This is a genomic window from Arenicella xantha, from assembly GCF_003315245.1.
GTDB lineage: Bacteria > Pseudomonadota > Gammaproteobacteria > Arenicellales > Arenicellaceae > Arenicella > Arenicella xantha.
In genome coordinates this window covers 1-107,229 of record NZ_QNRT01000008.1, presented here as the reverse complement: position 1 = coordinate 107,229, position 107,229 = coordinate 1, and the positions used below count along the sequence as shown (strand labels likewise).

Below are 107,229 nucleotides of genomic sequence, written 5' to 3'. Positions count from 1 at the left end.
CTTGCAAGACGACCTGCTGAGCGGGGTGAGGCAGCACTATCTCGGCGAGCCAGCGGCGGTGTTTTGTGCCCCAGTTAGCAGACCCCTGGTAGAGAGTGAAGTTGCGCAGCAAGAAAGACTTGATTTGGTGTCTGGCCCGTTTACGGTCATGGTTCGCGGCTTCACGTGCGCGTGACAAATCACGAACCGCTTCGTCGTCAGACTCTGGCACATAGATCGGCGAGAGTTCGTTGGCGCGCATTAGCCGAGCTAATTTAATCGCATCGCGTTTATCGGTTTTAATACGCTCGCCGGGCTTTTTAGGAATCAGTGATGGTGCAACCACATAGCAGACATGCCCAAGCGACGTGAGCAATCGATAAATCCAGAATCCGCAAGGCCCGGCCTCGTAGACGAAGTGCAGGGTTGAGTTGGGGTGCGATGACTGCAAGCGCCGCGCTAACTTGGTGAAGCCTTGACGGGTAGACTGGATTCGCCCGAGCGCAGCATGATCCGCGTCACGGTGATCAACGATCGTGACGACCTCAGTAAATTCTTTGTGCGTATCAAGGCCAATAAAAGTTATGGTATCTTTAGACATGGTGTTAACTCCCGCATATAGCATATTGATGAATCTATATTATGGCTCTGGTTTAACTAGCCCACGAACAGTGGGGGTTAACACCGCCTTAAGGAGTCATTTTGTCTATATGTCCAAATTACTAGCAGTTATTATAGCCGTAATTTTATCGGGCTGTTCGCACAGTAGGTCTGTTATAGATATGAGTTCGTATTCCTTGGATGAATTCGAAAAAGCCTCCAATTGTGATTTTGACTATCAATGCAAAACTATTCTTTTTGGATACGATGGTTGTGTAAGTAACATTGGCGATTACCATCGGCATATAATCTACTCAACTAAAATAGGTAAAGAGAACGTAAAAATTCTTAAAGAAAAAATAATTTTGGACCGTGCATATAAAATTGAAAATCAAAGATCTTTATGGGAATGCGTAAGTGGGCGTAAAACAGTACCCATTCCCATCTGTAAAAATAATACTTGCATAGATAGAAATGAGAAAAACATATAACAAGGCAAAAAACTTCACGCCTTGGGCTCGGACGCGGTGCCCGCGCCCGTTTTTGCGGCGTTAGGGAAAAAAATAGATCCTTTATCTAAAAATGTATGGAATATAAATTAGAGAAAATAAAAGATGATGCGCCCTCAAGCTTCGTTGAGGAACATCGTGTCGCAACTAAACTTTGCTCAAAAAGACAAAGTATGCGAGAACGTTGGGTGGATTTTGAAAGTAACAATGTGTTCTATATTATTGGTACTTTTGCTGGCCCAGGTAATCACTCTGTTAAGATTTTATTGTTTCTAAATAGCGAGAAAGTTAGTTTTTGGGGAGATACTGAAGATCTAATTTTTAACTTCAAATATAGAGTGTCACGTATTGATGCATCTGAAGAAATGTATCAACAGAAAGAGTTTTTAGAGGAAAATATTAAAAAATGTCTAACTGAATATTGCAAATGCAACGAAGCAGAATTTATATCGGTGGAAGTAGAGTTTGATCGGAAAATGTACAAGGTGTTAAAGGGTTGATTAAACTTGAAATTACTGCGCAATGCCCAAACAATCACATAAAGCAGACCTACACTGCGTTGTTTTTTTGTGGTTTAACGCTTCGCTTACCACAAACCAAACAACTACGTTTCGGCAGCTTATGTGAGGCGTTAATTACACGAGTATAAATATATGACTACTAAACTGGATGGTGGCTGCCTATGTGGCTCTGTTAAATTTTCATTGGATGATAGTTTCAGCGCTTTCTATCAGTGTCATTGTAGGCAGTGTCAGCAATTAACAGGCTCAGCGTTTGCGTCAAACTTGTTTACTGACCCTGAAAACATCGAATGGACTAAAGGCTCTGATAGCATCAAAAATTATGAGCATCCGTCTAGAGAGTTTTCCAAATCTTTCTGCACTTCTTGTGGTTCAGCGGTTCCTTTTCTAAACAAATCTAGAAGTTCTCTAATCGTTCCGGCTGGCTCGTTAAATAATTTTCCAGAAATACGGCCTCAAGCAAATATATTTACTTCTGAAGAAGCATGTTGGCTAAAGCCTGGCAAAGGCGCTAAAGAATTTAAAGCTTTCCCCGAATAGAAAGTGAAAATAATTAACAAGTTGCCAAAGTACACTCCGCTGCAAAAGGCGCAACTCCGCGGGACGGCTGCTACGCGCCGCCCCTTGGCTTGGCGTTATGTTTACTGAAAATGAAAATTAGCAAGAATCATCTCAATCAGTTAAAAATATCGAGGAAATACAAAGGCCAGAATAAGTGCCATTCGCTCTTATAAGAGGCACAAGAGGGTACTTGGAAAGGATCACGCACCAAATTAATGGCACATATACAAATGGTTGGTACGATTCATGTGCAGTTATGATCAGGAGACTAATAGAAACACTAATTATTGAGTCTTTCGAAAAAAACAATATTTCTCATACCATCAAGAACCAAACTGGTGATTTTTTCTATCTTTCCGATTTGATTTCAAAAACGTTAACGGAATCATCGTGGAATCTAAGCAGAAATGCGCGACAGGCACTTCCAAAATTAAAAGATATTGGAGATAAATCAGCGCATAGTCGAAGGTTCAATGCTGTTAGGAACGACATTGATAAAATAAACCCACAAATTAGAGTGGTGGTGCAAGAATTAGTTTATTTAGCGGGTTTGAAGTGAAAAGCCTAACAAACGCAAGCAGTCGGCAAAATCACTCGCAGGCGCTCCTGATTTTCCGCTGTTGCGGGCGTTGTGTTTATTCGAGCTAAGACCATAAAATGAAGCATTGGCTTATATCATTAGCTTTATCGGTATCAGTTTGTGCTTTAGTGGTAATATTTTTTATCTATATTCCTGTTAAACAAAGTTGTCTATCTTCCGGTGGACTTTGGCAAGGTTTTAAATTCGGGTGCGATTATGGAAACTACAGCACTTATTATTTGGCTAGTCTCTCAGCGTACGCCCTGGCAATACTATTAGTTCTAATAATAGGGTTGGCTGGTATATTTAATTTTTTTCAGAAGAAACGCCTGAATATATGAACGCCAAAATTCAAAACATAACAAGAACTCAAAATTCCCCTCCCTTCGGCCGGGCGGGACGTCGCGTAAACGCGCCGCCCCATTAAGTGGGCATTATGTGCATCTGAAAACTACCAGTGAGTAACCTCTCCAAGTTTTTTATAACGTTTTGTCTGACTGCGTTTGATAAAGCCTTAGTTAGTTAATGCCGAAAGCGCCGCATGATCTAAGAGTTGCTTGTCGACCTTCAAGTAGGCGGTCGACTCACCGTCAATGATAATCGCTTCCTCAACTCCGTTCACCGCCTCAAAGTCTGCTTGTGACACATTCCCCTGATAACGCACCACCAAGCTGTCTAATAGCGTTGGCTGAGGTGCTTTAAAGACTATCCAAGCCCAGGCCAGCAAGACTAGGCCGCACAGCACAAACACAGCGGTAACGCCCACTGCGCCGTATATCAAACCGCCTAAGAAGCCGCCAAAGAAAACGCCCATAAACTGGAATGTATTGTAGACCCCCATCGCCGAGCCCTTACCCGCAGCGGGCGCCACGCGTGACACAATCGAAGGCAACATCGCTTCCAGTAGGTTAAAGCCCCAAAAAAAGAAAAACAAGCAAACGGTCATGCCGAGCACACCAAGGGGGCGCCACATCAACAGGCATTGTGCGAACAGTAAAATACAAATCGCCGCAAAGAAGATTCGCATTAACCACGCTTTCTTAGCCGACAAAATAATCATCGGCACCATAAACACGATAGACGCAATTAACGCAGGCAAATACACTTGCCAATGGTCTCGCGTCGGCAACGATAAACGCTCCAACAGGATGATTGGCACCACCACAAACATGGCGGTTAATACAAAATGAAGTACAAAAATACCAATATCTAAGCGGATCAACTGAGGGTTACGCAGCAATTCGAGCATCTTAGCTGGCACTGCACGCACTTCCAGATTACGCCGCTGAACCGGCGTTGGTACCGCTTTTATAATAACGACAATCGCGCCAACCGCTAACACCGCCGTCAGTACAAACATGCCTTTAACGCCGATAAAGAACGCCAACCAAGGTGACACTACCAGCGCAAACATAAAGGCCAAACCAATCGTCATGCCGATCAAGGCCATTGCTTTGGTGCGTTGCTCTTCACGCGTCAAATCACTGGTTAACGCTAACACCACGGCTGCAATCGCCCCGGCTCCCTGTAAAGCCCGACCAATAATCACGCCTTCGATACTCGACGCCAGCGCTGCCACCAAGCTCCCGACAATAAATATCATCAGGCCTAAAATGATGATCGGTTTGCGCCCGTATTTATCTGACAAAATGCCAAACGGTATCTGAAACATTGCCTGAGTGATGCCGTAGATACCTAAGGCGATTCCCATTAGAACCGGCGTAGCGCCTTCAAGCTGTTCGGAATAAATAGCTAATACTGGCAGAATAAGGAACAAGCCGAACATGCGTAATCCGTAAACGGATGCAAGAGCCGCAATCGAACGACGTTCGAGGCGGTTGAGTCCAGCCTTATTCAAGCCGTTGTCGATCTGAGTATCTGAAGTCAATCTGATTCACTTTAGTGTTTTTGCGTCAAAGATAGGGTACTAATCGATCACTAATGGAGACTGCGATCCAAATAGCGATATCGCTTTGACAATGGGTCACGTATATTAGCAGGTTGTTCAATCGGCAGGAACTGTAAACCGCAATCCTCAACGGAGTGTTGATGGACTATTTTCGTGCGTTTATCGCCTCCGATCAATCCATAACCCAGAAGAACATTGTGCTAGAAAAAATTACTATCCGTGGTGCACGCACCCATAACTTGAAAAGTATCGACCTTGAACTGCCCCGTGACAAACTGATTGTCATTACTGGGCTGTCAGGATCTGGCAAATCGTCTTTGGCGTTCGACACTATCTATGCTGAAGGGCAACGACGCTATGTCGAGTCGCTGTCGGCCTATGCACGGCAGTTCTTGTCGCTAATGGAAAAACCCGACGTTGACCTAATCGAAGGTCTATCTCCAGCCATCTCGATAGAACAAAAAGCCACCTCGCACAATCCACGGTCGACGGTTGGCACTATTACCGAGATCTACGATTACCTGCGATTGTTGTACGCACGGGTCGGCGACCCAAGATGCCCGGATCACGGCGTTACACTCGAGGCCCAAACCGTTAGTCAGATGGTCGACCTAACTATGGCGTTGCCAACTGGCAGCAAGATCATGCTAGTCGCGCCAGTCGTGCGTAATCGCAAAGGCGAATTCATGAACTTGCTGGAAAGCATGCACGCACAAGGTTTCGTGCGCGCACGCGTCGACGGCCAAGTGATCGACCTTGCTGAGCCGCCAGCACTTAAGAAAAACTTTAAACACGATATCGACATCATCATTGACCGCCTAGTAATCAAGGAAGGCAATGAACAGCGCATGGCGGAGTCCTTTGAAACCGCACTGGAATTAGCCGAAGGCGTTGCTGAAGTGGTGGTCATACCCAACGAAGATGAAGCTGAGAAGATTCTTGTATTTTCATCGCGCTATGCCTGCCCACACTGCGGGTATAGCCTGAGCGAGCTAGAGCCTCGACTGTTTTCTTTTAACAATCCAGTCGGTGCATGTTCGGCGTGTGACGGACTTGGAACCAAACAGTATTTTGACCCTAAGCAGATCATTTTTGATGCCAGCTTGAGTCTGTCGCAAGGCGCCATCAAAGGCTGGGATCGTCGTAGCCTGTTTTATTTTCGCATGCTGCAAAATGTTGCAAGCCATTATGGTTTCTCGGTGGACGACCCACTTGATTCGCTCAGCGCGGAGCAAATGGAAAAACTTTTGCATGGCAGCGGCGATGAGGCCATTGAGTTCAGTTATCTACGGCATAAAGGCCAAGGCGTCACGCGCCACCATTCATGGGAAGGCATTATCCCGAACATGGAGCGACGCTATCGCGAGACAGAATCAAATAGCATGCGTGAGGAGTTGGCTAAATACATTAACTCACACACCTGCCCGTCTTGCACCGGCAGTCGACTGCGGCTAGAAGCACGCAACGTATTTATTGACAACACCAGTATCGACCAGATTGTCACGCGTTCAATCGGAGATGCATTGGCCTTCTTTGAGGGCCTGGCACTCACAGGCAATCGTGCCGAAATTGCTGACAAAATTGTTAAAGAAATTCATGACCGGCTCGGCTTTTTAGTCAATGTCGGACTCAACTATCTCAGCATGGATCGTTCGGCAGAAACACTATCGGGCGGCGAAGCCCAGCGGATTCGTTTAGCGTCGCAAATTGGCTCGGGCTTAGTTGGGGTTATGTACGTATTAGATGAACCGTCTATCGGCCTGCATCAGCGTGACAACGACCGCCTAATCGGCACGCTCACGCATTTGCGCGATTTGGGCAACACCGTGATCGTGGTCGAGCACGATGAAGACGCCATGCACCACGCTGACTTTATAGTTGACATTGGGCCTGGCGCTGGTGTGCACGGCGGCAATATCGTTGCACAAGGCACCATTGAAGAAATCAAGAATAATCCCGATTCGCTCACCGGTCGATTCCTTTCAGGCAAAGAGGTTATAGCGATTCCAGAGCAACGTCATCCCACGCACAAGTCCAAGCAAATCAAGATCAAGGGCGCTACCGGCAACAATTTAAAAAATGTGTCGGTCAACATACCAATGGGCGTGCTTACCTGTGTCACAGGAGTTTCAGGGTCCGGCAAGTCTACCTTGATTAACAACACGCTCTACCCTGCCGCTGCGCAAAAGATTAATCGCAGCCGCATCGAATCGGCGCCGCATCAGAGCATTGAGGGCCTTGAGCATATCGATAAAATCGTTGATATCAACCAGAGCCCGATTGGTCGCACACCACGCTCAAACCCAGCCACTTATACTCAGCTGTTTACGCCCATTCGCGAACTGTTCTCCGGCACACCCGAAGCACGCGCTCGAGGCTACAAACCAGGCCGTTTTAGTTTCAATGTAAAGGGCGGTCGTTGCGAAGCCTGCCAAGGCGACGGCATGATCAAGGTTGAAATGCACTTTTTACCGGATATCTACGTCGCTTGCGATGTGTGCAAAGGACAACGCTATAACCGCGAAACTTTAGACATTCGCTATAAAGGCAAAAACATCCATGATGTTCTAGATATGACAATTGAGGACGCTGTGGATTTTTTCAGCGCCGTGCCAAACATCCATCGAAAGCTGGAAACCCTTATGTCGGTTGGCCTTGGCTACATCAAACTCGGCCAAAGCGCGATAACCTTGTCCGGCGGTGAAGCTCAGCGCATAAAACTGGCCCGCGAACTATCCAAGCGAGACACCGGCCAAACACTGTATATCCTAGATGAACCCACCACCGGGCTGCATTTTTATGATATTCGTCAGTTAATGCAGGTGCTGTACACTTTGCGCGATCACGGCAATACCATTGTGGTCATTGAGCACAATTTAGATGTCATCAAAACAGCCGACTGGATTATCGACCTAGGTCCAGAAGGTGGTAATGGCGGCGGCCAAGTCGTTGCCGAAGGAACTCCTGAGCAAGTCGCTCAGACCAAAGGCTCACACACCGGGCACTACCTGGCTCCGATGCTGGGGTTAAAAGCCGTCTAAGCAGCCGTTAAAACCAACCTATTCAATTTTCTAACCAACTCTCTTAACTATGTTAACTGTAATATCACCAGCCAAGAAATTAGATTTTGAAAAGCCATCGAAGGCGCCAACGTACACGCAGCCGGCGTTTCTCGATGAAAGCGAAAAACTCATTGACGTTATGTCAACCCAGTCGCCCGCCGACTTGGAAAAACTCATGCATATTAGCCCTGCCCTTGCGGAGCTAAATGTGGAGCGAGTCCATCAGTGGTCGCGTCCGTTTAACAAGAAGAATGCCAAGCAAGCAGTGAACGCATTTCAGGGTGATGTTTATGTGGGACTAGATGCCGACAGCTTTTCTGACGATGAGTTTTTATATGCGCAAATGCACCTCAGAATTTTATCGGGCCTTTATGGTGTTTTACGGCCACTGGATTTAATGCAGCCATATCGCTTAGAAATGGGCACCAAACTGGCCAACGATGGCGGTAAAAATCTCTACGAATTCTGGGGGAATAAAATCACAGAGAACTTGAACGACCAGCTTCAAGCCATTGATTCTAAATTACTTTTAAATCTAGCCTCCAATGAATATTTTCGTTCAGTAAAGCGTAATACACTGAACGCCGAAATCGTTACGCCCGTTTTTAAAGATTGGAAAAATGATCAGTACAAGGTCATTAGCTTTTTTGCTAAGAAAGCGCGCGGGCTAATGACCGCTTGGGTTATCAAGAATCAAATCAAATCTGTAGATGCCCTACTCGGCTTTGCGGCCGATGGCTACCAATACAGCGCGCAAGACTCAGACGCCAACACGCTGGTTTTTCTACGTAAACAATAAACTCTCGAGTGCGTCTAATCCTTCGGCAGCACTAACGTCATATCTTGGCGTTTCTGCTGCCCAACGGCGGCTGAAATACTCTTTGCAACCATCTCAGCTCGACGCTTCATCGCCTCGCAGTTTTCACCGGCATGTGACGCATCTACCGCTTTGTTAAATAGATACAGCCAGCGCGTAAAATGCCCAGGCGTTAGCGGAATTTTTTGATGCAACTCATGGTGCTTGCGCAACGGATTGCCGGTGTAATTCTTGCTCTTGAAAATTATATCAGTCCAAAAATTGACGATGACAGGCAAGTGATGCGCTAAGTCAACCTTCGCAACATCGGTAAAAATATAGCCAATAATGGGGTCGTCAAGCATTGCTTGATAGAAGCGAGCAACAATATCTTCGATATCCGCTCGTTCAAGTACGTCTTTTTTGGACATTAGTTGTTATAATCTCGCGCCTGCTGTGTAAACAACCTAAGTTTAACCGATGTCTGACACAACTGTTAAAAGCTCTCGACCAAAAATTAAACCAGTCGTCGCCGGCGAAAAGCTGCGCGGTGCTGAAAAAATGGCACGAATTCCGGTCAAAATCGAACAGACCGTAAATCCACTGCGCAAGCCAGAATGGATTCGCATACGCCTACAGAATGGTTCGAAGGTGCAAGAACTCAAGAACACGCTACGTGAAAACAAACTGCACACGGTTTGCGAAGAAGCGTCGTGTCCGAATTTAAATGAATGCTTTAGCCGCGGCACAGCCACGTTCATGATTATGGGCGATATCTGTACGCGTCGTTGTCCATTCTGCGATGTCGCACACGGTCGACCATTAGGACTAGACCAAGATGAACCGCGCCACCTCGCCGAAACAATTAAGGCAATGGGCTTGAGCTATGTGGTCATCACCTCGGTGGATCGCGACGATTTACGCGATGGCGGCGCTGGCCATTTTGTCGCCTGCATTGAAGAAACACGCAAACTCAATCCGAGCACTCAAATTGAAATCTTAGTGCCGGACTTTCGCGGCCGCATGGATCTCGCGATTGAGCTTATGGCAAACAATCCGCCCGATGTGTTCAACCACAACCTAGAAACAATTCCTGATTTTTATCGCAAAGTGCGCCCCGGCTCAGATTACCAGTGGTCATTGGATTTGATTAAAAAATTCAAGGCAGCACAACCCAGCGTCCACACCAAGTCAGGACTCATGTTAGGCATTGGCGAAACTATCGAACAGGTTAAAGATGTACTGCGCGACCTAAAAGATCATGATTGCGACATGATTACACTAGGGCAATACCTGCAGCCGAGCCTGAGCCATCTACCGGTTGAACGCTATGTTCACCCTGATGAATTCGACGAACTCCGAGAGTTCGGCGATGCGCTTGGGTTTAAGCACGTCGCATCCGGCCCTCTGGTTCGTTCCTCGTATCATGCCGACGTACAAGCGCATGCCGCCGAAGCTAAGTAGATGTTAAACGAATAAACGAATCCTACCCAGGCCGACAATGTCGGCCTGATTTGTATCCAATAATCAATATAAGCAACACTCTGTCCACGAAGAAGGCAAATATATTTATGACTACAAGCGATAATTTACGTGATGCAGCTCTGCACTATCACCGCACACCAAGTGCTGGCAAGATCCGTGTTCAAGCCACTAAACCGTTATCAAACCAGCGCGATTTGGCTCTTGCCTACTCACCTGGCGTTGCAGAACCTTGTAAAGAGATTGAAAAAGACCCGTTAACCGCAGCCCTCTACACATCGCGAAGTAATTTGGTTGGCGTTATCACCAACGGCACCGCGGTGTTAGGTCTCGGTAATATCGGTGCATTGGCTTCGAAACCGGTCATGGAAGGCAAAGCCATTTTATTTAAGAATTTCGCTGATGTAGATGCCTACGATATTGAGGTAGACGAAACCGACGTAGACGCATTTTGTGACATTGTCGCTGCACTCGAGCCAACCTTCGGCGGCATTAACTTAGAGGATATCAAAGCACCGCAATGTTTCGAGATCGAAGCAAAGTTGCGCGACAGAATGAATATTCCGGTATTTCATGACGACCAACATGGCACTGCCATTGTTTCGGCCGCCGCGGTCATCAATGGCTTACGAGTTGTCGATAAGAAGATCGAAAACGTCAAACTAGTAGTCTCTGGAGCCGGTGCCGCCGCCATGGCCTGCACTAATCTATTACTCGACTTAGGTGTCGATTTAGCGAATGTGTTAATGCTCGACTCGCGCGGCGTAATCCATTCTGAACGCGAAGGCCTTGATGCTACCAAACAAAAATTTGCTCGCGACACGGAAGCTCGAACCCTAGAAGATGCGATGGTTGACTGCGATGTGTTTCTTGGCGTCTCGCAACCTAACTTGGTAAGCGTCGCGATGCTAAAGAGCATGGCTGACAAACCATTAATTTTGGCGATGTCAAACCCTGACCCAGAAGTACGACCAGAGCTGGTTTACGAGCATCGCCCTGATGCAGTAATGGCAACTGGACGGTCAGATTACCCGAACCAAGTAAACAATGTGTTGTGCTTTCCATTCTTATTCCGCGGTGCGTTAGACGTGGGCGCGACCAGCATCAATCAAGCGATGAAAATCGCGTGTGTAAATGCCCTCGCTGAACTGGCTCACTCTGAGAGTAACGAGCTCGTCGCAAGTTATTACCAAAACGAATCAATGCTCTTTGGTGCTGGCTACATTTTGCCGAAGCCTTTCGACCCAAGATTAATCACCACGATCGCGCCCGCGGTCGCGCAAGCCGCGATTGATAGCGGCGTTGCAACGCGCCCGTATGCCGACATCGAAACGTATCGAGCGAGCTTAGAGCCGCTGGTTTATCGAACCGGCAATGTCATGCGTCCAATTTTTGAGAAGGCGCAAAACATTACTCATAAAGTGCTGTATACCGATGGTGAAAACATTCGAGTATTACGTGCTGTACAAGATGTCGTTGACCAAAGTTATGCGCGCCCAGTATTACTCGGCAATGCCGAAGAGATCAGCGCACGCATCAATGAACTTGGCTTACGCCTACAACAACACCGAGACTACGAAGTCATTGCGCCACGCGGAACCACCGAAGAGGACCGAGTAAGCTATGCCTGCGAATTAGTTAAAAATGGCACGGCTCACGCTGCATTAACCGGTCCCGGCGCCAAATTACACGAACAAATCGGAGCTATTGAACGTTGTGTAGGCACTAACTCGCCTGACGAACATATGGCAGTCATGCATCTACTATTACTGGATACCGGCACTGTGTTTATTGCCGACACCAGTATTCATGAGAACCCCACTGCTGAAGAGCTGGCACACATCACCGTGTTAGCCGCTAAAGAAGTAAGACGATTCGGAATGGTGCCAAGAGTCGCACTATTGTCTCACTCTAGCTTTGGCAGCCATGTCACCGAGTCCTCGAAGAAAATGGCGAAGACTAAAGAACTGCTGGCTAAGTTAGCGCCCGAATTGGAAGTCGATGGCGAAATGAAAGGTGCTGCTGCGCTCGATGCCGTAACCCGCGAGAAATCTGGCAAAAGCACGCTCACAGACAATGCTAATTTGCTCATAATGCCTAACTTGGATGCGGCTAACATTACCTACACAGTTCTCAAATCCATGGCGAATGGCATTTCAGTAGGCCCGATTGTATTAGGAACGGACTTGCCAATTCATGCAATCACTAAGACCACCACACCGCGTGGCATAGTGAATCTAACCAGCTTGGTTACCGCCAGCGTAGATTAGCCAAACTTAAGTAGTCAGCCCCTGCCAGCTTTAATCAGTTGGCAGGGAGCTGGATTGGCCGAGCAATTCCCTGCAGGCTTGCTTCGAGAAAGCTCGAAAGCCGCTCGATGTAGACACAACACCATTGATACGAACCATCACGATACCGTCAGGCAGTGCATCCTTTAATTCATCGAGGAACTTACTTGCAACAATTACACAAACGACATTTGTTAATTATCTCATTACAAGTCGCTATAATAGCTTGTTGGCATAACCAATAAGTTTCGACATCATGTGTATTACAACTATTAATGCACAACCTCCTCCCGCAAGCCTTCACGGCGAGGCTATCGCCCCTGTCGAGCCGCACAATAACTTGCACAAGCGGCACGCCAGCATTTACATTTTTCAAACTTATAGGTATCATTCACACCGCAAATAAAGGTGTTAACTCCCAAAGAACAACTTACATTTAGGTTTAAGCGCAATGAGCAATGATTTAACTTCGCCCCAAGTCGATATTGATGCACAAGAAACGTTAGAGTGGATTGATGCGTTAAAAAGCGTGATCGAAGCCGACGGCTCAGATCGAGCACGCTTTCTACTTAAAGAATTAACGAATACTGCGCGCGAAGCGGGCGCTCAACTGCCTTATGGTTTAAACACGCCATACCTCAATACGATTCCAGTCGAAGACCAACCTGCCCTGCCTGCGGACCGACAATTGGAGTTCAAGATTCGCTCGATGATTCGCTGGAATGCTGCTGCCATGGTGCTACGCGCCAACAAAATCAGCACGGAATACGGCGGCCATATCGCAAGTTATGCCTCCGCAGCGGTACTTTACGAAATTGGTTTCAATCACTTTTGGCGCGCACGTTCTGAAGAGCACGGCGGCGACATGATTTATTATCAAGGTCACTCCGCTCCAGGTATGTACGCTCGCGCGTTTATGGAAGGCCGCTTAACTGAAGAGCAGTTAGACAACTTCCGTCAAGAAGTCGGCGGTAACGGCCTCTCTTCATATCCGCATCCATGGTTAATGCCGGATTTTTGGCAATTCCCAACCGTGTCCATGGGCTTAGGGCCAATCATGGCAATCTACCAAGCGCGATTCCAGCGCTATCTAGAAAACCGTGAGCTAATCAAGGCCGAGAATCGAAAAGTTTGGGCGTTCTTAGGTGATGGTGAGATGGACGAACCAGAATCTAGAGGCGCACTAGGATTAGCCGGTCGTGAGAAACTCGACAACCTGATTTTTGTGATTAACTGTAATTTGCAGCGCCTTGATGGCCCGGTCCGCGGCAACGGTAAAATTATTCAAGAGCTTGAATCGGAATTCCGTGGTGCCGGCTGGAATGTAATCAAGGTCATCTGGGGCTCACAATGGGACATTCTGCTTGAAAAAGACCACGATGGCTTATTACAAAAACGCATGCAAGAAGCTGTCGACGGTGAGTATCAGGCGTTTAAAGCTAAAGGCGGCGCTTACATCCGAGATAAGTTCTGGAATACGCCTGAGCTAAAAGCAATGGTCGCGCATATGAGCGACGAAGATTTAGAGCTAATGTCACGCGGTGGCCACGATACCGACAAAGTGTACGCTGCCTACAGAGCAGCAGTAAAGCACTCTGGACAACCTACCGTGATTCTTGCCAAAACAGTCAAGGGCCTCGGAATGGGCGCGTCTGGCCAAGGGCAGAATACCTCGCACCAACAAAAAAAGATGGATGCCGAATCGCTCAAAGGCTTCCGCAATCGCTTCAAAATTCCGGTATCCGACGAGCAACTCGAGAAAATTGAATACATCAAACCAGACCCCGATTCGCCTGAGATTAAGTATCTACACGCGCGGCGCCAAGCTTTAGGCGGTTACCTACCAAAACGACCAAATTCATCAAATGCGCTAACCGTGCCGAGCCTAGACTCGTTCGCTAAATTGCTCGAATCCTCTGGTGATCGCGAAATTTCGTCAACTATGGCCTTTGTACGAATTTTATCGTCACTGGTGCGCGACAAGAACTTGAAAGACCGAATCGTACCGATTGTGCCTGATGAGGCACGTACCTTCGGCATGGAAGGATTATTTCGTCAGCTCGGTATATATGCGTCTGAGGGTCAACTCTATGAACCTGAAGATTCGGATCAATTGATGTACTACCGCGAAGACGTAAAAGGCCAAGTACTAGAAGAAGGCATTAATGAAGCTGGCGCTATGTCCTCATGGATTGCAGCCGCCACTTCCTATTCAACCAATGAACTGCCAATGGTGCCTTTTTACATCTATTACTCGATGTTTGGCTTCCAGCGAATTGGCGACCTTGCTTGGGCAGCAGGCGATATGCAAGCGAGAGGCTTTTTGGTCGGTGGCACCGCTGGCCGAACCACGCTAGCCGGTGAAGGACTGCAACATCAAGACGGTCACTCACATCTACAAGCGTCGACTATTCCCAATTGCGTTTCGTATGACCCAACCTATAGCTACGAACTCGCGGTCATTGTTCAAGACGGCTTGCGTCGCATGTATGCCGAGCAAGAAAATATTTTCTATTATCTGACGGTTATGAACGAGAACTATGTTCATCCAGCAATGCCAAAAGGTGCTGAAGAAGGCATTCTTAAAGGCTTATATCAATTGTCGAAGAGCAAGAAGGACGATGGTAAAACACCGACAGTGCAACTTATGGGTTCAGGCACGATTCTAAACGAATGTGTTGCCGCTGCTGAGCTATTAGAAGCCGAATACGGTGTCGCCGCGAATGTCTGGAGTGCGACCAGCATGAACGAGCTACGTCGTGAAGGTTTGTCGGTGCAGCGCTGGAACATGCTACATCCATCTGAAAAACCGAAAATAAGTTACGTTGAGCACTGCCTGCAAGACCAAAATGGTCCGGTTATTGCGGCCACCGACTATATGAAGATATACGCTGATTCAATCCGCGAATTTGTACCGTCACGTTATGTGGTTCTTGGCACCGATGGATTTGGCCGCAGCGACGATCGCCAACAACTTCGAAGTCACTTCGAAGTTAATCGTGAACACATTGTTGTTGCTGCTCTATCTTCACTACTAGAAGACGGCAGCATCGAAGCTGAAGTAGTGAATAAAGCCATCAAACAGTTTAATATTGACCCGGAGAAACCATCACCCGATACGCTGTAGTGGCAAAGGCAGAACAATGTCTTGCTACAACTAGCTTTACCGGCCATGAGAGCTACGGAACCCCAAAAAATGATTAAGTACGTCGAACTGACCGCGCCAGAAGCCAGTGCTTACCGGCAGGCCAAGATAGTGTCAGTTGAATGCCACGAAGGTGAGCGAATCCGTAAAGGACAAACTCTTTTTCGTGTAAAAAGCGGTAATACTGAGTTGGATTTGCCCGCGACCAAAGATGGTCGCGTGGTCGAAATTATCGCCAGCTTACATGAAAACATTACCTTTACCACGCCGCTATTGTTGCTTGAAACCGAGGTAAGCGGCAGTACCGCTACTAAACCGATTAGCGAGGAGGCTGACTCGGCCACGCAATCGGCGACGGTCAATAGTAGCTCTCAAGCGCAGCCGAGCGCCACTGGTCGAAAAGTAAAAAAACACATCCAGCAATCGCTCGACCTCGCTGGCAACCCGACCGAAGAAGTGGTGTTAAATCAGGTAGTAGAGCCCGAGTCTGAACCCAACCGTGAAGTTGCTATGGATAGGCCAAGCAACGCTAAACCCGCAGTGAGTAACACTATGTCCAAAAGTGCAAACATTGAAATTTCCGTTCCCGACATCGGCACCGATAGTGCCAAAGTGATTGAAATTCTGGTCAGCGTCGGAGACACCATCGCGGTTGAAGATCCGATCATCACACTGGAAAGCGACAAAGCGAGTATGGATGTACCCAGTACTCATGCAGGTGTCGTCAAGGCCATCTCTGTTACCGTTGACCAAGATATCGCAGAAGGCACAGTGATACTCGAGCTCACACCGGCAAGCAATGAGGATCAAACCGCCGACGCAAGTACTAAAAGCCAAGCACCTCAAGCTGCGAAACCAGCTGCGGCGCCACAGAAAGTCGATGATCAGCAGCAAAACAGCTCAACGGGTAGTCAGCTTGAAGAAGTGCGCATTCCAGATATAGGTGGTGATTCCGCCAAAGTGATCGAAATTTTAGTTGAGGTTGGACAGTCAGTCGAAATCGAAGACCCGTTAGTAACCCTCGAAAGCGACAAAGCCAGCATGGACGTACCAAGCTCAAGCGCTGGAACTATCGAGAGCATTGAAGTGAAGATTGACGACGAGGTCGGCGAAGGCACACTCGTGGTTACGGTAAAATCAAGCGCAACCCAAAGCGCTAATACAGCCCAGCCAAGTGCACCAGCAGCACGCACCGAATCTACTTCTGAGGCTGCCAGCACGCCAGCCAAAACAACCGATGCCCCAGCGGCCAAACCAACACAGGAGCAGCAAGGTGCGCCTGCGGCACCAAGTGGCCAATCCTATGCGTCTCCATCGATTCGACGTTTCGCACGCGAATTAGGTGTCGAGCTCAGCAAGGTCAGCGGCACTGGCCGTAAACAGCGTGTCACTCACGACGACGTTAAGGCGCACGTGAAATCGGCCATGACCAGCCAAGCCAAGCCTGCTGCAACAAGCGGCTCTGGTATTCCACCGATTCCAGCTCAAGACTTTAGCAAATTCGGCGAAATCGAATTGCAACCGTTGAACAAAATTAAACGATTGACTGCTGCAAACCTGCATCGCTCATGGGTCAATGTGCCGCATGTCACTCACAATGATGAATCGGACATTAGTGATTTAGAATCGTTCCGCAAACAGCTTAATTCTGAATACCAAAAGCAAGGTAAAGATATCAAACTGTCGCCACTGGCATTCATCGTTAAAGCGGTAGTCAACGCAATGCAGGCTTACCCACAATTTAACAGTTCACTGGAACCTGGCGGCGAAAACCTAATTCTTAAAAAGTACTTTAATATTGGTATCGCAGTCGAAACTCCGAACGGCTTAGTGGTACCGGTGCTCAAAGACGCTGATAAAAAATCAGTGGCCGAAATCGCACGTGAAATGAGTGAGTTAGCGGCCAAAGCACGCGATAAAAAGCTCACAATGAGTGATATGAGCGGCGCATGTTTCACCATCTCAAGCTTAGGTGGTATTGGCGGCACAGGTTTTACACCAATCGTCAACGCGCCGGAAGTCGCTATTCTTGGCGTATCGAGAACCAAGATTCAACCAGTTTGGAACGGTGAAGAGTTTAAGCCCGGAATGATATTACCCTTAAGCCTATCCTACGACCACCGCGTGATTGATGGCGCCGAAGCGGCACGCTTTGCACGGCATATCGCGGCCGTCTTAGAAGACGTTCGCCGTTTAACTGTATAGGGCTAATTAAATGACGAATACTATCGAAATTAAAGTACCAGACCTAGGCGGCGCAGCGGATGTTGAGGTAATCGAAATACTGGTTGCCGATGGCGACACAGTCGAAATCGAAGACTCACTGATTACCGTCGAGAGCGATAAGGCATCGATGGATGTTCCCGCGTCGGCTGCTGGAAAAATCATCTCCGTTAAAGTCGCCGTTGGTGATCGAGTCAATGAAGGTGACGTGATCGCCTCTGTAGAGTCCTCAGACGCTCCGGTCGAGGAGCACGTTAGCGCCTCTGAACCAGCAGCTCAAGCAGCGGTAGATCAAACACCAGCACAAGCGACTCCTGCGACTAACTCAGCGGCCAGTGCTGCTTCAAACGGCAAAGCTGATGCGCATGTACCATTAGTCGTTATAGGCTCAGGCCCCGGCGGTTATACTGCGGCGTTCAGAGCCGCAGACCTCGGCATGGACGTCACACTTATTGAAAAATATGATGAGCTTGGCGGCGTCTGCCTAAATGTGGGTTGCATACCATCTAAGGCCCTATTGCACTCAGCTGCGGTCATCGCCGAAGCACGCGCGATGGAACAACACGGCATTCGCTTTGGCACACCGGAAATCGATATCGACAAATTGCGGCACTTCAAAGAGTCCGTGGTTGGCAAGTTAACCGGTGGCTTGGCAAGTATGGCGAACTCGCGCAAGGTTAATGTGATAAACGGGTATGCTAAGTTTACCTCTGCCAACACCTTAAGCATCGACAGCAAAGACGGCCCAACGACCTTGTCATTCGACAAAGCTATTATCGCTGCAGGATCACGCGTTACGGTTCTTCCCATGTTCGAAACCGATGACCCTCGAGTTATCGATTCAACTGGCGCTTTGGAGCTCAAAGAGATACCAAAAACCATGTTGATCATTGGTGGTGGAATCATCGGGCTAGAAATGGCGACGGTTTATAGCGAGCTAGGATCAGAAGTCACTATTGTTGAGTTTATGCCACAGATCATTCCTGGCGCTGACAAAGATTTAGTGGCGCCGCTACTGAAACGGCTTAAGGGTCAAGTCAAAGAAATTCTGACCAAAACTAAAGTTGAGAGCATTCGGCCGTTAAAAGGTGGTATTAGCGTCAAATTTGCTGCTGCTGATGGATCCGAAGGCCCTGAACCGCAATTATTTGATTCTGTGTTAGTTGCCACCGGCCGGCGCCCTAACGGCGATTTGATAGATGCGGATAAAGCCGGCGTGGCAGTTGATGAACGCGGTTTTATTGCCGTCAACAATCAGATGCAAACTAATGTAGAGCATATTTTCGCAATTGGCGACATTGTCGGACAACCAATGCTAGCGCACAAAGCGACGCACGAAGCCAAGGTGGCGGCTGAGGTTTGCGCTGGCCAGAAGAGCGGCTTCGAAGCGTCTGTCATCCCTTCCGTAGCCTATACAGATCCTGAAATCGCGTGGGTCGGCGTAACGGAAACACAAGCAAAAGAACAAGGAATTGACTACCAAACAGGCGTATTCCCATGGGCCGCATCCGGACGCGCAATCGGCAATGACAGAACCGAAGGAAAAACTAAATTACTGTTTGATCCGAAAACACATCGCGTTATTGGCGGCGGCATCGTCGGTACAAATGCCGGCGACTTGATAGCTGAAGTGGCTTTGGCAATTGAGATGGGGTCAGACGCCAGCGATATCGGCCTCACTATTCATCCTCATCCGACGTTGTCAGAAACCGTAGCCATGGCCGCTGAAGTGTATGAAGGAACTATCACCGACTTGTATATACCGAAAAAGAAATGAATTGCCATTTGACAAACAAATGACAATTTAATTGCGGCTAAATGTCTCCAATTAGCGACATTTAGCCGTTTTTTGATCGTAGATTGCTGGTTGACTAGGCGTTTGTCTGATAGATTACAACGCTACTGGTGTCGATCAGATGTGGTACTACACTGGGCTATATAGGAGTGAGATCGAGCAAAGAACACATTCGATCACGATACGCAATCATCATCATACATAGCCCATAGTAGCCACAAAATTAGTAGTCATAAAATAATAATAAAGTTGTGCCGGGTATTCGACACTTAACTTAGTAGAGACATGAGTGTTAAAGGTTTAACACAGTGCCTCGCATACCAGCATGATGGGTCGTTGGGATTTAAGGAGCTTCAAAAAATGGGTAAATTGGAAAACCTCGATGAGGTTAGTGCAGCCGTCCTTCCTGCGAAGGTGCTAGTACTACTATCTAAATACGCGCAAACCATGCGCAAACATACAGGCCTGGTGATCAAGATCAGCTCTATGAACGTGTTTAAACACGTCCACAATACACATAAATTGACTCAACACCCAGAAGTCACCGCCTTGCATAAAGCCTTGCTGAACGAGGTTAGCCAACACTTGGCCGATGGGACTATGCAAACCGTCAGTCAACGGCTGTCAGCCAACCCCAAAGCGCGCAAATCAGCTAATTCATCCAAGCACACACTGGACAGACAATCACTGCTTCTTCAAGACAATACTCAACGAAGCGGTGAGCACTCAATGTCACAGCACTTAGATTAATCACCGCTGTCGCCGCGCCCTGCTCGCCGCGCCCTGCTCCACTCACGCTGGAGCGCACCTCCTTGTGACTGTGTGGTAACTAATGATTGTGTGGTAACTAAGTTGTAGCGAGTTAAACTCACGCAGCCAGTTATGCCGCACACACTCGTGCTACCTTAGTGAAAGTGCCCGTTTACTGGAATCAATTCTAGGAATTCTTCTTCAGATAACAGAAAGTCATCATTGGTCGCCACAACGGCACTCTCGAACAACGCGCCATCCGGCGCATTGGCAAGTTTTCCAAGCCAAGGATAGCCTGCTTCTGCCATGATATCAGCGATCAACTCACGTGAAAATTCATTGTCGGTCACGCGGTATAACTTCAATAAATTGTTGCGTAAAGTCGCGCCGTCGCCAATCAATAATTGGGTATTTTCCTGTGACTCTAGCTCGCTCAACACAAACAAAAGATCGGTGATTTTCTTGGTTAATTTCATCGGTTCCCCTAAATAAAACAGTGGAATAGCGCCCCTTTAGCAGCTAAAAAATTCGCCTGTTTTCCAAACTGTGTTATTTATACGATAAATAGAGCAATATACCGATAGCAAAGACAACGAAACACGTAAACAACTGTTAAAATGCCCGTTTAAGCCAGATTGTTCCGTGTCGAGAGAGTTGAATCGTAGATTATTCGTCGCTATTACGAACTGCTTAACAGGAATTTGCCGTACAAAAAAGACCAATCTCATGAGCGACTCGCGAAACTGCCTCCTCCATCGGCAAATGACCTACATTATCTAAACGTACAACCGACACCTCAGGCAGCTCATGTTCAAAGGTAGCGGCCATTTCAATGGGTAAAACACCGTCGTCTTGCCCCCAAATTATTAATGCAGGTATCGACACACCTTTTAACTCTCGCCACTTTTTGTGATCTCTTGGTTGTCTCGCTAAGTCAATCATAGCCTGCCGATTCCCGTTCATTCGCAATAGCTGCCAATACCGGTCAACCATATCTGGGCTAATTAGACTGGGCTCATAAACGGATTGTTGCAATGAACGCTCGATGATAAAGCGCGGTGTAATTCTCTTCATGAGCGCTTGGCCAAAGCTGCTAGCTAACAGTTTAAAACCGATATTCGACTGTGACTGCGTAGTCCTAGGCGCGCCGGATGGCGCGAGTAGAACTAGCGACTTAACCCGACTCGAATCAGACAATGCAGCTTGCCATGCAATCCTTCCACCTAATGAGTTCCCCACCAGTACAGCGTCAGGCACCTGCAGATGATCCATTACCGACCACACAGCATCGATCATCGCGGCTGGAGAGTAATCGCGCGCTTGGTTGGCGCCGGTCAGCCCATGCCCAGGCAGATCAAGCGATATCAACCTAAATCGATCTTGCAGTTGTTCAATTAATGGCTCCCAAGTATGTAACGACGCACTCGTTCCGTGAATCATTAGCAATGTGGGCCCGGCGCGCAAACCTTGATCTCGATAATGAATTCTGTCCCCGCTCGGTAAATCGACAAAGCGTGAGGCTGAATTGGCATAGAGGTTTGTCATCTGCTCACGAGTTGTGTCAGGGGTCCACAGTAGAGCCACTGTTGCAATTAAAAGTAGGACGAGAGTAAAGACACTGATGCGAACAATTTTCATAATTCCACTTTGACTGATTTTGCCTATCTTGTCGACCACTTGCTTACGACTTTCGCAGCAGTAGATTCCCTCTCAGCAGCTCAAGCATGCTATATTCCGCCCATTGAAAAGATCGACAAACTGCCTTCTAAATATGCAGTGGCACACTGTGTCTATCTCTACCTGTTGGTCAAACCATTAACTAACTCAGATTCATGCCTGATCAATCTAAACTTCTCGAATTGAACTCAACCTTGGGTTTAAAGAGCGGCATCTACCAAAACACAGAAGCGCTCTTTCGCGACTCGACATTATCGAACTATCTGCAGATAGCTATCTCCGATATGTTCGATAAAGTAGATGACAAATCATTGTTCTCACTCGACATCGAAACACAGTCGAATACCGACGAATTGCGCTCGGCCTTGTCGTTAAGCCAATTTAGGTTTCTGCAAGCATTTGACCTAAATCGAGTAAATCGTGTGCTCGACTTATCCGAGGATTTCGGCGGTGTCGCGCACTATATTGCTGACAATGTTGGCCAGGTAGACTCCGTCAAGGTCGACTCAGATCTCGCACGCATTTCGGCAAGGCGCTGTGCCAACAAACCAAACGTAGCGCATATTTCGGAGGACTTAAGCAAGCTTAACTTCCCAGCCAAGCATTACGACTTAATTATTATCGGGCAGTTAGAGGCCCTTGCTATAGAAGATGCACAGTTTGATGAGCTCCTGAGTAAACTGCAGAAATCCTTAAGCCCGACCGGCGTATTGATAGCCAACGTCATCAATAGCAATCGATTCGCTAAATGGTTTGACCCTGCCGTTCAAGTCAACGACAGCGAGCTCGCCTATGCAGACCTATACGCTCCGAGCAATGCACCACAAACCTTGAAAGAACTATCGCGCAAACAATTACGTGATCGGTTGTTGTCAGCCGATTTTTCGGCGATTGATATACACGCAAACTTTTCAAAAGGTACTGATTGCCGGTCGCTATTTTCTGAAGACTATTTAACTTCATCAGTGAACGGGTTAAATCACTTTTATCGACTCGGCTCAATCGAAAACCCCAGCGTCAACGAATACCTGTTGTACAAAAATTTAGTAGGTCAAAAGCGCAACCTGACCGACCTAGCCAACCGCTATTTGGTAATCGCTGGCGCCAGCACAGCACACACGCGCGAGCTTTACGATAATGATTTCAGTCATTTTCCAGGCACCGGCAGACAAGCCAAATGGCGCACATTAACTAGTCGGGCTCGCAGCTCAACAGAAGTAATAAAGACCGCGTTATACCCAGATTCCCGAGATGCCACATCATCGTTAGTACAGCAAAACTTGGCGCCTCAACCGTTTTATAAAGGCAAGTTATTAGTCGACGATTGGCTACAAGCATTACTGGATGACGATCACCTTGCATTTGAAGGCTACGTCCGCGAATACACCGACTGGCTAGACTCGCTGGCAAAAACTGACGACTTCACAAACATCGCCTACGACTTATTGCCCTTCAATTTAGTATTGAATACCCGTGGCGCGCGAGCCTTTAACCCAATCGATACCGAGTGGCAGATTAACACCGAGTTTTCCGCTGATTTCGTGTTGTTCCGCGCGCTCTTTTGGTTTGCCTTCGAAAACAAACCACTGCTACAAGCCTACGCTACTAGCAACGATATCTATTCATTGGGAACGTTTATAGTTCGCTACATGCCAAACGCTTATCAAGTCGATGATTTGGCACCTTTTGTTGAGCTCGAAGAGCGCATCCAAGCCGACATTGATAAGCAGTTTCGCGCTAATGCCGTTTCAAATGCACTATTGCAAACCTTTGACGGCGACACACCCGAAGTCGATGACACGCTTAGTCTAGAGGCCGTTTGGGGCAATCAACAAGGCGCCGTAAACGATGCGTTCACACAATCTACAAAATGGCTTAAAGAATCAACAACACACCAATCACTCAGCCTGACTCTGAGCCAGTTTGATTCGAACTACCCGATATTACGTCTTGACCCAATGGCAACTAACGGCGCATTTATTGTGCACAGCGCCACTCTCATTGACGAACAAAAAAGTACGTTGTGGTCACTCCCCTCGCCGGACGATATTGCCAGTGCCGCAACATTGCATGGCGTAACATTCTCCGACGGAGTTTTTACCGCGCTAAATCAGGACCCCTATCTCTGCTTTGACCTCTCTGACGTAGTTAAAGCGGACAGCACTCCAACGCTAGCACTCGAGATTGAGTGGCTTTGGGATGCTCACTACAGTTCGGTGCTAAATACCTTAAGTCAAGCGGTAAGCGATCAAGGCGCGGCTATGGGGCGTCAATCGCAGCGACTTGACCAGTACCGCGCGGAGATCGAGTATCAGGCGCAACGCATTGAAGACTTGCTTGGGCATCGCGTCGACCTAACTAAAATGGTTAAAGACGAAGAACTGCGCGCGCAACGAACACAAGCTCGCATGCAAGGTGAGATTAAGCATCTAAACCACATGTTACACGCGCAGCACGTCAGAAATGAGGAGTTACACGGCTATTTATTAATGCGGCCAACCACACGCGCTAAGCGCATTGCCCGTCGTTGGTTAAACCGACTAACGGGCAAACCGATGGTTGCCGTTCAACCCGCACCTGAGGCGATTAAGCCTGCTCAAGATTCATCGCCGCTCCCGCGCGGTGAGTTAATTGGCCAAAACACCGAAGACTATGGACTTTGGGTTCGTGAAAACACTTTGAGTGAGCAACAGATTGAATCCGCGAAGGCGGAAATAGAGGCCATGGCAATCAAGCCAGTATTCTCTATTTTGGTGCCCATTTATAATACTGACCCAGAGTACCTGCTGCCGATGATTGAGTCGGTGCGTCGCCAAATCTACCCGCATTGGCAACTGTGTTTGGTTGACGATTGCTCGCCAAAGACTTACCTCAAGCAAATCTTGAAGCACGAGTCGCTACAAGATGAGCGAATTTCAATTCAACTAAACGATACTAACCAAGGCATTTCAGTCACCACCAACGATGCCCTAGCGATGGCAAACGGTGACTATATCGCGTTATTGGATCATGATGATGAAATCAGTATTGACGCTTTGTATGAAAATGCCAAGGTAATCAATAATAATCCTGATGTTGGTCTTATCTATAGCGATGAAGACAAGATGGACATGCAAGGGAATCGTCTTGAGCCCTACTTTAAGCCTGATTTCTCGCCAGACCTACTGCATACGAACAATTATGTTTGTCACTTCACGGTAATCAAAAAAGCGATTGCCGATGAAATTGGCGGGTTTCGTGAGGGCTTAGATGGGTCACAAGATCACGACATTATCTTGCGCGCAGCCAACGCCTCAAAACAGATCGTGCATATTCCTAAGATTTTGTATCACTGGCGAAAGATCCCGGGTTCTACCGCCGTCGTCTATGACGCAAAATCTTATGCCTGGGAAGCCGGACGCAAGGCCGTTGAAGATATCCTGCAGAAGCAAGAAAACGGAGTCCGTGTCGAGTTTGGCTCTTTAAAAGGCACCTACCGAGTTCACCGTGATATTCAAGATGAGCCACTAGTAAGTATTATTGTGCCGTTCAAGGATCGGCCAGAACTGTTAGACGCATGCCTAAACTCGATTCTGAACCGAACTAGCTATACTAACTTTGAAATTGTTGGGGTTAGTAATAGTAGCTCAGAACCACGGACCTTTGAGCGCATGCAAGCGTTCTCAGATGCAGATTCGCGCGTTCGATTTGTCGAAAAAAACATCCCTTTCAACTTCTCAGCAATCTGCAATTATGGCGTTGAGCAAGCTCAAGGTAATTACATTGTCTTACTTAACAACGACATCGAAATCATTAGCCCAGATTGGATTGAGCGCATGCTAGAACATGCACAACGCGAAACAGTTGGCGCCGTTGGCGCTAAGCTATTATATCCAGATGGGCGCATTCAGCACGCTGGCGTGGTGGCGGGCATGGTCGGCGCAGCCGGACATCCGCATAAGTTTTTCCCCGACAACCACATTGGTTATCATGGCCGTTTACACATGGTTTACAATGTCAGCGCTGTCACTGGCGCAATGTTGATGGTAAGCAAGAAGCATTACCACGAGGTCGGCGGCTTAGATGAACAAGGCCTAGCGGTAGCCTATAACGATATAGACTTTTGTTTGAAACTGCTCGGCAAAGGCTATTACAACGTGTTTACCCCACATGCCAAAGCAACACACCACGAATCAATCAGTCGTGGTTATGAAGACACAGACGAAAAAATGCAACGACTGCTCACTGAGCAGCGCGTATTTCTGGATCGCTGGTCAGACTTTCTTGAGGCGGGGGATCCGTACTATAATCCAAACTTAAGTTTGAAGAATGAACGTTTTTCACTGCGGTTTAAGGACTAATTACAGCCAATTATGACACTCACAGATCAACAACGTCGCGAATGGGACGAGCAAGGCTTTCTGCTGCTAAAAGGGTTCTATTCAGACTCTAGGATTGACCAAATCAACAGCTTAATTGATAGCCTTTGGCGCGGTCGACGCAAACTGGGCGCAGAATATGTTATCGATATTTTCGTCGAAACCGCGAATGAAAAACGGGTGTATTTTGCTGATGCACCAAAGAGCGCACGATTTGCTCCATACAAGTTAAACGACCTTTTTCTTAGTCAACCAGAGATTCGTAAACTGATCGTCGGTGATGAACTCGCACCTTTACTTAAGGGCCTTCTAGCCGGCACACCGATGGTGTGCAATACACTCAATTTTGAATTCGGCTCGCAGCAAGACTATCATTTTGACACGTTCTATATGCCGTCTCCAACGCCCAACAAAATGGTCGCATCATGGATCGCTCTCGAAGATAGCACACAATATAACGGCCCACTGAGCTACTACCCCGGCAGCCATAAAATTCCGCCTTATCAATTCTCTAGTGGCTCAACTATTGTGGTAGAAGACGAGCTACCAGCATTTCGGGAATACATTTACGATGAAATCGAAAAGCGTGGATTGCAAGCCGAAACCTTATTAGCCGAACGCGGTGACGTGCTGATATGGCACTCGCAATTATTCCATGGTGGCAGCGAGATCACCGATAAAAGCAAAACTCGAAAATCACTGGTAACGCATTATTTTACTAACGAAGATTTTCCTGACCAATCTCCGCCCAAAGTAGGCGAACACGGTGGCTACATGCAACGCCCCGCACAACCAGTTGGTTATCCGTTCGAACCAAAAAATTGGATTCAACGCACCTTCGGCTAAGCGTGACACGCCCACTCAATAATCGGCAATTTTTTATTCTAGCGCTCGGCGTCGCAGTGTTGCTGCGCCTATTGCTAATGCCGTTCTTCGCGCATGTCGATCTATTTTCCGAATATCGCCGTGTCTATTATGTGCTAGAGCAAGGTCTCTATTTTGATAATGCGCATCGTAGTGTGATATTTTTTATCGAGTTGTTTTTTGCGTGGTTATCTCAGGCCTTTATTACAATCGACCAAGCAATATTTTCCCTACCCGACCCAACTCGCTCAGTGGCCAGCCTTAGCGATTACAGTTTCTTTCTGAACGATCCGCATATTTTTCGATACCTATTGCTGTTTAAGCTGCCCTACTTGATCTTTGATATTGCTACGGCGGCCGTAATTTGGCGATTTATCGACGACCCGATTCATAAACGTATAGCCCTATTGATCTGGCTGTTTAACCCCGTCACCTTATTTGCTACGTATATTTTCGGTCGCTTTGAAGTAATCAGCCTGTTTTTCTTAGCGGCCAGTGCCTTACAACTGAAGCAACATCGCTTGTTAGCGGCGACCATACTCTTCGCGATCTCATTGCATTGTCGTGAAATCAATCTTTTGTTTGCGCCTTTCTTTCTACTAGCGCTAATCGACTTTAAAGATCCAGCTTTACGGAATGCCCTAGTAGTGAGCATCGCCGCCAGCATTATTGGCTTACTGTTTTTATGCCCGAGCTGGCTATTCCCTAAGCTCGGAGGTGACCTTAGTCTGTTTGTCGACACCACAGCTGACCACGGCAACGATGCATTCAATAAACTATTGTCACTCGGCTATTACTGGTTTTATCCAGTAATCATTGGACTTGCAAGCTTGGCAATCTACGCTTGGGAATCCGGCCATCGGTCGCACGCTGAGCGATACGTTAGCTGTTGCGCCGTGGCACTATTTATCTACTTTGGCTTCAACGTCCACAGTATTCACTATGCCGCTTGGTTGACTATTTTTCCAATCTTGAGCATTCAGTATGGTAAGAAGGTTGTCTTACCGTTTATCGTATTTAGCGCTGCGTGGGTCGTGTTGTGGTTATTAAAGACCGACAACGGCGTGTTCACCCTGTTTCTGGCTGCACCATTATCTAGTGACTTTATCGGGCGTGGATTCTTCCCCGCTTGGTACAACCTGCATATCGCCCCGACTGGTGTTGACTTACACCAAGCTATTCAGATTATGCGGGCGCTATTCTTTGTTGTAATGGGGTTCTTCACGTATCGAGTGTTACGCGCCAATCATAAGCTGGAGCAATGAATAGGTGAACTTCAAAACAAACCTAGGACTAATGTGTTTTGCGTTGTTGAGTTGCTTAACAACATTAGATGCGTTCGCGCTCTCCAAGCCACAGCTGACGCTGCACGATTTAGCCGAGCAAGGCTCTAGCCTGCTGGTCAATGGCAATGACCCCTTCATAATTACGTCGCCCTATAGCGATGCGCGCAGGCTAACGCACCTGCTGCTGAATCTGCAAATTTCGGACATAGCCGCAGATCGGCAACAACTTCGAATGGAATTATTTTTCAAGCCGTTAGCGCAGCCTACCAACACTTCGTCTTTGACGCTTTTCGACCCACTTTACAAAATACAGTTTGACGTTGATAAAGACATTGTTAGCAGTAACAACCGTGCCTTTTTGATTAAACTGCCAAAACCCATGGAACCGGCGGACTTGAACTTGATCCGCTTAGATATCGACGGTTGCTTGGGTTGCAGCATTAGCATGTTGTCACACCCAAAATTCGTAGCCGAAGCACCAGCCGGCTTGCTCAAGGTCGCAGCATATCGAACCCTAAACGGCAGTAGCGAGGTAAATGTCGACGGTGTTGGGATTTCGCTTGATGATTGGAGTGTTCATGATTTGGAAAAGCATGCAGCTTATCTCGAAGCAACAGGCACAGACCCGTACCTCGTGTCACCTTACTTGGACTTAACGACCTCGAATTTAGGCGGCGTATTAGTTCGACTCAAAGCCGTTTCAGGTGAGCCGTCTTTAATGGACTTCCAGCTGTTTTACGCCACCGAAGCTCATGGATTTACCGAATCGGCGAGCATTCGACAACGCCTACCGCATGACGGAAAATCCAACCTTGCGTTTGTTATTCCCTTACCCTTTTTGAGTGAAGAACAACCAGCCAGAAGCCTACTCGAAAGAATTAGACTGGACCTTCCAGGCGACAGCAACGCTAAATGGCAACTGCTAGAGTCCACCATTCTCTCAAAGCAACAGCTTAAACAAAATCGGCAATTGATTCCGCGCCAAATGGTATCGGTGAAACTGCAACGCGCAACCGGCTTCGCACTGTTGCGAAACAGCGCCGCAAAAGTCCTGGATGATTTAGGCTTTGTACTCGCATATATAACGCTATTGTTAGTGATAAGCCTATTGTTTTGGCGCGCTTATCGTAAATAGCATCTCACTAGGCTCGATTGACGTAAGATCATGCACGGCGGGCGGCTAACCACCTTTTTTACGCATATCGGCATACATACACCGTAGTATCTCTTGCTTGAGTTGAGAATAAATATCTCGAATTGTCGGATCCTTTGTTGCGCGGGCATAGGCTGAAATTTGCATTAATATATCCTTTTCTTGAACGCGCAAAACAGTACCGTCATGCGAACGTGCCGCTAAGGTGAACCGGTTAACCAGTCTTAAACATTCGTTATCCAATTGATTCAACCGGATATCTTTGAGTCGAACTTTGATCGACATAGCCCCTCCAAACCCCTTTCCCGGTAACAATCCTAGGTTTAGTATAGACTAATCATGATATCGACGATGTGTTGACAAGAATAAGTTAACTATTCAGTCATATTCAGCGTCATGGGCTTCAGCCGACAACCAGCAATGCTTTATCGACAACGACTCCCTTAGCTCACAACCAGATAAAATACTGAAGTTGACACCAATGACGTCTATTTAGGCAATAAACGAGGCCGTTTTACAAACTAGAGTTTTTTTAGCAAAAGCGCCACAACGGCTTCAAAAAACTCTTTTTCACTTGCCGTAAACCGCGCTCTTTCAGGGCTATCGATGTCAAACACACCGGACACTGTTGCAGTTTTAAAGGGCACAACCACCTCAGATTCACTCGCGGCATCGCAAGCAATATGACCAGGGAACTCATGCACATCCTTGACTAACATTGACTTATTGCTGGCAAACGCCGTGCCGCAGACACCTTTACCAACCGGTATCCGAGTGCATGCAGGCTGACCGTTGAACGGCCCTAAAACTAGTTCATCATCACGTAAAAAATAGAATCCAACCCAATTAACGCGCTCCATACCGTGGTAAATCAATGACGAAATGTTAGCGGTATTAGCAATATAGTCTGACTCGCTCTCGATCAAAGCTTCAACTTGTTTAAGGAGCAATGAGTAACTTGCATTAGACATTCAATAATTCTCTTTATAACTTCGTAAAATAAATTTGTTTGGAAAACCCCTAACCGGGAATATCCAATACAGCAAAGTTCGAAAAACCCAAGTCAGCTAAATTAGTTTGTAACTGTGGTGCATTAAGCGAACGAGTAAACATCGCGGTAGAGCAACCTCGCTGACCAAGCTTTGCGCCTGAATAAACTGGCGCCAAATCAGCAACCCGCCGCGCTATACCGGGTCCACTATCGACCAGTTTAACTGCTCGATCGTGAGCGACGAACACCGCTTCTATTTCAGTTGCCAACAACGGAAAATGCGTGCAGGCTAATACCAGCGTATCAATATCTTTATTGTTTAGCACCGGCGTCAGTATTTTAGTTAGCGCCGCATTATCAATTACCTCGCCTCGTAACTTTTTTTCAGCCAACTCTACTAACTCACTGGATCCGATCTTGACCACCATACAGTCCGCAGCGAATTCATCGATTAACGCCTGAGTGTAAGCGCGTTCAATGGTCGCCGGGGTCGCTAACAAAGCAATTTGTTTCGATATTGACGATAGTGCTGCTGGCTTAATTGCCGGCACAACGCCAACAATTGGAATCGAATAATTAGCACGTAACATAGGCAAGGCAACCGTGCTAGCCGTGTTACATGCAACCACTAGTAAGTCCGGCGACAACCGCTCAATCGCCGCTGCAACAACTAGCGACACTCGTGCTAACAGCGCGTCTTCAGGTTTTGTGCCGTAAGGAAATGCCGCATTATCACTCAAAAAGACATAATCGTGCTGAGGGCAAACCCGCACTACAGCCTGGTAAATACTAAGACCACCTACCCCAGAGTCGTAAATAACGACTTTAGCCACGGCACTTAACTCGCGTCAGCCAACTCTGCTACGTAATGCTTAACGCCCTCTTCTACCGAGGCAAAGTTTCGATTGTAATCACCTGACATCGTGAGATTGGTCAAATCCGCCTGAGTATAACTTTGGTATTTACCAATCAAAGCAGGCGGAAATGGCACATAGCGAATTTTCTTCTCCGCGATCCAGTCCTGCGTGGTTTTAGTGGCGGATTCAAGTGTATTCAATACCGCTGTTGCCACATCGTTAAAACTCTGGGCACGACCTGTACCGACATTAAAAATACCGCCATCTTCGGGATGCTCAAGGAAATGCAAATTCACATCAACTACGTCTTTTACCCAAACAAAGTCACGGCGCTGCTCGCCGTCCGCATACCCATCACGACCAGCAAACAAATTCACATAGCCCTGCTCATGATACTGATTGAAAAAATGGTAGGCAACAGAGGCCATGCGCCCCTTATGTTCCTCGCCTTTGCCGTACACATTGAAATAACGAAGTCCCACGACTTGTGACTTTGAAACGCCACTATTTTTGCGCACATAGCGATCAAACAATAACTTAGAGTAAGCGTAGGCATTCAGCGCTTGTTCGTGTTCAACCGACTCTTTGAATACTTCGCCACCGCCGTAGACTGATGCCGACGAGGCATAAATGAAGGGAATGCTGTGTTCACCGCAGTAGTGATATAACGCTTTGGAGTACTCATAATTGGTCTCCATGATAAAACGCCCATCAGTTTCCATAGTGTCTGAACAAGCGCCTTGATGATAAATAGCGCTAGGCCCACCAAATTCCATGCCTTGTTTGATTCGACGTAGGAATTCATCTTTGTCCATATAATCTTCGATATCACAATTTTCGACATTACGAACCTTGTTGCCATCGCTTAAATCATCAACCACTAAAATATTGTTTAAGCCACGTTGATTCAGCCCTTTAACTATATTTGAGCCGATAAAACCAGCTCCACCGGTTACGATAATCATGTTAATTCACCTTGTTCTCTATTCGCTCGTTTCGAGCTTAGATATTACTTCGTCGATCTCGGCAACGGCCGTTCCCAGCTTACCGACCACGATACCGGCCACTGTATTAGCCAGTGTCAACGTTTCTTCGTCATTGAAGTCTGAGACGGTCGCTAAGGCCATCAAAGAGATAACCGTATCTCCAGCGCCACTGACATCATAGACCTCTAGTGCAGTTGCCGGTGAATGAATATGCGAGCCATCGCGCCCGAACAAACTCATGCCCTGCTCGCTTCGTGTCACCAATAAACGATCAAGATCCAACTCATTTCGGAGCGTGTGCGCACGCTCAATAAAATCAGCCTCAGAACTAGCAACGCCAGCCACCGCCTCAAATTCTTTCATATTCGGCGTAATCAGACTCGCACCACGGTAACGTGAATAATCCGACCCTTTCGGGTCCACAATAACAGCCTTGCCGCGCTCACGAGCAATCGCAATCATGGTCGCCACATGCGTTAGGCCGCCTTTGCCATAATCCGACAAAATTACCACATCGGCATCATTAACCGCGTCGGTGTAGTCCTCTAGACATTGGGCAAGCACTTCTTCGCTTGGCTTCTCTTCAAAATCAGCTCGCAGTAGCTGCTGATTCTGAGCCACCATACGCAGTTTAACAATGGTTCTGATCGATGCGTCGATTTTTAACGTAGTGCGCGCACCATAGGCGTCGATAATACGCTTTATTTCACGCCCAGCCTCGTCGTCGCCGACCACGGACAATAGATGGCTCTGAGCCCCCAATGCTAATAAATTATGCGCCACATTGGCGGCACCACCAGCGCGAGCTTGTTCATCTTGTACCGCCAGCACAGGTACCGGAGCCTCCGGCGAAATCCGGTCGACGCGCCCAAACCAATATCGGTCGAGCATCACATCGCCTACAACCAAGGTGCGAACCTTAAAAAAATGGTCTGGTGTAATTTTTAAAGATGCCATAAATTTAATCTAGGAGTCTCGTTATATACGCCTGAATCAGTTTGATCGACCAATGCCAAAATAGTTAAAACCAAGACCTTTCAATGCCTCAGGATCATAGATATTGCGCCCATCAAATATTAATGGCTGGGTCAATTGACTCTTAAGCCGATCAAAATCAGGGCTACGGAATGCTTTCCATTCAGTAATAATGATTAACGCATCGGCACCTTGCGTGGCATCGTAAGGATCATCATAGAAGGTCACCTGATCAGCTTGTTGATATAGATGCTCAGCCTCTGGGATTGACACCGGATCATGCGCCCGAATAGCCGCGCCGCGTGCCAACAAGCCGTCAATAATTACTCGACTCGGCGCTTCCCGCATGTCATCAGTATTGGGTTTAAAAGCGAGCCCCCAAACGGCGAAGGTTTTGCCTGCCAAATCAGCACCTAATCGACGATCAATTTTATGCAACAATACTGATTTTTGATCCTCGTTAACGGCTTCCACGGCATCCAAAATTCGCGCATCGTAACCGTGTTGTCGTGCGGTGCGATGCAGTGCTTGAACATCTTTCGGAAAACAAGAACCACCGTAGCCACAACCAGGATAAATGAAGTGATAACCAATTCGCGGATCAGAACCAATTCCTTGTCGTACGAGTTCAATATCGGCATTTAGCAATTCAGCTAAGTTCGACAACTCATTCATAAATGATATTTTGGTAGCGAGCATCGCATTCGCAGCATACTTAGTGAGCTCTGCCGATGGAATGTCCATCACAATTAAGCGTTCGTGATTGCGATTAAACGGCGCATAAAGCGTGCGCATCAAGCCCACTGCACGCTCATCGTCCGCACCAATTACTACGCGATCAGGCTTCATAAAATCTTCAATCGCCGCGCCCTCTTTCAAGAACTCAGGGTTAGACGCTACGCTAAATTCCAGGTCGACGCCACGCGTGTCAAGCTCAGCTTGAATGGCCACACGCACTTTCTCGGCCGTGCCAACGGGGACCGTCGACTTAGTAACGACGACTCGATATTCAGTTAAATTTTGACCAATCGATTTTGCCACCGCCAACACATGCGACAAATCGGCCGAACCGTCTTCATCTGGAGGTGTGCCGACCGCAATAAATATCACTTCAGCATGCTCAACCGCTTGTTTAATATCGGTCGTGAACTTTAATCGAGACTGTTCGACATTACTCGCCACCAATCTCTCGAGCCCCGGCTCATAAATCGGAATCTGCCCGCTTAATAGCATGTCGATTTTGTCTTGATTATTGTCGACACATAACACTTGATTGCCAACGTCCGCAAAACACGTTCCGGTAACCAATCCGACGTAACCTGTGCCTACAATGGATAATTTCATCATTCTATTTAGTTCAAAGGGTAAATAACCGAATCAAACCGATTCAGTTCAGACGGTTCAATTGCGAATCGCAATGATAGACTATTCGTGCTTTTGCGTCACAAATAATGGGTGCAATACACCACCAATTGCGCCATCGAAGAAAGATTTAAAGCGCATCAATAGTGCAACGGATAAACCCAACTCGGCACTGTAGCCCATCAACATAAAGACGTTAGTGTAGGCAAACTCCATTAAACCAATATTACCAAAAGAAATTGGTAGGTTCATGATCACCATAATAATGGGGGTAGCCAATAACATGTGTAACAACGACACATCGGCATCAAATACCCAAGCGGTAATCAACACATTAACTACGGCGACTAAATAGAAGAGTACGGAGTTGAGCAAAGCGACACACACTGCAGCAGGTTCCGTGCGATAGGCGTCAACGGCCAGCAAGAGCTGATCAAGCTTGGCGAAAACTTTGCTACTAAACGGAAATCGAGCAATAAGCCAGTCGCGCACCAGCCGGTAGGCACGTTGATCTAATACCAACCAACCAATAAATAGCAAACCCAGACCAAACAGACCTAGACTAATAAGCACATAGTCAACGCCGAATCGTGACATCTGAGCCACAACCGCAATCGCCGCAAACAGCAACAATACGACGACACCGGTATAGCGCTCAACGAAAACCGAGGCCATTGCATCAGCATGCCGACCTGAGAATTTCCCCAACTCATAGGAACGAACCACATCACCACCAACACTCGTGGGAAGGAACATGTTATAGAATTGACCAACCACATAGTAAGCAAACACTCGCCAATAGCCGGCTCCGAGTGAGCGTGATCGGATCAACAAATACCACTTGAATGCGCTCACCATATTCACCAGCACGCCAAGCATAATCGACACAATCAAAATGCCAATACTGGCACCACTCAACAACTGCATAAACTGTTGCTGACCTGATGCTGAGAACAGGCCGGCTTGGTACGCCACCAAGCCTAGCAACACAAAGGTAGCCAATAATTGGGCAAGCTTAAGTAAGATTTTTTTCACTATGGGGAACTAAAGCGCGGTTCGCTGCAGATATTGATAAATTTGACCATGTTTTTGTGGATTGTAACTGGGATTCGTACAACAAAGTAAGTATTATCCCGCTCTTTGAAAATACACAGGTTTTTATAGCGCCATGACTACAGCATCCGCACGACACATTCTCGTTTCCACAGAAAAAGCATGCCTTGATTTACAGGCCAAAATTACTGCTGGAGAAAAAACCTTCGAAGCCGCCGCCGCCGAGTTCTCTCAATGCCCTTCTGGTAAACAAGGTGGTGATTTAGGCAGCTTTGGCCCAGGCATGATGGTGCCTGAATTTGATCGAGTAGTATTCAATGAAGAAGTCGGCGTCGTGCATGGCCCAGTACAAACTCAATTTGGCTATCATTTAGTAGAAATCACGAGTCGTGACGCTTAGCCCTCGCTTCAAACCAGGCTTGGACACAGCATTCAGAAGCTAGCGAGCATCACCGGTGAGGCCAATTCATCGATGCGGAAACTCTGAGTTCACTCTGAAGTCGAATATAATAAAGGCGCTTTAAGCGCCTTTATTTTTTGGATTAGCGTCGAGGCTTGCACAGTAACGCAGCGTTTATTCGCATGCCTTTATTGACCAACGAACAATCGAATAATAAAAAACAAGCCAGTACTCAGCAATACTACGACAATACTGGGAACGCGCAGCACTGTCATTACCGCGGCCACGGCACCAGCAATAATATAGTCCCAACCAGCTACTGACATCGACGAACTCTCATAGTCGACTCGAAACAAGATCGGCGCCCAAATCGCGGTTAATATCGCAAAACTTGAATAGCCCAGCAAACGTTGCATTTTAGGCCCAGGCCGATAATGTAGAGCCTTGGCAAAAAACGCATAACGGTTCCAAAACGTGATCGCCGCCATACCTCCAAGCATCAACCAGTTCATACATTCTCTCGTAGGGTTTCAGTAACAAAGCCAGCAAACATGCCAAGTAGCGCCGCCATTACTAAATAGCTGTCACTAAACAGTGGCTTGAGCAACACCGCTGACACGCCGCTTACAATCACCGTAACCGCAATAGGAAAGCGCCGCAGCTGATCAAAGGTCATCGCAATAAAGGTAGCTGCAATAGCAAAATCTAAGCCTAATGAGTCAAGGTCCGTTAAAGCACTGCCAGCAACGATACCGAGTAAAGTAGCCAGATTCCAAACAACATAGAACGTAACGCCCGACACCAAAGCAAACGTAGGCGAAAACGCGCCAGTTCGGTTTGTATGATTTTGTGACACCGCAAACATTTCGTCGGTTAACACAAACCCAATACCCAGCCGCCATGCCAAAGACAAGTGAGCGACATGCGCACGAAACACCACCGAATAAAGTAGATGGCGCGAACTAATTACAAACGTTGATGCGTATATTGCCGCCAACGAACTCCCTCCAGCCATCAGCGTCATCGCTGACAGCTGCGCGGCACCGGCAAACACCAGTAACGACATCAGTTGAGCTTGCAACGCAGACAAGCCGACTTGCAGCCCGAGTGCTCCAGTTAGGATTCCCCAAGGAATAACGGCAATCGCGAGCGGCAAGGTGTCGGCGATAGCCCGCGGCCAAACGCGAGCCTTGGTCGGGACGCGGGGAGTCACTTGATGGACAACGCGCTAAAGTTAGTCAGACTGATGCTCTCGCTCCCTGTTTATTAACGCCTTATTGACGACCGCTTCTACCCGCATACGTAACGGACTTCTACGCGGAAAATGTGCTTTCAAAAACTCCATTTGATCAGCCAAGACACGCCTACCACGCAGGTATACATACTCCGCATGTGTCGGCGTAAAAGGTACCGCCATCAGCTGCATTCCAGCTTGTTCAGGCGTTCGCCCCGCTTTAAAGTTATTACACCGTTTGCATGCCGTCACCACATTATTCCAAGTGTTTTTTCCTCGTTGGGAAACCGGCCTAACATGATCGCGCGACAAATCAGCATACTTAAACGTATTACCGCAATACAAACACATTCTTCCGTCTCGTGAAAACAAAGTATTGTTGGTCAGTGGCGGCGTATAATTAGGTAAGTGATGAAACTTGCTTTGTGTTTCGCTGGGAGTCGCGATAATAGAACTGATTTCAATCACACTCTGCATTCCGGTCAAAGCACTAATTCCGCCATGCACTCGATACAATAAATTGCCACAGCTATACAACACCAATCCCGCGTGATAGCAGCGGGCAGCGTCCTTATAAGAAATCCAATCTATCGGCATACCTGCCGCATCGGTTCTCAGTACCTGTTGACTTAAGTCGTAGAGCAAGTGCTTTCCCCCTGTGTTGAATCGGGTTAAGGGTAGGCGCTCAAATCAGTGGCTCAGCAACCAGATGTAGCAACTTTGATCTACGCCACTATCAAATTACAAGCCGTGAACATTAACGCCATCGCCAATTTATAACTTTCGTATGGCTAAATAGTATGACGGATTTATAACAAAAATATGTCAATACAACTCATTATCAGCCGAATAATTCGGTGGCCAATTAATAAGCACGTAACAAATTCAGAGGCCTTAGCACATGATACCTAAGCGCCAACAAGAATCCGAGCTAGCCAATCCATGCTTGAGCTAGCGCACTGGTCCGACAGCTAACTTGGTTCTATATCATATAAAGAATAGTCTAATTTCTGCATAAACAGCGCAGGCTTATCAATCGCATTAAAGCCAAGCTTTTGGTACAGGCCATGCGCGTCCGACGTTGCTAACAAAATACGACGCAGCTGTTTAACTTCAGGCAACTCAAGCGCTTGCCGTAACATGGATTTGGCCAAACCACGTCCGCGCAACTCATCGACAACAAATACATCAGCCAAATATGCAAACGTTGCCCGATCAGTGACAAAGCGACCAAAGGCGACCAACCCATTCTCACCGACCATACCGAAACACAAGGAATGCTGAATAGCTCGCTCCAAAACGTCACGAGGAATCCCTTTAGCCCAGTATGTACTGCTCAGGAAGCGATGGATTGTGTCCATCGGCAACTCATTTTGATCAGTAGAAAAGCGATATTCTATAGTGTAATCCATGACATAAGTATAGGTTGAGACTGTTGTACTGCCTAGCCCGTATGCTCGCCGCGGCGGCGCTCAACGCCACAACCCAAATTTACCAATTCGCCAGCAAAGCAACACTAATGACGTATTTCGATTGGTAGAACAATATCTACAGCTTTCAACTAAGCCGGAATTTATTTATTTTGTAATACTCGTCGAATCAGTCAATTTAGTTTGCGACACTAGTTCAATCAAACCAGAGTAATATTAGGATCAACTATTAGCACGCTAGGCGCTGCCTTTTACTGACAAATATAGCGGAGAATCATCATGCACCAGCACCTAAGAGCTTTAATTCGAGAAAATCGAGGGATTTTGCTATTCCTAGTATTGATGCTAGTGTTTCGAAGTAGTTTAGCCGACTGGAATGTGGTTCCAACAGGCTCAATGCAGCCAACTATCGTAGAAGGGGATCGCATATTAATCAATAAGTTAGCTTATGATTTACAACTCCCGTTCAGCAATATAAAACTACTCAAATTCGGCGATCCTGAGCGCGGGGATATTATCATTTTCAATTCAGAGGTCGCTGATCTTCGACTCGTCAAACGCGTCATTGGATTACCTGGCGATAGCATTGAAATGCGCAACAACAGCCTGTTAATTAATGGTCAACAATTGGACTACACAGCACTTAAGCTTTCACCAGACTTAAACCATGAATCAGAACACCAAAACTTTGATTTACGTGAGGATTTACTTGGTTTACCCCATAAAATAAGAACTACTTCTCCGCAATCACCACTAGCATCGTTCGGGCCGGTTATTGTGCCGGAAAATAACTATTTAGCACTTGGAGATAGTCGCGACAACAGTGCTGACTCCAGAGTTATTGGCTTTATTCCTCGCTCCGAAATCATTGGCCGCAGCCGACGAGTAGTCATGTCGCTCGACTCTGAGCATTATTATATGCCGAGGCAGGACCGTTTCTGGAAGACGCTTTGAGCGACTCTAGGCATCTAGCACTCTAAGCGTCGAGCATAAGCGCTCATTTGCGACCACCTGTCACCAGTCGCTACTTATCACCTCACATTGCAACCGCCCACTTAATGACATCAAAAACACCTGTCGACACTTCGACCCTGTTCAGCGATAAGTCCGAGCTATATCAACGCTCACGTCCCACCTACCCGCCTGAACTCTATCAATTTTTAGCGGAGCAATGCCTCAACCATGATCATGCATGGGATTGCGCGACCGGCAATGGACAAGCCGCACGGCACTTAATTAAGCATTTCGCAAAGATCACAGCCTCCGATATTAGCGCCCAACAAATAGCTGAAGCGATTCCTCATCCGTCCATTCGCTACATTCAAAGCGGAGCAGAACACACACCACTCGCGAACAATAGTGTCGACCTAGTGACCGTGGCGCAAGCTCTACACTGGTTTGACTACCAACAATTTTGGCCGGAAGTAGCTCGTGTCCTTCGACCCGGTGGCGTATTTGCCGCCTGGGGCTACAATTGGCCAAGGTGGGGAGAGCAATTTGATAAAGTGTTAACAGAGTCCTTTCTGCGAGTGATTCATCCTTATTTTTCGGCTAACAACCAACTGCTTTGGGACGGGTATCGAGATGTGATCTTTCCATTTACCCCAATCGACTCACCAAAATTCAGCATGACGGTTCAATATACACTGGATCAATTGTTCGACTTCTTACACTCGGTATCGGCGACTCGTCGCTGCATTGAGCATCAAGGCGATGATTTTTTCCACCAAGCATATCAAGCTACTGCCCAAATTTGGGGCAACCCCAATCTCAATCGAGAGTTTGAAATTGACTTAGTATTACTGGTGGGAAAACGCTAAAACAATTACATAGACCTACTACTGACCTATAACAATCAACGCATTTCAGCTTCTTTAACGTGCTCTCGGTACAGTTTTTCCTGTAGCGTATTATCGTTATGCGCTTTGAGCGCTTGGTCGACCACGCCTTTGTTGAGATGTGACGCGAAGAGCTGAATAAATTCATACACATATTCACGTAAAACCGCATTCTTGCGGATCGCCAGACTGGTCACGCTGGAATCGAATAAATTGCCTGCATCTAATACGGCTAAATCGTGATCTTGCTTACGGTCATAAGCCATTCTCGCGCAAATCCCAACGCCAAGCCCATTGCGTACATAGGTCTTAATGACTTCGGCATCCGCCGCCATCAGCACCACATTCATACTCAAGCCGCGCTGAGTAAATGCGCGGTTAATCACTGACCGATCGGCAACCCCGAAGGTGTAAGTAATAATTGGATGCTCAGCAATCGCTTCGAGGGTCAGCAGCCCTTGTTTTACTAGTGGATGCCCTTTCGGCACGATTAGGCAACGATTCCAGCGGTAACAAGGCAACAGAATCAAATTATCGAATAGCTCCAACGCTTCAGTGGCAATGCCAATATCAGCTTTTCCTGTGTCGGTTAAACTCGCTATCTGCTCTGGCGTACCTTGATTGATCTGAAGCTGCACCTTAGGATAGCGCTTGCGAAACTCATTAATCACTGGCGGCAACACATAGCGGGCTTGCGTATGAGTTGTGGCGATCGACAACATACCGGAATCCGGATGACTAAAGTCGTCCGCTATTCGTTTGACGTTGTCGACTTCATTGAGAATTACCGTAAAGCGCTCGACTAGCAATACGCCTTCCGGTGTTAATCCATTGATATGTTTGCCGCTCCGCTCGAAGATAGTCACTCCGAGCTCCTCTTCCAAGCGTTTGATTTGACTACTTACCCCCGGCTGAGAGGTAAATAATTTCTCAGCCGCGGCGGTCACGTTCATGCCGTTTTTCACGACTTCGGTGACATATTGAAGTTGACGCAATTTCATTCAGGCAAGTGTCACATAAATCGCATAGAAAGACTATTTATACCGTTAAGCGGCGGCATCAACTAACAATGACTATTTAGTACATTTATCTTGAGATTGAAAACAATGTTGTGGAATAGAGAATTCGCTATCCAGTGAACCGTTTTGTTCGTAGAGATCACAGTTTGCCATGTAATTAGCCGTGGTGACTGGCATAGGTACACGAACGCCACTCAAATAACTGATAACGTCTTTCCCCATATGCAGTAAACGCATACCGTCTTCCCAATACCGAATACGATCAGCACGATTACTGAGCCCACAAGGTTGAAAATGCATGATAGCTTCTTTGGCTGCGACGTATCTCGGCCACACTTCGTAGATAGCTTCATCTCGACGCATAGTTTCTACTTCTGTTTTAGCCGCCTCTCTGAGCTCATTAAGCATCGGCAACACGCCTTCAAAGCCATCAACTTTAACAAATACATCGACCATTCGGTCTATGATTTTATCGATAGCAACAAAAGTCTGAGCAAGTTTGACATAGCGACTTTCAAAGAACTTATCCATCGGAAACGAAAACGCCTTGAATGGCTCGCCCCAAAGTTCGTCAACGCCCTCTTCGCCACTAAAATGCTTAACCTCTTTACCAAGCTCTAAGGCTTCCATAAAACAGGCTTCGCATTGCTTCATTAGCTGATTGTTATCGTCAATCTGGATACCCTTATCCTCAAGATCGACCACGCTGGCAAAGATATCCGTCGCGCGATTAAACAAAGAGCCAGCGAGCATCGCCGCTTTCACACGCTTGCGGGCAGGATCAACTTCTTCTTCGTAGTACTTGCGCGCAATTTCGAGTCGCCATCCCGGTGAGTTAATGCCCTCTTCGGTATGATGAAAAACACGTCGACGTAGTGAAAAGATCAGATCCTTCTTCTCAGCCATGGTGTTCGGTGGTGGCGGATAATAACGAATCCAATAACCATCTATATGAATGCAAATCTTGCCATTACATTCGCGAATAGCCCCATTCTCTTGCGGCGTCGCCATGTCCGGAATCGATGTGGACGCGAGGTGCCTTGCTGGTTGAGAGATCATGATTGGGTATCCATACGGAGAACTATGCGTTCTCCATCAAAGCCTTTCGCTCCATTTGGCGACGGCGTCGACATACCTTCTTACCTTCGCAAATGTCACATGCGCCCTTGAGCCCGTCAATATCATTAAGGCCACCACAACTGCCTTTGATTTCACGATTGCTAACAATAACGCCTATTGCCATTCCGATCATTACAAGTACGAAGACCAGAAAGCTCACTAAAAACATATTCATAAAGACAGCTCTATCAGACGACTAACTCACGAGACAGAATACCAATAAGCATCGATCAAATCGTGAAATCGCCAAGTTAGGCAGGGTAACATTGTATGGAATATATTCGATTTAGCCCCCCTACCAGGCCGATCGATCCAACTTTGTCTACATCACGTACTGTAGTAACCACCTGCCCATAGTGCAAGGGAATTATTGTAAATTCGTATTAAACTCATCGCTAATATACGTTTCTAATTCTTCAGAGTTTTCTTTACGAATGAGCAAATAAGCAGCCAAACCGTGATCTTCAATGAAGGCCATAGCACGCTCCTCCCCCATCGACATCAATGCGGTAGCTAATGCATCACCAGTACTCGCGCGCTGAGTGATTACACTCACTGAGGCCAACCGATGAAACACCGGCTTTAAAGTTTCTGGCGAGATGGTATGGGAGAATGGCTGACCATCAATCTGTATAAAGTTGCGATAATCTCCAGAGGTGGCGATAGCTTGGTCGCGCAGTTCGATTACTTGCTGCACACCGCCAAGAATTTGCGGCTTCTCAATGGCTATCCGCCAACTGTCGCCAGATAACGCAGCACCGGAAGCTCTGAGTTCACCACCGATATCAACCAAAAATCGATTCAAACCCTTGCCAGCTAATGACTGTGCGACCTTGTCGACCGCAAAGCCTTTCGCAATCGCCGAAAGATCTAGCGTAACACCATCAACTTTTTTACTTAACACCGAGTCGTTTAAACTCAGTTTTTGATAACCAATAGATTGCCTTAAAGAATCTAACTCCGACTCATTAGGTTTGCGCGTAATGCGCCCCTGCGGGCCGAAGCCCCATAAGTTTACGGCGGGTCCTATCGTAGGGTCGAAAGCACCGTCGGTCAGCGCGGCTATCTCGAGCGCTTCGGCAACCACACTATTTAGGTCCGCAGACAGGCTAGTAGGCTGATCAGCCACCTGTCGATTAAACTGGCTCAGCTCAGATCCACTTATATAAGTGGACATAGCCTGATTAACTGACTCCATCGCCGTCATAATAACTTGCTCGGTAGCGGATGCATCTAAGCTCTCAGGCGCGATCACCACTACTCGATACTGAGTCCCCATTATCGGGCCAGAGAAAACCCACTCGCGCACCTCTGTCGCGGTAGGCTGGCAACCACCTAACAACACGAGGCCAAGCATCACAATCAAAAACAGCGAGCAACGCTCGCTGTTTTTAAATAATCGAGTATGTCGATTACTCATAAACTAACCACCAAAATCATCTAGCAGTATATTTTCGTCTTCCACACCAAGCTCGTGCAACATATTGATCACAGCCTGATTCATCATTGGCGGACCACACATATAGAATTCGCAATCTTCCGGCGCTTCATGATCCTTTAAGTAGTTCTCATACAATACATTGTGAATAAAGCCAGTATCGCCGTCCCAATCATCTTCAGGCTGAGGGTCAGACAACGCAACATGCCATTCAAAATTATCATGTTCAGCCGCAAGCCGATCAAAATCTTCTACATAGAACATTTCGCGCTTACTTCGTGCACCATACCAAAACGTCATCTTACGGTCGGTTTTAATACGCTCTAATTGATCGAAGATGTGTGAACGCATTGGCGCCATACCAGCACCACCGCCAACAAACACCATCTCAGCGTCGGTCTTCTTAGCAAAGAACTCGCCGAACGGACCAGAAATCGTAACTTCGTCGCCAGCCTTGAGGTTGAAAATGTAAGACGACATCTGACCAGGTGGCAACCCTTCAGTTCTAGGCGGCGGCGATGCGATACGAACATTCAGCATAATAATCCCTTTCTCTTCAGGGTAATTAGCCATTGAATAAGCACGCACCACGGTTTCGTTAACCACCGACTCGTATTGCCAAATGTTAAAATGATCCCAATCCGGCTTGTACTCGTCTTGCACCTGAAAGTCAGTGTACTTGACAGTATGCGGCGGACATTCTATTTGGATATATCCACCTGCGCGGAAATCAACATTTTCGCCTTCAGGTAACTCTAAGACTAACTCTTTAATAAACGTCGCAACGTTATCGTTAGAGCGCACGGTACAACGCCACTGCTTGACCCCGAAGACTTCTTCCGGAACTTCAATCTTCATGTCCTGTTTGACCGTAACTTGGCACGACAACCGGTCGCCGCAAGCCGCTTCACGTTTAGTGATATGCGTTTCTTCGGTCGGCAATATCGAACCACCGCCTTCAAAAATACGTACACGACATTGCGCACAAGTACCACCGCCACCACAAGCAGAAGGGACAAACAATTTATTGTCGGCAAGTACGCCGAGCAATTTACCGCCAGCTGGTACTTCTATCTCTTTTTCACCATTAATCGAAATCTTAACATTGCCGCTCGCAACCAACTTGCTCTTGGCAAATAGAATCACAGCGACCAGCGCCAACACGATAGTTGTAAAAAAACCTACGCCTAAACCTATTTCTAACATATCAACTCTCTAATCAAGTCTTACAGTTGGATTCCGGAGAACGCCAAGAATCCTAGCGACATCAGACCGACGGTGATAAATGTGATTCCTAGCCCCTGCAAGCCATCAGGCACATCACTGTATTTCAATTTCTCACGAATACCGGCCAACGCAACAATCGCTAACGCCCAGCCAATACCACTACTTGCGCCATACACTAAGCTTTCAGAGAATGTGTAATCGCGCTCGACCATAAATAGAGACGCGCCAAGAATCGCACAATTCACCGTGATCAGTGGCAAGAATATACCTAATGCGTTGTATAAAGCAGGTACAAACCGATCAAGAAACATCTCAAGAATTTGAACCAATGCCGCAATAACGCCGATGTAGCTAATCAGGCCGAGAAAACTCAGGTCAACATTAGGTAAACCTGCCCAAGCTAATGCGCCTTCTTGCAAAAAATTCTGATAGATCAAATTATTGATCGGAACAGTAATTGCCAATACCACGAAGACCGCAAAACCGAGACCGAGAGCTGTTTGAATCTTTTTGGAGACCGCTAGAAACGTACACATCCCCAAAAAGAAGGAAAGCGCCAAATTTTCAATAAATATGGCCTTAACCGCTAAACTGAGTAGATCCATTAGTGCGACCCTCCTGCCGTGCTGTGCGCATTTTGGATTTTAAAGTCCGGCTGTTCGACTTGATCTGTCTTGAACGAACGTATAACCCAAATCGTTAAACCAATAATGATGAACGCACTCGGAGCTAATAACATCAGTCCATTTGGCGTATACCAACCACCGTCAGACACAGGCGTAAAAATTTGAAATCCGAGCAATGAACCCGAGCCAAACAACTCTCGGAACACTGCCACGATAATCAAAATCAAGCTATAGCCTAAGCCATTGCCGATACCATCCAAGAACGAGTTCCACGGGGTATTCTTCATGGCATAGGCTTCAGCCCGGCCCATTACGATACAGTTGGTAATGATTAAGCCGACGAAAACAGCGAGCTTTTTACTGACATCAAAAGCATAGGCTTTCAACAACTGATCCACCACAATAACCAACGAGGCAATAATCGTCATCTGCACGATGATACGAATACTCGATGGAATATGGTTACGAATCAAGCTGATTGATAAACTGGAGAAGGCTGTCACGCTGGTGAGAGCCAAACACATAATCAGAGCCACTGACAGTTGGGATGTCACTGCAAGTGCAGAACAAATCCCGAGGATCTGTAGCGCGATCGGATTATTCGAGACTAAAGGCTCAAAGAGCGCTTTTCTTGCTTCGCTAGCCATAATTTAGCTTTTCCCGTTAGTCGTTGTTGTTACAGCGGCAGCCGCTGAACTGTCTACTGTGCCCTCATGGACACGCTTCAAGTATGGGCCAAAGGCTTTATCGCCCATCCAAAACTGCACTAAATTGGTGACCCCGTTACTGGTCAATGTCGCGCCAGCTAAGCCGTCAATTTTATGCTCAGCATCGGCAGCACTTGGATCTACTGAACCTTTGATCAACCGAATAACCGGATTGCCGATCGTCTCAGACACTTGCTTACCGTGCCAACTCGCCTGCCATTTTGGGTTCTCAATCTCACCGCCCAGACCCGGCGTTTCACCGTGTTCATAAAACGTGATACTGCTTACCGTATTGCCGTCACTTTCGAGCGCTAAAAAGCCGTATAACGTAGACCATAAACCGTAGCCTTTAATCGGCAGAACGATTTTACTGATTTCACCTTGATCACGAACCAAGTAGACATTGGCATATTTCGAAATACCGCCAACTCCGGCGATGTCCTCATTTTTAGCCAAATCAATCCGATACTCTGCGTCCTTAGACGCTTTTCTCTGATCAAACGTATCGGCATCAACCGCATCAGTATATTCACCAGTACGCAAATCAATGACCCGTGTTTCGACTTGCTTAAAAAGCTCATCAACGGTTTTACTAGGGTCACTCAAACCAGACACGGTTAAAATATTACTCTTCTTATCCAGCAACTTATTAGCTACTTGCTTTGGTTTTAGCAGTGTTGCTGAACCCGATACAATGATCGAGCAAATCAGACACAGCAAGAGCGCAACCCCAATGGTTTTAACAATATTGTCGTTCGGCAGGCTAAAAAAGCCCTGTTGCCGATAAAATGTGTTTTTTCTCATTTTTGGACTCCGATTACGCTGCATAACGTGCCGCGCGGCGCTTAATATTGGCTTGTACTACAAACCAATCGATTAACGGTGCAAAGAGGTTTGCAAACAAGATCGCCAACATAATCCCCTCAGGAAATGCTGGATTCACCACGCGAATCAACACCGTCATCAGACCGATTAAAAAGCCATACCAGAAACGACCTGTATTGGTCATCGAGGCACTAACAGGATCCGTTGCCATGTATACCAAACCAAAGGCTAGACCACCGATCACAAGATGCCATTGAGGTGTCAAACTAAACATTGGATTGGTCTCACTGCCAATCACGTTAAACAGCAGGCTAGTCGCGACAACACCGGCACCGACACCGAGCATAATTCGCCACGACGCAACTTTGGTAAACAGCAAGAATAACGCGCCTATACCGATTGCAATAAGCGAAGTTTCGCCGATCGAACCCGCTATATGACCCAGCAACGATTGTTGAATACTGAAACCAGCATCAATCAACGCTTGCACGCCGCCGTTGGCCGCCACACTTAACGCGGTTGCGCCGGTGTAACCGTCAACTGCGACCCAAACAGCATCACCGGAAATTTGCGCAGGATATGCGAAATACAAAAATGCCCGAGCGGTCAACGCTGGATTTAAGAAGTTCTTGCCGGTACCGCCAAAGACTTCTTTACCGATTACAATACCAAAACTAATACCCAGCGCCGCCTGCCATAACGGCAACGTAGCCGGAACGATCAAGCTGAATAAAATAGAGGTAACAAAGAAACCTTCGTTAATTTCATGTCCGCGCACTGAAGCGAACAACACTTCCCAAAACCCGCCAACAATAAATACGACGGCGTAAATAGGAAACCAGTACCAAAACCCGTGCCAAAAATTATCGAATACGCTGGCCGGATCAATACCAATGCCAAATAATGACAAAATATCACCACGCCAGCCGACAACCTCGGTGATTCCAAGGCTCGCCATTGCAGTATTCGCCTGCAAACCGACGTTATAACAGCCCATAAGCATGGTGGGCATAGCCGCCAGCCACACATAAATCATCACACGCTTTAAGTCGATACCGTCGCGCACGTGATTACGCCCGCGATTCACATCCGCTGGCGAGTAAAATATCGTATCTACCGCTTCGTAGAGCGCATAAAATTTTTCATATTTCCCACCCTTAGCAACGTGGGGATGGATGCTATCGAGGGTTCGACGTAGAAAAGACATATTAACCTTCCTTCTCGATTTGAGTGAGGGTTGATCTAAGCACCGGACCGAAGTCATGCTTACCGGGATCAACAAATGACAGTAACGAGAGATCTTCTTCGACCAACTCCAAACAACCAAGCTCCTGAGCGGAGTCGGTATCTTTAACCAAAATCGACTTAATTAGCGGCGTTGGCAGAATATCCAGCGGCATCACCTTCTCGAACACGCCAATCGGCACAATCGCTCGTGGACTGCCATACTGAGAAGTCGAAATATTATACGACTTAGGCTTAAATATGCTGGAAACAAAGACGTTTAGCGCCGAGAACTTGTTGCGCCCAGGCGCAATCCAACCCATAAATTCACGATCATCATGCTCCTCAATGACTGACACCAAATTATCGTATCGGCCCAAGAAGTCGGTATCGCCAACCGCAGTATGACCATTCAATACTGAACCGCTAATCACGCGTTGCTTGCCCTCAGCGGTACGGCTAGCGACCAATTCGGTCAAGTTAGCACCAAGGCGAGTAGCGAATACTCTTGGTGAATTCACTAATGGGCCAGCCACGGCCACATAGCGAGAAACATCAAGCTTTCCGCTATTAAACAGTGCGCCAATAGCAATCACATCTTGATACCCAAGGGTCCAGACTGATTTAGCGGCATTAACTGGGTCGATAAAATGAACATGCGTACTACTCAAGCCCGCTGGATGCTTCCCCGCGAAGGTAGCAAGCTGGACATTTGAGCCGGACAATTCAGGGAGCTTAGCGTTCTCGCCTTGACAAACATAGACCGGCACATCGAACTTGCTCAGCAGACCTACGCCCATGGCGAAGTCAGACGCACGCTCGTTAATAATCACACTTGGCTCAACCGCCAAGGGGTTCGTGTCCATCGCATTAACAAAGATCGAATTCGGAACTGCCGCAACCGCCGGCACTTTGCCATACGGGCGAGTGCGAAATGAAGCCCAAAGGCCTGATTGCTGAAGAACCTTGCGCAGCTGGTCAGCTGAAATCGACGTATTGTCTGGTAGCTCAAACGACTCGCTGTCTTTGCCATCTATTTCGATAACAACGGAGATCAGTACGCGTCGAGCGCCACGATTAATAGCCGAGACAATTCCTGCCGCTGGCGACGTGACAACGACACCAGGATTCTTTTTGTCTTCGAAAAGCGGTGAACCCTCTTTGACCCGGTCACCTTCTTTGACCAGCATGGTGGGCTTCAAGCCAACATAATCACTTCCAAGTACCGCAACTGTAGTGACTTCATTAGCCACATCAATTCTCTCGTCTGGACGACCCTTTAGTGGGATATCAAGCCCTTTCTTTATCTTGAAAAACAATGAATACCTCGCCAAATCTCGAATTGGCTGCCTTACGTGGTTAGCGTGCTATACCGGTGGTAAATCATCTGCCTAACTAGAATACCGGCATACCTCTTGCGCGCGCATAGTATACAACTTTGCCAAAGCGAGCAACAGTTAGTTGGCGTTCAGATATAGCGCTCTTGTGCTGAACAAGTCTGTCAGAATCTGTCATCACCGCCCGATGGTCAAGACCGAAATGCCGACTTTTGTGCTAAGCTTTAATTTTACCTCGATCTGCTATTATCCAGACTCCATCCCAACATCACTTTCACGCTTGTGAAACAGTGTCGGAGATAGGATACAACCAGTCTTCAACCGCACAAAAGAGTTAGCTTTAATAGGATTGCCCATGAACTTTGAGAAAGTTGTCTTCGCGTTCTTTATAATTCTCGCCCTGTCACTTAATTTTGGCTTCTTTCTAGGTGAGATTTCCGAGTCAACCCATCACCATCCCTACGAACTATTCGCCGCCCTATTTATCAGTTTAATTTGCACCGTGATGAAATTCGGCGACCGCACTCATTTCGGCTCAACAGTACTGGCATCCAGCCTCGTAGTTGACGGGCTACTTATTACCGCGGCGATCACCTGGGCATTAGCAACAACCGACGGACGAGTAATTTCGCCGATGGCAATGGCCAGCATTACCTCATTAGCAGGCGGCGCACTAATGGCAAACCTAATATCTGTCATTCTACTCATTATCGAAACTGGGCAAATTCGCAAATAGGCTCACAACCAGCTTTAGCGAGACTTCACTTTGTCAGATATCTTTTTTTTAATTCTCCGGCGCATGCGGATGCCGTTGATCTTTTTGATCAGCGTCTATTCAATATCGACCATCGGAATGACCTTAATGCCAGGCATCGACCCGAACGGCGACACTTGGCACATGAGTTTTTTTCATGCCTTCTATTTTGTAAGCTTTATGGGCACGACCATTGGCTTTGGCGAAATACCCTACCCGTTCACCGACGCTCAAAGAGCCTGGGTACTCGGCTGCATTTACACCTCGGTGATAGCTTGGCTTTACGGAATCGGTAGCTTACTTAGATTGGTTCAAGATGAAACCTTCCGCTATGCGGTATCTGAACGCAACTTCCGAGTCAGCATCAATCGAATTGACCAACCGTTCTACATAATATGCGGCTATGGAGAAACCGGCGAATTGATCACTCAAGGTTTAGCCGACATGGGCATTCAAACCGTGGTGATTGACATCGACCCGGAACGCACCAACGCTATTGAATTGAACAATCTATCGATCCCGCCGATTGTTTTAAATGCCGACATAAAAGAACCGAAGAATTTGACATCAGCCGGCATAAAGGGTGGTTGGTGTCGTGGCGTGATAGCCGTTACTCAAAATGATCACGTTAATTTAAAAGTGGCGGTAGCTTGCAAGCTAATAAAACCTGATGTACCGGTTATCTGCCGTTCCGAGATTGAAGATGAGGCCGCTAACATGGAGTCATTTGGCACTAACTTTATCGTCAACCCATACTTAACTTTCGCGCGACGCATAAATCTTCTGACACAGAACCCGGGACTACACCGAATCCAGAATTGGTTTATTAACCAACACAGCGAAGAGCACCTACATCAAAGCGTCGCTCAATCCGGTCTCCCCAAAGGTCGCTGGTTAGTGTGCGGCTACGGTCGCTTTGGTCGCGCCGTCACTCAGGCGCTGGCCGACATTGAAGTAGAGATCACGGTAGTTGATCCTGACCCAATTGCCAGTCGCGCACCTAAAGGAACGATAGTCGGGCGCGGCACTGAGGCCAAAACATTACGTGAAGCTGGCATCGATGACGCCACCGTCGTAGTAGCCGCCAGCGACGATGATGCTAATAATCTATCGATTTTGATTACCGCTAAGCAAATCAACAAAAATGTCGTAACGATTGGCCGCGTTAGCCACGAATCAGACCAGATGTTATTTGAGCAAGCACGCTGCGATTATATTTTCCGCCGCAGCCTAGTGGTCGCCAATGAAGTTCTTACATTAATCTCGCGCCCATTAGTTACACGCTTCATTCAGTACTCATATACTCTCACCAAGAGCGCGACGGAAGAGCTTATTGCCCAGATATGCCAGCTTACCGGCAATAAATCTCCGGTCACTTGGCGATTAGCCGTGCGCGCCGACCGCTCACCAGCACTAACATCCCACTTGCAGGCTGGTGGCGCACTAAACGTTGAAGATTTGTGCCGCCACCAACGCATACCGCGCGCCAATGCCATACCACTACTTTTGTGGCGCGACAATATCAGCCATCTCATGCCCTCGCCCGACATGCCGGTACAGGAAAATGATGAGATCTTGTTCTGTGCACGCCGCAACACTGATTTACTTGCACAACGACTGTGCGACAACGAAGAACTGGTAGACACACTAATAAACGGGAACGAACACAGCATTCCGTTAATTAGGTGGCTCTCGCGCAAGGTACAACACTGAGTGACGCCCCGATCAGCTACTCCCCGCCAGCCGTCCGCGGCTCAGAATTCACCACTACGATTTATCACAACCATCTAACCGTAATGCAAAAATTAGACTCTTTATTCGACCGCCTCAATACCGTTATTTTGGGAAACCCACTGGCCACCAAGTTAGCCGTGGTCTGCCTGCTGGCGAGAGGCCACCTGTTAATAGAAGACATACCAGGAGTGGGTAAGACTACTTTATCGCACGCGCTGGCAAACCTATTTGGATTACCCTTCAAGCGCGTTCAATTCACCAGCGATTTGTTGCCCACTGACATAATCGGTATGACCATCTTTGATATGGAAACAAAGAAATTTCATTTCAAAAAGGGTCCGCTATTCACTTCGATCCTGTTAGCCGATGAAATAAATCGAGCCACACCAAAAAGTCAAAGCGCGTTACTCCAAGCGATGGAAGAAAAAGAGGTCTCAGTAGAAGGTCGACAAATCGCTCTCAGCGATCCATTTTTTGTGATCGCCACACAAAACCCGTTAGAACAAAGCGGCACGTTTCCGCTGCCCGAGTCGCAGCTTGATCGGTTTTTAATGAGAATTTCACTCGGATATCCAAGTGCTGAACACGAGCGTCAACTACTGCTGCAAAAAAACCAGCGAGCAACCCAAGGCGACCCAGTCTATTCGCCAGATGAAGTAGCCAAACTTATCGCCCAAGTAGACAATATCCACGTCAGCGAAGCACTGGTTGACTATTTACAAACATTGCTGGCCAAAACTCGTGAAAGCGGCGCGTTTGTTACCGGGCTATCGCCACGTGCAGGATTACAATGGCTACAGGCAGCTAAAGCACACGCGATGATTGAGCGACGCGACTCAGTTCTGCCCGATGACATCAAAATTCTGGCTCCATACACCGCTGTGCATCGCTTGCACTGCGCAGATGGAGAAGACTCTACCGTCGCCTTAAACAAACTAATTGAGTCCACTGAGATCCTCTAAGCTAGCGACTACCTAATATGTCAGACTTTATTATCGGACGCCGCCAGCTGTATATCTTGCCGACACGCATTGGTTGGTATTTTTCACTGATCTTGATCGCGCTGTTTGGCATTGCCATTAAGTTTAATAATCAAGCCGCATTTATGATGTTATTCATTCTAATTGCGATTGGTTTGGTAGCAATGATTTACACGCACAACAACGTAATCGGCCTAGCCATAAGCTCTCAGCCAAGTAAGTCTGTATTTTTAGGAGAACCGTCGACCTTCCCAGTGACACTTTCCAACTCCAGCGCCAAACAACGCTCGGCAATATGGCTTATATGTGGCGGATTTCATCGACTGAGCCATCTAGACGCAGGAGAGTCACAATCAGTTGAACTCAAGCTTCCTACATTGCAACGCGGCTATTTAACCTGCGACCCAATCACACTTAGCTCTCAGTTCCCAATTGGCTTGTTTTTTTGCTGGACTAAACAATATAAATCACCTCATAGATGCCTGGTGTATCCACAACCTTTAAACCTCATCCCCTTACCCAACGATGGTTCCAATGAAGGACAACAGCAACAAACAGCGAACATAAGACTCGGAGCTGAAGACTTTGCTGGCATGAAGAGTTACCAACCAGGAGATCGAATCCGCGACATTCATTGGCCTTCACTCGCTAAGACTAACAAACTCGTTTCGATTCAGTATGAAAATCAGAGCAATAGCTCCGTTAACTTAAGTTGGTTTGCACTACCAACTTCGCTCGGCCAAGAAGATCGCCTCAGCCAACTTTGTTACTGGATCATTCAAGCCGAACAAGACGGCGTGCGCTATCAACTCGAGATGCCCAATCACACCGTAGCGTTTGATAAGGGCCTAACACATTTTCATACTTGTCTAAGAGTTCTAGCCCTATGGGGAGATGAATCAGAATGAGTATACTTAAGCGCCTAGGTATTAAGCTGCCGCCGTTGCCGAGCCAACCTCCGACCCATGAACCACACCGCCAGACGCTCATTCAACTGTCGGTGATTATTGGCGTGGCGGCATTGATGCACTTTCAGATAGCCGACCCGATCATCGGCTTCTTCGCCCTCGCGGTATACACCCTTAAACTAACACTTATTATCACTGGAAAAAACGCGCCTCATCGCGTAATCATGATGGTCTTATCGATCGTCAGCTTAGTCGCAATTGTCGCTTTATACGGAGGTTGGAATGGCCAGCGCGCAGGCATAAGCTTTTTAGTTTTATTGGCCACACTAAAATTTTTAGAGTCACGCGGGCTGCGAGACTACTTCGTAGTTTGTCTAATTCTGTACTTTTTAGCTGCATCTAGCTTTTTGTTTGATTCGTCGATTTTAAGTATTACGGTGGTACTTATATACACCTTGGCAATTACCGGCATTTTGTTCCAATTGTCTAACCCTACACCACAAGGTTTATTTGCTCCCTTCAAATCTAGCACCATGCTTGTGGTTAAAGCCGTGCCAATTGCCATTTTGTTGTTCTTCTTTTTTCCAAGAATACAAGGCGACTTCGGCTTTCTGCCTTCTCAGGATGAACTTAGCTCAGAACTAAGCGACAGCTTGGTAGCCGGCGAGATGGCCGCCTCGGCCTTTGACAACTCACTCGCTTTTCGAGTTGAGTTCGACGATAGTCCGCCAATATCAGCAGACCGGTATTGGCGAGTTAAAGTGATGAATGAAGAACAAAATTTCACATGGAAAGTGTCAGAACCCAATGCGCGCGACTTTCAAAGATCACGGGCATTACAGGCCGCAATCACACCGAGTGAAGACGACATTCGCTATCAAGTACTTCATGAGCAGACGACGGATCACTACCTTCCCTATCTGGACTACATCACCGAAGTCGAACGCGGCAAAGTCTTGTTTGATTTCTCCGTTTTCCAAAGCCAAAGCTCATCTAACAAGTTTCGTTATCGAGGTGGATCAAATTTAACCCCACCAGTTTTTGACCAGCAGGTAGACCGTGACAGACTGTTGCGAACCGACAGCCAGCCAAGCGCACGCCTCCAAGCACTGATGGCTCAGTGGCGCGACGGCGCCGAGAGTGACGCTGACATCATTGCTCGAGTTTATCAACACATTGAGAACACCGACTTTAGCTATTCGCTTAACCCTCCGGGGCTTAGTGACGAAAACAAAATCGAGGACTTTTTACTAAATACTAAAACAGGGTATTGCGAACATTATGCTAGCGCCTTCACAATAATAATGCGCTGGATGGGGATTCCGGCTCGAGTGGTTGTTGGATATCAAGGAGGGCGTTTTAATGACGCTGGTGATTTTCTGGAAGTCCGCTACTCAGATGCGCATGCTTGGAGCGAAGTGTGGGTCAATCAGCGCTGGCAACGCGTTGATCCAACAGCGGCGATCAGCCCTGAACGCATAGAGTTTGGCATGGATGCACTGCTTCAACTTTGGGACGGTGACGGTCTTGGAGGAGACGCATCCGGACGTGCTTTAGCGGATTTCTTAAACCCTAGCTCGGGCGCCAGACTGATGCGCAACATGCGTGATAGCTGGAATAATATTTCATACCAATGGAATAAATGGATTGTCGAATACGATTTCGAAACACAAAAAGAGCTTTTAAAAAATCTCGGCATCAAATCAGAGAACAGTCTAAGCACTTTGGTTGCATTAATGTTTAGCGCTACTGGCGCACTAATAGTGTTTTATTTCTGGCGCCTCATGCCTCGTAGAATCAAGCGCAGCGATGCGCAGTTGTTATATCTTAAGTTTGTTGCCAAACTAGCAAAACTTAATATAAACAAGCGACAAGACGAATCACCTCAAGAGTTTTCAGACAAAGCTTGTCGCGAAGCACCGCATTTAAAACACCAAATCGAAAAAATCACCGATACCTACCATGCTATCCGCTTCGGCCCTGATAGCACTGACCCAACGACTCAACTACTCACACTGAGACGGCTGGTGAAAAAATTTAACGCAAAGCACAAAAACTAATCGTCGCAACAGGACAACCATGAAACACCTACATAAAAATATTTTCGTTGGCGGCCAAATTCAAGCCGCCGACTTTGACGCACTGGCTCATGCCGGCATCAAAGTCATTATCAATAACCGCCCAGACGGCGAAGAACCTAATCAGCTCACCGCACATCAAGCACGTGAATTAGCCGCTGAATATGGCATCGACTATCACTACCTGCCAATGGCAAATGGTCAACCTATGCCGGACGATTTAGTAGCAAATTTTAAATCCATTATCGATAGCAACGAGGACCCGATCTTCGCGCACTGCCGAAGTGGAATGCGATCATCATTTATTTGGGCTATAGGCCAAATTGAAGCTAAAAACCTCAGCGCAGATGAAACGATAGAGTCTGCCCAAGCGGCAGGAATTCCACTGGGCAATGCAAGAGCTGTACTAGAGAGCTTAGAAAATTCAAAGTAGCACTCTAGGGCTAGGGGCTAGGGCTATTTACCACTAAACACGACTCGACCTATGCTTCACCGTTTCGGTTTAGCCTCCGTCGCATAAGCTCAAAAAAACACGTAAGGCGCATCAATCAAGGCAAAGGACTGCCGATAACATTGATTAACACATATCCGCAATTTATTGATTCGGCTGCCCTTTTTAAACTTAAAGCAATTTCAACTTGTAGGCATTCAAGTTAGGTAAGTCCATGTTACCGACGTTGTCCGCTTGGCCAACCTCCACGTATGGGTCACGTGCTAAATTTGAAAATTTTGAATCCAAATCAATGTTTTGCGCATCTAATAGATAAGTCCCAGCAATAACTTGAACTATATTTTCAATATAGAAGTAAACACAAGCCCGTCGAATTTTAAGCCAACAAGGCTAAATTAGATCGCGGCTCGAGATATACATCAAACTCATGCGCATGCAAAAAATTACCCGAATTCTTATAACAATATCTTAGTAATTCATACACTCGTGGTTAGGAGGTTGACCATTCGGCCAACCTCCATTTTTTGTTAAAACACCAAACGCTTGAGCTTCAACAAATCAAGCCTTTGACTTGAAATGAGCAATCGCTTTTTCAACAAATTTATTTGTCTGTTCAAAGCCAGCGGTATAAATTCTTTCGCCGTCGGCGGCATTGATTGCATCAATATTTAAACGGACTTGTTCTGGCGTTTGATCTTCTGGCGGCAGATAAATACCCTCAGTTTCATAGATATGCGTTGTCGCATAACCGCCCGCCCCTGCACAAAGAATACTGCGATTCGGTGCATCTTTATCGCACAAAGTAATTAGACCTGCGGTTACCGACTCAACGCTCATTATGTCCATTACCTGCTCATCTTCGATAATGTCTTCCAGCATTCGAGTACCTGCCGTAGGTGCCAAGGTATTCACATTAATGCCGTACTTTTTACCCTCGAGCACTAGCGTATTCATCAACCCAACCAGCGCCATCTTGGCTGCACCATAATTAGCCTGACCAAAATTTCCGTACATTCCGCTCGACGAAGTTGTCATCACGATTCGTCCGTAATTTTGTTCACGCATGATATCCCAAACAGCCTTAGTACAATTCACACTGCCCATCAAATGCACATCTAAAACCGCTGTGAAATCATCGAGCGACATTTTTGCAAACGTCTTATCACGCAAAATACCTGCGTTATTTACTAGAACATCAATGCGTCCCCAGCGAGTCATGGTCTCTTCGATCATTTGCGCTACCTGTTCAGCATCCGACACGTTCGCGCCATTAGCTAAAGCCTCACCGCCGAAGCCTTCAATCGTAGCCACCACATCTTTAGCCGCTTGACTCGATCCACCGGTACCATCGCGAGCGCCACCCAGGTCATTGATAACAACCTTTGCACCGCGTTTAGCTAATTCAAGTGCGTGACTGCGGCCTAAACCGTTGCCTGCGCCCGTTACAATTGCAACTTGATTTTCAAAATTAATAGTCATGTATTTAGTACTCCATATTATCTTTAGAGAAATGCCATCGTTAGCCACTCGGCAATCAATGCTGGCTTCTCGACACCTTCGATCTCGACAGTAATGCGTTGTTTAAACAAAAACTGTCCAGGTTGTTTTTCTTCGGCGTCAATCAACACAGAACGCCCTCGTATTTTTGATCCGACTCGTACCGGATGAATGAATCGCAACTTATCACAACCATAATTGACGCCCATTTTGGCGTCAGCAATGGAAATTCCACATCCAGACTCGGCAAAGTGCGACAACATCGACATGGTATAGAAACCATGTGCAATCGTTCCACCAAACGGTGATTTAGCGGCTTTTTCAGGGTCAATATGAATGAACTGATGATCCAGCGTGACATCGGCAAACTTATCAACGTTGTCTTGAGTCACTTCAAACCAGTCAGACACACCGATTTCTTTACCAACCTCATCATATATCGAACTTGACGTTACTAATTTTCCCATATATTTCTCCTAATCTAGATAGTTACCGACAATAACGCTTGTCGGACAATTTCGGGGATAGCGACAGATTTACCTTCCTGCCGATTAACGAATACGTGTGTAAAACTTCCTGACGCTGCAGCTAACTTAGAGCCTTGTTGAAAAATAGCGATGCCGTACTCAACCGAACGGTTACCGATGCGATTTACCCGAAACCCAGCCTCTAAGCGTTCAGGATAAGCCACTGGTGAGTGATATTGACACTCTGAGGCCACGACAAAGCCAACCACGCTCGCAGCATGAATATCTAACCCTGCACGTTCAATAAGAAAATTATTGGCAACCGTATCAAAATAGGAGTAATAAGTGACATTATTCACATGGCCATAAATGTCGTTATCACTCCATCGAGTGGTGATATCCGAAAAGTACTTATATTCCTCGCGTGTCACTGACATTATATTTTTCTAGACCTAGTATGCTTGCTGATAAATAGTAAGCGACTCGGCAAGAGACACTTCACGTGGGTTATTTATGAGCAATCGCTGTTGGAGCTGTGATTGCTCGGCGAGTTCCGATAGCCCGTCCTCAGGTATACCTACGGCCCGTAAAGTCGTCGGCAATTCCAATTCACCTGCAAGCTGTAAAAAATAGTCCGATAACCGCATCGCGCCTTCGCCAACTGCCGTACTTTCCAAGATGACTGCGGCCAATGTATCGTATTGATCGAGCGCTGCAGTGGCGTTGAATCTCAGCACGTAAGGCAATACCAGAGAGTTACTCAAGCCATGCGGAATGTGATAAATCCCTCCTAGCGGATACGCCAGCGCATGCACGGCGCCCACCGGCGCATTAGCAAAGGCCTGACCAGCCAACATGGCGCCGAGCAACATATCGCTACGCGCCATTATGTCATCACCATGCGAAACCGCAGCGTGAATACTGCCTGACAGTAGCGCTAGCGCTCGCAGTGCGAACATATCCGAGATCGGGTTCTTTAATCTCTTACTGGTAAACGCTTCAATAGCGTGCACCATTGCGTCAATGCCTGTTGCCGCAGTAACTGACGCGGGCAAACCGAGAGTCAATTCAGGATCTAAAATAATTGTATCCGCAAACAACTGATCGCTCACAACGCCCGATTTAGTGTGTTCGCCAGTTGTCACAATTGCCACAGCTGTTGCTTCAGACCCAGTGCCAGCTGTAGTTGGGACTTGAATCAACGGAACACGAGAACCAACAACATTCCCAACTCCATACATTTTTGCCAGCTGTTGCTCCCCACCCATTAGCACTGCAACCAACTTAGCCACATCCATCGAACTACCGCCACCGAAACCAATCACAGCGTCACAATTGTCTCCACTGGCGATTTGGGCCGCGTGCTCTACGGTCGCGGCAGGAGGGTCGGCGATCACCTCAGAATAGATGGTCGCACTCGGTATAGATGACATCACGCGGTCAAGCAACCCACACGCGAGCACGCCATTATCGGTAACAATAAACGGCTTTCTTATTCCTGACGATTTGCATACATCGGCTAACTGCTTGCTGCAGCCGGCTCCAAATAAAATGTTCGGAACGGTCTTGAACTGATTCATGAGAGGACTCTATTCCAATGTTTATGAAAATTCTGACAACTAGTCGCTGGGCGAAAAAAAACCGGCGCAAGGTAGGACCCTCGCGCCGGCTTTCTAAACGAAATTACTACATTCGTCTTGGTAACACGTTCGCAGGATTAGAAATCCTTTGAAACGGTAATGCCATAGGTACGCGGTTGCGTACGGTAACCACTAAAGCTGCCAGCTTGAGCAACCGAGGCGAAGGCACTGATCAACGACGCATGGTCGGTAGCGTTACGAACCCAAATAGAGAACCCAAGGCCACTTTCAGTATTGATACCTGCGGCCAAATTTAGGTTTTTAGTTTCACGCTCAAAAGCTGAAATTGCTAAGTCACCAATTGGAACACTGTCTTCATAAAAGTAGTCGCCACGGAAGTAAGCATCATTTGATCCCAAGTTGAAGCGGTAGGTGAACGAAGTTGATAAGCTCACTTCGTTGATACCAGCTGGGTCAACACCAGTTAAATCAACAACTTCACCGGTTAGTGGATCACGGCCAGCCCCTTCGAATGAATCATACGTAGGATCCAACAAAGTACCAGACAAGGTTAACTGTAAAGAATCGGTTGGGTAGTAAACCAAATCAAATTCAACACCCTTGGTAGACTGCTCACCGGCACTCGTCAAGTTGAAACCAGTTCCAACGAAGGCATTAGACTGAAAGCCTTTGATAGATTGATCAAACAAAGCGATATTGAATGAACCACGCTCGAAACTAGATTTCAAACCCAATTCGTACACTGTAGCTTCTTCTGGTCCAGCAAAACGAGTTCCTGAAACAAAGTTAGCAGGAATCAGGCCAGCTGCTCGCAGCGCAGCAACATCTTCAGCAAATGGTGCAGCATCACGACTCAAGTTCCAAGATGTCGCTTTAAAACCGGTTGATACACCACCGTATACGTTCAAGCTATCATTTACGTCATAGGCTAAACGAAAGGTATAACTCAACTCATCATCGTCTGACTCACCAGATTCAACGGCATTTGGAAAATCAACATACGGAGGCAAGAACTGAAAGCCGGCTAAACCAGCGAAAGGGTTCGTGGCTGGATTAGAAGCTGCGCCCAATGCACCTTGGAATGCAGATGGAACCAAGGCAAAGTTTTGCGGAGTTGGCGCCAAACCAGTCAAAGCATTAAAGATAACAGCAGTACCTAGCTCAACACGATCAACACCTGAGAAGGCGTCAGCACGGGTTTGAGTAGTCGATGCTTGCTTTTCATCTTTTGTATAGCTCAAGCCGACTGTTGCGGTTAGAGCATCGCTAAGATGGAAATCAAACTGACCGAACAATGAAATTGCTTCGTTGTCTAGCGTTGATTGATGCGTAAAGCCTTGGCCAACTTGACCAAATGCTTGACCAACTGGCAAACCTAAGATTGCTTCAACTGTACCAATCGCGCCAGGAGCACCAGCACCGATGGCTAATGCGTCTAGGTAACGACGATACTGAGTGCCAAAAGGAAGGTCATCTTGATATTCAACTGACTCATCAAAATAGAAACCACCGACCATCCAGTCAAGCTTGTCGCCACCGGTAGAAGTTAAACGGAATTCTTGAGTGAATGTATCAATGTCAGACAAAATTTCATTAGTAATAATGTCTGCACTAGTGAAGTCAGCATCGATGTCGTAACGAGAATCAACGTTGCGGAACGATGTGATCGACGTAAAAGTAAACGAATCGAAGTCGTGATCGATTTGCATCGACAAACCAGTATTGTCTAGCTGATTATTCGGATCAATATTAGTCTTAGTTTCCAATGACTCACGGTCATTTGCAATCAAGTCACCACCAGCAAATTGGATCGCGCCCAATGTAGGACCGGCAACAATATTAACCGTCGCACAACACTTTTCGTCGATTGTATCGTAATCAGCAATGAAACGAATCTCAGTAGCATCGCTAGGGTTCAGCAATAATTGACCACGAAAGGATTGACGATCACGATTGTTTAAATCGCTACCTCCACCGGGATTAGTGTTCTCTACGTAACCGTCACGAGTGTTAGTCGATGCAGCCAAACTAAACGCTGCTGTATCGCTCAACGCGGCTTCGACATTGCCTTTCGCAATAAACTGGCCGTAGTTGCCGATAGTACCGGATACTTGCCCAGCGCTTTCACCAGAGGGTTTAGCCGTGACAATGTTGATTACACCAGCGGATGCGTTCTTACCAAACAAAGTACTTTGAGGACCACGTAGTACTTCGACACGCTCTAGATTCGGTAGATCTGAGATCGCACCGGCTGAACGAGATCGGTATACACCGTCAATGAACACACCAACCGATGGCTCAATACCTGGATTATTTGCACCATTACCAAACCCGCGAATCACGAAGTTAGTATTGGTCGAGCTTTGCAGTTGGCTAACACGCAAACTAGGAACCACACTTTGTAGGTCACTAATGTCTTGAATTTGAGCGCGTTCAATAGTTTCAGAAGAAGTTACAGAAACCGCGATAGGAATATCCTGCAACGTTTGCGCACGCTTGGTGGCAGTTACGACAATCTCTTCCATAAATGGTGCTGAACTATCTTGAGCGATACTCAGTCCGGGTGCTGCGACACCAGCTAGTGCCAACGCAGCGGTTATTTTTCGTAATGATAACGACATTTACTACTCCTCCTCGACGGATTTGTTTTCAAGTTATTATTTCGGGTTTACCCTGCTTAACGCAGTTTGAACTACCACCCTTCTTATTTACCCTACCCGCTTTAACCACTGCGATTCTTAATCCATCAGCGACGGGCGATTCTTTCAATGATAATGATTATGGACGTACATATGTATTTTTACCATTAATCGTCGAATCTTCAAAGACATAATGTCTATTTCCAACGTGAATAGTGATGTCGACCCAACCATTCCTAAAACCTTAAGGCTTCCCCATTGAGCCTACGTAATATAATTAGCTTTGTCCATCAATATTGACTGACACACAGCATGGCTTGACTCACATGCTCTTTAGCTTCCAGTTGATTATCAATAATACTGTATACCCTAAATAGCAAAACGCCTTCACACTATATTTTCACAGCAATATTACTCGGACCGAATGCCAGCCACCTAACTAGAAAACGTGCCAAGCTCAGACGAATTAGTCAACATCCCTAGCTCTATAACACTCAAGCAGCGGGTCAATGTCATGGATTAAATAATAATCACCTTGGCGCGCAACCACGCCATCAGCAACCCATTCGCGAATCGCTTTGTTGACGCGCTGACGCGACCCCATAACCATATTGGCAAAGTCACCTTGGCTCAATTTCATTTTCAGTACGATACCTCGTGAAGTAACATCCCCATGATTTTCCGCCAGCCAAAGTAAGCGGCCGGCTAAACGCGACTTTAACGGCAGGAACAGCATGTCTGCCATTAATTCGGAAATTAACTTAGAGCGCGATATGGTTTCGTGAAATAGGCACCGATAGATCAACGGATATTGTTTGGTAAGCGCAGTAACCGCAGCGGCCGGCAGTAACAGCATCTCGCCGGGTTCATCAACTTTGGCTTCAAGCGTGCGAGAACAGCTCTCTACAATAGACGCCTCGCCTACCCATGAGCCTCGCCGCAAGTTAGCCATAACAAATTCCTGACCGCGACTACTCACCACGTTGATTCGTATTCGACCGTTCATTACACAATATAAGTGTCGTTGAACTTCGCCGACCATATATAAATATTGACCGCTTCGATATGGCCTGATCTGCGAGCGATCAACCAGCGTATGAATAGCGGTATCGGGCAACACGGCAAACCAAGGGCAACTACGAATGGCGTCAAATTTCTGCCGCCTTTCTTCTATCATCTCCATTAATACAACCACACACTAAATGTTACTCATCCCACCTAGACCATAGCCATATGCCGCATCCAATGCAATATAATGAAATTAAGAACTCAGCTTCTATCAATTCACTGAAGTAAAAAAGCAAATAAAATTACTAAAGCAAGCACGCCCCTAAACTAATTTTTCCCCATAGTTTTACCGACCAATGCCAGTTGGCGCCTCACTTCCTTTGGGTCAGCCAGTAAGGGCCGATAAATTTCAACTCGATCATTAGGTTGCAGCAAGTGATCGTCGGTCACTTTTTGCGCATACACACCAAGCGATAAATCACTAACCGCGCGACCATCTAAGTCTGGTACCTTTTGCAAGAATCCGGACATCATAAGCAAGTCACCGGCACTGGTGCCGCGTGCAACTTGAGTCTCAAATATCCACTGCTGCTCAGCCGTTGCGTAGACAATAGCGACGTCAATATTATGCATTTTAAACTCCATACAGTTGTTTAGCGCGATTATGAAACGCATCAAGTTGCGCAGCGATGACGCTTTGAAAAACACCGCCGAAGACCTTTTGAGTTAGAGTGCTCTCAAATTCAAATTCCATATCTAGCGACACTTTGCATGCGGTGTCATTCAATGTGGTGATTAGCCATTCGCCCTGCAAGTTCGAAAATGGTCCTTTTACTAAGGTCATAGCAACCGACTCATGACGCTGCATCAAGTTACGAGTGGTGAAAGAAAACTTTAGCTTACTATAAGCAATGACTAATTTGGCAACCACCTCTTCATGCGACTCATCAAGAATTTCCATGCCATCGCACCAGTTTAGGAACGCAGGATACGACCGAACATCAGCGATGACATCGAACATCTGAGCGGCGCTATAGGGCAATAATGCGGAACGAGAAACCTTCATTGGTAACAACTGATCGTGGCCGGAGCCTTTTATAAACAAGATTAAGGCTGCGTCTTCACTAACCAGGAAAAAACAGCACGAGTAATAGCACAACGGCAATTATAGTCGGAGCAAGATAACAAATACACAAGCGCCACACACGATAACTCATAAACGGCTTTTGTTTGAGTCCATCGCGATCGCTAATTGTTGGCATTCGCCAACCAGCAAACAGCGCGATCAACAACGCTGTTAAGGGCAATAGAATATGAATTGACAACAAGCTCAGCAAATCAAAAAAACCATCTTGCCGCTCGGTCCCAAAGTAATAGAAACTGAAACGCAATTCGCTAAATGAGTAAACCGACAACAAGCCCAACAACCAAGCACCTGCCCCCACCAGCCAAGCGGCAATTCGTCGCGTCATTGATAAACGATCGACCAAAAATGCAATCGTCGGCTCCAGCAAAGCAAACCCCGACGTTAATGCAGCCACCAACAACAAACAGAAAAACGCACTACTCCACCAAACACCATTCTCTGTCATCTGCGCAAAAGCGACCGGCAAAGTCTCAAAAATCAGACCAAACCCTGAATCGGGTTGCATTCCGAAAGCAAACACAATCGAAAATATAGTGACGCTCATTAGCAATGCGATACCGGTATCGAACAACATAATTGAACCTGCGCCTAGAAACAAAGGCTTATCTTGGCTCAAATAAGACCCGTACATAATTAATATGCCAATTCCAATACTTAGAGAAAACAACGCTTGAGTCAGAGCACTCACGATCATCTCGGCATTAATACGACTAGCATCAAAGCCAAACATAAAGTCATAGGCTGTTTGATAATCACCAACTTCGGTTGCGTACAGCGCCAACCATACAAGTATCCCAATAAACACCGGCATCAAAAACCGCACTGATCGCTCTAAACCATGCCGCACGTCGCGCGATAATACCAACACAACCAGCAACACAAAGACGCTATGCCAGATAAGCATTTGGTCGGTGTTGCGCAACAAAGCGCCAAACGAGTTCTGTACTATTTCAGCCGGCATATCGACAAAAGCCCCAGAAATAGAGCTCATTAGGTAAAACAGAATCCAGCTTGCCACCACGCTGTAAAATGAAAAAATCAGGAAACTAGTAAGTATCCCCAACCAACCAATAACTTGCCAGAGTCCTGAGCGATGCTCGGTTTCGGCAATTGAACGAACACTGGCTACGGGATTCCCTTGTCCAACCCGACCAATCCAAAGCTCAGCGAGAATTAGAGGAAACGCCACCAGCGCAACACTGATTAAGTACAGATACAAAAAGGTGCCACCATGCACACCTAATTCTGACGGAAATCGCCACACATTCCCCAAACCGATGGATGAGCCAATCGTAGCCAACAAAAATGCTGGGTACGACCCCCATTTAGGTCGAGATCGGGGCAAGTCGCCCTGATTGCTTTGATTTTCTACTGTCACGTGTTTTTTTATGTCGTTTTAATGCCAACGGCGTTATCATGCCAATCTGTTATTTAGTATACCTAAGCCCGAGCCATGGCAAAGCCAAAGAAAGCCCAGTCTAATACAATCGCGACCAATAAGAAGGCACGTTTTGATTTCTTCATAGAAGAGGATTTTGAGGCGGGCCTCGTGCTGGAAGGTTGGGAAGTCAAAAGTATGCGTGCTGGTCGAGTGCAACTCAAAGAGAGCTACGTCACCATTCATAAAGGCGAGCTGTTCTTACATGGGGCACATATTTCTCCACTAAACTCGGCGTCTACGCACATTATCGCCGACCCCGTTCGCAAACGTAAGTTGCTGATGAAAGGCTTTGAAATCAGCCGCTTAATCGGCCAAGTAGAACGTGCCGGCTATACCATTGCACCACTAGATTTATATTGGTCGCGCGGTCGCGCCAAGCTAAAAATTGGACTCGCAAAGGGCAAGAAGCAACACGATAAACGCGCCACGATCAAAGAACGTGATTGGAAGCGTGAACAACACCGAGTATTGAAAGGCGGCAGCTAAGCAAAGTTGGTGCATTTAGTGCTGCTCTAGCGCTACGTTAAGCACCAATAACAACCCCCTCTAAATAAGCACAACTCAGGCCAAATTCCTCGAGAACAGGCATTACCGCAACGCGGTAATGCCATTCTTTGCTCACGCGCAAATCTTAGCGACCCAGAGCAAAAGTATTAGATAACACTAACACCAAAAAACTTAAGCAGCACCGTACTCACAAACACAAACAGCAGTATGGCTGGCACAAATGTACCCAGTGCCAGATTCACGTATTTTTTAGTAAGTGACTTATCAAACGCTTCATCGCCAATTGACATCTCATCATTGAAATCACTACGTCGCCACTTGTAGACCACAAACAGGCAAATTATAAACCCGTTCAATGGCAAGATAGTCTCGTAAAAGATGTCGATAATCACATCGAAAAACGATTTTGTTTGCCCTGCGTAACTAACAAATTCTGTAAAGAATGAACTCATGCCAAATGAAACGGTAGACGCGATCACTAACAGCCCAGCACATAGCCCGAGCGCTAACACACTTTTAAAGCGACTGAATTTTAGTTCATCCTGAAACGCTGAAATAGGCACTTGCAAAATCGATACCTGCGACGTTAATGCCGCAAAAAACACCAGCAAAAAGAATGCGCTGGCAAACAGCGACGCACCAACGTAGCCGACCAATGCTTGCAATGATAAGAATATCTTAGGCAAAAAAGAAAAAACTAAAGAAACCGACGACGATGAAAGCTCCGCTGTATCGGTATCGGGGTTGAATACAAAAATCGCTGGCAATATTAATAATCCGGCGAAGAATGCCACCGACGTGTCGACCGCCGCTACCATTTTAGCACCGCCGGCAACACTCTCTTTGCTACTGACATAGGAACCATAGGTAATCAAAATACCCATACCCAACGACAGCGAGAAAAACGCTTGGCTAAGTGCCAAGTTAACGACCTCTAAATTTATCTTACTGAAATCAGGCACCAGATAATATTTCACGCCAACCAGCGCGTTCGGCAGGGTTAGCACAAAGATAGTCAGAACAATCAGCATAACAAACAACGACGGCATCAAAATTTTAGCTAATCGCTCAATGCCATTTTGCACACCCGAATTCAAAATAATACCCACCACCATAGTCAGTATTACTAAGTAGATGAAGACACCATTAGCATTAATAAACTCACCAAAATACCCCGGTGCCGCCATGGCTTCGAGATTACCCGATACCGCGCCAATAAAGTACCCGAGCAACCACACGGTCAGCACTTGGTAAAACACCGCGATCATGAACGGTGTAATAAGCGCCAACCAACCACCAAATCGCCACAAAGAACCTTTGCCAGCCACCGCTTGGTAAGCACCTAAGGGATTGCGTTGAGTTTTTCGACCGAGCGCCATTTCCGCCATCATCACTGGCAGACAAATCACTACCACAAATGCAGCATAAATGAGCAAAAAAGCAGCGCCTCCACTCTTTGCCGCATTCACCGGAAAGCCAACCAAATTACCGATACCAACGGCTGACCCTGCCGCCGCTAGAATAAATCCCAGACGGGAGCGAAATTGTTCGCGCTGATTACTCATAAACGTTGTCCTTTGGAAATTTTATTTATTGTTTTAACTGCCAGCGAGTCTAACTTTACGCATGAATGATCACAAGGATTTCTGATTAATCGACTATTATCAATGCAGAATTTCATTAGCAATCATTCCTTTGAGCATGAGCAGAAGCACCGAAACCTCACCGGTCGACACACTATTTTATGACGGAGCCTGCGCGCTGTGCAGTACGGAAATTAGGCACCTAAATAGGCTAAAGGACTCTACTCTACAGCTAATTGATATTCACGCCATGGCAGCGACTGATTTCCCAGCATCAGTAAACAAACTCGAACTTATGACTCGCCTGCATTTACGCTCAGCCGATGGACTGTGGCTTACCGGCTTAGACGCAACCGTGAGAGCTTGGCAACACACTAAGTTCGGCTGGCTATTACTACCGCTGCGTTGGCCAATATTCAAGCAGATTAGTGACTGGTGCTACAACCGCTGGGCAAACAACCGAGCATGCAAAATCGGGTAAATTCATCACATCGGGGGCAGAAATAGAACCAGCCATTTAGCCGTGCTAAATAGTTAGCAACGGCTTGATCCCGGCCCGAATTACATCGGCGATAGCATGTAACGCAACAGGTCGAGTAATCCGCTTGCGTACCAACATAACAATATCTCTGGTCGGCTGCGGCTCCTCAAAATCGAGTACTTTAATATTCGCGAGATCGCTTCGGCTTGCCAGATCCGGCACTAAAGTAATGCCCACACCAGCCCCGACCATATGCAACAAAGTATCCAAACTTGTCGCTTGAAAACGCTTATCCTCATCCGCTCCGGCAGCAAAACAGACACCTAAAGCTTGATCACGCAGACAATGACCATCTTCCAGCATTAGTACCGAACGTCCGTCGAGCACCGATTTAGTCACGGGGGAACTATTCGCTGCTAATTTATCGTGCGCGGATACTGCGAGCTTCATAGTCTCGTTATACAGCAATATTTCAGTGACGGGATACGACCATTCCAAACGCGCCAGTATCACAGCATCCAACTCACCTCTTAATAACCTCTCAATCAACTGCTCAGTCGTCAGCTCGTATAAGTAAATCGTCGCCTGCGGGAACTCCCTACTCAGCAGCGGCATGACAATCGGTAATAAGAACGGACCAACAGTTGGAATTAAACCAATGCGAAACTCCCCGAGCATGGGATCGTCAGCTTGCTTGGCGGTGACACGGATCTGCTCGACCATCTGCAATAGCTGGCGAGCTTGAGCCACCACTTCCTCGCCAATCGCAGTAAACATGACTTGCCGTGTTGAACGTTCTATTAAAGGCGTACCTAGCTCTTCCTCGAGTTTTTTTAACTGCCCACTCAGGGTTGGCTGGCTAACATGACAGCGCTCTGCGGCCTTACTAAAGTTCAGTAACTCATGCACCGCAACTAGGTATTCAAAATCCCGGATATTCATCGCTATTGTTAGTCCTTAGCTCAAGCAATTAGCATTAACAGCTTGCACTCAAATAATAAAGAATGAGTAGTGAAATTAACCGATGTCGCCATCGCTCGCCACTCGTGACTTAAGAGGCTTAATCAAACCATCCAAACCTTCTATTTTAAGCTCCAAGCAAAGCTTCATCAGCTTGCCTAGTTCACCTTCCGGAAAACTATTCTTGTGAAACCAAAACAAATAGGCTTCAGGCAAGTCAATCAATGCCCGACCAGCGTATTTACCAAATGGCATTGACCAAGTAGCAAGCTTAATCAGGTCAGATTGTGAAAACCCGAGCATACTGGATAAGGAGTCACTTTCCATTTAATTTAGACCCAGATAAAGGCGAGCGCATTTGATCAACGCGCTCACCGTATTTGACAATTCGCACAACGAGTTTCACGTCCTAACAACACCTAGCAGCTGACTTGCTAGACTATTTTTGATTAGTCAAAAACGCGGCTAAATCGTCGGAACCACCAATGTTTTTCCCGTCGAAAAAGATTTGCGGAACCGTAGCATTACCCGAGATTGCTTTAACACTGACCGACGTTGCATCTTTACCTAACACGATTTCTTCATAGGCGATTCCATGCTCACTTAACAATGTTTTAGCACGCGAGCAATGCGGGCAACCCGGCTTAGTAATCATCGCAACTGAAGACGGTTTAGCTGCATTGGGATTGATGTAATTCAACATCGTATCAGCATCCGACACTTCAAATGGATCACCAGGCACATCCGGTTCTACAAACATTTTCTCGATTATTCCATTCTTAACCAACATAGAATAACGCCACGACCGCTTTCCGAAGCCAATTTCACCTTTATCCACCAGCATTCCCATGCCTGCCGTGAACTCGCCGTTGCCGTCTGGAATCACCGTAATATTCTCGGCTTCTTGGTCTTCCTTCCAGGCATTCATTACGAACGTATCATTAACGCTCATGCAAATAATGCTGTCGACGCCGTTTTTCGCGAAGGTGCCAGCCAACTCGTTGTAACGTGGTAAGTGAGCTGAGGAACAGGTTGGTGTGAACGCACCAGGCAGCGAGAATAACACTACCGTTTTTCCAGCGAACAGGTCGTCACTGCTGGCAGTTACCCATTGGTCATTTTCTCTGAAAGGAAAAACCACAGAAGGAACAGCTTTTCCCACCATATCAGCGTTCGGGCTCACAGGGTTTGACATAATTTTTGTCTCCAATTGACTGAATAATAATTTATTTGTTAAGAATAGCGGCGCGTGACTAAAAGGTAAAATCGTTTATTCCTATCTTATATATCCAAAAAATCTATTAATGAAACCCATCAATAAAGTCAGCCGACAAAACGCCTCTAATTACCAGGCTTATGCATTTTTTATCGCTTGGTAAGCGGCCAACGCATCAATCCGCGCGGCCTTGTGTTCAACGATGGGGAATGGATAGTTATCGCCCAATGTAATACCAGCCTCCAACAATGTCTTAGTGTCCGCTTCCCATGGCTTATTCAGGTAACGTGGTCCTAACTGTTCTAGTTCTGGAACCCAGTGTTTTATGTAGTCACCTTGCTTATCAAACTTCTCACCTTGCAAGATCGGATTGAATATCCGAAAGTAAGGTGCTGCATCGGCACCACAACCAGCAACCCATTGCCAGCTTGCGGTATTATTAGCAATATCGGCATCGACCAAAGTATCCCAAAACCAATCAGCCCCTACTTGCCAATGAGTCCGTAAATGTTTGGTTAAAAACGACGCGCAAATCATGCGAACGCGGTTATGCATAAACCCGGTATGCCATAACTCACGCATACCAGCATCAACAATTGGGTAACCTGTTTTACCTTGCTTCCATGCATCAATCTGCTGACTTTGTCCGTCCCACGGAAACTCCGTAAATCGTGCGTTAAAAGGCTCCTTAAGCACATGCGGAAAATGTACTAATAGGTAACGACTAAACTCACGCCAACCAAGCTCAGATAGATACTTCATACCATCTTCATGACTAACAGAACCATCGGCCATCGCCTGTTGGATATCAAACCACAATTGACGCACACTAATCTCGCCAAACGCTAAGTGTGGAGATAGCATAGAGGTATCGGTCCTACTAGGAATATCTCGACCGTTTTTATAACGCTGAATGCCCTCTTCTAAAAAGCGCTCCCATCGAGCTTGCGCGCCAGACTCACCGGGCTGCCACCGCTCCGCCAAACCACCGGACCAATCCGGTTGTGAGGGCAATAGCCCCCAGTCCGACAAGGTCTCTGAACCGATGTCGTCATGCCAACAATTTAAGGTCGGCAAACCCAGTGGCTCGGGCGGATCAAGTTGCGCCATACAATTGCGCCAAAACGGTGTAAACACCTTAAACGGTGTGCCTTGCTTGGTCAGAATAGTAGTCGGTTCGATCAGCAGTTGCCCATTGTAGGAGTCGCACGCAATGTTGGACGCTTGCAAACTCGTTTTAACCGCTTTACCAGTTTGAATACCATCAGGAGAGTAGACTCGATTCCACACCACTTTGTCAGCACTGTGCTTTAGCGCCAACTCAGCAAGGATCGATGCCGGGTCGCCAGTAGCGAGCGTCAATGTTACGCCATGTTTTGCGAGATCATCAGACAGCGCCAGCAGACTATGATGCAGCCACCAATAGCTAGCCTCCCCCAGAGTTGATGGGTAAATAAAGACCGGCATCACCTCGCCACTGCGAGCAGCGTAATACAGCGCGGGATTGTCATGTAAGCGAAGATCTTCGCGGAACCAAACTAGTGTTTTCATCGCGCTAGTGTAAGAGTCCTAGGTGACTTTACGGTGAAGTTAGCAAAACATTTACTACTGGATCCAACCGCAAGTAAAAACCGCGATTAGATACGCCCGTATTGCTTCAGTCTTAGGTACTCAGAGACAAGCTGGACATGGATGTTTTTGTGGGTTGCATCAACCACCGAAACACCTTGCGCCTTAAGCAGCGCCAACATTTGTTTACGATTACGCTCGAAATGTTTGATGCCCGCATAGAGCAATGTGTCATCACGCGAACTTAATTCCATACGGTCGGCGTTTTCCAGCAGGCGTTCCTGCAATGCCACGATCATCACCAAATGCTGACGCGATAATATCGACACCGCTTTTTGTAAATCAGCACTGTCTTCGTCACGCACGTTGGTAATTACAATAATCAGCGAACGTTTACGCTGCTTAAGTAATAAATTCTCAGCCGCCGTGACGTAATCACTACTCTCGGTTGAGGTGGTGAGTGCGTATAAGTGGTTTAGCAGAACATTGATGCTGGTTTTACCCTTAATCGGTGGTAACCAACTAGGCTCTCCAGAGAAACTCATAACACCAACTGCATCGCCCTTGTCTAAGGCTATGTAGCTACTCATCAATAACGCGTTTAGCGCATAGTCGAAGTAGCTCAGATTGTTCTCCATGGCACGCATCCGCCGACTACAATCCAACAAAAATACAATATTCTGATCTTTCTCTTCTTGGTACTCTCGGGAGATCGGAGACCCTAACTTTGCCGTCGCTTTCCAATCTACCTGCTTGAGAGTGTCGCCCTCGCGAAAATCACGCAGTTGGTTAAACTCCATGCCATCACCTTTGCGTTTGGCAATATGCGCCCCCATATTGCGCATCGCTTGCTCAACACCAAACACAAAACTATTCGACACTGCAGTGAAATCGGGATACACCTTAATACTTGGCGAACCGCCTAAACGGCGTAAATGCTCCCAGAAACCAAGCCGTGACTCGATTAACACAAAAGCTGGTTCAAACTCGGCCAAGCCGCGACGTTTAGCAATGACCGAATACTCATAACGCCCATTCTGATCGACCGCCACGGTTTGTGTTAAGGGGAACGCCGAACTAATCAGCTGCTCAGGAATTCCATCGCTCAAACTCACTTTGAGCGGCCGATTCGACAGGTTTTCAAATTCAAACGCAATCGTCTGCGACCGATTCAATGACAAAGAGTTCGGTAACACTCGACGAACACGATACTGGTCGCTCGCTTCAGGGCTCAGCGCGTCCCATATTGCTATAGCTCCAAACGCCGCTAACAACCACCACCACAAACCTACCAAAAATTCGACCGTCTCTGACTCCGGCGCAGCCACACGCAGCCCACCGAGACACAATCCCAATACAGCAGCAACAGCCAATACTTGTAATAAGCGTTGGCTAGGTCGGACAGACAGAAACTCAGGCAGTCTCACTGACGCGGTGCCTCGATGTCCATCAGCATTTGGTTGAGCACATCTGGCGCGCTCAAGCCTTCGATTTCAACATCTGGGGTCAAAGCAACACGGTGTTGCAATACGGCTACCGCCATACTCTTAACATCATCAGGCAAGACAAACTGACGGCCAGCCAAAAAGGCATTGGCTTTAGCAATACGTACTAAACCAATACTGGCGCGAGACCCGGCTCCACGAAAAATCGCCGGATGAGAGCGTGTCGCGCGTACGATACGAACCGCGTAATCCACCACCTGATCATCAACCTCAACGTTGGCGACTTGCTGCTGGTAGGCTAGCAATTCATTAGCCGTCAATACCGGTTTAATCGACTCAATCGAGCTATTATCTCCAACCTGACCTTGGGTAATCAACTTAGTCAATTTAACTTCGTTATCGATACTCGGGAAATCAATCACAACCTTAACCAGAAAGCGATCCAGCTCGGCTTCGGGCAATGGGTACGTACCCTCTTGTTCCAGCGGGTTTTGCGTTGCTAGCACCATAAACGGCAGTGGCACTTTACGTGACTCACCTTCGGTCGTGACTTGCTTTTCTTGCATAACTTCAAGCAAAGCGGCTTGCGACTTAGCCGGCGCGCGATTGATTTCATCGGCCAACAATAGGTTAGTAAACACTGGGCCACGATTCATTTGGAAAGACTTGTTTTCCATATCGAACACCACATGACCAGTCACATCGGAAGGCATTAGGTCAGGAGTAAACTGAATTCGCTTAAAGTCACCGGAAAAGGTCTTGGAGAGCGCTCTAACCAACAACGTTTTACCCAATCCAGGCACTCCCTCAAGCAACACATGGCCGTTCGATAACAGCGCCAACACAACATGCTTCACAACACGTTCCTGCCCGATTAATGCTTTGTTAACCTGCGCAATCATCATGCGGAGATTGTTTACCGAGTCGGTGTTCATCGCATCTTGCGCTGCCCCGGAGGTAGCACTGGAGTCAGTAGCGATGTTGGTATTCGCAGTAGCTTGAGTTGGGTCTTGGGTATTATCGTTCATAGTCGTTTCCGAATTAAATGGCCGAGTTTGAGTGCAGCGAAGAGTTCGTCTTGATTGTTAAGTTGATTACAATACGCTATCCAGCGTTCAATCTGTTCGCTTGGTAGTTGGCTTTGGCGCGCCAACAAATCAGTTTGCGCTTGAACATCAAGTCTTGAAAAACCTGAGTCGTACGCACGCATTTGTAGCTCGATATCTTCTTGCAATGATGTGAGCAAGGCATCCCATTGTTTGTGTGTCACTAGATATTTAGCGCTCGCAGATAAATGCTCAGCGAAACTGCGGCGCCGGCTTTCATCCACCGCCTGTATCCGCTGAACTCGTAGTCCATGACGCCATAACCATAGCCCTAAGATGAGCAAGGAAAGCAGTATAAATTCCAAGAAATAGCGCGTCAGCATTGTTCCTAACGAAGGCACGTCTACATTGTAGAAAAAATGCAAGGTCGAACCAGACGGCACCATGTACGACAAAAAGTAGGCATGGTCGCCTAAACCAATATGCTCATTGGTCCATAGATCTGAGCTAGAAATTGCCGTAAAAGTGCCCTCACCTAGTTCGAATTGAATCAACCGCACACCGTTTTCGTCACTGATGGAAGTCAATATTTGATAATCAATCAACTCAGACTCGGTGTCCGACAAACTGTCATTGTCTGCAATTGCGTCGTCGTAGGCATCTACATCAATTTCAGGGTGGACAAACGTAATTTCGTCGAGCACCGCAAGGTAGATTTGACCGACTTGTTCATTCAGAAACACCGGATAGTATTCGTAATCAAGCTCTACGTTTAAGAGTTTAAATAACTGTCGATTAAATTCACTACCAGCTTTCGCTCGCGAATTTGTTGACGTCTCTTGGTCGGCTACCTGAGCCTGTTCACTGGAATTCTCACCAGTCTCATTGGAGTCATTAGCCGCTCGCGCATCTTTTTCCGCATTAGCTTGTTGCTCCTCCTTTAGCTTACGATTAACTTCACGCATCCGTTCGCTCGCGGAAAGCTCTTCAACTGTCTCGTCAATCACGTCATCTAACGAAAATAATTCCTCTTGCGGTAGCAACTCAACACGCCTCAATAGCGAGTCGTAGCCCGTAACCTCAGCACCAACGCCAACGATTAACGACCCACCACGCTGTACCCAATCAACTGCGGCATCGATTTGACTAGCGGAGACCAACATACTGTCGACCTCTGACAGAATCACCATTTCGTCGGTCGGCAATGTTGAAAAGCGCAATTCGGAGGTTGTTTCAACAACGCTTACCCCGCGCTCCGATAGAAAACGTTGTGCAGCCAAAAATGGATTGCGCTTTGCTTCAGCACTTTCGCCAATCCAAATCTCTTCTTCTACTTTCTCGTACATCAAGTAGAAGCCACCAACTGCAGCCGCCAAAACCAAAATACTCACAATCCAAACAATCCGCGCTTGCATCAGAATACCTCGCGCCATTGCGTACACAGTGCAGCAAACTGCGTGTCATTCGGTGACTGATGAGCATAAGCCAATTGCTGCCATGTACCGACTAAGGTCCACATATACTGGCTTAAAGACTCATTGACCTGCTGCTCAATACGTTGACAACACTCAGTCTCGGTGTCGCTGTCATAAAATCGGCAGCCATGTTCATGCAACAGCTTGATTAAACTGGCCTGCAACAAGGTAGCCAAACTAAGGCGCTTGTCTCCGGCGGCCCAATGCGCTTGCGCGGTTGCCACTACATCGGTTGGCAAACTGTCTTTCTGGACGTCTAAACCAAACATCGTGGTTGGCAGATCTACCACCTCCTTGTGACGCCCCATCGATTGGAAGAAGTCGCCAATCGGTTGATGATAGCGTTTCACCACGTAATAGATTAACCATGCGAAAAGCGCAAACAATAATATTTTTATAATCAGTGCTAATGCCTTAAAGAACCCTCCGGTACCTTCAAACCACTCCATCAACGTAATCATCCAGTAAGGAAATGACTCTTGTCGCTGCTCTTTGGTTTCACGTTTTTTGGCTTGCCAACGAGTTACGGTTTTCTTACGTGCAAAATCGTCGCTCGACAATACTTTTTCGATCGCAAGGTAGGCGGCTTCAGACTGCGGACTGCGAGGTAGCGAGTCGCCCTCCTCCAAGACAAAGTTCTCGACCGACTCTTGAGCTACTACCGACGTCAGGGTCAGGAAACTCAGTGATAATATAATCATCAACCGTTTCATGGCTTGACCTCAGGACCGGCCGCGCGCTGCATCGCGCTAGAAGCAGCTGGTTGTTCCGACATCCAGTCACGGAAGCAAATCTCAATATCCCAACCTTCTAGCTCTATCCGTCGTGATATATACAACATGAAGCCCGACGCAACATAAAATGGTGCAACCACCGCCATCATCATCAGGCTTCCTAAGTCGACCCAAGCGCTATTGTTTTGAAAGTCCTCAAACAACCCAAACCCGAAAGTAATTTGGTCAGGAAAAAAGACCTCTAACAGTATCACCGCAGCGATTGCCAGAAACGATTCAAAGTGAAACAACACAACGGTTAGCCAGCTTGCCTGACTGGCGTACTTACTGCCAAGAACCGATGCACGCTTACTGTATTGTCCAGCTGAAGGGCTTTCCAACAAGGTGATCGGCGCATACATCCCACGCCCAACACTGATGCGTCGTATGGTCAAAATCCAGCCAAGGCCAGGAAATATCCAATCACGCCAATTACGCAGCGTCTGCCAGAACCCCATATCTTGCTGAAATAACTCACGACTCAAAAAATACAAGCTGGGCCGTTCAAATAGAGGCTTACACCACCATATGATGAAGTAAGGCAACCAATAGCTCTCGGTAACAAATGTTCGCGTCAACCAAAAAACCGGTAATGCAATGACCAAATACAAGGCAAAGCTTCGCAGCCAAAATCGACGGCCAAGCGCAATACCAAGGTCAATTGCTGACCAACCGGTACGCAACCGCGTTTCAATGATTAGCTTATCGAGCTGCATTGTGTTCGATGTATAGACGCACTTTAGCGCGCGCAAAGAAAAAACAGTAGTAGTAAACGGCAACCCATAAAATTGCGCCAACGAGATACTTAACCGCTATCGGAATGCTCGCAGAAGCAGACCAAAAGGCTTCAAGAAACGCCGCTATGGTCAACATAATAAATACGCCATACATGATCTTAATAGCGTCAATAGCCGCATAATGCATGGCTTTGATACGCGTGTGCTTGCCTGGTGCCAACAATGCCCAACCAAGTTTTAGACCAGCGGCTCCACTAAATGCGATGGCGGTTAACTCGAATGAACCATGACCAATCACAAACGGATAAAACGTTTCGGTATACCCCAAAGCCGTCAAGTGGCCCGACACTCCGCCGATCACGACACCATTGTATGCCAGCATAAAGAGGCTCCCAACGCCGGCAAACAAGCCAGTAGCGAAACACTTAAACGCTATGCCGATATTGTTATAGATATAAAAACCAAACATCCATAAGTCGGTTGATGCTTGGCTTTCGCGACCAAACTTTTCCACCGACGGTTCATACATCGCCTCCATCATGCGCACTTCACCAGCGCTCATTACCGAATACAACATTTGGTCGTTGAATAAACAAGCGATCATCATGGCCAAATACGGCAATACAAATAACGCGCCAGCGATCCATAAATACGGTGCATTTGAACGCAAAGCGGCTGGAAACCCGGTAACCAGAAATTCGACTATTTGGCCGTGATCTTTGATTCGTTGGCCGTATAACGACTGGTACCCAAGCCCTACGAGTTGATTCAAACGATTGGTCAGGCCTGGCGCATAGCGTCGGCTCTTGGCCATTGCCAAATGCTGACAGAGTCGACGATAGTCAGACGGAAACTCAGTAGAACGTTCCGACTCAATAATTTCTGCTCCTTCTAATATGCGTTGCATACGATTCCAAAAATCGTTATGTAAACGCTCAAACTCTAGCTGCTTCATAACAATCTAAAATGACCTTTTGGCTGATTCCAACACATACTATTTAGCCCCTAAAAGCCACTTACCGACCCCGCGCACATAATCAACTGGGTCGTCAATACGCTGCGGAATTACATCTCGAATTATCTCAGCAATTTCTTGCTGGCGAGCCTGTGACAAATTGCCTCGATTGAGAGAAAAATTGATAAAGGCGGTTTGTTGCGCCTCGCTCAGCGCCATTACCGGAGTAACTGGCGTCACGTCATCCAGTGCCGACGAATCATACGCGGGCTCTTCGGCATAAATAACCACAGTACCAGCAGCCAGATCTCCTAAACGTTGGAAACGGCTAGTGAGGCAAATGCTGATCGCGCCAAACACATAGAAAAACGGGAAGATGTCAGCCGTTCTCAATAGATTCCTAACCAACGACGGACCAAACTGAATTGGCGTTAAATCGTCGTTTACAACCTTAATATTGAATGCTTTCTTACCAATGGTTTGGCCATTTCGGTAGACCTCAAAAGCAACTGGGTATCCCCATTCCAACAAGAAATATGCCACTAACCAAAGGCCGCCGAGCTTGCCACCAGTCAATGCCACCGCAATCCCAAACACAGTCAAAATGCCGATACGTACCAGCAAATCAATACCGTAGGCGAGACTACGCGGCACTAAGCCAACTAACTCGGCATGCAAATCAATGCCCTCTGGTGTCTCCACCAGGCAGATGGTATCGAACTTCACCGTATTACCTCAGGCAGTACGCCGCGCTCCTAAAGCGACCCACTCCATGTAACACGCCAATACGGTGAGCGAATTCGGCCTCAGCCACCAAACTACACCGACGAATCAGCGATTGTACTGGCTTCAACACCAAACATATCTCGATAGATAATACCGGCAGCCAATACGACCAATGGGTAAGCCCAAATCAATCCAACCAATAGCGCGAGCACACCAGCCAACACCACGAGCATTGCCAATACAGCAAAACCGAGCATATTAAACCACTTGTGAGTAATTGCTTTGCGTGACGTCATTAGTGCTTCCCAGGGACCCATATTTTTTTCAACCACAAGCGGCATTGCAAAAGAGAATGCAATCGCTAAATAGATGCCCGGCAATATTAGCAACAAGAATCCAATGATTAGTAGCACATACATAATCACCATGGTTAGAAACAGATTCAGGGTCTTGTCGAAGTGCTTAAATATTTCTTTAAACTCGACAGGTGCGCCAACAGAGTGCTTAATACCAATCATCATTAAGCCCGCGCCAAGCGGTGCTGTCGCAGCAACTTGCAATACCGAAATCCCAAGGTAGAGCCCCCAGTTCACTGAGCCTTGTGCAGGATCGCCAGCAATTCCAGTTTGGAACAAGCTAAATGCCATCGACACAACACCATAAATAATCGCGGCGATCCAAAATGGCAATTTCAAGCCGGGCAACATGGCCCAAGCAGATTTAATCACTTCCACCGGACGAAGCGAATAGTCTCCGTTTAATGCTTTTTCGACTGAACCATACTCACCAGCCGCCGCTGGGTCACGCAAGCTAGATTCGGGTGCTTTATAAATATCGGACATACTGAACTCTCCTCAGGGTTTTTTATTGTCTAGGGGCGCACTATTAACGAAATACTAAAATCCAGGTTCTCGAATTTCGTCATGCGATGCTAAACTACTGAGACCAATTTTGAAAGCGCCATCAGCTGATGTTTCAGCACAACACTCCGACGCTACCTGTCAACCAAAAGTGTTTACCCACAAAGATCGAATCGATCGTCTACGCTGCCTTGCATATGGACTCGCATCAATCTTGATCGTATTTCCGGTAATCACGCTTGCAGGCGCTCTCGTGGCAGTTATTGGCAGCGGCGGCGAAAACCCATTGGCAAAAGGCTTACTGATAGCGATCGGTGTCGCGGCTTACTTGTTTCTAATTGTATTCTCGTTCATTTTCGCCAAGCGTCGCTTTAATGACATGGATCTATCAGGGTATTCGGAATAATAGCGCGTCAATCAAAAAAGCCAGCTTAATAGCTGGCTTTTTTTTTGCTTTTTGCATTATCCAATGACTATCAATCACTAGAAACTCACTAGCTATCTAGCACGTAACCCCTGATAATACTCAACCTTCGGCATTGGCGAATAGAAGTGATGCAACAACTTCCGCCATTGTTGATACTCATCGGACTGTCGAAACCCAATAGCGTGATGCTCTTGGCTTTGCCACTGCACCGTTAATAGATACTCAGTCGGCCGCTCAACGTTCTGTTGCAGTTGGTGCTCTAAATAACCCTCCATGCCAGCAATGATTCGCTCTGCGTCAGCAAACGCTTGCTCGAAATTATCACACTCTGACGGCTCTACGTTTAATACGGCAAGCTCTAACACATCGGTTTGTTCATCCAAGTATCGAAAGCGCGGTACGCTAGCACCGTCTAACTTAACCAGCTCGTCAAACATGGTCAACGGGCGTGCCCAAAAACCTTTCTCGCCATATAGAGCTTGGTACACAACCAGCGACTCCTCAGACTCAGAGTGTCTAACGACCTGCGTAACCCGATACAATGGCCCCTTATAATGTTGGTACAGTCCAGGGCGAATAACTGAGGTGTGAGCAGCGCTCATACTTCGGCCTGATCGCCTTTTGAACTTAACCACGCTTTACGCGCTGGCACCTGCTTTTTAGCCAGCAACATATCCATCATTTTTTGTGTTCCGTCGCCCAGACCAATTGTCATTTGCACCAATCTTCGGCTACTTTCATGCATCGTGGTTTCGCGCAATTGGCTTGGATTCATTTCACCCAGACCTTTGAAGCGCTGTACGTTGATTTTAGCGTTCGGCTTATCAGCCTTTATTTGCCTGATTATCGCATCGTGCTCAGCATCATCAAGCGCGTAAAACACTTGCTTAGCCTGATCTATTCGATACAAAGGCGGCATGGCTACATAAAGGTGCCCTGCTTCAACAAGAGTCCGAAAATGGCGCACGAAGAGCGCGCAAAGCAGCGTAGCGATGTGCAAACCATCGGAGTCAGCATCCGCCAAGATGCAAATTTTTCCGTAGCGCAGCCCCGCCAAGTCGTCGGACCCAGGATCGACCCCCAAGGCTACCGATATATCGTGCACCTCTTGCGATGCCAATACCTGACTTGAGTCCACTTCCCAGGTATTAAGAATTTTACCGCGCAACGGCATAATTGCCTGAGTCTCACGATTGCGTGCCTGCTTGGCTGACCCACCAGCTGAGTCCCCTTCAACTAAAAATAACTCAGTTACATCAATGTCTTCGCTTGAGCAGTCTGCCAGCTTACCCGGCAAAGCTGGGCCCGAGGTAATTTTCTTACGGGTAATCTTCTTTGCCGAACGTAAGCGACTCTGAGCATTATCAATCGCCACCATCGCGATTTTTTCGCCTACTTCGAGGTTTTGATTGAGCCATAATGCCAATGCGTCTTTCACCTTGGTCGCCACGAATTGCGATATCTCGCGGGACGATAAGCGCTCCTTAGTCTGCCCCGAAAATTGCGGATCTTTCATGCGTACAGACAATACGTATTGAACTTGCGCCCAGACATCATCCGGTGCAAGTTTAACGCCCTTAGGTAACAGGTTTCGAAAATCACAAAACTCGCGAATCGCCTCAGTTAGGCCAATTCGCAGACCATTAACGTGCGTGCCACCCTGAATGGTTGGAATAAGGTTAACGTAGCTCTCGGTAATTAGCTCGCCGGCCTCTTGTGACCAAGCAACAATCCACTCGACCTCCTCACCATTACCAGCCTCTTTACCCTGAAAGCCATTTTCGGGCAATCGCTCATTATCGCCGAGCGCACCAAGCAGATAATCCCTTAAACCATCTTGGTAACACCAGCTTTGGTTGTTTGCCGGCTTGGCTTCGTCTTCAAAGTTAATGGTTAAACCAGGGCACAAAACGGCTTTAGCGCGCAGAAGACGACAAAGCTTTCCGGCATGCACATTGGGCGAATCAAAAAACTGAGGATCTGGCCAAAACCGAATAGTAGTTCCAGTGTTACGTTGGCCAACGGTTCCAATTTCCGCTAAATCCGAGCGCTTCATACCGTCCGCGAAGGACATATTGTATTCCACACCACCACGCTTAACCCAAACCTCGACGTGTTTAGACAGCGCGTTGACCACCGAAATACCTACGCCATGCAAACCACCGGAAAATTGATAGTTCTTATTCGAGAATTTTCCACCAGCGTGAAGCCGCGTCATAATAACCTCAACACCAGGAATGCCTTCTTCAGGGTGTAGGTCAACTGGCATACCGCGACCGTCGTCACTCACTTCGACCGAGCCGTCACTAAAGACGGTCACATCAATTCGTTTGCAGTGTCCTGCGATAGCCTCATCCACACTGTTATCCACCACCTCTTGTATCAGGTGGTTCGGGCGTTCAGTCGTGGTGTACATGCCGGGGCGCTTACGTACGGGTTCTAGCCCGGTAAGCACCTCAATCGCGGAAGAATCGTAATCGTTACTCATACTCTCTTATTACTCATACTTTCTGGGTTGATGCGAGATCAGTCTGGTCTATGATAAGCGGTGAAGTTTAACGCGATTCGCTCGTACTAGAAACCAGATTGTTAAGGTATGCACAAAGCTCAGCAAAAAACTATTTTAATCACCGGATGCAGCTCTGGTATTGGACGTGAAACGGCTCGTATTCTGAGAGATCACGACTTTCATGTCGTCGCCTCCGCACGTAAAGCCAGCGATGTTATCGAATTAGAACGCCGCGGCTTTGAGACACTCTTACTCGATTTAGATGATTCTCTTAGCATTCAATCTGCGGTTGAGTATATCCAGACCAACCATCCCAATCTATTCGGCCTCATTAACAACGCCGCATTCGGGCAACCCGGAGCGGTCGAAGACCTAGATCGCGCAACGCTGCGCGCTCAATTTGAAACCAATGTATTTGGAACCCATGAATTAACTCGGCACCTAATTCCGCTGCTCCGCCAACAAACAGACGCTCGAATAATACAAATCAGTTCAGTGTTGGGGTTTGTGGCGCTACCGTTGCGCGGCGCCTATGTCGCGTCGAAGTATGCATTAGAGGGCTTGAGCGATACGCTACGCTTAGAGCTGAGCAACACCAACATTAAAATTTCGCTAATTGAACCTGGCGCGATAGATACACAGTTTAGAGCCAACGCGCTCATTAAACTGCAGCAGAACATCGAAATCGAACAAAGCCGTCACAAACCTAACTACACATTGGCGCTGCAACGACTAAGTCGTGCCGAGCCAGCGCGATTTTCAGCCTCATCCGAACGCGTATCTAAAGACATTCTACACGCCTTGACCGCCAAACGACCCAAGCTCCGCTACCGTATCACCTTGCCGACGATCATCATCGCGCAGCTAAAACGTATATTGAGCACCCGAATGCTGGACAAAATTATCGGGAATAACGGATAAATCCGCCAGCAGTGTTAGAATACGACCCCGCTGACATTTTAACGACTTTAACCAGATAACTTCGCATGGCTGATACCGAACTAAAAGAGCTTGATTTTGAACACGCATACCAAGAACTAGAGGCAATTGTTGACCGCATGGAACGCGGCGAACAGTCGCTGGAGCAGTCGTTAAGCGATTTCGAGCGAGGTGTTGTGCTAATGAAGCATTGTCACGGCGTGTTACGCGACGCTGAACAAAAAGTTGAAATTTTAGTCAAAGATAACAATGGCTTATTCAGTACCGAGCCATTCGACGAACGTAACGACTAACCCCAAGTGTCTCTTTCATTGCAATCTTTGCAGACTCGAGTTGAGACTGCGCTAGACAATGCGTTATCTAACCCGCAGGTACCTGAACGCCTGCTGGAAGCTATGCGCTACTCAACGCTTAATGGCGGCAAACGGATACGTGCGTTATTCACGTATTGTGCTGGCCTGAGCGTCGACGCCCCAATTGAAAAATTAGATGCGGTGGCAGTAGCTATTGAGTGCTTACACGCATATTCATTGATCCACGATGACTTACCCGCCATGGACGACGACAATCTGCGGCGCGGCAAACCGACTAATCATGTTCAATTTGATGAAGCAACCGCCATCTTAGCCGGCGACGCTTTGCAATCGTTGGCGTTTGAAGTAATCGTCCAATCAACGCTGAGCGATGCACAAGCACGCGCCATCACCACACAACTCACGCAAAGCGCGGGGCCGGTTGGAATGGTAGGCGGACAAATGCTGGATATCCTCGCAACCGATCAAACCTTGAACCGAGCCGAGATGGAAGACATTCATCGACGTAAAACTGGCGCACTGATTCACGCGTCAGTGCTATGCGGCGCCTTGTGCAGCGACTCACTATCAGAGCTCGAGCAATCCGCGCTCGTAACATATGCCGAAAACCTTGGGCTAGCCTTTCAAGTCGTCGATGACGTATTAGATGTAGAAGGAAGCACCGAAGAACTCGGTAAACCCAGTGGCTCTGACGTCGCGGCCGGTAAAGCAACCTTTCCAGTGCTGCTCGGCCTGGCTGAATCAAAATCATTGGCGCAAAATCTTTGTCGCGTCGCGATGGAAAGCATCGACACGATCAGCGATAATAGAAACACATCCACGGCACGCTCTATGTTGCGTGAACTGGCGGAACGAATCGTTAACCGAACACACTGAGTTTTTTCGCCTAACCACTAAATTAGTACTCGCCTCAGCGAGTCAATAATCCTAAAAGACTGTGACCGATACTGCTAAATTTCCATTATTGATGACACTTAACTCGCCCGCTGATTTGCGAGCCTGCAGTGAGGATCAACTACAGCAAGTCTGTGATGAGACGCGCGGCTTCCTGATCGATACCGTTGCTAAAATCGGCGGACACCTAGCCGCGGGGCTTGGCACCGTAGAGCTTACCACTGCCCTACACTATGTATTCAACACACCTGATGACCGCCTAGTATGGGATATCGGCCACCAAGCGTATCCGCATAAAATTCTCACCGGACGTCGCGACCAGCTGCACACAATTCGTCAGCAAGGCGGCCTATCTGGTTTTTTAAAGCGTTCCGAGAGCGAATACGACACCTTTGGCGCGGGCCATTCGAGCACCTCAATAAGTGCTGCGCTAGGCATGGCCGTTGCCGCTGCACAACAAAAACTTGATCGTGACGTAATCGCCGTTATCGGCGACGGTGCGCTCACTGCAGGCATGGCATTTGAAGCGTTAAACAACGCTGGCGACATGGACGCCAATGTTTTGGTGATTCTTAACGACAATGACATGTCGATATCGCCGAATGTCGGTGCCCTAAAGAACTATCTTACCAAGCTTATGACCGGCCCGACGGTCAGCTCAGTTCGGCGCAGCACCAAGAAAGCGCTCAGCAGCATTCCTCCAGTACGTGATTACGCACGCCGCTGGGAAGAACATATTAAAGGCATGATCCTACCCAGCACTCTATTTGAGGAAATGGGTTTCTACTACGCCGGACCGATTGATGGGCACGACATCGACACTTTGGTCACCACGCTGCGAAACCTGAAAGACATAGAAGGACCACGCTTTTTACATATCGTCACCAAAAAAGGTAAAGGCTTTGAACCCGCCGAACATGCGCCGATCAAATACCATGGCGTATCACCGTTTAATCCAACTACCGGTGAGTTTGGCAAAAAAGCGAAAGTTCGCAGCTATACTGACGTGTTCAGCGACTGGTTATGCGACATGGCCAAACTGGATGAAAAACTGATCGGCATAACACCGGCCATGCGCGAAGGGTCGGGCTTAGTACGCTTCTCAGAAGAATACCCAGAGCGCTATTTCGACGTTGCAATTGCTGAACAACACGCACTAACCTTTGCCGCTGGCATGGCCTGCGACGGCCAAAAGCCAGTCGTGGCAATCTACTCCACGTTTTTACAACGCGCTTACGATCAACTTATTCACGATGTAAGCGTTCAAGACCTCGATGTCATGCTCGCGATAGATCGTGCCGGACTCGTTGGTGCCGATGGCGCTACTCACGCAGGGGTATTTGACTATAGCTATTTGCGTTGCATTCCAGACTGTGTGATATACGCACCGAGCGATGAAGCAGAATGCCGAGACATGCTATACAGTGCCTATCAGCACGTCGGATTAACCGCGGTACGCTATCCGCGCGGTGCCGGAATTGGTGCACAAGAGCGCCAAGACATGCAAACAATACCGCTCGGCACGGCTCAAATTGTACGCGAAGGCCAGCACGTCGCCATTTTGTCATTCGGAACGCTGTTACCGGCCGTACAACTGGCCGCTGAAAAACTTAACGCAACCGTCGTGAACATGCGCTTTGTTAAACCTCTCGATGAAGCGCTATTACACAAACTGGCTGCGCAGTACGACTTATTAGTCACCGTAGAAGAAAATGTAATCGCCGGTGGCGCTGGCTCTGGCGTCAATGAATTTCTAGCAGCTAACGCGCTCGCCACAGCGACCTTGAATTTGGGTCTTCCAGACCGATATATAGATCACGGCACACAAACCGCACAGCTTGCGCAGTGCGGGCTTGACAGCGAGGGCATCGAGGCCAGCATTAAAGCCTCACCGTTCTTTCGTCCGTCACACGAAAAACAGCAGAAAACTGTTTAACCTATCAACTAATTTAACGACATTAAGCCACGTTAGTGTGCTTTACCCGTCCCCCAAGCATTGTTATGACATCCGCAACTAAATCGACTAATACCCAATCAACTTCAGCAACCATGGAAGATGTTCAAGGTAGCGTCGACACTCGCCAGATTCCGATTAACCGAGTCGGCATCAAAGATATTCAGCATCCTATTACAGTACTTGGTAAAGACGGACGACGCTCCGCCAGTATTGCCACATTTTCGATGTCAGTGAGCTTGCCACACGACCAAAAAGGCACGCACATGTCTCGTTTCATTCAAATGCTGAATGAAACTGAAACTGAAATTTCAGCGAAAAATTTCAACAAAATGCTATCGAGCATGGTGGAACGCTTAGAAGCTGAATCAGGGTACATCGAGATGCAGTTTCCGTACTTCATCGAAAAAACTGCGCCTGTCTCGGGAGTTAAAAGCTTGATGGACTACCAAGTGAATCTTGTGGGCCAAATTGAACAAGGTCATATCGATGCGACATTGGAAGTAACCATTCCAGTCAAAAGTTTATGCCCCTGCTCTAAGAAAATTTCCGAATATGGCGCACATAATCAACGCTCGCACATTACCGTTGGCATCAATTGCAGTAGCAAACTGTGGCTTGACGAACTTATTAAAAGCGTAGAAGCGCAAGCAAGCGCTGAACTATTCGCAATTTTAAAACGACCAGACGAAAAATACATAACCGAGCGCGCGTATAACAATCCTAAATTCGTTGAAGACGTGGTACGCGATGTAGCTGATGTGTTTGACCAAAACGACCGAATTTTACGCTATTACGTTCACGCCGAAAATTTTGAATCGATACATAATCACAGCGCTTTTGCGGTGGTCGAACACGACAAGTCTGTTTAGCAATCGGCACACAAAGTCAGCAATCTCACCCAGTCGGGTGAGGCGCGGCAAACACCGTCGTCCTATACTATTATTTCCTTACCGGGAATAGCTAAAAGTACAGGATGTACGAGTTGCAACAGGATGTTGCTAGGCAATAAAAAAGCCGCATGGAGTCGAGTCCATGCGGCTTTTATTTATTGCCATCAATCGCAAGCTAATGTCGTGCTTAGCGACGCTTCAACACCATGGTATTACCGGTGCGATTCATATTTAAACGACTTAAAAAGGTCATTCCTAATAACGGTTTCAACGGGTAATTGCCGACGATGACTCCCGCTCTAACATTGTTAATCCGAATGCCACCGATACTGACTTCGTCTAATTCAACGCTATACATCGGCGCTGTGCCTGACGCGGTATTTGCATAGCCCATTTGGCCACTCAGATAATCAACCCCCACTCGCTCGGCTTGCTCGCTACTGAGCACCACTAAGCTCGCTCCGGTATCAACCAAAAAGCGAATGCCTTTGCCATCAATGCTACCGTCAGATTCAAAAAAACCGGCATCATTAACAAACAACGTAACCTCTTCAGCATAGCTTGCAGAAGGTTTGGCACCAAGGCTGTGTTTAAGTCGTGTAGTACTATTGAGGGTTAAGGTTTCGCGCTGTCCGTTGACTGAGATCACGGCCTCTTTAGTATTCGAACTGACTAACTCGACACCTCTATATGAGCTGCCGGCACGCACTATTTTGGGCTTAGTGCCATCAATCGATAACATTGCCCGATCGTTAAACAACGCTATCGCAGTCACTGACTTAGCATAAGCGACGCTACTGATCGACAGCAACAAAAATATCATCAAGAGTTGTTTAATCATCAAATGCACATCTCACTGCCTGTTCCAGGGTATTAACGGCGACTATTTCCAATTTGCTCGACTTCCAGCTCGATTGGTTCCCCTTGGGTATAATTAAGCGCTTAAATCCGAGCTTCTCTACCTCTTTTATCCGATCTAGCCCGCCTTGTACAGGGCGAATCTCACCAGTTAAACCAATTTCGCCAAACACAGCCATATCGGAGGGTAGTCGGCGATTCTTAAAACTCGATAGCACCGCTAGTAATATCGCGAGATCGGCCGCCGGTTCATGCACCTTAACACCACCGATCACGTTGACGAACACATCTTGATCATACAAGGAAAATCCCGCATGGCGATTAACCACCGCTAACAGCATCGCTAGCCGTTGATTATCCAGCCCCACAGTAACTCGACGCGGGTTCGCCAAGGAACTCTGATCAACCAGCGCCTGCACCTCAACTAATAACGGGCGAGTACCCTCTTGCGAGACCAATACCACACTCCCTGTCGCATCATCTTGCGTGCGCTTAATAAACATTGCAGACGGATTGGTGACCTCTTTCAAGCCACGATCAGTCATTGCAAATACGCCAATTTCATTGACTGCCCCAAAACGATTTTTGATCGCGCGGATCAAGCGAAAAGTACTGCTCTGCTCGCCCTCAAAATACAAGACTGTATCCACCATATGCTCAAGCACGCGTGGCCCCGCCAGCGCACCTTCTTTAGTGACATGCCCCACCAAAATAACGATTGTGCCGGTTTGCTTACCAAAACGTACCAAGCGGCTAGCGGTTTCCCTTACCTGCGCAACGCTGCCCGGCGCAGATTGCAAGGTATCGGTGTAAAGGGTTTGAATCGAATCGACCACCAACACTTGCGGCTTATATTGAATAGCCACATCTAAAATGCCTTCCAGTTGATTATCCGCCAACAAACTCAGATCAGCATCTTGCACGCCCAAGCGACGTGCCCGCAATGCAATTTGTTCGGCAGATTCCTCGCCAGTCACATACAGCGTTTCTTTTTGCTCGCTCAACAGAGCTAAGCTTTGCAGAATCAAAGTGGACTTTCCAATACCAGGGTCGCCACCTAATAAAATCACCGAGCCAGGCACTAAGCCACCACCGAGCACACGGTCCAGTTCAGCCAACCCCGTGCCAAAACGTGGCGTGCCGGCAACACTGACTTTTTGCAGCTTCTGAACCTCAGCTTTCGGCGCAAAACCTTCAAACCGCGCCGCCTTGGGGTTCGCGCTGCTCGTTGTTCTTTGACTTCCAAGCTCCTCTTGCAAGGTGTTCCAATCTCCACAATCCTGGCATTGCCCCGTCCATTTTGGAAACTGCGCACCACAAGCAGTACATGCGTAGACAGTTTTTGTTTTCGCCATTAACCAACTCCCTCTAGATGATAATTCGCTCAACGCGCGGCGTAATACCACAGGTCAACTCATAGGCGATAGTCTCGGCATTCTGCGCCACGATCTCCACCGGATTCTCTGCGCCCCACAACACAACCTCATCGCCTACACTGGCCTCGACCTGACCAAGATCAATGGTAATTAGATCCATCGACACACGCCCGATCAGCGGTACTAGCGTACCATTCACAAACACTGGTGTACCAGATGGCGCATGCCGTGGATAACCATCTCCGTAACCAGCCGCAACGATGCCGATGCGCGTATCCTGCTCAACGGCATACGTAGAGCCATACCCGATCGGTGTTCCTGCTGATACCTGACGCACCGACAGTAACGCTGATTTGAACGTCATAACCGGTTTCAATGGTAACGCCGACGCGTATTCACCACTCTGTGGCGAGACACCGTACAAAATAAGCCCCGGCCTCACTATATCGAGCGCCTGACCTGGAAAACCTACGCAACCAGCCGAGTTCAAAATACTGTGCTGCGCAAATGTATGCTTGGCACGAAATCGATCAAATCGGTCAAATTGATAATGATTGCCAGGATGATCAACACAATCAGCATTCGCTAAATGTGTCATTAAACTGATCGACTGGACACCGGGATTAACACGTAAACGATCCAGCACCTCGGGAGCTTCCGCCAAGGAAAACCCCAAGCGCCCCATTCCAGTATCAATCTTTAACCATATGTCGAGCGCCGCAGAAACTGGCAACTGCTCGAAGGCATCAAGCTGCGCCAAATCGTAGACTACGGGGCGCCATCGTTTAGCACCGAAGCTAGATAGTTCATCATGTGTAAAACGGCTGGATAACAGGGTTAGCGGCTTATTTATGCCGTGTGCGCGTAAACGTTCAGCATCATCTTGGCATGTTACGCCAAACTCATCAGCTTGTTGCAAAGCATCAGCCGCCAGCTCCATACCATGCCCATAACCATCGGCCTTGATAATCGCCATTATTCTGGCGCCTGGAAGCAAATCCTTAACGACGCGAAGATTATGTTGATACGCCGCCGTATCAATGACGACATGAGTCGCCCTATGTTGAGTTTTAACTATGGACACGGATCAGATATTCGCAACAATTAATGCCAACGCACTAATGCATCTCTTCCGAAAAGTTCGGATTAGCATAGTTCTCGAAACGGGTAAATTCGCCTAACCAAGCTAAACGAACAGTACCAATCGGTCCATTACGCTGTTTACCAATAATAATTTCAGCAAGACCTTTTTGGTCGGTCTCAGGCTCATACACTTCATGACGGTAAATAAACATAATAACGTCAGCATCTTGCTCGATCGCGCCCGATTCCCGCAAATCTGACATCACAGGCCGTTTATTGGGTCGTTGTTCCAAGCTTCGATTCAGCTGAGATAGCACGATGATTGGACAATCAAGCTCTTTAGCTAAACCCTTTAGAGATCGTGTAATGTTCGATATCTCTAGGGTTCGGTTTTCACCACCGCCGGTGTCATTACCACGCATAAGTTGCAGGTAATCGATCATGATCATGCCTAAACCGTGCTCATGCTCTTGCGCTAAACGTCGCGCTCGCGTGCGCACCTCGAGTGGCGACAAGGCTGGCGTATCATCGATATAAATGTACTTATCTTGCAGTATTCCAACCGCAGAAGTGAGTTTCGGCCAATCCTCGGTATCCAGCTGACCAGTACGCAACTTACCGGAATTTACATGACTTAACGACGCTAACAAACGAGTAGCTAACTGCGTGCCAGGCATCTCCATACTGAATACGGCTACCGGCAAATTTTGATTAATCGCAGCATATTCAACTAAGTTCATCGAAAAAGAGGTTTTACCCATTGATGGACGCCCCGCCACAATCACCAAGTCCCCGCCCTGCAGACCACTGGTCTTTTTATCCAAATCCACAAACCCAGTTGGAACACCCGTGACTGTTTGCTTGGTGTTAAATAGCTCCTCGATTTTGTCGACCGCTTCCGCCAACAAGCTATCAATACGACGGAACCCAGCCTTAGCTTCATGATTATTTTTAGCGATTTCAAAAATAATCGACTCGGCGAAATCTAAGATATCTTCAGGCGAACTACCATCCGGTTGATACGCGCGCTGAATAATGTCGTTGGCACTTTCGATCAGGCGTCGAAGAATGGCACGATCACGAACAATTTTAGCGTAAGACTTAACGTTTCCGGTGTTCGGTGTGTTCTTCGCCAGCGCCCCCAAATAAGCCAAACCGCCAATTTTATCGATTTCGCCAAGATGCGTGAGTGCCTCCGATACGGTTACTACGTCAGCGGCTTCGCCACGCTCATCCAAGCGAACTATTTCATTAAAAATTAGCTGGTGATCACTGCGATAAAAATCGCGAACTTCTATTTCTGAGCTGATCTCATCAATAACTCGGTTATCCAGCATCATAGAACCGAGAATAGACTGCTCAGCCTCTATGGCTTGCGGCGGTAAGCGCAGGACATCTTCTTCTAACGTTGTTTTGGCCATCTTGCTACGATTGTTCGGTTAATATGTCGGGATAGACTCCCGATCGACGGCCGAATACTGTAACACAACCGCTACTTTTTTTGCTTCCTCCAGCGCAGGATTTCATCGAATCCTCACGAAATATTCAAGCATATTAAAAGCGCCTAGAACACACCAAGAGAGTCACAGAAAAAGACCTTAAGATGCCGCGTTCGGCCAAAAAAAATCCCCGCAGAGCGGGGATTTTCTTACAGAATTAAAATCAGTGACTTTATTCTGCAACGACTTTCACGTTAATAGTGAAATTAACTTCGGAATGAACCGAGGCGGCGACTTCATAGTCACCAATCGCTTTAATAGGACCTTCTGGCAGTTGAATTTCTGATTTGGTGATTTCATAACCTTTGGCCGTGAAAGCATCAGCAATTTCAATTACACCAACCGAACCAAACAACTTGCCTTCATCACTCGCACGACTAGCGATTTCGACGGACTTACCTTCGAGCTCAGTAGCACGCGCTTGTGCGGCTTGAAGTTTATCCGCAGAAGCTTTTTCAAGCTCCAAACGTCGGCCTTCAAATGCTTGGATGTTGGTTTCAGTCGCAACAGTTGCTAGACCTTGTGGCACCAAGTAGTTACGAGCATAGCCCGGCTTCACAGTGACCATATCGCCTAGGTTGCCTAGGTTTACGATTCTTTCCAATAGGATAACTTGCATGATGACCTCCTATCGGTGTCCGTCAGTGTATGGCAACAACGCTAAATAACGAGCGTTTTTGATGGCGCTTGCAAGCTGACGTTGAAAACGCGCTGCAGTGCCAGTGTTACGACTCGGAATGATTTTGCCTGATTCCGAAACAAATGATTTTAGCGTAGCTAAATCTTTGTAATCGATATGCGTTGCGCCTTCAGCCGTAAAACGGCAAAAGCGACGACGCATCTGGCGAAAACCTGGACGTCTTTTCTTAGGTGCATTACGTTTCATCTTTATGCCTCCTCAGTTTCAGTTTTTTCTTCAGCAGCTGACTCATCAGCGCTGTCGGCTTCAACGGTTTCTTCAGCTTCGGCAGCTTTCGCTTCCTCAGCGGCTTTAGCTGCTGCTACTTTAGCAGCCTCTTCAGCAGCGGCGGCATCAGCTTCAGCAGAAGCAGCACGTGCTGCGTCACGCTCTTCATCACGCTGACGCTCAGCTTCAACTTCTTTCATCATCATTGATGGCTCAGTCTCAGCTTTCTTCATTTTCAACACGAGGTTGCGAATGATGGCATCGTTAAAGCGGAAAAGGTTCTCAATTTCAGCCAAAGTCTCTTGTGAAACTTCTACATTCATCAAAATGTAGTGAGCCTTGTGGATTTTATTGATTGGGAATGCTAACTGGCGGCGACCCCAGTCTTCGTAGCGATGAACGGTTCCACCGCCCTGCTCGATAACGCCTTTATAGCGATCAGCCATTGCGGTGACCTGCTCGCTTTGATCTGGATGTACCAGATACACAATTTCGTAATGTCTCATTAGAGCTCCTCACGGTTACAAAGTCTCCTGTGAAGTACGCAAAATTCGAATACTTACAGTGAAACAAGGAGAGTGGTTAAAAATGGCTCCCAAAGCTTGGAAAACACACTAGATAACCTCGATTTTCGCAAGGATTCTGAATGACCAACCCTCAGCGAAGCGCGATTCTAGCCGAAAGGCGGCTAAACTGCAAAGCAAGCGACGCGAAAAGCTCGTAAAATAAGGCAACGTTGAATCAATACCAAGCAGGTTGACATTGTGAAGTACCAATTAGCCGCAAACATATCCCTAACCCAAGTCGACGATGAATCTGTTTTACTAGACTTAGACGCCGGCACCTATTTTGGGCTAAATGCGGTCGGAACCAGTTTTCTCCAGTTACTTGAAGCGAAATCCAGCTTTCCTGAAGCAGTCTCTACAGTTCAATCACAATACGACGCACCTGCCGAACAAGTCCAGCATGACCTCACTGAGTTACTAACAACATTGGTTGATCAAGGGCTTATCACTCGTCGCGGCGAAGCTCCCTAAGCCAATGGCCACCGCCCCACTAAGCCAATCTAAATTGCTTAGTCGCTCGAACAGCCTCGCGTTGCTCGCGCCACTTCTAGCTGAACCGTACCGTGCCGAGTCGAGTACCGCGCTAAAGGCAATATTCGATCACATTGCGCCATCTGTCGACACTTTGCTAAGCATACTTGACTACCACGGCGTTACTCTGTTGCTCGCAAGCAAACACTCCCTGCCAACCAAATTACAACCAGCCTTGCTGGAGCGCAAAGCAATGGTAGTGGCCAGCGAGGGACTGAGATCACAGGCTCTGCTAACGCTATTTAGCCAGTTCTCCGCCGCCGGCCTCGCGCACTTCATTCTGTTTAAAGGAGGGGCCGTCGCCCACACGATCTATCAGCAACCTTGGCACCGACCTCGCTCGGACGCTGACATATTAATCGACGAAATTTACCGCCCCTTGGCTAATTCAGTTTTAGCCAACCTTGGATACCAAAAAGAGTTTGCGATTGAAGGCAAATACGTCTCATATCAAAGCAGCTACTCACTCACACTACCGGGCGGCAGCAAGCAGCATATCGATCTGCATTGGCGAATCAATAACCGGCAAGCGCTCGCCCAAGCTTACAGCGTCGAACAATTACATGCCGATGGCCAATCACTGAATGCTCTGCACGATACTGTGGTAGTCCCCAGCACAGTCGACAATCTACTAATCGCTTGCCTGCATCGCTTAGGGCACCACGCAACCGAAGAACGATTGATCTGGCTTTACGATATCCACCTACTTGCGAGTAAACTGCAATCCAGCGATTGGCAAGTTTTGCTTAGCAAAAGTCGGCACAAGCAATTGTGCGCCATCGTGGCTGATGGGCTAGCGACTTGCCAAACACGTCTCGGCACAATAGTTCCAGACACGATCATGACTAGCTTAAGTGATAGCAAACTGGAGCCTAGCGCGTTATTTGTTAACCGAGACCTACCAGAATGGCGCTACTTTATGCGCGACCTGAAAAGCATGCCTAGTCTTAGTGCGCGCGCAGGCTTGATTCGCGAGACCGTGCTACCACCAGCCGCTTATGTGCGCCAACAAATGGGCACTAACTCGACCAGCTTAGCCTATATGAAGCGTTTGATTCGCGGCATCAAGCGAGTGCGCGGAGCTTAGCCAAGGCCTCAATCGTTTTCATTCGCATACTAGCGAGTTGCTTTTTGTCGCGTGGAAACCGAATTTCCAACACCGGCACAGTGCCACATACCGATTTAGCAAAACGCGCATGACGCTGCATGGCGTCTCTGTCAAACAGCTTAGTGGCAACTGTGTGGCGAATAATTTGCAACATAGCCGCTCGCCGATCTAAACGATCAAAATAGAGCGTGTCGGCAGGCTCCGGATGCAGTCGCACCAAAAAATCTAATGACAGTTTGCCGCTGGCGCTTTTTTCGACCGTAGCATTGGGTAGTTTCAGTTGTGGAAAGCGCGGCAGTAACAACGGTTTTTGATCTTTAAATTCCGGTGCTTGCACTGGCAAGATATCATCCGAAATTTGTTGCCATAAGGTGTCTCGATGCCGAGAAAAGGTCGATTTCCCAGCGCCCGATTCCGCGATAATGCCGATATTTCCAACCGGCGTAGTTACCGCGCCCGCGTGTAAGCAATAAGTATCTAGCTCGGCTAACAACAACACCAACGCCGGGCCAATAATAACTTCCAAATTAACTCGAGCGTCGAACGACGCCTCATTCAACAGATGGATGTGCTTTTCATCGAAATCAATTAAGCAGATAGGCCGCCCATCGACATCGATCTGAGCTCGATGCGATTTGCGCCAGTATTGAATACCGCGCAGGCGATTATGAATCGGGGTCTGTCCTTGATAACACAGTTCGGCATTCTGCTGATCTAGCCGAATTGGCTCTGGAAAATGCAATAGTAGTTCGGAAAAACGAGTCGAGGCCGGGCCAATATAAAAAGCACTCAGTGCGGCCACTTGCGACTCGAACACAACCGGCTGCCCCGCTAATACATAGTGGTGCGCCGCCGAGTCCGCGGTATGAAACCCAGTTGAAGTCACCCTAATCACGCGGTGATCATAACGAATACACTTGAGCTTGAGAACATCTTACTCAATAATATTTTTTTAAACCCAACCTCAGATCAATATGCCCTCGATTTTACAACGCTACGAACAGTTTAGACGACTGACTGGCGGCAACTTCGTATTCAGCAAAGTGGTGGGGTTCAGCGCTCCGTTTTTCGGCAAGATCCGCCCGAACGTTATTGATCTTCGCCCCGGTTATTGCGAAGTCCAGATTAAAGACCGCTGGGGTATTCGTAACCACCTCGGTACAATCAACGCTGGCGCATTGTGCTCCTTAGCCGAAATGACCGGCGGTATGGCACTCGACACGCTAGTGCCGAGTAACATGCGCTGGATCCCGCGCAGCATGACGGTAAATTATCTAGCCAAAGCAACGGGAATCATTACTGGGGTCACTGATCTACCGAACAGCGAACTTAGAGAAGGTGACTTTGTGGTACCCGTTCGCGTCAACAATTCTGCCGGCGACACAGTCTTTACTGCTGACATCACATTTTATGTCAGCTTGAAAAAATAACTTAATGAGGAATCAAACACCGTGACAACTGTTAATTGGGGAATAATCGCGCCAGGTAATATTGCGAACAAATTTGCGACAGCATTAAATGGCACCGATGGTGCAATATTGCATTCTGTGGCCAGCCGAGACCCCGAACGGGCCGCAGCATTTGCTAAAACACACGGATTCAAACATGTTGCCAGCGACTATACCGCGCTACTCGCTGACCCAGAGGTCGATGCAATCTACATCGCCTCCCCCCACCGATTTCATGCCGAACAATCTATCCAATGCCTGAACGCTGGCAAAGCCGTTTTGTGTGAAAAACCAATGACGGTCAACGTGGCAGATGCAAAACGCGTACTGCAAGCCGCCAAAGACAATAAACAGTTTTACATGGAGGCCGTCTGGACTCGCTTTATGCCGGTCTATCAGGCGATACGTAGCTGGATTGACCAAGGCTTAATCGGCGAAGTGGAAACCGTGCAAGCCAGCTTTGGCTTTGCCAAAGAATTCGACGCAAGTCATCGTCTATACGACCCCGAGCTCGCTGGTGGCGCGCTGCTAGACTTAGGCATCTACCCGATCACATTGGCGCAAGTTGCTCTGCAGGATGCACCAATTGACATCAAGGCTAGCGCGTCGTTAGGCCAGACCGGAGTGGATGAACGAACCGGCATGGTGTTGCAGTACCCATCCGGCGCCATCGCCACTCTGAATGCCACCGTACGTGCCAACACCTCGTATGACGCCTGGATTTTTGGCAGCAAAGGCAGCATCCACATCCCTCGCTTCTGGTTCGCTGAGTCGGCCACCGTATACAGCCCGAGCAACATTGAATTTGACAACCCGCAGGTGCACGAATTTCCACACCGCATCAACGGTTATGAAGGCGAGATCGAAGAAGTGCACCGCTGCCTAGCTGCAGGCCAACTTGAGAGCCCACTGCTACCGTGGCAGGAAAGCTTGACGGTCATGTCAATCATGGATGATGTTAGACGCCAAATTGGACTCAAATATCCGTTTGAAAGCGGCGTCTAACAAACAACCTTGAACTACTTTAGTTAAGAAAGCGCGGCAATCACCGTGCGTTCTTAACACTTTGCCAAGCACTATTTCTTTCTAAAGCTACGCTTAATCGGTTGCAAATTAATTTCGTCAACCACCACGTTCCTAGGTTGTGCCAAGGTATGTAAAATTGCCTGAGCAACCGACTCTGGCTCGATCACAAACTCATTACCTAATTGTGGAGCAAAGTCTAGCTGGTCGAAAAAATCGCTATCTACTGGGCCGGGATTCACCAACATAACTCGTATATTTGATGTGGAACAGTCGGCCCGCAAGCTCTGAGCTAACCCGCGTAAGGCAAATTTCGTTGCACAGTACACCGCTCCTGCACGCGCACCTTGCAGCGCCGACTCACTGCCAATCAATACAATATCGCCATGCCCACGTTGCTTAAAAATCGGCAGATAGTGCTTAAGTAAATAAAAATGACTAACTAAGTTGGTGTCCACCATTTTTCGAATCTGGGCATGCGAGAACTGCTCTATTCCGCCAAACTGTCCGTAACCCGCATTCAGTATCAGCACATCCGCTGGTAAATTGGCTTGCTTTAGAAAACTGGGTAAAGCGTCGAGCTTACTTAAATCAAACGAATGCGTGTCCATTCCAATAGTCTCAACATCAGAAAAGTCTCGCGCTATTCCGCTGACTGAATACCCCGCGGCCAGCAATTGTTTTGCAGTCGCTAAACCGATGCCTGAGCTGGCACCGGTAATCAGCGCTGATTTATTATTCTGACTCATACGACGAATAGCAAAATAGTTTGTCGGCTGGCATATATTTTTGACACAAAGCGGATACGGTCTCCAGCACCTCAGCTTCGATTTCTTGTCGATAAGCCACCATGCCATTGGTATCATCCAATCCAGCATTTAATATCCAATGCTCAGGATAAAGCTTCGACATTGTCTTATGAAACCCTTTGGGCAGACGAAAACCACCTAAGGTGACGCTATCTATACGCTTCGGATCAAGCGTTTCGAAAACTGCCTGCGCGGTACGGCGATAATCCTCAACATAATCACTGTGCCACACGATTGGATCAAAGCGAATGCCAATCCGCCAACCGTGCGCTTGTAAGCGCTGTAAAGCCTCTAAACGCTTAGCAAAAGGGGGCGCACCGAATTCAACTTGTTGTGCCACCGCGTCAGGACTCAAACTATAGGCCACCACCACATTTTCCTGCGCAGGCATATTCAGCAACGAACGGATTTGCGTGCTCTTAGTGCGTAACTCGAGCACCGCATTGGGAATTTCTTTAAACGCTGGCACAAACACTTCAGCGAACTTAGTAACAGGTTCATAAGCTAAACTATCGCAGTCATAGCCTGAAAAAAACCACACCGGCTTTGCATCGTCGACATGCCGCTTGGCAACCTGCTTAATCTCTTCAAGAAAATCGTCATAGTTAACGAACAGTAGATAGTTAGCCGAGCGCAACATGCCCTGTAAAAAACAATAGCGACAGTCATACACACAATTAAGCATGTGTGAAAAGTAGTAATGTGCGCCACCGCCGGTTTCATATTGAGCCGGTGTTGGCATGACCTTGCTATTTTGCTTGGCCGCCAAAATCAACGATGGGTTTTGCTTCTGAATTCGAAAGTTCTGTGCGTGCGAATTAAACACCTCTCCATATCGCTCTATTATGATTTGCCGCGCTTTAGGGTAACGCGCCAAAATAGTCGCGGTTCGCGGTAAATCCATGATCGCTTGTTCGATATATACGGAATCAACCATGCTTCGTGCCCTCGAGTGACAATGCAGCTAACTGCGGAACAATGTCGGCAGCAATCGCATTAAGCTCACGCAACAATGCCTTGGCGGTTAAGCTCGTTTTTTGCGATAAGTCATGCAATACATCAGTATCTGACATATATGAGATTTGATTCACCAACTGTTCAATCTGTCGACGCTGGCTAACGGTGGCTCGGATATCTGTGAAACACTGCGCTGGCGTAGCAACCATGCTCTGCATCGCCACATCGCGTAATTGCTCGGAAAATCGATCAACACACGCCACATGCGGCGTCATCAACTCGGTAATACGTGACGCATTTAGGTGTTCAATACCTTCGCTTTGATTATCTGACACTACCTTAATAGACTGCACTAGTTCGCTCGGAGCAAAGCGCATAGCCGCGCTATAAAAAGCAGCCGCCTCCATATCGACCGCCGCACCAATCGGGTAGTCACTCGATGGCGCAGGCACACTCAGCACGGCATCACTGGCACCAGACCATTTTGCGATTAATGGAGGATAATGCGCTCTACCCTGTTCTCCTGCGGCACAGCCATGCACTAAAAAAACCTCGCCCACAGCACGTGAGGCATGCCCGGCAGTACCAATATTCAACCAGACCCGTGAACGATCAGATTGCCCTCCAGCCCAACCGACCGCCGTTGCCATCGCTTCGGCACCAATCCCAGCCACGATAATTTCTAAAGACTCCGAGCGATAGCAATCAAATGGCTTAGCAATAGTCTTTTTGAGGCGATGCGCATCAATCCACGGCCGAACTTCGCAGCTTAGCGCAGCGATTAAGGTGATCAATGGCAACGTTGAGCTCGGCGGCTGCGTTACGGGCATAGTGCTAATGTCATATCGGTTCAGCGCCAGTGCGCTAACTTAGTTTCACAGTATTCGATCAACTCGAGGTTATCTCGCTTAATTGCGCCGTTCAGCAATATCTCAAGTTTTTTTAACAACGTTTGTCGCGCCATATAGGTCAATTCCGAAGACAAATTAGCTTGTATTTCAGAATGACCCAAACAATTTTCTAATGCTATCACGCGGAACCGATCCATCCCCCAGAATTGCCGTGAAAGCTGGTCGGTATGTCCTCCGTATTTATTAATGCACGGAGTCGAGACAAACGCCACCTCATATAACGCGGCAATACGAAGCCACAGGTCATAGTCCTCGCAAGCCGGTAAGTCTGGATCAAAGACCCCGACACGATCAAATACAGAGCGATGAATAACAATCGACGACGGCGACATAGCGCACAACGGCAGGCAATACTCAAAGATCCAACCACCATGCTTCTGATGCTTATCCATTTGGTTTACCCGCACGCCATTGCGAATCCAGATTTCTTCGCCATGACACACTTGTAATTTAGTTTGCTCCAACGCGCTAAACTGCAATGACAATTTCTCAGGCAGCCAGTTGTCGTCCGAATCAAGTAAAGCGATCCAATCACCTTCAGCAACACCAAGGCCGGTATTTCTAGCAGAACTCACGCCACGGTTAGTCTGATAGATATAACGAACCTGCGGAAACTGCACTGCAATCATGTCTGCGGTGCCATCAGTCGAACCGTCGTCGATCACAATCACTTCATAATCCTCGCGCTCGACAAGCCAGTCTTGCGCAAAAACAGACTCCAACGCGCGCACTAATAGCGCTTGGCGGTTATAGGTAGGAATGAGGATTGATAGATTCACGTTGCTTCAATTTTTCGGTTAACGGCGTTCACTTCACAGTAAAGCTGTGCTAGTCTCATTCTTCGAAACAGCCATAAGCCACTGTTTTATAAGTATTTTTAATTTTATTGGGTATTAATCACACCACAGGTGTTGCGAAAAACACACTATCAATAGAGATTTCTTGCATTTAGTTAACTGTTGGTTACAAGCGCATTTTAAACCCGATTACGCTCATATACTTTACTCATGAAATGTAAATGAGTATTTATTTTCATAACTCTCTCTTCTTTTTGTTAATTTAACGCCGCAAAACTTATGCGGCGTTTTTTTTTGCCTGTTCACTTCTCGCAGCCGAGCATCAACGCAGCATTCAATAACAATTCGCACTCAAACCGACTCTCTGTTTTGCTCCTGAAACGAGCTTCCCAATGCAACGGAATTCCGCCCTTTAACGTGCGACCATCATAGATTATTTAGCAGAGTGAAAATTAATGATTAAAAGCGTTGAAACTAAAGTGCACACGCATATATAATCGCGGCTCGCTGATGTTACGCCGGGGTGGCGGAACTGGTAGACGCGCCGGATTCAAAATCCGGTTCCTTCACGGGAGTGTCGGTTCGATTCCGACCCTCGGTACCATCGGTTAGCAAACAAGCCCGTTAATTCGGGCTTTTTTGTGCCTGAAGCGAACGGAAACCCGCATAAAACCTAGCTTTATATTTTCTTTACTTCCTAAGCAATCCTAATTGATCCATTGACAGCCTAGAAAATTGTTGCCACATTTACACAGATGGCAACACCTAATGCTGACAGATACGCTGTTCAAGTCGTTAAAAGCGCAGGATAAGAGCTACTCTAAATCGGATGGCAACGGCCTTTATATTGAAGTCGCGCCCAGTGGGGGAAAATACTGGCGTAAAAATTTTCGGTATAACGGCAAGAAAAGAACAAACTAGACAATATTGTTGGTCTAGTTGCTAAGGAATGGCACAAGAAACAAAGCGTAAACTAGAAACCGCTGCATTCCAAAAAGGTTTGGCGGTAACTTGAGGCCAATATTCTTCCCTACCTGAAAGACAAACCCATCGACCACTGATCTATAGGATCTATTGAGAAGAGTTGAGCTCGACATTGCGTCACGTCAACGCCAGCGCTGCGAGGCTATCTTTAAACACGCGATTCTCTCAGATCGCCTTACACACAATCCTGCGACCCAATTGGTAGGCGTGTTGAAAACAAAGAAAGTGACCCACCGAAACGCTCTATCGAGTAAAGAGTTACCCGAATTTTTCCATAAACTTGAGAACTTCGACACCCACCCTATCGTTAGGCTTGCAACCAAAATGCTTATCCACACCTTTGTAAGAACAGGTGAACTACGCCACGCAACATGGGATGAAATCGACTTTGAAGAACGGGTTTGGCATATCCCAGCCGCCCGTATGAAAATGGATGCCGATCACATCGTACCGCTGACTGATCAAACCATCGGCTTTTTAAACGAGCTAAAGGAATATAACGGCAAGCGTCAACACGTATTCGCCAGCCCCAGCCGCCCGAAACAAGGTTTAAGCGAAAACGCTATCCTTAACTTGCTGTACAGAATGGGCTACAAAGGCAAAGCCACCGGTCACGGCTTTCGCGCTACCGCGAGCACTACACTCAATGAAATGGGCTACAACCCAGACGCCATTGAGCGCCAACTCGCCCACGCTGAAACTAACAAAATTCGCGCCGCCTATAATCGCAGCGAGTATATGGAAGAAAGGATCGTGTTAATGCGCGACTGGAGCAATTACCTTGATTCAGTCTCAAACAAAGTCGTTCCTCTCCATAGCAATATAAAGTGAGATACCCTAAACCACGTCCGAACGTGAAACGCCTTTGAATCTCTGTCACTAAATGAATACTGCGCGTCTAAAAAAGTGGGTATGGTTTATTAGGCCTTTGCAACAACCTAGGCATTTGATAGGTACCCCCCCACCATTGGCTGCTTCGCTAGTTTCCATTTGAGCCTCAACGCTAGTACGAGAGGCTAAACTTTTGACTAAAACTTCTCTGCAGCAATGGGCTTTCTCAATGGCCATCTTCGTGCAACAACCCATAATTTGTGCACCCAGCTTGATGCCGAAGACCACAAGCTTTGCCAAAGAAGGCTTTTGCTTTCGGTATGTCCCGCTCTACCCCCTTTCCATTGTAGTATACATCGCCTAGGTTGAAGCATCCGCTCGATATGCCGCCATTGCATGACCTCAGGTAAAGTGCATTTGCCTTTACTTGATCTTGTGTTACTCCATTACCATAAGCATGAGCTTCAGCTAGGTTAAAGCAAGCGCCCACGATGCCGTTATCGCATGAATTTAGGTAAAGTTCATTTGCCTTTACTTGATTCTTTATCACTCCATTACCTGTAGCGTAAGCATTGCCTAGGTTTAAGCAACCTACAGCCTCGCCACCCTCGCATGTCTTACGGTAAAGCTTTGCCGATTTGAAATAGTCTTGTTTAACGCCTTCACCGAAAAAATATGCTTGGCCAAGCTTTAGGCATCCGTCAAAATAGTCCTCATCGCAGGCCTTGCGAAAAAGTTTACTCGCTTTGACTTGATCTTGAGCGACACCCTTGCCATCAAAATAAAGATACCCAAGCCTATAACAACCGCGAGCATCGCCACCATCGCATGCCTTTTGGTAAAGATCTGACGCTCTTAAAATGTCTTGTTTAACTCCGTTGCTTGAAAAGTAGGCGTCGCCTAGCATAGAGCAAGCCCGACTATCGCCGCTATCGCAGGCGACATGATTACTTTCTGCATCGTCACCTGCCAGGTCTTGTGCTATGGATTCGAGCTGGACAAAAGCGCAAAGTATTGTCGATAAGGTTACTAACAAATGTTTGATGTAAACTGTCTTCAACAAGCCTGCCTCCGTTGGGAATTATTTGAGATTGCTGATAATACTCTTTGATTAAACACCAGCCAAGTCTTATGGCCATCACTCCTACCGCGAATGAAAAGTTGGTGTCGAGTCTTGCTTTTTGCCGCTACACATCACGAACTTGAGGTAACATTGCCCCTTTAGCCCTAGTACGAAGCTAGAATGGAAGTTCAATACTCCAATCGGACATAAGTGGCGGCCTCATAACTTCCTTACCGTCACTTATCTAATTCAATTTTTTGTCAATGGACCCCTCGAATGAGCTTAAGAGTCACTTCATTAGTTATCACCTACCTTGCACTTTACTTTTTACCTTTAAGCGTAAGTTTGGCAAAGGAATTGGAAATTTTCCCAAGCGGAACAGACTTCCAAAAAATAGTTAATTTAAAGGATAGATCGCACGCTTGGGCGACATGCTATGCAATGGACAAGGCCTTGGCTAGTAGAAAAAATACCGAACCAACTCAATCGCAACAGCGAGAAAAACTTGCCGAGGCTACTAAGCTTATCATTATGATGACCTTGCTTGATGACCCTAATCTTTGGAGGGAAGATCAACGCAATGCTCTTTCAGTTGTTTGGACCGCAAATAAGATAGTTTCGGAAAGAAGTTCTGAATACATTAGGCTGATGACACAAATCCAACAAGAACTAGGCGCGAAAGAATTTGCTAAAAATTTTAATCGCACCAGACGAGTATGCGAATCTAACTCCATTGGTGGGTTGCAGATAGTAAAAGACTTTGAGGAAAGAGTTCACGCCCAAGACAAAAAGGCAATAATGTTGGCTGAAATCATGGAAAAATCGAGCATTAATTGGGTTCTCACTCCTAAGTTCTCAATGAAGCCTCAATAAATGTCCGGAATGGGACTTTCCGCCATTTGATTAATCATTAGGTATACGACATGATCCGAACTTGAGAGCCGACTTGATAAATATCAAAGCACTCAAAAGCTTGGCGGCTAGAAGAACCCTGCGCGGGCGAGCTACCCTTGTTCTTTGGCCACTGAAAGAACCTAGCAATAACTAGATCTTCAATAATCAAAAACTTTCAACTGCCCACGCAATAAAAAGCGGGGATAGCTTATCGGCACTGCGGGGACAGGCGTCTTAACACTTGAATACATGACCTCAAAATGTCACTCTTACTACACAAGGAATTTAATCAGGAGTTATGGATGACTCAAGCAAGAAGCACCCTCGTATCAGCCGAGACTGTAAACTGAACTGTGTATCTGCTTAACGCAACTTGTTAAGGTAGATACTATGACTAAGAACAAACTCTCTGCTCAGATTGAGCAGCTCC

At 47.3% G+C, this 107,229-nt stretch carries 102 protein-coding genes, 1 tRNA gene and 1 pseudogene; 41 read left to right on the top strand and 63 right to left on the bottom strand.

All coding sequences use genetic code 11. The features are described 5' to 3' along the window. A partial coding sequence (locus DFR28_RS18330; protein WP_170132181.1) for an IS110 family transposase occupies window positions 1-580 on the bottom strand: 580 nt, incomplete at its 3' end. A gap of 585 nt (window positions 581-1,165) precedes the next feature. On the opposite strand from DFR28_RS18330, the gene DFR28_RS18320 reads away from it, so the two are divergent. The 3 genes from DFR28_RS18320 (at window position 1,166) to DFR28_RS18310 (ending at window position 2,729) form a co-directional block, all read left to right on the top strand. After that, a complete protein-coding gene (locus DFR28_RS18320; protein ID WP_113955845.1) occupies window positions 1,166-1,588 on the top strand; it encodes a hypothetical protein in 423 nt (140 codons plus the stop codon). Window positions 1,589-1,741: 153 nt separating this feature from the next. After that, entirely contained in the window at window positions 1,742-2,149 is a 408-nt protein-coding gene (locus DFR28_RS18315; protein ID WP_113955844.1) for a GFA family protein, read from the top strand. Between the two features lie 175 nt (window positions 2,150-2,324). Then, a complete protein-coding gene (locus DFR28_RS18310) occupies window positions 2,325-2,729 on the top strand; it encodes a hypothetical protein (protein WP_113955843.1) in 405 nt (134 codons plus the stop codon). A gap of 535 nt (window positions 2,730-3,264) precedes the next feature. Here DFR28_RS18310 and DFR28_RS18305 read toward each other — a convergent pair. Continuing rightward, entirely contained in the window at window positions 3,265-4,638 is a 1,374-nt protein-coding gene (locus tag DFR28_RS18305; RefSeq protein WP_211317052.1) for an MFS transporter, read from the bottom strand. A 161-nt stretch (window positions 4,639-4,799) separates the two neighbouring features. On the opposite strand from DFR28_RS18305, the gene uvrA reads away from it, so the two are divergent. Together uvrA and yaaA are read left to right on the top strand one after the other, a co-directional pair. Continuing rightward, the gene (uvrA, locus tag DFR28_RS18300) at window positions 4,800-7,700 is read left to right on the top strand and encodes an excinuclease ABC subunit UvrA (protein WP_113955842.1); all 2,901 of its coding nucleotides are present in this window, start codon (window positions 4,800-4,802) and stop codon (window positions 7,698-7,700) included. Between the two features lie 49 nt (window positions 7,701-7,749). Further along, window positions 7,750-8,520 carry a peroxide stress protein YaaA gene (gene yaaA, locus DFR28_RS18295; protein WP_113955841.1) on the top strand — a complete coding sequence of 257 codons (771 nt, stop codon included), beginning with the start codon at window positions 7,750-7,752 and terminating at the stop codon, window positions 8,518-8,520. Window positions 8,521-8,534: 14 nt separating this feature from the next. On the opposite strand, the gene DFR28_RS18290 is transcribed toward yaaA, so the two are convergent. Next, entirely contained in the window at window positions 8,535-8,948 is a 414-nt protein-coding gene (locus DFR28_RS18290; RefSeq protein ID WP_113955840.1) for a group III truncated hemoglobin, read from the bottom strand. Between the two features lie 49 nt (window positions 8,949-8,997). Here DFR28_RS18290 and lipA point away from each other — a divergent pair, with 49 nt between their 5' ends. From lipA to DFR28_RS18260, 7 genes and pseudogenes are all read left to right on the top strand, one after another. Beyond that, window positions 8,998-9,981: a lipoyl synthase gene (gene lipA / locus DFR28_RS18285; RefSeq protein WP_113955839.1), complete on the top strand. Its 984-nt coding sequence runs from the start codon at window positions 8,998-9,000 to the stop codon at window positions 9,979-9,981. 107 nt (window positions 9,982-10,088) lie between these two features. After that, on the top strand, window positions 10,089-12,269 hold the full coding sequence (locus DFR28_RS18280; RefSeq protein ID WP_113955838.1) for an NADP-dependent malic enzyme: 2,181 nt from the start codon (window positions 10,089-10,091) through the stop codon (window positions 12,267-12,269). 469 nt (window positions 12,270-12,738) lie between these two features. Beyond that, a complete protein-coding gene (gene aceE / locus DFR28_RS18275; protein ID WP_113955837.1) occupies window positions 12,739-15,414 on the top strand; it encodes a pyruvate dehydrogenase (acetyl-transferring), homodimeric type in 2,676 nt (891 codons plus the stop codon). Between the two features lie 45 nt (window positions 15,415-15,459). After that, a pseudogene (locus DFR28_RS20170) lies at window positions 15,460-15,696 on the top strand (biotin/lipoyl-containing protein); the annotation flags it as partial. A gap of 288 nt (window positions 15,697-15,984) precedes the next feature. After that, window positions 15,985-17,637, top strand: a complete 1,653-nt coding sequence (gene aceF / locus DFR28_RS18270) for a dihydrolipoyllysine-residue acetyltransferase (protein WP_425455487.1) — start codon at window positions 15,985-15,987, stop codon at window positions 17,635-17,637. Between the two features lie 10 nt (window positions 17,638-17,647). After that, window positions 17,648-19,432, top strand: coding sequence for a dihydrolipoyl dehydrogenase (lpdA, locus tag DFR28_RS18265; protein WP_113955835.1), 1,785 nt, complete (start codon window positions 17,648-17,650; stop codon window positions 19,430-19,432). A gap of 303 nt (window positions 19,433-19,735) precedes the next feature. Continuing rightward, a complete protein-coding gene (locus DFR28_RS18260; RefSeq protein WP_113955834.1) occupies window positions 19,736-20,200 on the top strand; it encodes a hypothetical protein in 465 nt (154 codons plus the stop codon). A gap of 155 nt (window positions 20,201-20,355) precedes the next feature. Here DFR28_RS18260 and DFR28_RS18255 read toward each other — a convergent pair whose 3' ends face one another. Together DFR28_RS18255 and DFR28_RS18250 are read right to left on the bottom strand one after the other, a co-directional pair. Further along, the gene (locus DFR28_RS18255) at window positions 20,356-20,676 is read right to left on the bottom strand and encodes a hypothetical protein (protein ID WP_113955833.1); all 321 of its coding nucleotides are present in this window, start codon (window positions 20,674-20,676) and stop codon (window positions 20,356-20,358) included. A gap of 214 nt (window positions 20,677-20,890) precedes the next feature. Continuing rightward, on the bottom strand, window positions 20,891-21,838 hold the full coding sequence (locus tag DFR28_RS18250; protein ID WP_147251061.1) for an alpha/beta fold hydrolase: 948 nt from the start codon (window positions 21,836-21,838) through the stop codon (window positions 20,891-20,893). Between the two features lie 194 nt (window positions 21,839-22,032). Between DFR28_RS18250 and DFR28_RS18245 the strand changes: the two genes are divergently transcribed. Genes DFR28_RS18245 through DFR28_RS18230 form a run of 4 tightly spaced genes read left to right on the top strand, consistent with a single transcriptional unit; the run spans window position 22,033 to window position 29,520 of the window. Next, window positions 22,033-26,217 carry a glycosyltransferase gene (locus tag DFR28_RS18245; protein WP_113955831.1) on the top strand — a complete coding sequence of 1,395 codons (4,185 nt, stop codon included), beginning with the start codon at window positions 22,033-22,035 and terminating at the stop codon, window positions 26,215-26,217. Window positions 26,218-26,229: 12 nt separating this feature from the next. Beyond that, a complete protein-coding gene (locus DFR28_RS18240; protein WP_113955830.1) occupies window positions 26,230-27,081 on the top strand; it encodes a phytanoyl-CoA dioxygenase family protein in 852 nt (283 codons plus the stop codon). Between the two features lie 2 nt (window positions 27,082-27,083). Then, window positions 27,084-28,364 (top strand): hypothetical protein, encoded by a 1,281-nt coding sequence (locus tag DFR28_RS18235; protein ID WP_113955829.1) that lies wholly within the window; start codon window positions 27,084-27,086, stop codon window positions 28,362-28,364. A gap of 4 nt (window positions 28,365-28,368) precedes the next feature. Then, on the top strand, window positions 28,369-29,520 hold the full coding sequence (locus tag DFR28_RS18230) for a hypothetical protein (protein WP_147251060.1): 1,152 nt from the start codon (window positions 28,369-28,371) through the stop codon (window positions 29,518-29,520). A 45-nt stretch (window positions 29,521-29,565) separates the two neighbouring features. Here the strand turns inward: DFR28_RS18230 and DFR28_RS18225 are convergent, their stop codons facing one another. The 7 genes from DFR28_RS18225 to DFR28_RS18195 form a co-directional block, all read right to left on the bottom strand. After that, complete coding sequence (locus DFR28_RS18225) at window positions 29,566-29,823, bottom strand: hypothetical protein (RefSeq protein ID WP_113955827.1); 258 nt, start codon at window positions 29,821-29,823, stop codon at window positions 29,566-29,568. Window positions 29,824-30,059: 236 nt separating this feature from the next. Beyond that, the gene (locus DFR28_RS18220; RefSeq protein WP_113955826.1) at window positions 30,060-30,509 is read right to left on the bottom strand and encodes a GAF domain-containing protein; all 450 of its coding nucleotides are present in this window, start codon (window positions 30,507-30,509) and stop codon (window positions 30,060-30,062) included. 49 nt (window positions 30,510-30,558) lie between these two features. Then, window positions 30,559-31,362 carry a glutamate racemase gene (gene murI / locus DFR28_RS18215; protein ID WP_113955825.1) on the bottom strand — a complete coding sequence of 268 codons (804 nt, stop codon included), beginning with the start codon at window positions 31,360-31,362 and terminating at the stop codon, window positions 30,559-30,561. A 5-nt stretch (window positions 31,363-31,367) separates the two neighbouring features. After that, window positions 31,368-32,351 (bottom strand): ADP-glyceromanno-heptose 6-epimerase, encoded by a 984-nt coding sequence (gene rfaD / locus DFR28_RS18210; protein WP_113955824.1) that lies wholly within the window; start codon window positions 32,349-32,351, stop codon window positions 31,368-31,370. 18 nt (window positions 32,352-32,369) lie between these two features. Further along, complete coding sequence (gene rfaE1, locus DFR28_RS18205) at window positions 32,370-33,329, bottom strand: D-glycero-beta-D-manno-heptose-7-phosphate kinase (RefSeq protein WP_113955823.1); 960 nt, start codon at window positions 33,327-33,329, stop codon at window positions 32,370-32,372. Between the two features lie 36 nt (window positions 33,330-33,365). Continuing rightward, a complete protein-coding gene (locus DFR28_RS18200) occupies window positions 33,366-34,691 on the bottom strand; it encodes a UDP-glucose dehydrogenase family protein (protein ID WP_113955822.1) in 1,326 nt (441 codons plus the stop codon). Window positions 34,692-34,772: 81 nt separating this feature from the next. Continuing rightward, complete coding sequence (locus DFR28_RS18195) at window positions 34,773-35,744, bottom strand: lysylphosphatidylglycerol synthase transmembrane domain-containing protein (protein WP_170132177.1); 972 nt, start codon at window positions 35,742-35,744, stop codon at window positions 34,773-34,775. Window positions 35,745-35,877: 133 nt separating this feature from the next. Between DFR28_RS18195 and DFR28_RS18190 the strand changes: the two genes are divergently transcribed. Further along, a complete protein-coding gene (locus DFR28_RS18190; protein WP_113955820.1) occupies window positions 35,878-36,162 on the top strand; it encodes a peptidylprolyl isomerase in 285 nt (94 codons plus the stop codon). A gap of 188 nt (window positions 36,163-36,350) precedes the next feature. On the opposite strand, the gene DFR28_RS18185 is transcribed toward DFR28_RS18190, so the two are convergent. The 4 genes from DFR28_RS18185 to DFR28_RS18170 form a co-directional block, all read right to left on the bottom strand. Next, window positions 36,351-36,674: an AzlD domain-containing protein gene (locus tag DFR28_RS18185; protein WP_113955819.1), complete on the bottom strand. Its 324-nt coding sequence runs from the start codon at window positions 36,672-36,674 to the stop codon at window positions 36,351-36,353. Then, the gene (locus DFR28_RS18180) at window positions 36,671-37,375 is read right to left on the bottom strand and encodes an AzlC family ABC transporter permease (protein ID WP_113955818.1); all 705 of its coding nucleotides are present in this window, start codon (window positions 37,373-37,375) and stop codon (window positions 36,671-36,673) included. The genes DFR28_RS18185 and DFR28_RS18180 overlap by 4 nt, the downstream gene beginning before the upstream one ends. 21 nt (window positions 37,376-37,396) lie before the next feature. Further along, a complete protein-coding gene (locus DFR28_RS18175) occupies window positions 37,397-37,993 on the bottom strand; it encodes an HNH endonuclease (RefSeq protein WP_113955817.1) in 597 nt (198 codons plus the stop codon). A gap of 374 nt (window positions 37,994-38,367) precedes the next feature. Further along, window positions 38,368-38,808 (bottom strand): GNAT family N-acetyltransferase, encoded by a 441-nt coding sequence (locus DFR28_RS18170; protein WP_211317050.1) that lies wholly within the window; start codon window positions 38,806-38,808, stop codon window positions 38,368-38,370. A 297-nt stretch (window positions 38,809-39,105) separates the two neighbouring features. Between DFR28_RS18170 and lepB the strand changes: the two genes are divergently transcribed. Together lepB and DFR28_RS18160 are read left to right on the top strand one after the other, a co-directional pair. Next, the gene (gene lepB, locus DFR28_RS18165) at window positions 39,106-39,780 is read left to right on the top strand and encodes a signal peptidase I (RefSeq protein ID WP_113955816.1); all 675 of its coding nucleotides are present in this window, start codon (window positions 39,106-39,108) and stop codon (window positions 39,778-39,780) included. Window positions 39,781-39,884: 104 nt separating this feature from the next. Continuing rightward, window positions 39,885-40,646, top strand: coding sequence for a class I SAM-dependent methyltransferase (locus DFR28_RS18160; protein ID WP_113955815.1), 762 nt, complete (start codon window positions 39,885-39,887; stop codon window positions 40,644-40,646). A gap of 35 nt (window positions 40,647-40,681) precedes the next feature. On the opposite strand, the gene cysB is transcribed toward DFR28_RS18160, so the two are convergent. From cysB to DFR28_RS18110, 10 genes are all read right to left on the bottom strand, one after another. After that, a complete protein-coding gene (cysB, locus tag DFR28_RS18155) occupies window positions 40,682-41,665 on the bottom strand; it encodes an HTH-type transcriptional regulator CysB (RefSeq protein WP_113955814.1) in 984 nt (327 codons plus the stop codon). 72 nt (window positions 41,666-41,737) lie between these two features. Continuing rightward, complete coding sequence (locus DFR28_RS18150) at window positions 41,738-42,742, bottom strand: hypothetical protein (RefSeq protein WP_147251059.1); 1,005 nt, start codon at window positions 42,740-42,742, stop codon at window positions 41,738-41,740. A gap of 22 nt (window positions 42,743-42,764) precedes the next feature. Continuing rightward, on the bottom strand, window positions 42,765-42,977 hold the full coding sequence (gene nqrM, locus DFR28_RS18145) for a (Na+)-NQR maturation NqrM (RefSeq protein WP_113955812.1): 213 nt from the start codon (window positions 42,975-42,977) through the stop codon (window positions 42,765-42,767). Window positions 42,978-43,169: 192 nt separating this feature from the next. Next, window positions 43,170-44,222, bottom strand: a complete 1,053-nt coding sequence (locus DFR28_RS18140; RefSeq protein WP_113955811.1) for an FAD:protein FMN transferase — start codon at window positions 44,220-44,222, stop codon at window positions 43,170-43,172. 3 nt (window positions 44,223-44,225) lie between these two features. After that, the gene (nqrF, locus tag DFR28_RS18135; protein WP_113955810.1) at window positions 44,226-45,446 is read right to left on the bottom strand and encodes an NADH:ubiquinone reductase (Na(+)-transporting) subunit F; all 1,221 of its coding nucleotides are present in this window, start codon (window positions 45,444-45,446) and stop codon (window positions 44,226-44,228) included. A 20-nt stretch (window positions 45,447-45,466) separates the two neighbouring features. Further along, window positions 45,467-46,072, bottom strand: a complete 606-nt coding sequence (gene nqrE, locus DFR28_RS18130) for an NADH:ubiquinone reductase (Na(+)-transporting) subunit E (RefSeq protein ID WP_113955809.1) — start codon at window positions 46,070-46,072, stop codon at window positions 45,467-45,469. Further along, complete coding sequence (locus DFR28_RS18125; protein WP_113955808.1) at window positions 46,072-46,740, bottom strand: NADH:ubiquinone reductase (Na(+)-transporting) subunit D; 669 nt, start codon at window positions 46,738-46,740, stop codon at window positions 46,072-46,074. Before DFR28_RS18125 ends, nqrE begins: the two co-directional genes overlap by 1 nt. Before the next feature lie 3 nt (window positions 46,741-46,743). Continuing rightward, a complete protein-coding gene (locus DFR28_RS18120) occupies window positions 46,744-47,604 on the bottom strand; it encodes a Na(+)-translocating NADH-quinone reductase subunit C (protein ID WP_113955853.1) in 861 nt (286 codons plus the stop codon). 13 nt (window positions 47,605-47,617) lie between these two features. Beyond that, window positions 47,618-48,832 (bottom strand): NADH:ubiquinone reductase (Na(+)-transporting) subunit B, encoded by a 1,215-nt coding sequence (locus DFR28_RS18115; protein WP_113955807.1) that lies wholly within the window; start codon window positions 48,830-48,832, stop codon window positions 47,618-47,620. A 1-nt stretch (window position 48,833) separates the two neighbouring features. Beyond that, window positions 48,834-50,168 carry a Na(+)-translocating NADH-quinone reductase subunit A gene (locus tag DFR28_RS18110; RefSeq protein ID WP_113955806.1) on the bottom strand — a complete coding sequence of 445 codons (1,335 nt, stop codon included), beginning with the start codon at window positions 50,166-50,168 and terminating at the stop codon, window positions 48,834-48,836. Window positions 50,169-50,541: 373 nt separating this feature from the next. On the opposite strand from DFR28_RS18110, the gene DFR28_RS18105 reads away from it, so the two are divergent. From DFR28_RS18105 to DFR28_RS18080, 6 genes are all read left to right on the top strand, one after another. Next, window positions 50,542-50,922, top strand: a complete 381-nt coding sequence (locus DFR28_RS18105) for a DUF6394 family protein (protein ID WP_113955805.1) — start codon at window positions 50,542-50,544, stop codon at window positions 50,920-50,922. 30 nt (window positions 50,923-50,952) lie between these two features. Continuing rightward, on the top strand, window positions 50,953-52,653 hold the full coding sequence (locus tag DFR28_RS18100; RefSeq protein ID WP_147251058.1) for a potassium channel family protein: 1,701 nt from the start codon (window positions 50,953-50,955) through the stop codon (window positions 52,651-52,653). 83 nt (window positions 52,654-52,736) lie between these two features. Next, entirely contained in the window at window positions 52,737-53,636 is a 900-nt protein-coding gene (locus DFR28_RS18095) for an AAA family ATPase (protein WP_113955852.1), read from the top strand. A 17-nt stretch (window positions 53,637-53,653) separates the two neighbouring features. Beyond that, entirely contained in the window at window positions 53,654-54,562 is a 909-nt protein-coding gene (locus tag DFR28_RS18090) for a DUF58 domain-containing protein (protein ID WP_113955803.1), read from the top strand. Beyond that, a complete protein-coding gene (locus DFR28_RS18085; RefSeq protein ID WP_113955802.1) occupies window positions 54,559-56,622 on the top strand; it encodes a transglutaminase TgpA family protein in 2,064 nt (687 codons plus the stop codon). The genes DFR28_RS18090 and DFR28_RS18085 overlap by 4 nt, the downstream gene beginning before the upstream one ends. Before the next feature lie 19 nt (window positions 56,623-56,641). Beyond that, window positions 56,642-57,073, top strand: a complete 432-nt coding sequence (locus tag DFR28_RS18080; RefSeq protein ID WP_113955801.1) for a protein tyrosine phosphatase family protein — start codon at window positions 56,642-56,644, stop codon at window positions 57,071-57,073. A gap of 576 nt (window positions 57,074-57,649) precedes the next feature. Here the strand turns inward: DFR28_RS18080 and DFR28_RS18075 are convergent. From DFR28_RS18075 to DFR28_RS18035, 9 genes are all read right to left on the bottom strand, one after another. Continuing rightward, complete coding sequence (locus tag DFR28_RS18075) at window positions 57,650-58,570, bottom strand: SDR family NAD(P)-dependent oxidoreductase (RefSeq protein WP_113955800.1); 921 nt, start codon at window positions 58,568-58,570, stop codon at window positions 57,650-57,652. Between the two features lie 23 nt (window positions 58,571-58,593). Continuing rightward, window positions 58,594-59,055, bottom strand: coding sequence for a MaoC family dehydratase (locus DFR28_RS18070; RefSeq protein WP_113955799.1), 462 nt, complete (start codon window positions 59,053-59,055; stop codon window positions 58,594-58,596). Between the two features lie 14 nt (window positions 59,056-59,069). Then, complete coding sequence (locus DFR28_RS18065; protein ID WP_113955798.1) at window positions 59,070-59,492, bottom strand: acyl-CoA thioesterase; 423 nt, start codon at window positions 59,490-59,492, stop codon at window positions 59,070-59,072. Window positions 59,493-59,507: 15 nt separating this feature from the next. Continuing rightward, window positions 59,508-60,635 carry an iron-containing alcohol dehydrogenase gene (locus DFR28_RS18060; RefSeq protein ID WP_113955797.1) on the bottom strand — a complete coding sequence of 376 codons (1,128 nt, stop codon included), beginning with the start codon at window positions 60,633-60,635 and terminating at the stop codon, window positions 59,508-59,510. A 137-nt stretch (window positions 60,636-60,772) separates the two neighbouring features. Beyond that, on the bottom strand, window positions 60,773-63,277 hold the full coding sequence (locus DFR28_RS18055; protein ID WP_113955796.1) for a TonB-dependent receptor: 2,505 nt from the start codon (window positions 63,275-63,277) through the stop codon (window positions 60,773-60,775). Between the two features lie 484 nt (window positions 63,278-63,761). Beyond that, the gene (locus tag DFR28_RS18050) at window positions 63,762-64,478 is read right to left on the bottom strand and encodes a Crp/Fnr family transcriptional regulator (RefSeq protein WP_113955795.1); all 717 of its coding nucleotides are present in this window, start codon (window positions 64,476-64,478) and stop codon (window positions 63,762-63,764) included. 152 nt (window positions 64,479-64,630) lie between these two features. Next, window positions 64,631-64,936, bottom strand: coding sequence for an RnfH family protein (locus tag DFR28_RS18045; RefSeq protein WP_113955851.1), 306 nt, complete (start codon window positions 64,934-64,936; stop codon window positions 64,631-64,633). A gap of 1 nt (window position 64,937) precedes the next feature. Beyond that, the gene (locus DFR28_RS18040; protein ID WP_113955794.1) at window positions 64,938-65,369 is read right to left on the bottom strand and encodes a type II toxin-antitoxin system RatA family toxin; all 432 of its coding nucleotides are present in this window, start codon (window positions 65,367-65,369) and stop codon (window positions 64,938-64,940) included. A gap of 58 nt (window positions 65,370-65,427) precedes the next feature. Then, window positions 65,428-66,828, bottom strand: a complete 1,401-nt coding sequence (locus DFR28_RS18035) for a sodium-dependent transporter (RefSeq protein ID WP_113955793.1) — start codon at window positions 66,826-66,828, stop codon at window positions 65,428-65,430. Between the two features lie 75 nt (window positions 66,829-66,903). Here DFR28_RS18035 and smpB point away from each other — a divergent pair, with 75 nt between their 5' ends. Beyond that, window positions 66,904-67,377 carry an SsrA-binding protein SmpB gene (gene smpB / locus DFR28_RS18030; RefSeq protein WP_113955792.1) on the top strand — a complete coding sequence of 158 codons (474 nt, stop codon included), beginning with the start codon at window positions 66,904-66,906 and terminating at the stop codon, window positions 67,375-67,377. Window positions 67,378-67,544: 167 nt separating this feature from the next. Here smpB and DFR28_RS18025 read toward each other — a convergent pair whose 3' ends face one another. Beyond that, entirely contained in the window at window positions 67,545-68,963 is a 1,419-nt protein-coding gene (locus DFR28_RS18025) for a sodium-dependent transporter (protein ID WP_113955791.1), read from the bottom strand. A 136-nt stretch (window positions 68,964-69,099) separates the two neighbouring features. Between DFR28_RS18025 and DFR28_RS18020 the strand changes: the two genes are divergently transcribed. Beyond that, window positions 69,100-69,462: a thiol-disulfide oxidoreductase DCC family protein gene (locus DFR28_RS18020; protein WP_113955790.1), complete on the top strand. Its 363-nt coding sequence runs from the start codon at window positions 69,100-69,102 to the stop codon at window positions 69,460-69,462. A 45-nt stretch (window positions 69,463-69,507) separates the two neighbouring features. On the opposite strand, the gene DFR28_RS18015 is transcribed toward DFR28_RS18020, so the two are convergent. The 12 genes from DFR28_RS18015 to DFR28_RS17960 form a co-directional block, all read right to left on the bottom strand. After that, window positions 69,508-70,404: a LysR substrate-binding domain-containing protein gene (locus tag DFR28_RS18015; protein ID WP_113955789.1), complete on the bottom strand. Its 897-nt coding sequence runs from the start codon at window positions 70,402-70,404 to the stop codon at window positions 69,508-69,510. A 75-nt stretch (window positions 70,405-70,479) separates the two neighbouring features. After that, entirely contained in the window at window positions 70,480-70,749 is a 270-nt protein-coding gene (locus tag DFR28_RS18010; protein WP_245941786.1) for a DUF3820 family protein, read from the bottom strand. A gap of 112 nt (window positions 70,750-70,861) precedes the next feature. After that, on the bottom strand, window positions 70,862-71,617 hold the full coding sequence (locus DFR28_RS18005) for a glutathione peroxidase (RefSeq protein ID WP_113955788.1): 756 nt from the start codon (window positions 71,615-71,617) through the stop codon (window positions 70,862-70,864). A 159-nt stretch (window positions 71,618-71,776) separates the two neighbouring features. Further along, on the bottom strand, window positions 71,777-73,189 hold the full coding sequence (locus DFR28_RS18000) for a cryptochrome/photolyase family protein (RefSeq protein ID WP_113955787.1): 1,413 nt from the start codon (window positions 73,187-73,189) through the stop codon (window positions 71,777-71,779). Between the two features lie 86 nt (window positions 73,190-73,275). Beyond that, window positions 73,276-74,634 (bottom strand): DUF58 domain-containing protein, encoded by a 1,359-nt coding sequence (locus DFR28_RS17995; RefSeq protein WP_113955786.1) that lies wholly within the window; start codon window positions 74,632-74,634, stop codon window positions 73,276-73,278. Next, entirely contained in the window at window positions 74,631-75,680 is a 1,050-nt protein-coding gene (locus tag DFR28_RS17990; RefSeq protein WP_113955785.1) for an AAA family ATPase, read from the bottom strand. Before DFR28_RS17990 ends, DFR28_RS17995 begins: the two co-directional genes overlap by 4 nt. Further along, window positions 75,677-77,113 (bottom strand): DUF4350 domain-containing protein, encoded by a 1,437-nt coding sequence (locus DFR28_RS17985; protein WP_147251057.1) that lies wholly within the window; start codon window positions 77,111-77,113, stop codon window positions 75,677-75,679. The genes DFR28_RS17990 and DFR28_RS17985 overlap by 4 nt, the downstream gene beginning before the upstream one ends. Continuing rightward, a complete protein-coding gene (locus DFR28_RS17980) occupies window positions 77,113-77,874 on the bottom strand; it encodes a DUF4129 domain-containing protein (protein ID WP_147251056.1) in 762 nt (253 codons plus the stop codon). The genes DFR28_RS17985 and DFR28_RS17980 overlap by 1 nt, the downstream gene beginning before the upstream one ends. Window positions 77,875-77,882: 8 nt before the next feature. Further along, window positions 77,883-78,662, bottom strand: a complete 780-nt coding sequence (locus DFR28_RS17975) for a hypothetical protein (protein WP_113955782.1) — start codon at window positions 78,660-78,662, stop codon at window positions 77,883-77,885. Further along, on the bottom strand, window positions 78,649-79,638 hold the full coding sequence (locus DFR28_RS17970; protein WP_113955781.1) for a stage II sporulation protein M: 990 nt from the start codon (window positions 79,636-79,638) through the stop codon (window positions 78,649-78,651). The genes DFR28_RS17975 and DFR28_RS17970 overlap by 14 nt, the downstream gene beginning before the upstream one ends. 39 nt (window positions 79,639-79,677) lie before the next feature. Continuing rightward, window positions 79,678-80,364 carry an RDD family protein gene (locus tag DFR28_RS17965; protein ID WP_211317049.1) on the bottom strand — a complete coding sequence of 229 codons (687 nt, stop codon included), beginning with the start codon at window positions 80,362-80,364 and terminating at the stop codon, window positions 79,678-79,680. A 92-nt stretch (window positions 80,365-80,456) separates the two neighbouring features. Continuing rightward, on the bottom strand, window positions 80,457-81,206 hold the full coding sequence (locus DFR28_RS17960) for a DUF2189 domain-containing protein (RefSeq protein WP_113955780.1): 750 nt from the start codon (window positions 81,204-81,206) through the stop codon (window positions 80,457-80,459). A gap of 109 nt (window positions 81,207-81,315) precedes the next feature. Here DFR28_RS17960 and DFR28_RS17955 point away from each other — a divergent pair, with 109 nt between their 5' ends. Then, window positions 81,316-81,630: a DUF805 domain-containing protein gene (locus DFR28_RS17955; protein ID WP_113955779.1), complete on the top strand. Its 315-nt coding sequence runs from the start codon at window positions 81,316-81,318 to the stop codon at window positions 81,628-81,630. A gap of 92 nt (window positions 81,631-81,722) precedes the next feature. Here DFR28_RS17955 and DFR28_RS17950 read toward each other — a convergent pair whose 3' ends face one another. Both DFR28_RS17950 and parE read right to left on the bottom strand, forming a co-directional pair. After that, window positions 81,723-82,253, bottom strand: a complete 531-nt coding sequence (locus tag DFR28_RS17950) for a DUF1653 domain-containing protein (protein ID WP_113955778.1) — start codon at window positions 82,251-82,253, stop codon at window positions 81,723-81,725. Next, window positions 82,250-84,139 carry a DNA topoisomerase IV subunit B gene (gene parE, locus DFR28_RS17945; RefSeq protein WP_113955777.1) on the bottom strand — a complete coding sequence of 630 codons (1,890 nt, stop codon included), beginning with the start codon at window positions 84,137-84,139 and terminating at the stop codon, window positions 82,250-82,252. The genes DFR28_RS17950 and parE overlap by 4 nt, the downstream gene beginning before the upstream one ends. A 108-nt stretch (window positions 84,140-84,247) precedes the next feature. Between parE and DFR28_RS17940 the strand changes: the two genes are divergently transcribed. From DFR28_RS17940 to folE2, 5 genes are all read left to right on the top strand, one after another. After that, the gene (locus tag DFR28_RS17940) at window positions 84,248-85,081 is read left to right on the top strand and encodes an SDR family NAD(P)-dependent oxidoreductase (protein WP_113955776.1); all 834 of its coding nucleotides are present in this window, start codon (window positions 84,248-84,250) and stop codon (window positions 85,079-85,081) included. A 65-nt stretch (window positions 85,082-85,146) separates the two neighbouring features. Continuing rightward, the gene (locus DFR28_RS17935; protein ID WP_113955775.1) at window positions 85,147-85,392 is read left to right on the top strand and encodes an exodeoxyribonuclease VII small subunit; all 246 of its coding nucleotides are present in this window, start codon (window positions 85,147-85,149) and stop codon (window positions 85,390-85,392) included. A 6-nt stretch (window positions 85,393-85,398) separates the two neighbouring features. Then, entirely contained in the window at window positions 85,399-86,289 is an 891-nt protein-coding gene (locus DFR28_RS17930; RefSeq protein WP_211317048.1) for a polyprenyl synthetase family protein, read from the top strand. Between the two features lie 91 nt (window positions 86,290-86,380). After that, window positions 86,381-88,243: a 1-deoxy-D-xylulose-5-phosphate synthase gene (gene dxs / locus DFR28_RS17925; RefSeq protein WP_113955847.1), complete on the top strand. Its 1,863-nt coding sequence runs from the start codon at window positions 86,381-86,383 to the stop codon at window positions 88,241-88,243. A 65-nt stretch (window positions 88,244-88,308) separates the two neighbouring features. Then, on the top strand, window positions 88,309-89,133 hold the full coding sequence (folE2, locus tag DFR28_RS17920; RefSeq protein ID WP_211317046.1) for a GTP cyclohydrolase FolE2: 825 nt from the start codon (window positions 88,309-88,311) through the stop codon (window positions 89,131-89,133). A gap of 208 nt (window positions 89,134-89,341) precedes the next feature. Here folE2 and DFR28_RS17915 read toward each other — a convergent pair whose 3' ends face one another. The 7 genes from DFR28_RS17915 to rpsF form a co-directional block, all read right to left on the bottom strand. Further along, window positions 89,342-89,995, bottom strand: a complete 654-nt coding sequence (locus DFR28_RS17915; protein WP_113955773.1) for a retropepsin-like aspartic protease family protein — start codon at window positions 89,993-89,995, stop codon at window positions 89,342-89,344. Beyond that, entirely contained in the window at window positions 89,988-91,367 is a 1,380-nt protein-coding gene (gene radA / locus DFR28_RS17910; protein WP_113955772.1) for a DNA repair protein RadA, read from the bottom strand. Before radA ends, DFR28_RS17915 begins: the two co-directional genes overlap by 8 nt. A 13-nt stretch (window positions 91,368-91,380) precedes the next feature. Beyond that, window positions 91,381-92,472, bottom strand: a complete 1,092-nt coding sequence (gene alr, locus DFR28_RS17905; protein WP_113955771.1) for an alanine racemase — start codon at window positions 92,470-92,472, stop codon at window positions 91,381-91,383. Between the two features lie 34 nt (window positions 92,473-92,506). Beyond that, window positions 92,507-93,892 (bottom strand): replicative DNA helicase, encoded by a 1,386-nt coding sequence (dnaB, locus tag DFR28_RS17900; RefSeq protein WP_113955770.1) that lies wholly within the window; start codon window positions 93,890-93,892, stop codon window positions 92,507-92,509. Window positions 93,893-94,142: 250 nt separating this feature from the next. Beyond that, window positions 94,143-94,589: a 50S ribosomal protein L9 gene (rplI, locus tag DFR28_RS17895; protein ID WP_113955769.1), complete on the bottom strand. Its 447-nt coding sequence runs from the start codon at window positions 94,587-94,589 to the stop codon at window positions 94,143-94,145. A 9-nt stretch (window positions 94,590-94,598) separates the two neighbouring features. After that, window positions 94,599-94,811, bottom strand: a complete 213-nt coding sequence (gene rpsR / locus DFR28_RS17890; protein ID WP_425455486.1) for a 30S ribosomal protein S18 — start codon at window positions 94,809-94,811, stop codon at window positions 94,599-94,601. 47 nt (window positions 94,812-94,858) lie between these two features. After that, on the bottom strand, window positions 94,859-95,383 hold the full coding sequence (gene rpsF / locus DFR28_RS20125) for a 30S ribosomal protein S6 (protein WP_113955767.1): 525 nt from the start codon (window positions 95,381-95,383) through the stop codon (window positions 94,859-94,861). A 258-nt stretch (window positions 95,384-95,641) separates the two neighbouring features. Here rpsF and DFR28_RS17880 point away from each other — a divergent pair, with 258 nt between their 5' ends. Together DFR28_RS17880 and DFR28_RS17875 are read left to right on the top strand one after the other, a co-directional pair. Beyond that, window positions 95,642-95,914 carry a PqqD family protein gene (locus DFR28_RS17880; protein ID WP_170132176.1) on the top strand — a complete coding sequence of 91 codons (273 nt, stop codon included), beginning with the start codon at window positions 95,642-95,644 and terminating at the stop codon, window positions 95,912-95,914. A gap of 4 nt (window positions 95,915-95,918) precedes the next feature. Beyond that, window positions 95,919-97,061 carry a nucleotidyltransferase family protein gene (locus DFR28_RS17875; protein WP_113955765.1) on the top strand — a complete coding sequence of 381 codons (1,143 nt, stop codon included), beginning with the start codon at window positions 95,919-95,921 and terminating at the stop codon, window positions 97,059-97,061. Here DFR28_RS17875 and DFR28_RS17870 read toward each other — a convergent pair. After that, window positions 97,039-97,977 carry a hypothetical protein gene (locus tag DFR28_RS17870; RefSeq protein ID WP_147251055.1) on the bottom strand — a complete coding sequence of 313 codons (939 nt, stop codon included), beginning with the start codon at window positions 97,975-97,977 and terminating at the stop codon, window positions 97,039-97,041. The genes DFR28_RS17875 and DFR28_RS17870 overlap by 23 nt on opposite strands. Window positions 97,978-98,056: 79 nt before the next feature. Here DFR28_RS17870 and DFR28_RS17865 point away from each other — a divergent pair, with 79 nt between their 5' ends. Continuing rightward, window positions 98,057-98,512: a hotdog fold domain-containing protein gene (locus DFR28_RS17865; RefSeq protein WP_113955763.1), complete on the top strand. Its 456-nt coding sequence runs from the start codon at window positions 98,057-98,059 to the stop codon at window positions 98,510-98,512. A gap of 21 nt (window positions 98,513-98,533) precedes the next feature. Continuing rightward, complete coding sequence (locus DFR28_RS17860; RefSeq protein WP_113955762.1) at window positions 98,534-99,535, top strand: Gfo/Idh/MocA family protein; 1,002 nt, start codon at window positions 98,534-98,536, stop codon at window positions 99,533-99,535. 71 nt (window positions 99,536-99,606) lie between these two features. Here DFR28_RS17860 and DFR28_RS17855 read toward each other — a convergent pair whose 3' ends face one another. Genes DFR28_RS17855 through DFR28_RS17840 form a run of 4 tightly spaced genes read right to left on the bottom strand, consistent with a single transcriptional unit; the run spans window position 99,607 to window position 103,009 of the window. Continuing rightward, entirely contained in the window at window positions 99,607-100,302 is a 696-nt protein-coding gene (locus DFR28_RS17855) for an SDR family oxidoreductase (protein ID WP_170132175.1), read from the bottom strand. Continuing rightward, window positions 100,289-101,299 carry an SPL family radical SAM protein gene (locus DFR28_RS17850; RefSeq protein ID WP_113955760.1) on the bottom strand — a complete coding sequence of 337 codons (1,011 nt, stop codon included), beginning with the start codon at window positions 101,297-101,299 and terminating at the stop codon, window positions 100,289-100,291. The genes DFR28_RS17855 and DFR28_RS17850 overlap by 14 nt, the downstream gene beginning before the upstream one ends. Beyond that, window positions 101,292-102,149, bottom strand: coding sequence for a hypothetical protein (locus DFR28_RS17845; protein ID WP_113955759.1), 858 nt, complete (start codon window positions 102,147-102,149; stop codon window positions 101,292-101,294). Before DFR28_RS17845 ends, DFR28_RS17850 begins: the two co-directional genes overlap by 8 nt. 20 nt (window positions 102,150-102,169) lie before the next feature. Then, the gene (locus DFR28_RS17840) at window positions 102,170-103,009 is read right to left on the bottom strand and encodes a glycosyltransferase family 2 protein (RefSeq protein ID WP_113955758.1); all 840 of its coding nucleotides are present in this window, start codon (window positions 103,007-103,009) and stop codon (window positions 102,170-102,172) included. Window positions 103,010-103,544: 535 nt separating this feature from the next. Here DFR28_RS17840 and DFR28_RS17835 point away from each other — a divergent pair. The 3 genes from DFR28_RS17835 to DFR28_RS17825 all read left to right on the top strand — a co-directional run bounded on the left by DFR28_RS17835 (window position 103,545) and on the right by DFR28_RS17825 (window position 104,842). Further along, a tRNA-Leu gene (locus DFR28_RS17835) sits at window positions 103,545-103,631 on the top strand. Between the two features lie 164 nt (window positions 103,632-103,795). Next, complete coding sequence (locus DFR28_RS20120) at window positions 103,796-103,948, top strand: integrase arm-type DNA-binding domain-containing protein (protein WP_113955757.1); 153 nt, start codon at window positions 103,796-103,798, stop codon at window positions 103,946-103,948. Window positions 103,949-104,221: 273 nt separating this feature from the next. After that, the gene (locus tag DFR28_RS17825) at window positions 104,222-104,842 is read left to right on the top strand and encodes a tyrosine-type recombinase/integrase (protein ID WP_170132174.1); all 621 of its coding nucleotides are present in this window, start codon (window positions 104,222-104,224) and stop codon (window positions 104,840-104,842) included. Between the two features lie 226 nt (window positions 104,843-105,068). Here DFR28_RS17825 and DFR28_RS17820 read toward each other — a convergent pair whose 3' ends face one another. After that, on the bottom strand, window positions 105,069-105,902 hold the full coding sequence (locus tag DFR28_RS17820; protein ID WP_170132173.1) for a tetratricopeptide repeat protein: 834 nt from the start codon (window positions 105,900-105,902) through the stop codon (window positions 105,069-105,071). Window positions 105,903-106,181: 279 nt separating this feature from the next. On the opposite strand from DFR28_RS17820, the gene DFR28_RS17815 reads away from it, so the two are divergent. Beyond that, on the top strand, window positions 106,182-106,778 hold the full coding sequence (locus DFR28_RS17815) for a hypothetical protein (RefSeq protein WP_113955754.1): 597 nt from the start codon (window positions 106,182-106,184) through the stop codon (window positions 106,776-106,778). The last annotated feature ends 451 nt before the right edge of the window (window positions 106,779-107,229 follow it).

Excerpts from the sequence above, each read along its gene's own strand:
- DFR28_RS18040 (WP_113955794.1), bottom strand. The coding sequence starts at position 65,369 with ATGAAGGTTTCTCGTTCCGCATTATTGCCCTATAGCGCCGCTCAGATG.
- DFR28_RS17855 (WP_170132175.1), bottom strand. The coding sequence starts at position 100,302 with ATGAGTCAGAATAATAAATCAGCGCTGATTACCGGTGCCAGCTCAGGC.
- DFR28_RS17850 (WP_113955760.1), bottom strand. The coding sequence starts at position 101,299 with ATGGTTGATTCCGTATATATCGAACAAGCGATCATGGATTTACCGCGA.
- DFR28_RS18070 (WP_113955799.1), bottom strand. The coding sequence starts at position 59,055 with ATGGGAAAATTAGTAACGTCAAGTTCGATATATGATGAGGTTGGTAAA.
- DFR28_RS18055 (WP_113955796.1), bottom strand. The coding sequence starts at position 63,277 with ATGTCGTTATCATTACGAAAAATAACCGCTGCGTTGGCACTAGCTGGT.
- DFR28_RS18185 (WP_113955819.1), bottom strand. The coding sequence starts at position 36,674 with ATGAACTGGTTGATGCTTGGAGGTATGGCGGCGATCACGTTTTGGAAC.
- rplI (WP_113955769.1), bottom strand. The coding sequence starts at position 94,589 with ATGCAAGTTATCCTATTGGAAAGAATCGTAAACCTAGGCAACCTAGGC.
- dnaB (WP_113955770.1), bottom strand. The coding sequence starts at position 93,892 with ATGGCCAAAACAACGTTAGAAGAAGATGTCCTGCGCTTACCGCCGCAA.
- DFR28_RS18170 (WP_211317050.1), bottom strand. The coding sequence starts at position 38,808 with ATGGATTACACTATAGAATATCGCTTTTCTACTGATCAAAATGAGTTG.
- DFR28_RS18320 (WP_113955845.1), top strand. The coding sequence starts at position 1,166 with ATGGAATATAAATTAGAGAAAATAAAAGATGATGCGCCCTCAAGCTTC.
- cysB (WP_113955814.1), bottom strand. The coding sequence starts at position 41,665 with ATGAAATTGCGTCAACTTCAATATGTCACCGAAGTCGTGAAAAACGGC.
- DFR28_RS18120 (WP_113955853.1), bottom strand. The coding sequence starts at position 47,604 with ATGAGAAAAAACACATTTTATCGGCAACAGGGCTTTTTTAGCCTGCCG.
- nqrE (WP_113955809.1), bottom strand. The coding sequence starts at position 46,072 with ATGGATCTACTCAGTTTAGCGGTTAAGGCCATATTTATTGAAAATTTG.
- DFR28_RS18005 (WP_113955788.1), bottom strand. The coding sequence starts at position 71,617 with ATGTCAAACCCTGTGAGCCCGAACGCTGATATGGTGGGAAAAGCTGTT.
- rpsF (WP_113955767.1), bottom strand. The coding sequence starts at position 95,383 with ATGAGACATTACGAAATTGTGTATCTGGTACATCCAGATCAAAGCGAG.
- rfaE1 (WP_113955823.1), bottom strand. The coding sequence starts at position 33,329 with ATGGCATCTTTAAAAATTACACCAGACCATTTTTTTAAGGTTCGCACC.
- DFR28_RS17815 (WP_113955754.1), top strand. The coding sequence starts at position 106,182 with ATGAGCTTAAGAGTCACTTCATTAGTTATCACCTACCTTGCACTTTAC.
- radA (WP_113955772.1), bottom strand. The coding sequence starts at position 91,367 with ATGGCGAAAACAAAAACTGTCTACGCATGTACTGCTTGTGGTGCGCAG.
- smpB (WP_113955792.1), top strand. The coding sequence starts at position 66,904 with ATGGCAAAGCCAAAGAAAGCCCAGTCTAATACAATCGCGACCAATAAG.
- aceF (WP_425455487.1), top strand. The coding sequence starts at position 15,985 with ATGTCCAAAAGTGCAAACATTGAAATTTCCGTTCCCGACATCGGCACC.
- DFR28_RS17845 (WP_113955759.1), bottom strand. The coding sequence starts at position 102,149 with ATGCCCGTAACGCAGCCGCCGAGCTCAACGTTGCCATTGATCACCTTA.
- DFR28_RS18105 (WP_113955805.1), top strand. The coding sequence starts at position 50,542 with ATGAACTTTGAGAAAGTTGTCTTCGCGTTCTTTATAATTCTCGCCCTG.
- DFR28_RS18025 (WP_113955791.1), bottom strand. The coding sequence starts at position 68,963 with ATGAGTAATCAGCGCGAACAATTTCGCTCCCGTCTGGGATTTATTCTA.
- DFR28_RS17935 (WP_113955775.1), top strand. The coding sequence starts at position 85,147 with ATGGCTGATACCGAACTAAAAGAGCTTGATTTTGAACACGCATACCAA.
- DFR28_RS18225 (WP_113955827.1), bottom strand. The coding sequence starts at position 29,823 with ATGTCGATCAAAGTTCGACTCAAAGATATCCGGTTGAATCAATTGGAT.
- parE (WP_113955777.1), bottom strand. The coding sequence starts at position 84,139 with ATGAGTAACGATTACGATTCTTCCGCGATTGAGGTGCTTACCGGGCTA.
- DFR28_RS18080 (WP_113955801.1), top strand. The coding sequence starts at position 56,642 with ATGAAACACCTACATAAAAATATTTTCGTTGGCGGCCAAATTCAAGCC.
- DFR28_RS18015 (WP_113955789.1), bottom strand. The coding sequence starts at position 70,404 with ATGAATATCCGGGATTTTGAATACCTAGTTGCGGTGCATGAGTTACTG.
- DFR28_RS18160 (WP_113955815.1), top strand. The coding sequence starts at position 39,885 with ATGACATCAAAAACACCTGTCGACACTTCGACCCTGTTCAGCGATAAG.
- DFR28_RS18245 (WP_113955831.1), top strand. The coding sequence starts at position 22,033 with ATGCCTGATCAATCTAAACTTCTCGAATTGAACTCAACCTTGGGTTTA.
- DFR28_RS18085 (WP_113955802.1), top strand. The coding sequence starts at position 54,559 with ATGAGTATACTTAAGCGCCTAGGTATTAAGCTGCCGCCGTTGCCGAGC.
- DFR28_RS17985 (WP_147251057.1), bottom strand. The coding sequence starts at position 77,113 with ATGCAAGCGCGGATTGTTTGGATTGTGAGTATTTTGGTTTTGGCGGCT.
- nqrF (WP_113955810.1), bottom strand. The coding sequence starts at position 45,446 with ATGTTAGAAATAGGTTTAGGCGTAGGTTTTTTTACAACTATCGTGTTG.
- folE2 (WP_211317046.1), top strand. The coding sequence starts at position 88,309 with ATGACATCCGCAACTAAATCGACTAATACCCAATCAACTTCAGCAACC.
- DFR28_RS18190 (WP_113955820.1), top strand. The coding sequence starts at position 35,878 with ATGACTACAGCATCCGCACGACACATTCTCGTTTCCACAGAAAAAGCA.
- DFR28_RS18140 (WP_113955811.1), bottom strand. The coding sequence starts at position 44,222 with ATGAGTAATCGACATACTCGATTATTTAAAAACAGCGAGCGTTGCTCG.
- DFR28_RS17940 (WP_113955776.1), top strand. The coding sequence starts at position 84,248 with ATGCACAAAGCTCAGCAAAAAACTATTTTAATCACCGGATGCAGCTCT.
- DFR28_RS18200 (WP_113955822.1), bottom strand. The coding sequence starts at position 34,691 with ATGAAATTATCCATTGTAGGCACAGGTTACGTCGGATTGGTTACCGGA.
- DFR28_RS18075 (WP_113955800.1), bottom strand. The coding sequence starts at position 58,570 with ATGACTATTAATTTTGAAAATCAAGTTGCAATTGTAACGGGCGCAGGC.
- lipA (WP_113955839.1), top strand. The coding sequence starts at position 8,998 with ATGTCTGACACAACTGTTAAAAGCTCTCGACCAAAAATTAAACCAGTC.
- lpdA (WP_113955835.1), top strand. The coding sequence starts at position 17,648 with ATGACGAATACTATCGAAATTAAAGTACCAGACCTAGGCGGCGCAGCG.
- DFR28_RS18240 (WP_113955830.1), top strand. The coding sequence starts at position 26,230 with ATGACACTCACAGATCAACAACGTCGCGAATGGGACGAGCAAGGCTTT.
- DFR28_RS18010 (WP_245941786.1), bottom strand. The coding sequence starts at position 70,749 with ATGGAAAGTGACTCCTTATCCAGTATGCTCGGGTTTTCACAATCTGAC.
- DFR28_RS17980 (WP_147251056.1), bottom strand. The coding sequence starts at position 77,874 with ATGATTATATTATCACTGAGTTTCCTGACCCTGACGTCGGTAGTAGCT.
- DFR28_RS18050 (WP_113955795.1), bottom strand. The coding sequence starts at position 64,478 with ATGGAGATGATAGAAGAAAGGCGGCAGAAATTTGACGCCATTCGTAGT.
- nqrM (WP_113955812.1), bottom strand. The coding sequence starts at position 42,977 with ATGAATATGTTTTTAGTGAGCTTTCTGGTCTTCGTACTTGTAATGATC.
- DFR28_RS18125 (WP_113955808.1), bottom strand. The coding sequence starts at position 46,740 with ATGGCTAGCGAAGCAAGAAAAGCGCTCTTTGAGCCTTTAGTCTCGAAT.
- DFR28_RS17970 (WP_113955781.1), bottom strand. The coding sequence starts at position 79,638 with ATGAAGCAGCTAGAGTTTGAGCGTTTACATAACGATTTTTGGAATCGT.
- DFR28_RS18095 (WP_113955852.1), top strand. The coding sequence starts at position 52,737 with ATGCAAAAATTAGACTCTTTATTCGACCGCCTCAATACCGTTATTTTG.
- rfaD (WP_113955824.1), bottom strand. The coding sequence starts at position 32,351 with ATGATTATCGTAACCGGTGGAGCTGGTTTTATCGGCTCAAATATAGTT.
- DFR28_RS18250 (WP_147251061.1), bottom strand. The coding sequence starts at position 21,838 with ATGAAAATTGTTCGCATCAGTGTCTTTACTCTCGTCCTACTTTTAATT.
- rpsR (WP_425455486.1), bottom strand. The coding sequence starts at position 94,811 with ATGCGTCGTCGCTTTTGCCGTTTTACGGCTGAAGGCGCAACGCATATC.
- uvrA (WP_113955842.1), top strand. The coding sequence starts at position 4,800 with ATGGACTATTTTCGTGCGTTTATCGCCTCCGATCAATCCATAACCCAG.
- DFR28_RS17865 (WP_113955763.1), top strand. The coding sequence starts at position 98,057 with ATGCCCTCGATTTTACAACGCTACGAACAGTTTAGACGACTGACTGGC.
- DFR28_RS17990 (WP_113955785.1), bottom strand. The coding sequence starts at position 75,680 with ATGAACGATAATACCCAAGACCCAACTCAAGCTACTGCGAATACCAAC.
- aceE (WP_113955837.1), top strand. The coding sequence starts at position 12,739 with ATGAGCAATGATTTAACTTCGCCCCAAGTCGATATTGATGCACAAGAA.
- DFR28_RS18020 (WP_113955790.1), top strand. The coding sequence starts at position 69,100 with ATGAGCAGAAGCACCGAAACCTCACCGGTCGACACACTATTTTATGAC.
- DFR28_RS18045 (WP_113955851.1), bottom strand. The coding sequence starts at position 64,936 with ATGCATAATATTGACGTCGCTATTGTCTACGCAACGGCTGAGCAGCAG.
- DFR28_RS18150 (WP_147251059.1), bottom strand. The coding sequence starts at position 42,742 with ATGATCTCTCAACCAGCAAGGCACCTCGCGTCCACATCGATTCCGGAC.
- DFR28_RS17975 (WP_113955782.1), bottom strand. The coding sequence starts at position 78,662 with ATGCAGCTCGATAAGCTAATCATTGAAACGCGGTTGCGTACCGGTTGG.
- DFR28_RS18115 (WP_113955807.1), bottom strand. The coding sequence starts at position 48,832 with ATGTCTTTTCTACGTCGAACCCTCGATAGCATCCATCCCCACGTTGCT.
- DFR28_RS17915 (WP_113955773.1), bottom strand. The coding sequence starts at position 89,995 with ATGATTAAACAACTCTTGATGATATTTTTGTTGCTGTCGATCAGTAGC.
- yaaA (WP_113955841.1), top strand. The coding sequence starts at position 7,750 with ATGTTAACTGTAATATCACCAGCCAAGAAATTAGATTTTGAAAAGCCA.
- DFR28_RS18090 (WP_113955803.1), top strand. The coding sequence starts at position 53,654 with ATGTCAGACTTTATTATCGGACGCCGCCAGCTGTATATCTTGCCGACA.
- DFR28_RS20120 (WP_113955757.1), top strand. The coding sequence starts at position 103,796 with ATGCTGACAGATACGCTGTTCAAGTCGTTAAAAGCGCAGGATAAGAGC.
- lepB (WP_113955816.1), top strand. The coding sequence starts at position 39,106 with ATGCACCAGCACCTAAGAGCTTTAATTCGAGAAAATCGAGGGATTTTG.
- DFR28_RS18175 (WP_113955817.1), bottom strand. The coding sequence starts at position 37,993 with ATGCCGATAGATTGGATTTCTTATAAGGACGCTGCCCGCTGCTATCAC.
- DFR28_RS18290 (WP_113955840.1), bottom strand. The coding sequence starts at position 8,948 with ATGTCCAAAAAAGACGTACTTGAACGAGCGGATATCGAAGATATTGTT.
- DFR28_RS18000 (WP_113955787.1), bottom strand. The coding sequence starts at position 73,189 with ATGAAAACACTAGTTTGGTTCCGCGAAGATCTTCGCTTACATGACAAT.
- DFR28_RS17950 (WP_113955778.1), bottom strand. The coding sequence starts at position 82,253 with ATGAGCGCTGCTCACACCTCAGTTATTCGCCCTGGACTGTACCAACAT.
- DFR28_RS18315 (WP_113955844.1), top strand. The coding sequence starts at position 1,742 with ATGACTACTAAACTGGATGGTGGCTGCCTATGTGGCTCTGTTAAATTT.
- DFR28_RS18280 (WP_113955838.1), top strand. The coding sequence starts at position 10,089 with ATGACTACAAGCGATAATTTACGTGATGCAGCTCTGCACTATCACCGC.
- DFR28_RS17875 (WP_113955765.1), top strand. The coding sequence starts at position 95,919 with ATGGCCACCGCCCCACTAAGCCAATCTAAATTGCTTAGTCGCTCGAAC.
- dxs (WP_113955847.1), top strand. The coding sequence starts at position 86,381 with ATGACACTTAACTCGCCCGCTGATTTGCGAGCCTGCAGTGAGGATCAA.
- DFR28_RS18065 (WP_113955798.1), bottom strand. The coding sequence starts at position 59,492 with ATGTCAGTGACACGCGAGGAATATAAGTACTTTTCGGATATCACCACT.
- DFR28_RS17960 (WP_113955780.1), bottom strand. The coding sequence starts at position 81,206 with ATGTCCGATATTTATAAAGCACCCGAATCTAGCTTGCGTGACCCAGCG.
- DFR28_RS18220 (WP_113955826.1), bottom strand. The coding sequence starts at position 30,509 with ATGTCTAATGCAAGTTACTCATTGCTCCTTAAACAAGTTGAAGCTTTG.
- DFR28_RS18255 (WP_113955833.1), bottom strand. The coding sequence starts at position 20,676 with ATGAAATTAACCAAGAAAATCACCGATCTTTTGTTTGTGTTGAGCGAG.
- DFR28_RS18060 (WP_113955797.1), bottom strand. The coding sequence starts at position 60,635 with ATGAATCAGTTCAAGACCGTTCCGAACATTTTATTTGGAGCCGGCTGC.
- DFR28_RS18260 (WP_113955834.1), top strand. The coding sequence starts at position 19,736 with ATGAGTGTTAAAGGTTTAACACAGTGCCTCGCATACCAGCATGATGGG.